Origin of the sequence: Methanocorpusculum sp. GPch4, assembly GCF_012062385.1 — an archaeon.
Lineage (GTDB): Archaea > Halobacteriota > Methanomicrobia > Methanomicrobiales > Methanocorpusculaceae > Methanocorpusculum > Methanocorpusculum parvum.
Genome location: NZ_SIJA01000014.1, coordinates 56,896 through 167,728, shown reverse-complemented (window position 1 = coordinate 167,728; position 110,833 = coordinate 56,896). Strand labels below are relative to the sequence as shown.

At 51.5% G+C, this 110,833-nt stretch carries 132 protein-coding genes and 3 tRNA genes (2 of these 135 running past the window's edge); 85 read left to right on the top strand and 50 right to left on the bottom strand.

The annotated features are described in order from the left end of the window. Positions 1-815: the 3' portion of a biotin--[acetyl-CoA-carboxylase] ligase gene (locus EYA77_RS01590; RefSeq protein ID WP_167815652.1), read on the top strand. The gene continues 145 nt to the left of window position 1, outside the view; 815 of the gene's 960 nt are visible here — the last part of the coding sequence; the start codon falls outside the window, past its left edge; its stop codon occupies positions 813-815. Here EYA77_RS01590 and EYA77_RS01585 read toward each other — a convergent pair. The 11 genes from EYA77_RS01585 to EYA77_RS01535 all read right to left on the bottom strand — a co-directional run bounded on the left by EYA77_RS01585 (position 812) and on the right by EYA77_RS01535 (position 9,503). Further along, on the bottom strand, positions 812-1,504 hold the full coding sequence (locus tag EYA77_RS01585) for a site-2 protease family protein (protein ID WP_167815651.1): 693 nt from the start codon (positions 1,502-1,504) through the stop codon (positions 812-814). The genes EYA77_RS01590 and EYA77_RS01585 overlap by 4 nt on opposite strands. Next, the gene (locus EYA77_RS01580; RefSeq protein WP_167815650.1) at positions 1,505-2,689 is read right to left on the bottom strand and encodes an aconitase X catalytic domain-containing protein; all 1,185 of its coding nucleotides are present in this window, start codon (positions 2,687-2,689) and stop codon (positions 1,505-1,507) included. 18 nt (positions 2,690-2,707) lie between these two features. After that, the gene (locus EYA77_RS01575; RefSeq protein WP_167815649.1) at positions 2,708-3,946 is read right to left on the bottom strand and encodes a UbiD family decarboxylase; all 1,239 of its coding nucleotides are present in this window, start codon (positions 3,944-3,946) and stop codon (positions 2,708-2,710) included. Continuing rightward, complete coding sequence (locus EYA77_RS01570; protein ID WP_167815648.1) at positions 3,946-4,488, bottom strand: UbiX family flavin prenyltransferase; 543 nt, start codon at positions 4,486-4,488, stop codon at positions 3,946-3,948. Before EYA77_RS01570 ends, EYA77_RS01575 begins: the two co-directional genes overlap by 1 nt. 2 nt (positions 4,489-4,490) lie before the next feature. Continuing rightward, positions 4,491-5,696, bottom strand: a complete 1,206-nt coding sequence (locus EYA77_RS01565) for an HD domain-containing protein (RefSeq protein WP_042696775.1) — start codon at positions 5,694-5,696, stop codon at positions 4,491-4,493. Beyond that, positions 5,697-6,074, bottom strand: coding sequence for a hypothetical protein (locus EYA77_RS01560; protein WP_167815647.1), 378 nt, complete (start codon positions 6,072-6,074; stop codon positions 5,697-5,699). A 34-nt stretch (positions 6,075-6,108) separates the two neighbouring features. Beyond that, on the bottom strand, positions 6,109-7,026 hold the full coding sequence (cbiB, locus tag EYA77_RS01555) for an adenosylcobinamide-phosphate synthase CbiB (protein WP_167815646.1): 918 nt from the start codon (positions 7,024-7,026) through the stop codon (positions 6,109-6,111). Next, a complete protein-coding gene (locus EYA77_RS01550; protein WP_052319895.1) occupies positions 7,008-7,562 on the bottom strand; it encodes a hypothetical protein in 555 nt (184 codons plus the stop codon). Before EYA77_RS01550 ends, cbiB begins: the two co-directional genes overlap by 19 nt. 6 nt (positions 7,563-7,568) lie before the next feature. After that, a complete protein-coding gene (locus tag EYA77_RS01545) occupies positions 7,569-7,748 on the bottom strand; it encodes a methytransferase partner Trm112 (protein WP_042696769.1) in 180 nt (59 codons plus the stop codon). Between the two features lie 3 nt (positions 7,749-7,751). After that, the gene (locus tag EYA77_RS01540) at positions 7,752-8,762 is read right to left on the bottom strand and encodes an adenylosuccinate synthetase (protein ID WP_042696767.1); all 1,011 of its coding nucleotides are present in this window, start codon (positions 8,760-8,762) and stop codon (positions 7,752-7,754) included. Positions 8,763-9,143: 381 nt separating this feature from the next. Further along, positions 9,144-9,503 carry a hypothetical protein gene (locus EYA77_RS01535; RefSeq protein WP_209314972.1) on the bottom strand — a complete coding sequence of 120 codons (360 nt, stop codon included), beginning with the start codon at positions 9,501-9,503 and terminating at the stop codon, positions 9,144-9,146. Positions 9,504-10,086: 583 nt separating this feature from the next. Here EYA77_RS01535 and EYA77_RS01530 point away from each other — a divergent pair. Then, on the top strand, positions 10,087-12,315 hold the full coding sequence (locus EYA77_RS01530) for a PGF-CTERM sorting domain-containing protein (RefSeq protein ID WP_167815644.1): 2,229 nt from the start codon (positions 10,087-10,089) through the stop codon (positions 12,313-12,315). A gap of 794 nt (positions 12,316-13,109) precedes the next feature. Here EYA77_RS01530 and EYA77_RS01525 read toward each other — a convergent pair. Next, positions 13,110-14,420 (bottom strand): RNA-binding domain-containing protein, encoded by a 1,311-nt coding sequence (locus EYA77_RS01525; RefSeq protein WP_280841926.1) that lies wholly within the window; start codon positions 14,418-14,420, stop codon positions 13,110-13,112. 265 nt (positions 14,421-14,685) lie between these two features. On the opposite strand from EYA77_RS01525, the gene EYA77_RS01520 reads away from it, so the two are divergent. The 3 genes from EYA77_RS01520 to EYA77_RS01510 are packed head-to-tail and all read left to right on the top strand — an operon-like array spanning position 14,686 to position 19,401. Further along, complete coding sequence (locus EYA77_RS01520; RefSeq protein WP_167815643.1) at positions 14,686-16,203, top strand: AMP phosphorylase; 1,518 nt, start codon at positions 14,686-14,688, stop codon at positions 16,201-16,203. Positions 16,204-16,236: 33 nt separating this feature from the next. Next, on the top strand, positions 16,237-17,412 hold the full coding sequence (locus EYA77_RS01515; RefSeq protein ID WP_095641632.1) for a hypothetical protein: 1,176 nt from the start codon (positions 16,237-16,239) through the stop codon (positions 17,410-17,412). Positions 17,413-17,463: 51 nt separating this feature from the next. Continuing rightward, positions 17,464-19,401, top strand: a complete 1,938-nt coding sequence (locus tag EYA77_RS01510) for a tubulin/FtsZ family protein (protein WP_167815642.1) — start codon at positions 17,464-17,466, stop codon at positions 19,399-19,401. Between the two features lie 5 nt (positions 19,402-19,406). Here the strand turns inward: EYA77_RS01510 and EYA77_RS01505 are convergent, their stop codons facing one another. Beyond that, positions 19,407-19,868, bottom strand: coding sequence for a helix-turn-helix domain-containing protein (locus EYA77_RS01505; RefSeq protein WP_245241096.1), 462 nt, complete (start codon positions 19,866-19,868; stop codon positions 19,407-19,409). A 106-nt stretch (positions 19,869-19,974) separates the two neighbouring features. Here EYA77_RS01505 and EYA77_RS01500 point away from each other — a divergent pair, with 106 nt between their 5' ends. After that, on the top strand, positions 19,975-20,460 hold the full coding sequence (locus EYA77_RS01500) for a helix-turn-helix domain-containing protein (RefSeq protein WP_167815641.1): 486 nt from the start codon (positions 19,975-19,977) through the stop codon (positions 20,458-20,460). Between the two features lie 8 nt (positions 20,461-20,468). On the opposite strand, the gene EYA77_RS01495 is transcribed toward EYA77_RS01500, so the two are convergent. The 3 genes from EYA77_RS01495 to EYA77_RS01485 form a co-directional block, all read right to left on the bottom strand. Beyond that, positions 20,469-20,552, bottom strand: a tRNA-Ser gene (locus EYA77_RS01495). Positions 20,553-20,589: 37 nt separating this feature from the next. Beyond that, positions 20,590-21,438, bottom strand: a complete 849-nt coding sequence (locus tag EYA77_RS01490) for an RNA-guided pseudouridylation complex pseudouridine synthase subunit Cbf5 (RefSeq protein ID WP_042696746.1) — start codon at positions 21,436-21,438, stop codon at positions 20,590-20,592. Beyond that, positions 21,438-22,133, bottom strand: a complete 696-nt coding sequence (locus EYA77_RS01485) for a uroporphyrinogen-III synthase (RefSeq protein ID WP_042696744.1) — start codon at positions 22,131-22,133, stop codon at positions 21,438-21,440. The genes EYA77_RS01490 and EYA77_RS01485 overlap by 1 nt, the downstream gene beginning before the upstream one ends. Positions 22,134-22,187: 54 nt before the next feature. Between EYA77_RS01485 and EYA77_RS01480 the strand changes: the two genes are divergently transcribed. After that, the gene (locus tag EYA77_RS01480; protein WP_167815640.1) at positions 22,188-23,408 is read left to right on the top strand and encodes a tripartite tricarboxylate transporter permease; all 1,221 of its coding nucleotides are present in this window, start codon (positions 22,188-22,190) and stop codon (positions 23,406-23,408) included. Here the strand turns inward: EYA77_RS01480 and dcd are convergent. Further along, positions 23,397-23,828, bottom strand: coding sequence for a dCTP deaminase (gene dcd / locus EYA77_RS01475; RefSeq protein WP_095641638.1), 432 nt, complete (start codon positions 23,826-23,828; stop codon positions 23,397-23,399). The genes EYA77_RS01480 and dcd overlap by 12 nt on opposite strands. Before the next feature lie 42 nt (positions 23,829-23,870). Between dcd and EYA77_RS01470 the strand changes: the two genes are divergently transcribed. The 4 genes from EYA77_RS01470 (at position 23,871) to pdxT (ending at position 26,835) form a co-directional block, all read left to right on the top strand. Further along, positions 23,871-23,942: transfer RNA gene (locus EYA77_RS01470), tRNA-Arg, on the top strand. A gap of 152 nt (positions 23,943-24,094) precedes the next feature. Next, the gene (locus EYA77_RS01465; RefSeq protein ID WP_167815639.1) at positions 24,095-25,078 is read left to right on the top strand and encodes a 5,10-methylenetetrahydromethanopterin reductase; all 984 of its coding nucleotides are present in this window, start codon (positions 24,095-24,097) and stop codon (positions 25,076-25,078) included. A 307-nt stretch (positions 25,079-25,385) separates the two neighbouring features. After that, positions 25,386-26,261: a pyridoxal 5'-phosphate synthase lyase subunit PdxS gene (gene pdxS / locus EYA77_RS01460; protein ID WP_042696736.1), complete on the top strand. Its 876-nt coding sequence runs from the start codon at positions 25,386-25,388 to the stop codon at positions 26,259-26,261. 4 nt (positions 26,262-26,265) lie between these two features. Further along, entirely contained in the window at positions 26,266-26,835 is a 570-nt protein-coding gene (gene pdxT, locus EYA77_RS01455; RefSeq protein WP_167815638.1) for a pyridoxal 5'-phosphate synthase glutaminase subunit PdxT, read from the top strand. A 122-nt stretch (positions 26,836-26,957) separates the two neighbouring features. Here pdxT and EYA77_RS01450 read toward each other — a convergent pair whose 3' ends face one another. Continuing rightward, positions 26,958-27,800 (bottom strand): F420-dependent methylenetetrahydromethanopterin dehydrogenase, encoded by an 843-nt coding sequence (locus tag EYA77_RS01450; protein WP_042696732.1) that lies wholly within the window; start codon positions 27,798-27,800, stop codon positions 26,958-26,960. Positions 27,801-28,112: 312 nt separating this feature from the next. Here EYA77_RS01450 and EYA77_RS01445 point away from each other — a divergent pair, with 312 nt between their 5' ends. The 28 genes from EYA77_RS01445 (at position 28,113) to cmk (ending at position 43,869) form a co-directional block, all read left to right on the top strand. Continuing rightward, the gene (locus EYA77_RS01445; RefSeq protein ID WP_042696730.1) at positions 28,113-28,517 is read left to right on the top strand and encodes a Tfx family DNA-binding protein; all 405 of its coding nucleotides are present in this window, start codon (positions 28,113-28,115) and stop codon (positions 28,515-28,517) included. Between the two features lie 775 nt (positions 28,518-29,292). Next, a complete protein-coding gene (locus EYA77_RS01440; protein WP_167815637.1) occupies positions 29,293-30,294 on the top strand; it encodes a 50S ribosomal protein L3 in 1,002 nt (333 codons plus the stop codon). A gap of 8 nt (positions 30,295-30,302) precedes the next feature. Beyond that, positions 30,303-31,046 carry a 50S ribosomal protein L4 gene (gene rpl4p, locus EYA77_RS01435; protein ID WP_042696727.1) on the top strand — a complete coding sequence of 248 codons (744 nt, stop codon included), beginning with the start codon at positions 30,303-30,305 and terminating at the stop codon, positions 31,044-31,046. 2 nt (positions 31,047-31,048) lie between these two features. Next, positions 31,049-31,297 carry a 50S ribosomal protein L23 gene (locus EYA77_RS01430; protein ID WP_042696725.1) on the top strand — a complete coding sequence of 83 codons (249 nt, stop codon included), beginning with the start codon at positions 31,049-31,051 and terminating at the stop codon, positions 31,295-31,297. A 10-nt stretch (positions 31,298-31,307) separates the two neighbouring features. Then, positions 31,308-32,030, top strand: coding sequence for a 50S ribosomal protein L2 (locus tag EYA77_RS01425; protein WP_095641642.1), 723 nt, complete (start codon positions 31,308-31,310; stop codon positions 32,028-32,030). A 6-nt stretch (positions 32,031-32,036) separates the two neighbouring features. After that, positions 32,037-32,447 carry a 30S ribosomal protein S19 gene (locus EYA77_RS01420; RefSeq protein ID WP_042696722.1) on the top strand — a complete coding sequence of 137 codons (411 nt, stop codon included), beginning with the start codon at positions 32,037-32,039 and terminating at the stop codon, positions 32,445-32,447. A gap of 5 nt (positions 32,448-32,452) precedes the next feature. After that, positions 32,453-32,926 (top strand): 50S ribosomal protein L22, encoded by a 474-nt coding sequence (locus EYA77_RS01415; protein ID WP_042696720.1) that lies wholly within the window; start codon positions 32,453-32,455, stop codon positions 32,924-32,926. 2 nt (positions 32,927-32,928) lie between these two features. Further along, positions 32,929-33,624, top strand: a complete 696-nt coding sequence (locus tag EYA77_RS01410; RefSeq protein WP_167815636.1) for a 30S ribosomal protein S3 — start codon at positions 32,929-32,931, stop codon at positions 33,622-33,624. 2 nt (positions 33,625-33,626) lie between these two features. Next, a complete protein-coding gene (rpmC, locus tag EYA77_RS01405) occupies positions 33,627-33,827 on the top strand; it encodes a 50S ribosomal protein L29 (RefSeq protein WP_011832467.1) in 201 nt (66 codons plus the stop codon). A 9-nt stretch (positions 33,828-33,836) separates the two neighbouring features. Next, positions 33,837-34,124 carry a ribonuclease P protein subunit gene (locus EYA77_RS01400; RefSeq protein WP_042696716.1) on the top strand — a complete coding sequence of 96 codons (288 nt, stop codon included), beginning with the start codon at positions 33,837-33,839 and terminating at the stop codon, positions 34,122-34,124. Between the two features lie 19 nt (positions 34,125-34,143). Then, entirely contained in the window at positions 34,144-34,470 is a 327-nt protein-coding gene (locus tag EYA77_RS01395) for a 30S ribosomal protein S17 (protein ID WP_042696715.1), read from the top strand. Beyond that, positions 34,467-34,865, top strand: a complete 399-nt coding sequence (locus tag EYA77_RS01390; RefSeq protein ID WP_042696713.1) for a 50S ribosomal protein L14 — start codon at positions 34,467-34,469, stop codon at positions 34,863-34,865. The genes EYA77_RS01395 and EYA77_RS01390 overlap by 4 nt, the downstream gene beginning before the upstream one ends. Positions 34,866-34,874: 9 nt before the next feature. Then, a complete protein-coding gene (gene rplX, locus EYA77_RS01385; RefSeq protein ID WP_042696712.1) occupies positions 34,875-35,240 on the top strand; it encodes a 50S ribosomal protein L24 in 366 nt (121 codons plus the stop codon). Further along, positions 35,240-35,959, top strand: a complete 720-nt coding sequence (locus EYA77_RS01380; protein ID WP_095641644.1) for a 30S ribosomal protein S4e — start codon at positions 35,240-35,242, stop codon at positions 35,957-35,959. The genes rplX and EYA77_RS01380 overlap by 1 nt, the downstream gene beginning before the upstream one ends. Continuing rightward, entirely contained in the window at positions 35,956-36,471 is a 516-nt protein-coding gene (locus EYA77_RS01375) for a 50S ribosomal protein L5 (RefSeq protein ID WP_167815635.1), read from the top strand. The genes EYA77_RS01380 and EYA77_RS01375 overlap by 4 nt, the downstream gene beginning before the upstream one ends. 1 nt (position 36,472) lies before the next feature. Then, positions 36,473-36,643 carry a 30S ribosomal protein S14 gene (locus EYA77_RS01370; protein WP_095641645.1) on the top strand — a complete coding sequence of 57 codons (171 nt, stop codon included), beginning with the start codon at positions 36,473-36,475 and terminating at the stop codon, positions 36,641-36,643. Positions 36,644-36,656: 13 nt separating this feature from the next. Continuing rightward, positions 36,657-37,049, top strand: a complete 393-nt coding sequence (locus tag EYA77_RS01365; RefSeq protein WP_042696707.1) for a 30S ribosomal protein S8 — start codon at positions 36,657-36,659, stop codon at positions 37,047-37,049. Between the two features lie 12 nt (positions 37,050-37,061). Next, positions 37,062-37,586 carry a 50S ribosomal protein L6 gene (gene rpl6p, locus EYA77_RS01360; RefSeq protein WP_095641646.1) on the top strand — a complete coding sequence of 175 codons (525 nt, stop codon included), beginning with the start codon at positions 37,062-37,064 and terminating at the stop codon, positions 37,584-37,586. Between the two features lies 1 nt (position 37,587). Beyond that, a complete protein-coding gene (locus tag EYA77_RS01355; RefSeq protein WP_042696703.1) occupies positions 37,588-38,022 on the top strand; it encodes a 50S ribosomal protein L32e in 435 nt (144 codons plus the stop codon). After that, a complete protein-coding gene (locus EYA77_RS01350) occupies positions 38,015-38,467 on the top strand; it encodes a 50S ribosomal protein L19e (RefSeq protein WP_042696701.1) in 453 nt (150 codons plus the stop codon). The genes EYA77_RS01355 and EYA77_RS01350 overlap by 8 nt, the downstream gene beginning before the upstream one ends. Before the next feature lie 3 nt (positions 38,468-38,470). Then, on the top strand, positions 38,471-38,995 hold the full coding sequence (locus tag EYA77_RS01345) for a 50S ribosomal protein L18 (RefSeq protein WP_042696700.1): 525 nt from the start codon (positions 38,471-38,473) through the stop codon (positions 38,993-38,995). Between the two features lies 1 nt (position 38,996). Next, a complete protein-coding gene (locus EYA77_RS01340) occupies positions 38,997-39,614 on the top strand; it encodes a 30S ribosomal protein S5 (RefSeq protein ID WP_042696698.1) in 618 nt (205 codons plus the stop codon). Then, positions 39,614-40,075, top strand: coding sequence for a 50S ribosomal protein L30 (locus EYA77_RS01335; RefSeq protein ID WP_042696696.1), 462 nt, complete (start codon positions 39,614-39,616; stop codon positions 40,073-40,075). Before EYA77_RS01340 ends, EYA77_RS01335 begins: the two co-directional genes overlap by 1 nt. Positions 40,076-40,080: 5 nt before the next feature. Next, positions 40,081-40,506, top strand: a complete 426-nt coding sequence (locus tag EYA77_RS01330) for an uL15m family ribosomal protein (protein ID WP_167815634.1) — start codon at positions 40,081-40,083, stop codon at positions 40,504-40,506. An 18-nt stretch (positions 40,507-40,524) separates the two neighbouring features. Further along, a complete protein-coding gene (gene secY, locus EYA77_RS01325) occupies positions 40,525-41,964 on the top strand; it encodes a preprotein translocase subunit SecY (protein ID WP_167815633.1) in 1,440 nt (479 codons plus the stop codon). Positions 41,965-42,120: 156 nt separating this feature from the next. Beyond that, positions 42,121-42,693 carry an adenylate kinase gene (locus EYA77_RS01320; protein ID WP_167815632.1) on the top strand — a complete coding sequence of 191 codons (573 nt, stop codon included), beginning with the start codon at positions 42,121-42,123 and terminating at the stop codon, positions 42,691-42,693. 39 nt (positions 42,694-42,732) lie between these two features. After that, the gene (locus EYA77_RS01315) at positions 42,733-43,335 is read left to right on the top strand and encodes a DUF106 domain-containing protein (protein WP_245241094.1); all 603 of its coding nucleotides are present in this window, start codon (positions 42,733-42,735) and stop codon (positions 43,333-43,335) included. Continuing rightward, positions 43,336-43,869, top strand: coding sequence for a (d)CMP kinase (gene cmk, locus EYA77_RS01310; protein WP_042696686.1), 534 nt, complete (start codon positions 43,336-43,338; stop codon positions 43,867-43,869). A 498-nt stretch (positions 43,870-44,367) separates the two neighbouring features. Here the strand turns inward: cmk and EYA77_RS01305 are convergent, their stop codons facing one another. Further along, positions 44,368-45,144, bottom strand: a complete 777-nt coding sequence (locus EYA77_RS01305; protein ID WP_245241093.1) for a DUF1614 domain-containing protein — start codon at positions 45,142-45,144, stop codon at positions 44,368-44,370. Between the two features lie 96 nt (positions 45,145-45,240). Here EYA77_RS01305 and EYA77_RS01300 point away from each other — a divergent pair. After that, positions 45,241-45,313: transfer RNA gene (locus tag EYA77_RS01300), tRNA-Gln, on the top strand. Positions 45,314-45,378: 65 nt separating this feature from the next. After that, complete coding sequence (locus EYA77_RS01295) at positions 45,379-46,098, top strand: thymidylate synthase (RefSeq protein ID WP_042696683.1); 720 nt, start codon at positions 45,379-45,381, stop codon at positions 46,096-46,098. A 6-nt stretch (positions 46,099-46,104) separates the two neighbouring features. Here EYA77_RS01295 and EYA77_RS01290 read toward each other — a convergent pair whose 3' ends face one another. Next, a complete protein-coding gene (locus EYA77_RS01290; RefSeq protein ID WP_042696681.1) occupies positions 46,105-46,764 on the bottom strand; it encodes a RadC family protein in 660 nt (219 codons plus the stop codon). A gap of 94 nt (positions 46,765-46,858) precedes the next feature. On the opposite strand from EYA77_RS01290, the gene EYA77_RS01285 reads away from it, so the two are divergent. Further along, positions 46,859-47,359: a rubrerythrin family protein gene (locus EYA77_RS01285; RefSeq protein ID WP_042696680.1), complete on the top strand. Its 501-nt coding sequence runs from the start codon at positions 46,859-46,861 to the stop codon at positions 47,357-47,359. 7 nt (positions 47,360-47,366) lie between these two features. On the opposite strand, the gene EYA77_RS09755 is transcribed toward EYA77_RS01285, so the two are convergent. Further along, a complete protein-coding gene (locus EYA77_RS09755; protein ID WP_209314971.1) occupies positions 47,367-47,513 on the bottom strand; it encodes a hypothetical protein in 147 nt (48 codons plus the stop codon). 23 nt (positions 47,514-47,536) lie between these two features. Here EYA77_RS09755 and EYA77_RS01280 point away from each other — a divergent pair, with 23 nt between their 5' ends. The 7 genes from EYA77_RS01280 (at position 47,537) to uppS (ending at position 54,110) form a co-directional block, all read left to right on the top strand. Next, positions 47,537-48,037 (top strand): rubrerythrin family protein, encoded by a 501-nt coding sequence (locus tag EYA77_RS01280; RefSeq protein ID WP_167815631.1) that lies wholly within the window; start codon positions 47,537-47,539, stop codon positions 48,035-48,037. A 65-nt stretch (positions 48,038-48,102) separates the two neighbouring features. Next, positions 48,103-49,125: an AI-2E family transporter gene (locus EYA77_RS01275; protein WP_052319893.1), complete on the top strand. Its 1,023-nt coding sequence runs from the start codon at positions 48,103-48,105 to the stop codon at positions 49,123-49,125. After that, positions 49,122-49,829 (top strand): pentapeptide repeat-containing protein, encoded by a 708-nt coding sequence (locus EYA77_RS01270; RefSeq protein WP_167815630.1) that lies wholly within the window; start codon positions 49,122-49,124, stop codon positions 49,827-49,829. Before EYA77_RS01275 ends, EYA77_RS01270 begins: the two co-directional genes overlap by 4 nt. 49 nt (positions 49,830-49,878) lie before the next feature. Further along, entirely contained in the window at positions 49,879-50,700 is an 822-nt protein-coding gene (locus EYA77_RS01265) for a DUF4013 domain-containing protein (protein WP_167815629.1), read from the top strand. A gap of 130 nt (positions 50,701-50,830) precedes the next feature. After that, the gene (gene lysS, locus EYA77_RS01260) at positions 50,831-52,348 is read left to right on the top strand and encodes a lysine--tRNA ligase (RefSeq protein ID WP_167815628.1); all 1,518 of its coding nucleotides are present in this window, start codon (positions 50,831-50,833) and stop codon (positions 52,346-52,348) included. Positions 52,349-52,350: 2 nt separating this feature from the next. Then, positions 52,351-53,355, top strand: coding sequence for a radical SAM protein (locus EYA77_RS01255; RefSeq protein ID WP_167815627.1), 1,005 nt, complete (start codon positions 52,351-52,353; stop codon positions 53,353-53,355). Beyond that, on the top strand, positions 53,352-54,110 hold the full coding sequence (gene uppS / locus EYA77_RS01250; RefSeq protein WP_042696670.1) for a polyprenyl diphosphate synthase: 759 nt from the start codon (positions 53,352-53,354) through the stop codon (positions 54,108-54,110). The genes EYA77_RS01255 and uppS overlap by 4 nt, the downstream gene beginning before the upstream one ends. Positions 54,111-54,112: 2 nt before the next feature. On the opposite strand, the gene EYA77_RS01245 is transcribed toward uppS, so the two are convergent. Both EYA77_RS01245 and EYA77_RS01240 read right to left on the bottom strand, forming a co-directional pair. Then, the gene (locus EYA77_RS01245; protein WP_052319891.1) at positions 54,113-54,820 is read right to left on the bottom strand and encodes a DNA alkylation repair protein; all 708 of its coding nucleotides are present in this window, start codon (positions 54,818-54,820) and stop codon (positions 54,113-54,115) included. Next, positions 54,795-55,394: a flavodoxin family protein gene (locus tag EYA77_RS01240; RefSeq protein WP_167815626.1), complete on the bottom strand. Its 600-nt coding sequence runs from the start codon at positions 55,392-55,394 to the stop codon at positions 54,795-54,797. Before EYA77_RS01240 ends, EYA77_RS01245 begins: the two co-directional genes overlap by 26 nt. 87 nt (positions 55,395-55,481) lie before the next feature. On the opposite strand from EYA77_RS01240, the gene EYA77_RS01235 reads away from it, so the two are divergent. From EYA77_RS01235 to EYA77_RS01210, 6 genes are all read left to right on the top strand, one after another. Then, complete coding sequence (locus EYA77_RS01235) at positions 55,482-55,859, top strand: carboxymuconolactone decarboxylase family protein (RefSeq protein WP_245241090.1); 378 nt, start codon at positions 55,482-55,484, stop codon at positions 55,857-55,859. A gap of 50 nt (positions 55,860-55,909) precedes the next feature. Then, a complete protein-coding gene (locus EYA77_RS01230) occupies positions 55,910-56,680 on the top strand; it encodes an A24 family peptidase C-terminal domain-containing protein (RefSeq protein ID WP_167815625.1) in 771 nt (256 codons plus the stop codon). Positions 56,681-56,745: 65 nt separating this feature from the next. Beyond that, positions 56,746-58,227, top strand: a complete 1,482-nt coding sequence (locus EYA77_RS01225) for a TrkH family potassium uptake protein (protein WP_167815624.1) — start codon at positions 56,746-56,748, stop codon at positions 58,225-58,227. Between the two features lie 87 nt (positions 58,228-58,314). Next, positions 58,315-59,121, top strand: a complete 807-nt coding sequence (cfbC, locus tag EYA77_RS01220) for a Ni-sirohydrochlorin a,c-diamide reductive cyclase ATP-dependent reductase subunit (protein WP_042696664.1) — start codon at positions 58,315-58,317, stop codon at positions 59,119-59,121. 7 nt (positions 59,122-59,128) lie between these two features. Further along, positions 59,129-60,148 carry a nitrogenase component 1 gene (locus EYA77_RS01215; protein ID WP_209314970.1) on the top strand — a complete coding sequence of 340 codons (1,020 nt, stop codon included), beginning with the start codon at positions 59,129-59,131 and terminating at the stop codon, positions 60,146-60,148. Then, complete coding sequence (locus tag EYA77_RS01210; RefSeq protein WP_167815622.1) at positions 60,141-61,271, top strand: nitrogenase component 1; 1,131 nt, start codon at positions 60,141-60,143, stop codon at positions 61,269-61,271. The genes EYA77_RS01215 and EYA77_RS01210 overlap by 8 nt, the downstream gene beginning before the upstream one ends. Positions 61,272-61,303: 32 nt before the next feature. Here the strand turns inward: EYA77_RS01210 and nikR are convergent, their stop codons facing one another. From nikR to EYA77_RS01195, 3 genes are all read right to left on the bottom strand, one after another. Beyond that, positions 61,304-61,723 (bottom strand): nickel-responsive transcriptional regulator NikR, encoded by a 420-nt coding sequence (nikR, locus tag EYA77_RS01205; RefSeq protein ID WP_042696660.1) that lies wholly within the window; start codon positions 61,721-61,723, stop codon positions 61,304-61,306. Between the two features lie 92 nt (positions 61,724-61,815). Then, a complete protein-coding gene (gene cbiM, locus EYA77_RS01200; protein ID WP_306463684.1) occupies positions 61,816-62,793 on the bottom strand; it encodes a cobalt transporter CbiM in 978 nt (325 codons plus the stop codon). Positions 62,794-62,907: 114 nt separating this feature from the next. After that, on the bottom strand, positions 62,908-63,861 hold the full coding sequence (locus EYA77_RS01195; RefSeq protein WP_167815621.1) for a transcriptional regulator: 954 nt from the start codon (positions 63,859-63,861) through the stop codon (positions 62,908-62,910). A 49-nt stretch (positions 63,862-63,910) separates the two neighbouring features. Between EYA77_RS01195 and EYA77_RS01190 the strand changes: the two genes are divergently transcribed. Continuing rightward, positions 63,911-65,134: a tRNA(Ile)(2)-agmatinylcytidine synthase gene (locus tag EYA77_RS01190; RefSeq protein WP_245241088.1), complete on the top strand. Its 1,224-nt coding sequence runs from the start codon at positions 63,911-63,913 to the stop codon at positions 65,132-65,134. Positions 65,135-65,187: 53 nt separating this feature from the next. Here EYA77_RS01190 and EYA77_RS01185 read toward each other — a convergent pair whose 3' ends face one another. Together EYA77_RS01185 and EYA77_RS01180 are read right to left on the bottom strand one after the other, a co-directional pair. Further along, a complete protein-coding gene (locus tag EYA77_RS01185; RefSeq protein WP_042696655.1) occupies positions 65,188-65,520 on the bottom strand; it encodes a P-II family nitrogen regulator in 333 nt (110 codons plus the stop codon). Positions 65,521-65,541: 21 nt separating this feature from the next. Continuing rightward, positions 65,542-66,741, bottom strand: coding sequence for an ammonium transporter (locus tag EYA77_RS01180; RefSeq protein ID WP_042696654.1), 1,200 nt, complete (start codon positions 66,739-66,741; stop codon positions 65,542-65,544). A gap of 238 nt (positions 66,742-66,979) precedes the next feature. Between EYA77_RS01180 and EYA77_RS01175 the strand changes: the two genes are divergently transcribed. The 4 genes from EYA77_RS01175 to pyrF all read left to right on the top strand — a co-directional run bounded on the left by EYA77_RS01175 (position 66,980) and on the right by pyrF (position 70,322). Continuing rightward, positions 66,980-67,897, top strand: coding sequence for a hypothetical protein (locus tag EYA77_RS01175; RefSeq protein WP_167815620.1), 918 nt, complete (start codon positions 66,980-66,982; stop codon positions 67,895-67,897). A gap of 273 nt (positions 67,898-68,170) precedes the next feature. After that, positions 68,171-68,647, top strand: coding sequence for a hypothetical protein (locus EYA77_RS01170; RefSeq protein ID WP_167815619.1), 477 nt, complete (start codon positions 68,171-68,173; stop codon positions 68,645-68,647). 97 nt (positions 68,648-68,744) lie between these two features. Next, positions 68,745-69,683 (top strand): deoxyhypusine synthase, encoded by a 939-nt coding sequence (locus tag EYA77_RS01165; protein WP_042696649.1) that lies wholly within the window; start codon positions 68,745-68,747, stop codon positions 69,681-69,683. Continuing rightward, positions 69,684-70,322, top strand: a complete 639-nt coding sequence (pyrF, locus tag EYA77_RS01160; protein WP_042696648.1) for an orotidine-5'-phosphate decarboxylase — start codon at positions 69,684-69,686, stop codon at positions 70,320-70,322. Between the two features lie 362 nt (positions 70,323-70,684). Here the strand turns inward: pyrF and EYA77_RS01155 are convergent, their stop codons facing one another. The 4 genes from EYA77_RS01155 to EYA77_RS01140 form a co-directional block, all read right to left on the bottom strand. Next, on the bottom strand, positions 70,685-71,755 hold the full coding sequence (locus tag EYA77_RS01155) for a hypothetical protein (RefSeq protein ID WP_167815618.1): 1,071 nt from the start codon (positions 71,753-71,755) through the stop codon (positions 70,685-70,687). A 108-nt stretch (positions 71,756-71,863) separates the two neighbouring features. Continuing rightward, positions 71,864-73,519, bottom strand: coding sequence for a thermosome subunit alpha (thsA, locus tag EYA77_RS01150; protein ID WP_167815617.1), 1,656 nt, complete (start codon positions 73,517-73,519; stop codon positions 71,864-71,866). Between the two features lie 185 nt (positions 73,520-73,704). Further along, positions 73,705-74,835 carry a pyridoxal phosphate-dependent aminotransferase gene (locus EYA77_RS01145; protein ID WP_167815616.1) on the bottom strand — a complete coding sequence of 377 codons (1,131 nt, stop codon included), beginning with the start codon at positions 74,833-74,835 and terminating at the stop codon, positions 73,705-73,707. 59 nt (positions 74,836-74,894) lie between these two features. Then, positions 74,895-76,025 carry an alanine--glyoxylate aminotransferase family protein gene (locus EYA77_RS01140; protein ID WP_167815615.1) on the bottom strand — a complete coding sequence of 377 codons (1,131 nt, stop codon included), beginning with the start codon at positions 76,023-76,025 and terminating at the stop codon, positions 74,895-74,897. Positions 76,026-76,089: 64 nt separating this feature from the next. On the opposite strand from EYA77_RS01140, the gene EYA77_RS01135 reads away from it, so the two are divergent. Beyond that, positions 76,090-76,479, top strand: coding sequence for an AIR carboxylase family protein (locus tag EYA77_RS01135; RefSeq protein WP_167815614.1), 390 nt, complete (start codon positions 76,090-76,092; stop codon positions 76,477-76,479). Positions 76,480-76,591: 112 nt separating this feature from the next. Here EYA77_RS01135 and EYA77_RS01130 read toward each other — a convergent pair whose 3' ends face one another. The 3 genes from EYA77_RS01130 to EYA77_RS01120 form a co-directional block, all read right to left on the bottom strand. Further along, positions 76,592-77,383, bottom strand: coding sequence for an ABC transporter substrate-binding protein (locus EYA77_RS01130; protein WP_042696636.1), 792 nt, complete (start codon positions 77,381-77,383; stop codon positions 76,592-76,594). A 96-nt stretch (positions 77,384-77,479) separates the two neighbouring features. Further along, positions 77,480-77,779: a ferredoxin-thioredoxin reductase catalytic domain-containing protein gene (locus tag EYA77_RS01125; protein ID WP_052319888.1), complete on the bottom strand. Its 300-nt coding sequence runs from the start codon at positions 77,777-77,779 to the stop codon at positions 77,480-77,482. Between the two features lie 61 nt (positions 77,780-77,840). Continuing rightward, positions 77,841-78,314, bottom strand: a complete 474-nt coding sequence (locus EYA77_RS01120; protein ID WP_167815613.1) for a peptide deformylase — start codon at positions 78,312-78,314, stop codon at positions 77,841-77,843. Positions 78,315-78,368: 54 nt separating this feature from the next. Between EYA77_RS01120 and EYA77_RS01115 the strand changes: the two genes are divergently transcribed. After that, positions 78,369-78,680, top strand: a complete 312-nt coding sequence (locus EYA77_RS01115; protein WP_052319887.1) for a YunC family protein — start codon at positions 78,369-78,371, stop codon at positions 78,678-78,680. Positions 78,681-78,731: 51 nt separating this feature from the next. Beyond that, positions 78,732-80,033, top strand: a complete 1,302-nt coding sequence (locus EYA77_RS01110; protein WP_042696631.1) for a PEGA domain-containing protein — start codon at positions 78,732-78,734, stop codon at positions 80,031-80,033. 140 nt (positions 80,034-80,173) lie between these two features. Here the strand turns inward: EYA77_RS01110 and fhcD are convergent, their stop codons facing one another. From fhcD to hpt, 5 genes are all read right to left on the bottom strand, one after another. Further along, positions 80,174-81,058, bottom strand: a complete 885-nt coding sequence (fhcD, locus tag EYA77_RS01105; protein WP_042696630.1) for a formylmethanofuran--tetrahydromethanopterin N-formyltransferase — start codon at positions 81,056-81,058, stop codon at positions 80,174-80,176. Positions 81,059-81,181: 123 nt separating this feature from the next. After that, the gene (locus EYA77_RS01100) at positions 81,182-82,363 is read right to left on the bottom strand and encodes an MFS transporter (protein WP_042696628.1); all 1,182 of its coding nucleotides are present in this window, start codon (positions 82,361-82,363) and stop codon (positions 81,182-81,184) included. Beyond that, positions 82,360-82,962 (bottom strand): METTL5 family protein, encoded by a 603-nt coding sequence (locus tag EYA77_RS01095; RefSeq protein ID WP_042696625.1) that lies wholly within the window; start codon positions 82,960-82,962, stop codon positions 82,360-82,362. Before EYA77_RS01095 ends, EYA77_RS01100 begins: the two co-directional genes overlap by 4 nt. Further along, positions 82,959-83,909: a diphthamide biosynthesis enzyme Dph2 gene (gene dph2 / locus EYA77_RS01090; RefSeq protein WP_167815612.1), complete on the bottom strand. Its 951-nt coding sequence runs from the start codon at positions 83,907-83,909 to the stop codon at positions 82,959-82,961. The genes EYA77_RS01095 and dph2 overlap by 4 nt, the downstream gene beginning before the upstream one ends. Then, a complete protein-coding gene (hpt, locus tag EYA77_RS01085; RefSeq protein WP_167815611.1) occupies positions 83,893-84,456 on the bottom strand; it encodes a hypoxanthine/guanine phosphoribosyltransferase in 564 nt (187 codons plus the stop codon). The genes dph2 and hpt overlap by 17 nt, the downstream gene beginning before the upstream one ends. A gap of 92 nt (positions 84,457-84,548) precedes the next feature. Between hpt and EYA77_RS01080 the strand changes: the two genes are divergently transcribed. Beyond that, the gene (locus tag EYA77_RS01080; protein WP_167815610.1) at positions 84,549-85,037 is read left to right on the top strand and encodes a hypothetical protein; all 489 of its coding nucleotides are present in this window, start codon (positions 84,549-84,551) and stop codon (positions 85,035-85,037) included. A 1-nt stretch (position 85,038) separates the two neighbouring features. On the opposite strand, the gene EYA77_RS01075 is transcribed toward EYA77_RS01080, so the two are convergent. The 4 genes from EYA77_RS01075 to EYA77_RS01060 are packed head-to-tail and all read right to left on the bottom strand — an operon-like array spanning position 85,039 to position 86,867. Beyond that, a complete protein-coding gene (locus tag EYA77_RS01075) occupies positions 85,039-85,596 on the bottom strand; it encodes a manganese efflux pump MntP family protein (RefSeq protein WP_167815609.1) in 558 nt (185 codons plus the stop codon). Beyond that, entirely contained in the window at positions 85,596-85,880 is a 285-nt protein-coding gene (locus tag EYA77_RS01070) for a DUF1894 domain-containing protein (RefSeq protein WP_167815608.1), read from the bottom strand. The genes EYA77_RS01075 and EYA77_RS01070 overlap by 1 nt, the downstream gene beginning before the upstream one ends. Next, positions 85,859-86,320 carry a DUF1890 domain-containing protein gene (locus EYA77_RS01065; protein ID WP_167815607.1) on the bottom strand — a complete coding sequence of 154 codons (462 nt, stop codon included), beginning with the start codon at positions 86,318-86,320 and terminating at the stop codon, positions 85,859-85,861. Before EYA77_RS01065 ends, EYA77_RS01070 begins: the two co-directional genes overlap by 22 nt. Before the next feature lie 49 nt (positions 86,321-86,369). Next, a complete protein-coding gene (locus tag EYA77_RS01060) occupies positions 86,370-86,867 on the bottom strand; it encodes a DUF367 family protein (RefSeq protein ID WP_167815674.1) in 498 nt (165 codons plus the stop codon). A gap of 48 nt (positions 86,868-86,915) precedes the next feature. On the opposite strand from EYA77_RS01060, the gene EYA77_RS01055 reads away from it, so the two are divergent. After that, complete coding sequence (locus tag EYA77_RS01055) at positions 86,916-87,746, top strand: nucleoside 2-deoxyribosyltransferase (protein ID WP_167815606.1); 831 nt, start codon at positions 86,916-86,918, stop codon at positions 87,744-87,746. A 16-nt stretch (positions 87,747-87,762) separates the two neighbouring features. Here the strand turns inward: EYA77_RS01055 and EYA77_RS01050 are convergent, their stop codons facing one another. Genes EYA77_RS01050 through EYA77_RS01040 form a run of 3 tightly spaced genes read right to left on the bottom strand, consistent with a single transcriptional unit; the run spans position 87,763 to position 89,643 of the window. Beyond that, positions 87,763-88,614, bottom strand: coding sequence for a deoxyribonuclease IV (locus tag EYA77_RS01050; RefSeq protein WP_167815605.1), 852 nt, complete (start codon positions 88,612-88,614; stop codon positions 87,763-87,765). Next, complete coding sequence (locus tag EYA77_RS01045) at positions 88,607-89,410, bottom strand: hypothetical protein (protein ID WP_167815604.1); 804 nt, start codon at positions 89,408-89,410, stop codon at positions 88,607-88,609. The genes EYA77_RS01050 and EYA77_RS01045 overlap by 8 nt, the downstream gene beginning before the upstream one ends. Continuing rightward, the gene (locus tag EYA77_RS01040) at positions 89,410-89,643 is read right to left on the bottom strand and encodes a hypothetical protein (protein ID WP_042696608.1); all 234 of its coding nucleotides are present in this window, start codon (positions 89,641-89,643) and stop codon (positions 89,410-89,412) included. The genes EYA77_RS01045 and EYA77_RS01040 overlap by 1 nt, the downstream gene beginning before the upstream one ends. 151 nt (positions 89,644-89,794) lie before the next feature. Here EYA77_RS01040 and mmp11 point away from each other — a divergent pair, with 151 nt between their 5' ends. From mmp11 to EYA77_RS01005, 7 genes are read left to right on the top strand one after another with little or no spacing between them, the layout of a single operon-like run. Next, a complete protein-coding gene (gene mmp11, locus EYA77_RS01035) occupies positions 89,795-90,682 on the top strand; it encodes a methanogenesis marker protein 11 (protein ID WP_167815603.1) in 888 nt (295 codons plus the stop codon). A gap of 23 nt (positions 90,683-90,705) precedes the next feature. Then, a complete protein-coding gene (locus EYA77_RS01030; protein ID WP_245241087.1) occupies positions 90,706-91,701 on the top strand; it encodes a radical SAM protein in 996 nt (331 codons plus the stop codon). 4 nt (positions 91,702-91,705) lie between these two features. Beyond that, on the top strand, positions 91,706-92,833 hold the full coding sequence (locus tag EYA77_RS01025; protein WP_167815601.1) for a thiamine pyrophosphate-dependent enzyme: 1,128 nt from the start codon (positions 91,706-91,708) through the stop codon (positions 92,831-92,833). After that, positions 92,814-93,980 carry a homocitrate synthase family protein gene (locus tag EYA77_RS01020; RefSeq protein ID WP_167815600.1) on the top strand — a complete coding sequence of 389 codons (1,167 nt, stop codon included), beginning with the start codon at positions 92,814-92,816 and terminating at the stop codon, positions 93,978-93,980. Before EYA77_RS01025 ends, EYA77_RS01020 begins: the two co-directional genes overlap by 20 nt. Next, complete coding sequence (locus EYA77_RS01015) at positions 93,977-95,227, top strand: aconitase/3-isopropylmalate dehydratase large subunit family protein (protein WP_167815599.1); 1,251 nt, start codon at positions 93,977-93,979, stop codon at positions 95,225-95,227. Before EYA77_RS01020 ends, EYA77_RS01015 begins: the two co-directional genes overlap by 4 nt. Then, positions 95,227-95,703 carry a 3-isopropylmalate dehydratase gene (locus EYA77_RS01010; protein WP_167815598.1) on the top strand — a complete coding sequence of 159 codons (477 nt, stop codon included), beginning with the start codon at positions 95,227-95,229 and terminating at the stop codon, positions 95,701-95,703. Before EYA77_RS01015 ends, EYA77_RS01010 begins: the two co-directional genes overlap by 1 nt. Then, a complete protein-coding gene (locus EYA77_RS01005; RefSeq protein WP_167815597.1) occupies positions 95,700-96,698 on the top strand; it encodes an isocitrate/isopropylmalate dehydrogenase family protein in 999 nt (332 codons plus the stop codon). The genes EYA77_RS01010 and EYA77_RS01005 overlap by 4 nt, the downstream gene beginning before the upstream one ends. Before the next feature lie 31 nt (positions 96,699-96,729). Here the strand turns inward: EYA77_RS01005 and EYA77_RS01000 are convergent, their stop codons facing one another. After that, complete coding sequence (locus EYA77_RS01000) at positions 96,730-97,686, bottom strand: tRNA(Ile2) 2-agmatinylcytidine synthetase (RefSeq protein ID WP_167815596.1); 957 nt, start codon at positions 97,684-97,686, stop codon at positions 96,730-96,732. Positions 97,687-98,142: 456 nt separating this feature from the next. Here EYA77_RS01000 and EYA77_RS00995 point away from each other — a divergent pair, with 456 nt between their 5' ends. From EYA77_RS00995 to EYA77_RS00935, 13 genes are all read left to right on the top strand, one after another. After that, positions 98,143-98,424, top strand: a complete 282-nt coding sequence (locus EYA77_RS00995) for a 4Fe-4S binding protein (protein WP_042696592.1) — start codon at positions 98,143-98,145, stop codon at positions 98,422-98,424. Between the two features lie 22 nt (positions 98,425-98,446). Beyond that, complete coding sequence (locus EYA77_RS00990; protein ID WP_081406599.1) at positions 98,447-99,610, top strand: 4Fe-4S binding protein; 1,164 nt, start codon at positions 98,447-98,449, stop codon at positions 99,608-99,610. A 6-nt stretch (positions 99,611-99,616) separates the two neighbouring features. Continuing rightward, complete coding sequence (gene hdrC, locus EYA77_RS00985; RefSeq protein WP_042696591.1) at positions 99,617-100,201, top strand: CoB--CoM heterodisulfide reductase subunit C; 585 nt, start codon at positions 99,617-99,619, stop codon at positions 100,199-100,201. A 3-nt stretch (positions 100,202-100,204) separates the two neighbouring features. After that, the gene (hdrB, locus tag EYA77_RS00980) at positions 100,205-101,131 is read left to right on the top strand and encodes a CoB--CoM heterodisulfide reductase subunit B (RefSeq protein WP_042696588.1); all 927 of its coding nucleotides are present in this window, start codon (positions 100,205-100,207) and stop codon (positions 101,129-101,131) included. A 1-nt stretch (position 101,132) separates the two neighbouring features. After that, positions 101,133-103,172 carry a CoB--CoM heterodisulfide reductase iron-sulfur subunit A family protein gene (locus EYA77_RS00975; RefSeq protein WP_042696586.1) on the top strand — a complete coding sequence of 680 codons (2,040 nt, stop codon included), beginning with the start codon at positions 101,133-101,135 and terminating at the stop codon, positions 103,170-103,172. Next, the gene (locus EYA77_RS00970) at positions 103,172-103,600 is read left to right on the top strand and encodes a hydrogenase iron-sulfur subunit (RefSeq protein ID WP_042696583.1); all 429 of its coding nucleotides are present in this window, start codon (positions 103,172-103,174) and stop codon (positions 103,598-103,600) included. Before EYA77_RS00975 ends, EYA77_RS00970 begins: the two co-directional genes overlap by 1 nt. Positions 103,601-103,689: 89 nt before the next feature. Beyond that, positions 103,690-104,085 carry a molybdopterin dinucleotide binding domain-containing protein gene (locus EYA77_RS00965; protein WP_042696581.1) on the top strand — a complete coding sequence of 132 codons (396 nt, stop codon included), beginning with the start codon at positions 103,690-103,692 and terminating at the stop codon, positions 104,083-104,085. A 13-nt stretch (positions 104,086-104,098) separates the two neighbouring features. Then, positions 104,099-105,415, top strand: a complete 1,317-nt coding sequence (locus EYA77_RS00960) for a formylmethanofuran dehydrogenase subunit B (RefSeq protein WP_042696580.1) — start codon at positions 104,099-104,101, stop codon at positions 105,413-105,415. A gap of 5 nt (positions 105,416-105,420) precedes the next feature. After that, complete coding sequence (locus EYA77_RS00955; RefSeq protein ID WP_042696579.1) at positions 105,421-107,133, top strand: formylmethanofuran dehydrogenase subunit A; 1,713 nt, start codon at positions 105,421-105,423, stop codon at positions 107,131-107,133. A gap of 9 nt (positions 107,134-107,142) precedes the next feature. Next, entirely contained in the window at positions 107,143-107,943 is an 801-nt protein-coding gene (locus EYA77_RS00950; protein ID WP_042696577.1) for a formylmethanofuran dehydrogenase subunit C, read from the top strand. 128 nt (positions 107,944-108,071) lie between these two features. Next, complete coding sequence (locus tag EYA77_RS00945) at positions 108,072-108,995, top strand: 4Fe-4S dicluster domain-containing protein (protein ID WP_042696576.1); 924 nt, start codon at positions 108,072-108,074, stop codon at positions 108,993-108,995. 45 nt (positions 108,996-109,040) lie between these two features. Beyond that, positions 109,041-109,244: a hypothetical protein gene (locus tag EYA77_RS00940; protein ID WP_042696574.1), complete on the top strand. Its 204-nt coding sequence runs from the start codon at positions 109,041-109,043 to the stop codon at positions 109,242-109,244. A gap of 44 nt (positions 109,245-109,288) precedes the next feature. Further along, the gene (locus EYA77_RS00935) at positions 109,289-109,501 is read left to right on the top strand and encodes a rubredoxin (RefSeq protein WP_042696572.1); all 213 of its coding nucleotides are present in this window, start codon (positions 109,289-109,291) and stop codon (positions 109,499-109,501) included. Between the two features lie 42 nt (positions 109,502-109,543). On the opposite strand, the gene mobB is transcribed toward EYA77_RS00935, so the two are convergent. Continuing rightward, positions 109,544-109,978, bottom strand: coding sequence for a molybdopterin-guanine dinucleotide biosynthesis protein B (mobB, locus tag EYA77_RS00930; RefSeq protein WP_167815595.1), 435 nt, complete (start codon positions 109,976-109,978; stop codon positions 109,544-109,546). Between the two features lie 62 nt (positions 109,979-110,040). Then, on the bottom strand, positions 110,041-110,833 hold the 3' portion of the coding sequence (locus EYA77_RS00925) for a nitroreductase (RefSeq protein ID WP_155897822.1). Its footprint extends 179 nt past the window's final position; the window shows 793 of its 972 coding nt (coding positions 180-972); its start codon lies off the right edge, out of view; it ends in the stop codon at positions 110,041-110,043.

Genomic DNA, 110,833 nt, shown 5'->3' with positions numbered 1-110,833 from the left:
TATCTGCCGTGTCCAACAAGGGGTATCTTCTGGAGAATGCGGATGTTCTTTCAGCTGAAGGCATTCGGTCCAGGCTTCTGCCGAAGTATGGCGACACGGTCGTCATCGTGAAAACATCGACCGAGTCGACGAACATCGACGCAAAAGTTCTGGCCGCCGCCGGAGCGAAACACGGAACGGTGATCCTTGCAGAGGAGCAGACCGCCGGCAGAGGCAGATACGGAAAATCCTTTTACTCTCCCAAAGGCACCGGCATCTATCTGAGTATCATTGCACGGCTTGGCATCTCCTTTTCGGACGCGGTCATGATCACGACCGCGGCCGGCGTTGCGGTCTGCAGATCGATCGAATCGGTTTCGGATCTTCAGCCGAAGATCAAATGGGTCAATGATATTTTTCTGAACGGAAAAAAGATCTGCGGGATCGGCACCGAGGCCGTCAGCAGTATCGAATCGGGCATGCTCGAGTCGGTGATCGTCGGGGTCGGGGTGAACTTCAAAACATCCGCGTTCCCTGAGGATCTCAAGGATATCGCGGGCCCGCTGTTTTCAGAGGATTTCCCGCTCACGAGAAATGCGTTCGCCGCGATCCTGATCAATCACCTTTTAGAAATGTTTGACGCTCTTCCTGAGAAAAGCTTCATCGAGGAGTACCGCTCACGGTCGCTCATTCTTGGAAAAGAGATCATGTTCCTTGAAAATAATCTCTGGCACTCTGCAAAGGCGATCGAGATCGATGATAAAGGCGGGCTGGTTGTCGAAGCCGACGGAAAAATCAGGACACTGACCTCGGGTGAGGTCAGTGTTCGCATTTAGACAAAGAACTGCAGGATCACTGTCGGCATAAGCGCGAGATACAGCAGGGCAAGCGATACGGCGATAACCACGCCGAAGATGACCGGGTTCCATCTCATGATCTTTTTTCCGTCAAGCGGCCCGACCGGCAGCATGTTGAAGAATGCGAGCATCGCATTCACCTGGAAGCCGATCATTCCAAGATAGAACAGGAATCCCGGCAGGGTGAAGAGGACCATCCCTGACGAAGGTGTCATCATAAATCCGATGATCATGATGATGAGGAACGGGATGATCAGGACAAGATTTGTCAGGGGTCCGGCGATGGAGATGAGCCCGTTCTCTTTTTTGGTCATCTCACGGCCTGCCGTGTTGATCATCGTCGCTCCGGGAGCGGCAAATACGATCCCCGTGATCGCCGCGATGACGACCGCGATGATCAGCATCTGGGTGCTTTTTCGAAACTCCGCCCAGTAGCCGAACTTCATTGCGGTGAATTTGTGGGCAAGTTCGTGAAGAACGAAGGAGAGACCGACCGCGATCAAAGCGACGAGGAAGGTTATCAGAAGCGCCTCAACGGTTATTTTCTGGTACTCGGTGATCAGTGCAAATCCGCCGTTGATACCTAACGTGAAGGCAACGCCGAGGACGAGCCAGGCGATCAGCAGATCTTTTCTTTCGAACGGTGAGATCTTATCAAGGAGACTCATTTATTCACCACATCCTGCACGGACACATTCCTCGAGAGTGCCTAAAAGCGGCGTCGCTTTGCACATTCCCGGAAGGTACGTGAATGCTTTTCCGGAGTTTGTCATGACAACTCCGGCTTTGTCCATCAGCGGCGAGACGACCATACAGGTGTCGGGAACGATTTTTGCCCCGCTGCTGAGGATCTTATTACAGAGATCCGGGTGTTTTGCTCTCAATTCTTCTGCAGCAAAGATGTAGAACGGCATGACGACCCGTCTGCTTTCCAGGAGGGAGGCCAGCTCTTCTAATTCTTCTTCGGATAGGTGAGGACATCCGAGAGCTATGACATCCGCCTCAAGACTGCCGAACAGTTCTTCGATCTCGGCAACTTCGATCTCGACGACCTCGCGGTCATCCTCTTCGATGTGTTTTTTGAAGAAGGGGAAGCGGGTCTCCGGCGTGATCTCGTTTACGTGATACAAGGCAACTGCCCCGCTTGCGGCCATGGCGGCCCCAAGACTTTTGAGCATGTCACGGTTGGGACGAATATCGGTGAAAAACGGGATCCGGTTTCCGGAGATCGCTCCGGCGATGATCCCAAGAGCCCCGTAATGGGCGTTCGTCCATGATTTCGTCGCCGCCGGGTCGTCGATGTGGAAATCGATCTGGGGAACACGATTTTTCACGATGTGAAGACCGTAGTAAGGTGTCTTTCCTGTAAGGGCGGCTGCGAGGGCTGAGGGACCGCCTTCCCGGTTGGTCCGTGCCCCGAGAACAGAGTTCACGTAGCTGACCGCCGAGGACTCCGACCATGCGAGGTGGTCGCCTCTTTCGATGATGTTGAAGTAGTACGGTGTGCAGGTGCAGGTCAGACGGATGCCGAGTCGTGCATATGCGGCGTTTACTTCCAGCTGTTTTTTCGCGAAATCGTCCGGGATCCCAAGGTTCTGCCACTCGTCACGCGGCATGCCGATCGGGTTCAGAAATGACGGGACGACGGCTTTTCCCGAGAGGGTATTGAGCCAGGAGAGTCCCGCATCCCCGATGGTTTTGAAGGACGCTCCGGAGACCTGAACACTTTTTACTTCGATGAACTTCTCCGCCTCGTAGATCTTTCCAAGGGCGAGGAGGATCTCCATCATTTTCTGTTTGGTTTCGCCGTATTCTCCGTTCAGCAGCGCCTGATCATATTTGTCTAGTTCCATTTTTCACTTCCTTAGTATTCAATCCCATTCAGCACGGATAAATTCATCTTCTTGACCAAGAGGAATGGTCGCATCCACGCCGGCTTTTACATTCATGCCGTCTCCTATCCTGCAGGGGTCGAGGGACGATCCCCTGACACCAGAAATAATCATGACATCCGTGTCTGCCCGGACGCGTGTTGCGATAGCGAACTCCACGTCCGAGGGGTCGTAGATATCGATGTCTTCATCGACGATGACGACATGTTTGAGCGAGGTGTGGGCGGCAAACGCTGCCATGATGGCATTTTTGCCGTCTCCGTCGGTCATCTTTTTGATCTGAACGACCGCATGGAAATATCCTGCTCCTCCGGGTGTTAAGTAGACGTCTTTTACGTTCGTTACTCCCGCGACCGCCTGATAGATCCGTGGTTCGTAGGGAGCTCCCATGAGCATTTTGTGTTCAGCGCCGGCGGGAACGATCCCGTGGTAGATGAAATCGGGTTTTGTGTGCATGCCGACGATCTCAAGCACGGGCTGCATCCTAACGGGATCGTAGGTCCCGCTTATGTCAACGAACGGCCCCTCTTCATGGAGTTCTTCGGTCAGATAGCCGTAAAGAACGATCTCCGCGTCGGGCACTTTGATCCCGTTCGGGCAGGTGAAAAGATCCAGCTCTTTTCCAAGGATCTCGGCCGCGTACTGCATCTCTTTTCCCTCGGGAACGCGGGTGGATGCGGCAAAGGTCACGGCGGGATGGGGTCCGATCACGATTGCGATCGGAAGTTTTTTTCCTTCGGCAAATGCCTGCTTCATCAGTTTGTAGGTGTGCCGCCCTTCAACGATCCTTCCGATGAGATGCGTGTCATCCATCACCTGCAGGCGGTGGATCGAGGCGTTGGTGACCCCGTTCCATTCTGAAAACACGATCCCCGAGGTCAGATATTTTCCGGCATCCTTTGGGAAATGTTTCATGATCGGGATCTTTGCAAGATTTGCCTTTTCAAACTGGAGAGTTCCTGCATCCCGGGTTTTTCCTGCGTAGGTGCAGGCGGCGAGTGTTTTTACGAGTCTTTCCTTTGGGATGCCCAGAGCGACCGAAAGTGATTCCCGGTCGAAGATGGTGTTCATCACACATCGGTGACCATCCATATTCGTAAACTCCAGCATCTTATGTGTCCGGAAGGCAAGCTTCGGGGCTTCGTATACGGAAGATACCGGATCAGTGATCTCTTCGACAAGACCTGCCGATTTCATCTGCTGAATAAAAGTTCTCATTATTTCCACCGTGTTCCAATGGTATGTTCGATCCCGAGGTGATCGAGGATCCGTGCGGCGATCATATCTGCAAGCTCGTCGAGCGTTTTCGGCTGCGTGTAGAGCGGGGGTGAAGCCGGCAGGATCAGGGCCCCGGCATCATGGGCCGCGAGCATGTTGACGAGATGGACCCGCGAGTACGGGGTCTCCCGCGGAACAAGGATAAGCGGTCTCCTTTCCTTGAGACAGACATCGGCGGCTCTCGCAATCAATGTTGTTGAGTATCCGTTTGCGATCTGGGCAAGGCTCTTCATACTGCAGGGGACGATCACCATTGCATCGAACCTGAACGATCCGCTGGCGACCCCCGCTTCCAGATCACAGTTCTCCTCGTAGTGTACCGGGTATCCGGAGAGATCGACCTCTTCGAGTCTGGCGACGGTCCGGGCTGTATCCGAGATGATGAGAAAAACTTCGGCTTCTGCACTGGCGAGTGCTTCAAGCAGCCGTTTTGCATACAGTATCCCGGAGGCCCCGGTCACTCCGACAACGATCCTCTTCATATCTATACTATAGTACCTGGGAGTTTATCTTGTTTTGTTGCCCGGCGCAGAGAAAGAACTTCCCGTGCCGCATCGCCTGCTTTGTCAAGGACGTCTGCCGGAGCATAGACCCCAAGCCTCCACTGACCCTGTCGTGTGGCATTCATCATCGACAGCAGGGGGATGATCTCTTCGAAGGCGACCAGATCATGCCTGTTTTGTACCTGGACCCTCATCCGCATCTCTTTTCGAATCGGCGGGATGTCGAGGATGATCTTTTCTTCAGGCAGTCCGGCAGTCTCGGCGATCGCCCGCCTCATCCGGTTCTTTTCTTCCGGTCTGAGTGAAGAGAGCCGGTCCATGTCCAGCTGTTCCCTCCCGGTGTAGACCGCCCGTTTGTAGAGATCTCTTTTTCTTATTCTGTGCATCATCTCGCGGGATATGGCCGAAGGCGAGTTCATAAGAAGGGTCGTTCCAGCAATATCGTCCATTCTCATGAAGGAGTCGGGGGAGCTGTCGGCAAAATGACTTCTTCCGGCAAGCAGAAACATCTCTTCTGCGATCCTTCCGACATGATGATAATAGACCGAAGGTCCCATGAGTGTTCTGGCAATAAGGAGGGATTCGGCGGCCGCAATGCCGGATTCTTTGACGGCAAGCCCGTCTTTTGTCAGAACAAGGGATTGTATGAGCCTTCCGGCGTCCGGATTTCCGTACGGAACGCCGGTGTAGTGAGCATCGCGCAGAAGATAGTCCATCCTGTCAACGTCGAGGTCACCGTGTATTATGTCGGCGAGACGATGATTCCCGGCCACGATGTCTGCGATCTCTTGTGGTTTTGTCCCGTTTTCTTTCAGAATGCCGGCGATATCCGGGTCGGCGAGCAGGGTGTATATCTCGTCGTGGGAGAAGGGCCCGTACTCTCTGCGGAGTCTTTCACTTGCATGGGAGAATGGTCCGTGGCCGATGTCATGGAGGAGAGCTGCCGTGCAGACGAGGAGCATGTCCTCTTCCGAAAGGTCCAGCTGTCTGGCCAGGAGCGAGGCGAGATGCATCGCCCCGAGTGAGTGTTCGAACCGGGTGTGGTTTGCTCCGGGATAGACGAGATAGACGAAGCCGAGCTGTTTGATGTATCTGAGCCGCTGGACCGCTTCCGTATCGAGAAGCGGGACTAGAGGTGTTGGGACCTCGATATATCCGTGGACCGGGTCTTTGATCTGTTTCGGCATTTATTCCGCTATTCCCAGTTTGTTTTTCAGATCGGCAGGATCCTTTCCGCCGTCGCTGAATGTGATGACGGATGTATGTTCTTTGATGATCCTGCCGTCTTCTATCGTATAGATGACAGCATATTTTGCATCTCCGTAGTAGACCCCGATCAGCGAAGCGGCGCCGATGTAGTCACCGTCTTCAGTTTTGATGACAGGGATCTCTGTTCCGTCGGCTGCCGTAACGGTGAGGAGTTCTACGCCGAACCACTCTTCCAGGGTGGATGCCTGCCGCTCAAAGGCGTTTGTATTCCCGAATCCTGCAAAACCGAGGGCGACCCCTGTAGATATCATGCAGACTGCAAAAATGACCGCTGGTATTTTCAGATATGTCTCCATGAGTAGAGTATTCGGGGTGGAAGGTAATGAATTTTTATATGAAAATAAGAAGGAGCATGCCGATCGCGGCACAGATGACCGTACACCATTGAATCGTCCTGATGATCATCTTCCCTCCCTCGGCGAGTGTCTGTTCGGGATAGCCGATCTGATAGACACCGGATTTTTCAAACATTACTCCGCAGCCGCCGGCGATCAGACTCATGGGAATACCGCCGTTGAATCCCGGCCGTAGTTTCCGGTCGTGTTTGAAGATATACCATGCCTGTTTGATCCTTCCTTTCAAAAGGAAGATGAGGAGGAGGACTGCTCCGGTGATCCTTGCAGGGATGAAGGCGAGGATGTCATCCATTCTGGCAGGGAACCAGCCAAGACGGATCCTTTCATCTTTGTAGCCGAGCATCGCATCCATGGTGTTGGCCGATCGAAACAGTACAGCTCCGATGATCCCCATGCCGAAGAGAAGTTCAAAGACCACGAACCAGAAGATCGGGGCGATGATACTGTCGACCAGGTTTTCCGCAGCGGATTCGTAGGCGCCTGATCTGATCTGTTCGAAGGAGAGGGTCTTTGTGTCCCGGCTGACGAGATACCGGACCGCTTTTCTTCCCTCTTCCTCACCCTGTTCGAGAGCAGTTTCGACTGCTTTTACATGCTCTTCGAGTGAGCGCCATCCGATGCAGAATGCAAGGACGATGGCGGAGAACGGGAGGGAAATATACCACGGAGCGTAGAGGAGGACGAGAAGACAGGGAAGGATCGCGATCCCGACGGTGAGGATCCAGCCGACGATCCCGATGAACCGTTCGGTCCGCGGGGAATAAAAGTTCGTGCGTCCCCAAAGATCGATGAATCTACCGATCAGAGCTACCGGATGAACATTGGAACGCGGATCACCGATCAGACGGTCGATGACCAGTCCGAAAAAAAGTATTACTGCACCGATCGCCATGTAATGATGATCCCGGCAAGCATGATGATGTAGAGGATCACTGCCATGACGGTGGTGTTGACCGCCGCGGGTGCCTGTATCCAGAAGATGAGAACGATGAAGCCGAGGATCGGGGCGATGAGGTTGATGAGGATCACGCCAAGGCCCGCCGTGGTCAGAGGAGCTCTCCGGGGCGGCTTTTGTGTGGGTTCGGGGCAGACGGGTTCTGTTTTTTCTTCAAGTTCGGGGAGGATGACGTTGACGGTGAAGCCGGACCGCCGCATGCCGTATCCGGAGATGACCTGTATCTCGAAACTGCCGGGGTTTGCTGATGGGAGGATGTCGATTTTTATCTCGGATTCGGCTTCGACGTAGAGGTTTTCGTAGGTGAAACTGGTGTATGCCGATCCTTCGGTCCGAAGCGTCGCGTGTGTGGGGGCGCCGAAGTTTACGACCCTTACGTGGAGGGATGTGCCTGCACTGACTTCTACGGAGTCGGCCAGGACTTCGAGTGAGTTTATTCCGAGACGATTCAGCTGGACTTCAACAATTGGCATTTTTGGTTACCTCTGATCTTCGGGAAGGAGGTTTGCGATCCCTGATGAGATCGGATAGACCCGTTTACATGCAGTACAGGTTAAGAGTCCTTCCAGTATTTCTGTATCATTACCCTCCATCTCTGTAAGCATAAACTTTCCCTTGCACGCGGGGCAGCAGATGATGTCAAGTATCCGGCGTTTCATGTATTACAGCTCTGATCTGATGTCGATGATGTGTGACTGGTCAGGTCCGGTGGAGATGATCCCGACGGGTTTTCCTGTGTCGGCTTCGATTTGATCGATGAACGCAAGTACTTTGGGAGTGAGTTTTGCGTAATCGGTCGCCCCAAAGACGGTTTCGTCGATGTGGTCGACTCCGGTTATGGCGATCGTGGTGCAGCCGTTGATCATTGCGGAGTAGCGGGCCATTTTGCCGTCCCACATGCCGATACGGCGCTCTCTGCGGGTGACGGCGCCAAATTCCTGTATTCCGAGGGCGATGGATTCGTCGTGGGTGAGTTCGGTTGGGAAGGGTCCTTCGCCGACTCGTGTCGGGAATGCTTTGAAGACAACGACGACGTCGTCGATGTTGGTCGGTCCGACACCGACGTCAGCAGCCATCTGGGAAGCTGAGGTGTCTTTGCTGGTGACAAAGGGGTAGTTTCCGTAGTAGAGGGAGATGCCGAAACCCTGTGTTCCTTCGATGAGAACGGATTCACCTTTTTCGATGGCGTCGTTCACGTTTTGGGCAACATCGGTTATGTAGGGTGCGAGTTCGGGAACGTCTCTTGCAAGACGGCCTTTTCTCATGACGCGGTCTGAGTTTGCGGGTCCGCATCCGGAGCCGGTGGATCCGACTGTTTTTGCAAGATGCGGATCTTTTTTGTCCATAAGGATGTGCTCTTCTTCGATGATCCCGCAGCGGCTGTCGATTCTGGTTCTGCCGGCGCATTTGAGGATGTCAAGTTCGTGAGCAAATACTCTCGGGTCAACGAGCACTCCGCTGCCGATCATGAGTTCCGCTTTGGGATAGAGGAATCCTGACGGGATCATGCGGACAACGTATTTTTCGTTCAGTACGTTTATGGTGTGGCCTGCGTTGGGTCCGACTCCGCCGCGGGCAATGATGGTTGCTTGGTCTTTTTGTGCAATGTGGGCGACGATCTTCCCTTTCCCTTCGTCGCCAAAAAAGCCGCCGACTATGATCGTACTTGGCATGGTTATCGAATATTATTGGATGCAGTTGGTGATAAGGTCTTTGCCTTGCGGCCAAGCCGAAGATTCGTGCTTGCGCGGTGGAAAAATCCTTTCTGCCTTTGTCCACTCACAAAATCACATAAAATAGGAGTTACGCGGTGTTAGTGTCAATCCAATTCAGGAAGGGATCCGCAGGGGTGGAAACATGAGAAAAACCAACCGCGAGCCGCAAATCAGAGATTTGCTCTCCGACTCGCTTTGTTCGCTTGACTCGGCGCGAATATGAGCCCTTCTGGATCCCAGAAGCGGATTTGCTTATCCTCACTCTCGCTCGTTGGGTCTGGTCGCAAATCAAAGATTTGCTCCGCTAAGGTCGTCCGCTTTCCGCGTCCGACCCGCCGATCACAACCAGACAGATCCCCGAAGTTTCTCTCCCAGTTCCCGTGCATCCTGTGTCATGGGGAGAGAATTATCGGTATAATTCATGAAGTCGTCTGCAAACTGCAGCGCCGCTTCCTGCAGTCCTTCTACCAGATTACTGCAGACAACAAGAATCGAATACCCATTGTTCACAAGTATCAATGAATTGTTTTCATCGATCACGATCTTTAGCGGAATGGGATTTTTGAGTTTCTTTATCTCATCAAGTATCGGAACTTCATACAGAAATACGACCCCCTGTTCCCTCTCCTTCTCACCAACCGCGATCGTGTCAAGCATCCGTATCAAAACATCATCATAGGTCTGGTTCCCTCTCTTCAAAGACAAAACCCGCTTCTTCACATTCTGAGATACTGGTATTGTTGCCCGGTCAGGTTTCCTTTCCGCTGCCTGCATGGTATACAATAGTGGGGAGTGTGAGATAATAGATTTTCTCACCATCTATTTTTCGGGGCGGACCGCATTTGAAAAATGCGGCCTCAGCTGAACAAGTCGATAGACTTGTGAATGCGGGGTGAAAATCCTTCCCCCCAACCATCCCATGCCAACGCCCCCTCATTAATATAATATAGTGCACTCCCGCTCATATTTATGCAAATGACGTATCTCCGCGAACACAAATCCGTCGTTTGTCGAAACCACTCCCGGCGGTTTCTTCGCCGGAATGCTGTGTTCATCAGTGTGCGTGTCCGCTCTTTTGGTTGAGCGTATCGCCGCATTCGCCTTAGAATGGGGCCCATGACCACAAAGTCTATTATATTACATAATCAAATATCAAAGCATATTCCGCTCGTCGGAGTATGACCCTTGCAGAATGCTTATTCGACGCATGTCGAATATCACGTATCGCATGTCAAACATGCAAAGAAAAATTTACAATCCTAAATTAGGAGGAATTGATTACATGAAAACAACTAAAATTATGGGAGCAGTCCTTGCAGTGTTCCTTGCACTGGCACTCTTTGCCGGAGCAGGTGCTGCAGTAGCTTACACTGCACCTGTAGATGGTGCACAAGATGCTCTTGAGACCATCTTTCTTACCGATGGAAGCGGTACTGTTCTGAACACTATCTTCGCAGGCAGAATTACTGCCGATGTTGTAGGAACTCATGAGGGTACCTATAAAAATGCAGCAGAAATCGCATCTCCAGGCACTGGTAACACATATCAGATTTTCTACCCGAAGACAACCTTAAATGTCTATCTTACGACAACCGGTACTTCCGTAGCTGATAAAAATGTGCTTCTCGGTCAGGTTCTTGACTTTTCCGTTGCAAGTAACATCGTTGGAGGTCCTTATGGGTACCAATTCACATTCACCACTCCGGCAGGCGGATCAACAAATACGTTTGGTACATACACAGGTGCAACCATCCCTGCTACAGGCATAACCATTATAAACCCAACTGGTTCAGAAACCGGTACTTGGAAGGTCGCTGCTGAGATCACTGGCATGTCCATTTATGCATCCAGCACATACAAGAAGTCCAACGTTGTTTCATTCAAGTATGGCGAAACAGTGGCCGCATCGATCACTGCTTCGAAGGAAAAAATCGTTCTTGGTGAATCAACACTGTTAACGTTCAAAGGCACCCCTGCTGAAACCGTAACCGTAACCGTCACTGGCGGAAATGGTATTACTGTCCACCCCGGTCAGTCCGGCGTAACTGCAGCTGCAGGTATTGTTACTACATTTACCGTAGCTCTTGACAACAACGGTGTCCGCACCGTTCAGATCGACACTGCTGGATCAGACATTAAGACATACACATTCACTGGTGCATTCCCCACTACAGCTACAACTGCAAAAGCAAAAGTAACTGTTGAGGAAGGAAAGGTAACTCTCACCGCAGGTAAGGATGCCTACTATGTTGGAGATGAGATCACTCTCTCAGGAACCTCCACTGGTGGTAACCAGGTCTACCTTTACATTAAGGGAACCAACAAGAAAATAGCCAGCCTTGGTGCAGCTAACCCAGGTTTAATTCCCTTTAACCCTGCCGGCGGATATCTCAATGTCCTTGGCGGTGCTGATTTTGTGACTGTTAAATCCGATGATACCTGGGAAAAGAAGATCACTCTCCCAGTTGGATTCGATGCAGGAACCTATACTGTCTACGCATCTTCAACACCTATTTCATCAGATGTACCTGAGTTTATGAATGATGTGGATGCAGCAACTGTATCACTTCCGCTGAAACAGCCGTTCCTTACTGCAACTGCAGAATCTTCCGTTGTTGCACAGGGTGATAAAATCAAGATCACCGGAACTGCAGAAGCTGCAGGCGCCGGTCTTATGTACTACGTCTTTGGTACAAACTACTTCTCTACTGGACCTATCACCGTTGAAGATGATGCTTCCTATGAAGTAGAAATCGCAACCACAGCTCTTGATGCAGGACAGTACTTCGTTGTTGTCCAGCACCCGATGTATGACACCTGGTTCAACATTGCACCGATAATTGTTGCAGGTACACTTCCAGCTGATGGAAACTACAATCTCTACCAGAACTCGAGGGCAACGCCAACTGGTACCGGTGTCGGGGATGTCTTACTGTTCAACACGTTAGATCGCCAGAGCGCAAATGCTGCAGAAGCACTGTGCCAGGCACTTGACACGCAGAACATCGATGATATCTACGTGAAACTTACTTTCATCGTTGCTCAGAAGACCCTGACCATGAACCCGGTTTCCGATGTTACCAAGGGCTCCGCTCTTAAGGTATCAGGTACCACCAATGTCAAAGCAGGCGAAACTGTAACTGTTGATGTTCTCTCAACTGCATTCACTGCAATTGACAAGAGCAGTGTAAACTCCGCCTCCTTCATCAGCCTTACTACTAAGGTCGTTAAGGGCGCAGACGGTGTCAACACCTGGGAAGTCACCTTCGACACTACCGGATTAAATGTTGACTCATACACTATTCAGGCACTCATGGCTGGTCAGACTACCTCTACAACCTTCAAGGTTCTTGAGGCAGCCCCAACCGCAACTGCAACTACAACTGCAACTGCAACTGCAACCGCAACTGCAACCGCAACTGCAACCCCGACCACGACCCCCGGCTTTGGTGCATTCCTTGCACTCGCCGGCCTTGGCGCTGTCGCAGTCCTCGTCCTCCGCCGCGATTAAATTCTTCTGAAGAATTTTAACGGCTAAGACAGATTTGTGTCCCACACGGGGCACAAATCCCCAAATTTTCCAAAAAGGCTTTTTTGCAGATTTTGTATTCTGGATATGCGGGTATATTTTCCTTGATGTGGCTGCTTCTCACTCTAGGCATTACTCAGCAAGATCAGATTCATCTGATTTACACGGAGGATATTCTCATGTTCCACACCTTATCGCCTCTTTCCCCTATTGAATCAGCATCAACACTGGGGAACTCCTATTTGAATAGGGCTTATGCGGTGTTATCCTCAATCCAATTCGTCAAAAGTATGTCTGGGTATGGGCACACGAGATTCGCGGTTCTTTTATCTCATACACCCCACTATTGCCTTACACGAAAACGAAGCACATCTCAGAAGTACGTCAGTTTTTTCGGTTGAGATCACACCGCGTAACTCCTATTAAAAATACAATAATCGAAAACAAAAAAGAGGAGCTCACACCTGCATGTTTCCGGCATTACTGATCTATGATCTATGACCTATGGCCACCTATAGCGGATGAAATTACACCTGAAAACAACATATCCTGTTCAGTATTTCAATCGCGTAAATTCGCGTTTTATCTCCTGTATTCATCCCAGTTCCCTATTTCATGTTAGTACAAAAACACGAAAAATACAACTAATCATCCGTGCGGTTGTATTGCTGTGAACGTATATCGATACATGCTGAATGGTGGAGACACATCAGATTCTGCAATTACCCTGCAGTTACCCTGCAGTTACCCTGCAGTTACCCTGCAAAACATGACAGTCAGTTCAGTATTTCCCACGAGCCAGTTCTATCAGAGCCTTTTCTATGAATAATATTCTTCTGTTTCAAATTTGCAAGGATATATCGCACACTTCTCTCTGAAATCCCGATGTCACGAGATAATTCCTGAGCTGTAATGTTTGGATTTCCTGAAATTAACGCAAGAATCTTTTTTTCATTAATCCCAAGATTTAAACAACTATGGGGAACTTTCTCCGGACTCTCCTTTAAAATAGCTGCCTCAAAATCTTTTGTAAATGGAAGGGTGACTCGGATAAATGATTCGTTGATTTGAAACACCTCTTTACCATAAGCCTTCAGGATACGCGGAACACCAGATCCGAGCTCCTCCACGACCCCCAAATCACGAAAAACTCTCATAAGTTCCTGATTGCGCGGATTAGACGCTCCTGAAAAGAACGCTTCTTCAGATAGACCATAGGGCAACCCTCCCATCGAAGTAATTTCAACACGGTTAGCGAAGAACTCTATTTTTGGATAAGAGAAATTAGCATAATCATTGTGCAGCAAGGCATTAAGGACAGCTTCGCGCAGGGCCGCCGTATCAATCAATTTGCGTGAGAGCCTGCGTTTCATAGTTATTTTTGTGAAGGTTGTATTCTCAGCAATCAGACGATCGCTTATACGTTCGAATATTTTTACAAGACAGCAGCATCCGTATTCCTCATTTGAAATCAAATCAGCACGAGTATCGTCTGCATATTTCGCAAACTTAACTGAATTATCATTTTCATCAGCCAGAAGATAAGCTGCGTAGTTAAGTTTCCCGTCATCAGTAAGTAATTTAAGATTGAGCAGAAAATAGTCATTGAGAACTTTGCCTTTTCCATCATAATATATATTCAATTGACGAAATGTCAAGTCCTGACGTGGTGATGGAATATTTTTTAGGCTGTTCCTCACCCGTTTGGCAAATATGCCCTCAATCTCTCCCGCGCTCATTGGTTCTGATGCGCTACCGGCACGTTTGAAACAGCCTTTCGGTGTCATCCCGTATTTCTTCAGATAAAATGGCTTTTCCCATCCTGCCTGAATAGTCAGAACAACGATATAGTGTGAGTCGCGTATTTCAATTGTTATCTTACAGTAGTCTAATGCAGGTTGAGAGATGTTATTTTTAATCCTATCTTTCAATTTTAACTGCAAATCATCAATATCTGGAATATGAAGGATATCTCCGTTGTCGTCTATTCCAAAATAGACCGTCCCTCCCTCGCTATTTAAGAAAGCGACGACATCCTTTTCCATTTTCTCGATTGATGTGGGGAGTTCACGTTTATATTCAGTTATATTGGATTTATAGGGCGATAATATCTCTTATTCTCTAAGACTACACCCTCCAGAATCTTCAAATCAGCGAAAAAAACCAGGGAGCCGTCCACATTCGCAAATCAAAGATTTGCTCGGTTAAGGTCGGCCGCTTTCAGCGCCCCGCACTCGCAAGTCATCGTCGCTCGCTTTTGCTCCCTCCGTAACTTGCTCGACTGAGGGCACCCCTTCGGGGTCCCCCGTAACACAAAAATCCTTATCCTTTCCCAACCAAAAGAGAATCATCATGAATCTCATCCTTGATATCATCGACATATCAACTCCCGTCATCCTTCTCAACGACACCGACGCCAGACATATCGGTGTTCTGGAAGGAGACCGGGTCACCATCACCCGCATAAAATCCAAACACACTATTGCCGCCCCCGTCTCTATCACAAAAACACTCACGAGTCAGGGAACTGCCACCGTATCTCTCGGAACCAACAACGCACTCGACGGAGAAAAAGGGGATGAAATTGAGATCCGTGCGGCCTCCCGTCCCTCCTCCATCGCCTTCATCCGCAAAAAAATGGACGGAGGCAAATTCACCCGCGAAGAAACGGCCGCCATCATCTCCGACATGTCATCCAACGTACTCTCTCCATCCGAGATCACTGCCTACATCACCGCCGCCTACATCAACGGCCTTGACATGGACGAAGTCGAATTCCTCACCCGTGAGATGGTCGCCTCAGGCGAACAGATCACCTTCTCGAAAAAACCCGTCGTCGACAAACACTCCATCGGCGGCGTTCCCGGAAACAAAATCACCCTCCTTGTTGTCCCCATCATCGCCTCAGCCGGCCTCCTCATCCCCAAAACCAGCTCACGTGCCATCACTGGAGCCGGCGGGACCGCTGACCTCATGGAAGCCCTCGCTCCAGTCGCTTTTTCGGCATCTGAAATCAAAACAATGACCGAAAAAGCCGGCGGCGTCATCGTCTGGGGCGGATCAACCAACATTGCTCCTGCCGACGACATGATCGTCACCTACGAATATCCGCTCAAAATCGACGCAAGGGGTCAGATGCTTGCAAGCATCATGGCAAAAAAACTTGCCGTCGGATCCGACACCTGCGTAATCGACATCCCGATCGGTCCCGGCACAAAAATCCCTGACGAAGCAGAAGGCCGCATACTTGCAAACGAACTCATCACCCTCGGAAACCGTCTCGGGATCAGAGTGGAATGCGCCGTCACCTTCGGCGGCTCTCCCATCGGCAGAAACATCGGCGTCAACCTCGAAGTCTCCGAAGCTCTCAGCATCCTCGAAGGAAAACGGGGCGCCAACTCCCTTGTCCAGAAAAGCGTCGCCATAGCCGGCATCGCGCTCGAAATGACCGGCAAATCCGGCTCAGGAACCGGCTCGGACGCTGCCTACGACCAGATCAAAAAAGGAAAAGCCCTCAAAAAAATGCTCGACATCATCGACATCCAGGGCGGCGACCCCAAAGTCAAATCGACCGACTTCCCCGTCGGTGAACACACCTTTGTTGTACCTGCAGCTTCAGACGGCTACGTGGTCTCCATCAAAAACCAGGCCCTCATCAGCATTGCCCGGACAGCCGGATCCCCGGTAGATCACGGCGCCGGTCTCCATCTCCACAAAAAACCCGGGGAATATGTCAAACGCGGCGAACCTCTCCTCACCATCTACGCCGAACGCGGCTGGCGTCTTACCCGGGCCGTCGAAGAAGCAAGAACCACCTACCCCGTCCTTGTCGAAGGCATGCTTCTCGAACGCATCTCGAGCAACCGATGAACTAATAGGAGTTGACCGCAAAAGATGAATATAATGATAAAGCGTATCCTTGCAGTACTTCTCCTCCTTCTTTTTTTATGCGGTCCCGTCTCCGCCGTCTCCACTACCTTAACGGTAAATGTGTTTGACAACAATGCAAACTACGACCCGGTCAGCGGAGCACACGTCGTCATTACAAAAGGAACGGTCACCAACACCCTCTACACAAATGTCAACGGAGCCGCCCACTTCTCCGAAGTTGAATACGGCGGGGTCTACACCCTCTCAGTTATCAAATCAGGCTACATCTCCCAGACGAAAACCATCACCATCAGTACAATGCCGAGAAGCGAGTCCGTCTATCTCGTCTCGGAAACACCCGTCTCCATCAAGATCACCGATGAAAACGGCGCAGCGGTCGCCGGAGCGGTAATAAACATAGACGGAAAAGCGTCAGGCACAACCAACAGCGCCGGACTTCTGCACGTCGGCATCGAAAAAGGGTCGTATCACCTGATCGAAGTCACTGCCGGATCGTATGATCCCTACAGTTCATCACAGTACATCGGCACAGACCAGACCTCTCTGACGATACCTCTCACCACCTCCCGGTTAACGCCGCTGATCCTTATCTACAATGAAGCGAAGCTTCCCGTCTCTGGAGCCGCCGTCTATCTCAATAAAAAGATCGCCGCTTACTCGGACTCCTACGGGCGTGCTCAGCTTCCAACCTGCACATCAGGAAACTATACGCTGACTATTGAAAAAGAGGGATACGTATCAAACGAACAGGCGCTTTATCTCACCTCTGCCGATCCCGATATCATCATCGAACTTGCCTACGCCGTTGTTCCTCTCACGATTCTGGTGACTGCTCATGAAAAACCGGTTTCCGGGGCGATCGTCTACTTCGACAAAACTGCAGCCGGCCTCACCTCCCTCAACGGAACCTACACATCCAACATCAAACCCGGAACAACGCTTGTGCTTTCCGCGTCTGCCGAAGGATACACCGGAACCGATCTCACCTACCTTGTCCGTGCCGATACGGACAACAAAGTCACCCTCACCTTATCGGAGAATCTGCCGACCACGTTCATCGGCATTGCTGCTCTTGGCATCATCATTGTGATCCTTCTCCTGATCCTCGTTACCGCCGGAAAAAGACACCGGACAAAAAAATCCGGAAAATCCCGTTCGCCTGCATCAGGCAGAAAGGATTCACTGTGATATTTTCTATAAACATTATATCTTTGCAAGGGGAATAATACAAACATACAGATGCGGGCGTTACTAATAGGAGTCGGAGGTGCGGGATGCCGGATCGTTGAGACGTTGGCACGTCAGGATGCCAAAAGCGGCGTGAAAAGCGTCCGCTCATATGCCTTTGACTCGGATCGCGATCTCATCAACCGGCTCACCGGGATCCCGGCAGCCAACCGGACCGTATTAACGCCCATCGACCCGGTGAAAGAAGTGTACGATCGCGGTTCTGATTTTGACACCGGGCATCTCGCCAGCTGTTTTCAGGATGCGGGAGTCGACGAAGTCGACGCGATTTTTGTATGTGCCGGACTTGGCGGCAGAATGGCCGAGCTTGTGCCGGATTTTGTCAACCAGCTCAGCGCTGCATTTCCCGATCCGGTTTTTACGATTCTGACCCTTCCTGGAAGAAACGAAGGGATCAAAGTCTCCGCCCATGCCTCCGAGACGCTCGCCGCCATCCGGAAAGTTACGAGCGCTTCTCTGCTCTTCGACAACGAAACCTGGTATACCAAGATCACCCAGGACATCTCCCTCGCTGCGGAAAAGGATCCGGCAGCTTCGAAACCAACGATCGAACAGCTCTACGCCCGGCTGAATGAGGATCTTGCTGCCAGAGTTGGCCTGCTTCTTCGTGCAGGCGAGTTCGGCCTCAGAGGCGTTGAGTCTGCCGAAGTCGTTTTGGATGCCGGAGAGATCCTGAACACTCTCACCGGCATGGATCTGGTATCCATCGGCTATGCGGTGGAAAAACTGCCGACCGCCTGGTCGAGTTTCATGAAACGACTGAGAGTCGAGGAGTATCTCCTCAATGAAGGCCATCTTCGGACCTCCCGTATCGTGGAACTTGCAAAAAAAGCGGTGTATGAGGAGGTCTCGGTCCCCTGCGATCTCACCTCGGCAGAAAAAGCTCTGATCCTCATCTCCGGCCCCTCAAAGGAACTCTCTATGAAAGGATTCCAGACCGTGCGAAAATGGATCGACCGCAGCATTCGCGGGCTTGAGATGCGTGCCGGCGACTATCCGGTCAAATCCACGAAATTTGTTGGTGTCATCATCGTTCTTGCCGGCATACAAAATGTTCCCCGGGTCGCCGAACTTGATGAGATACGGATGGTCTATCAAGCAGAGCAGAACAAAGTCTATGGTTGTGAAGAGATCGAAACATCCGATATCCCTCTTCTGGCAATGGCAAAGGACGAGGTCATCTTCGAAGATGACCTGGTCGATCTTGGACAACTGCCGCAGGGATCGGACGGATATGGGGAACATGGTGATTTTATGGAATATGCAGACGAGGATATTTTTGAAGAACGCATCGCAGTAGAATCTACACCCGACCAGGAGGACGATCTTTTTGAGATCGAGCCGGTGATCATCCGGGCAAAAACTCCGGCAGCGGCCCCTCCCAAAAAACAATCTCCAAAGAAAAAGGATCCGCAGATCGCTGTCGGCGCTGCGAAAAAAACACAAAAGATCGATACCAGCATCCCTCTTCCGAAACGTGACAAGAAGGAGGACGGCGTTCTTTCAGGCAAGGCAAATGTCGGCGGTAATGACAAACCCCGGGAGACGTATGACGGCGGAAAAATTTCTGCGGCCGGACCGGCGAAAAGATCTGAAAGATCGTCATCAGGAGTTCTGGAAGGTTCGGTAATGAAAATGGCTTCTCAGCAGCGCCCGAAGGAGACTGACGGGCAGATCCGGATGGCTGATACCCGGCGCCCGAAGGAAGCGGACGAACAGATCCGGATGTCATCATACACACGCCCTAATGACACCGTCGGATCGGTAAAGGCCGGAAGTTCCAAACGGGCAAAGGATGACTCTGCAGATATTAAAATGTCAAAGACCAGGGTCGCAAAAGATGTCGACCAGCCGATCCGCGTGACCTCGATCCCTCTTCCAAAAAACATCGACGGAAAAGTGGAAGCAAAGAAAAAAAAGCAGATCTGATCTTTTCACTCTTCCAGAACAAATCCTTCTGCTTTTTTCTGTTCAGCGGATTTAGGTTCCATGTGGATGTGGATCGGACATCCTTCTTCCGCATGTCCGCCGTTTTTGATCACCCATGTAAGAAGCGGGATCAGAAGTTCGCGCAGCTCCCATCCCGTGACGGTCAGATAATATCTGACGGCCGGGGGGCTGGTGTCCAATATTCTGCGGTCGATCAGGTTTCTTTCTTCCAGGTCTCTCAGGGTCACCGAAAGGGTTTTTGAACTGACGTTGCCCAGTTCGCGCTTCAGCTCATTAAATCCTGCACACCCTGAGTTTCCTATCACTGCGATGATCATGAGTGCCCATTTTTTACTGATCGTGTCAAGTATTCCATGCATCGGGCAAAAACATACGGTCGTGTGATCAGATTTTTCCAGCTTCTCCATGTGTTCATGATACGATCCGCCCTGTAATAAAAGTAACACTAAGTTTCCAAAAGAAACCCCGGTGTCCAGATGCTTTCACGCGGTCTGTGGTATGAGATGATGCATGAGATTATTTATCCAATAGTATATACTATGATAGAGCAGTATGTTTGAGCAGAGAATATTTGAGATCGATTTTCGGACTGCTTTGTCCGAAGAACTTGACCGCCGGGGTCTAAGCATTCGCCAGCTTTCGGAAATGACCGGGATACCTGCGGTCACCTTGTATAAAATTGCCTCAGGCGAGCGCGATCCAAGGCTTTCTACCGTGAAAAAAATCGTTGCAGCCTTCTCTCCCCGTCACGGCAAATTCATCGCATTGATTGCGGCAAAGTTCCTCCTCGACGAGAACGAAGGGGTAAAGATCCTGGCAAACGGGACAGAGTACAGGATCAAAGGGTATGCAGCCAACTCTCTTGAAGACTGTCTTATTGTGGCCGTACGAGCACGAAACGACGGGGCAGCCGGCATTATCTGTGCTCCGATCCTTGCCTCTCTTATCGAAAAAATGGTCGATGTTCCCGTAGCGATCCTGAAACCTGATATGCACGCCGTCCTCGGCGCAGCTGAATCCATTGGAAAACGACTCTAAAACAAGAACGCTGAGGGGGAGATTTGAACTCCCGAGAGACTTTCGCCTCACGGGCTTTCCAGGCCCGCGCCCTACCGCTAGACTACCTCAGCATAAAAACTAGCATAAAAGATGTGTTCTCTGCCTTTATTAACTTACTGAGTCGGGCCTGGCGAACACGCGTGTCGATTTCGCGATCAGGCCGGGGCTTCCGCAGACGATCTTGTCCGAATCGAACAGTGAATCAGCAAGCGCGATGAGCATCCCGCTTTGCGTGACCAGAGCAACACTCTGGCCGCGTGAGAATTTTTCCACCGATAAAGCTCCGACGCCGGCGAGCATCGCTCCATTTGCCACTGCTTTTGCTGCGTTGTCTCTTATGACGATCTTCGGGATATCTCCGATCGCCCGTTCCGGCGCAAGGATCATCGCTGCAAGTTTTTCTTTCTCATCCATCTCCACGGCATCTCTTAGTTCATGAAGGGTGTGCGCCTCGTCTGATGAGAACCCGCCGGATTTCGTTCTGCGCAGTTCTACCATCTGGCCTCCGCATCCGAGGACATTGCCGATGTGAACACAGACCGATCTGATATAGGTTCCCGCTTCGCACCGGATCTTTAACAGAACCAGTCTGTCCTGCATGTCGAGTAGTTCGATTCTGTAGATGACCCGTATCCGAAGCGCACGCTTCACTGCCGATCGTCTGGGTGGCCGCTGATACACTCTGCCGGTGAACTGCTTTACGACCTCTTCAACGCGCTCACGGGGCATATCCGCATGCAGGCGCATACACGCCACATACTCTTTTTCATGCTGAAGCAGAAGGGGGGCGAGCCGAACTGCTTTTCCAAGCATGACAACAAGGACCCCCGAGACCATCGGGTCCAGCGTTCCCGAATGGCCGACATCCGACTTCAGCATTTTGCCGACCCAGGCCGCAACCTGGTGGCTGGTGGGTCCGCGAGGTTTATCGACCAGAATGACCCCCGTGTATCCCATCAGTGGCTCTCCGTCACCAGATAGGCATTCAAAGCTTTCAGTGTCCCTTCGATCGACCCGTCTCCTATTACGGAAGGGGCATCCCCCCCGTACATCATCTCGTGTGCTGTTTCTTCACCGATTGCCATCTGAATGATATTTTCCATTTTTGGAAGTATGGCCAGTCTGAATGCCACAGGACTCGTGAATAAAATCGCACCGACTCCTGTCAGGTCCATGACTTCATCCGTCTTCTCAACATCATAGCATTTGTATTCTGCAGGTATTCCTCCTGCCCGCTGTATGTCTGCGGTAAGTTTCGGATAGGTGTTTCCTGCTCGCGGGATCCCGATCTTTTTTCCGCGGATCCAACGATCAAGGTACATCACGAGGTCTTTTGTGTAGAAAAACGGCAGCATCTCTGCAGCGAGACCGATATTATGCAGAATTCTTGCGGTTTGCGGTCCGTTCCCTATTATTCTGACCCTGGATGCGATTTTCGGGTCGATACAGGGCCCAAGTTTTTCTGCGACATATGCATTCGGGAAAAAGACGGCGTCGAACTCCTCCTCATTTGCAGCTTTGAGGAACTTGCCGATGACCTCCAGATCTTTGACCGGTTTTATGGGCGATACAACCTTTGCTTTATGGTTGTACCTTTCACAAAGGGCAGCGTCCTCTAAAGCCCCCGTATGACGGGTTATGGCGATTAACATATATGAGATTATTGGACTGTTAGATTTAATAGGCGTTGTGTATAAATCACTAGTATGCTGGGTGTTGTTGCCGGATTTTTCACAGGTGTCACCCTGGGCATTATCGCAGGTTTTGTGCCCGGCATCCATTCAAACACCCTCGCCGGGCTTCTCGCGGCATGCTCAGTGCCTCTTATCGTTGTATTCGGCATCGATGGCATCTCTGTGATGATCGTGTCGATGATGGTGGTTTATACGTTTGCTGACATTCTTCCGTCCACTTTTTTGGGCGTTCCCGATCCGGACACCGTACTTTCCGTGCTTCCTGCTCACAATCTCTGTCTTATGGGAAACGGCGAAGAGGCGGTCAGAGTTTCAGCTCTTGGCAGTCTGTGGGGTTTTGTCTTCTGTCTTCCGTTATTTGCTCTCTTTATGATCTTCCTTCCCTCGGTTCAGGAGTATGTCGACTGGGGCGTTGGTCTTGTCATCCTGCTTGCAGCCGGACTTCTGATCGTATTCAGCAAAGCTCCTTCCTGGTCCTTTGCCGTTTTTCTTGTGTCCGGTCTTCTTGGCATATATGCAATGCGTTTTTCCTACTTTTCCTTCGGCGTCTTTGGCATAGGTGAGATCCTGCTCCCGCTATTGACCGGTCTTTTCGGGATCCCTGTTCTTCTTACGTCGATGAGGGCTCTGTCAAAACCTGCCGAGCAGACATTTTCCGGACTTATGATCTCACAGGGATCGATCATTGGAAACGGTATCAAAGGCGCTTTCGCCGGAGCGATCGTCGGCTGGCTTCCCGGATTTTCAAGCGGTACCGCGAACGCTCTGCTCGCGGTCAGAAGAAGTTCGGAAAAGATGGATCCGCGCGAGTATCTTGTATCAACATCTGCAGCGAATACGGCAAATGCCGTTTTGGGTCTTGCCGCTTTGTATGCTTTGGGGAGGATGCGTTCGGGGGCTATGGTCACGCTTGCCTCTTTCGATCTTCCGTCGGTATATCTGCTGGTCCTGGCAGCCGGCGCCGCTGCTTTGGCCGGCTATCTCGTCACGGTCTCCTCCTCGAAACTCAGCCGTGTGATCATGCATCTGGATCAGAAGATCATTGCCCGTGGCGTCTTGCTCTTTCTTGTGGGGATGACAGTGATCTTTTGCGGTCACTTCGGCGTTTTGATCCTGATATTATCCACGCTAGTGGGTCTAGTCCCAGGTATGGCCGACATACCGAGGATATTTTGTATGGGGGCGATCATGCTGCCGGTGATGCTGTTTACGCTCGGGATCCTAAATTTTTGATTTGACCACGCCAAAACTGTCCTGATAATTGCCGTTGTACGCACTTTCCACTTCCCCCTCTACGGTATGGATAAGCATCTGAACGACCCGCATACCTTTGGTGACAGGGATATCCTCTGGTCCGCAGTTAGCCATACAGAGCGTCAGATTCCCTCGAAATCCCGGGTCGATATAGCCGGCGCCAAGCACAACACCTTTTCTTCCAAAAGAGGATCTTCCCCAGAGGGTCGCACAGAGATCTTTTGGGAGACTGACAAACTCCATCGTCGGAACAAGGGTAAGCTGACCTTTTTTCATGATGATATCCTCGGCACTTCTGAGATCATAGGATGAAGGCTGAAGAGATTCTTCAGCAAACGGATCTATGCCTAGAGATCCGTCTTTGATGCGTGTTCTGATTATCGATGAAGAAAGAACCATATATGATAATACGCACCGGACGCAAATATAATATGAGACTCTGGACTTGTAGGGTAGTGGATATCCTTTCGGGCTTCGAACCCGAAGAACCGGGTTCGATCCCCGGCAGGTCCGTTCCGTTCATAGAGAGCGCATACAAAAAGCCCTGTTTTTCGCATTTTTTTCTGATCGTAGAGAAATGGCCGGAATTCTGCCGCAAATCCCTCTTTTAAATCAGAATATATTTAAGCAGAGGAGAGCAATTTTAACGTGAGGTGTAAAGAACTATGACTTATGGAATTGAGTTTGTTCCAGGAAACGTAAATGTCAAGCAGGTAGTTAACTTCTGCCAGCTCGCAGAGAGCAAAGACATTGACTTTGCATGGATTACCAACCACTACAACAACCGCCACTGTTACCCGGTCTTAACCGCAGTAGCACAGGCAACGACCTCTCTTAAGATGGGTCCGGGTATCATGAATGCATTCACTGACACTCCGGCAGCAATGGCATCCTTTGCCTGCACTCTTAACGAGATCTCCGATGGACGTGCAACCTTCGGTATCGGCCCAGGTGACCTGTCCACCCTTCCGAAACTGGCAATCCAGCCGGAAAAGCCGGTCGCAAGACTCGGTGAAGCAATCGACCAGATCCGCGCACTCTGCAGCGGTGCAGAAGTTAAGAAAGACGGCAAACAGTTCTTCGACTACGATGGTGCCAAACTTACCGGTGTCACACTCCCGGGCAAGAAAGGTATCCCAATCTATGTCGGCGCACAGGGACCCAAAGTTCTTGAGCTCGCAGGACTGAAAGGCGACGGTGCACTTATCAACGCATCCAACCCCAAAGACTTCGCAGTCGCAATCCCAATCATCAAAGCCGCATGCGACTCTGTCGGCAAGAAGGGATTCGATGTTGGAGCATACACTGCACTCTCCATCGACAAAGATGAGAAGAAAGCAAAGAAGGCAGCAAAGATCGTCGCAGCATTCATTGCAGCAGGATCTCCCGAAGCACTTCTTCTCCGCCACGGTCTCGACCTTGCAAACGTAGCAAAGATTAAGGACGCACTGTCCCGCTTTGACTTCGGTGCAGTCGGCGGACTTGTAACTGACAAAGAAATTGAAGCATTCACCATCTGCGGTACCCCAGACACTATCCGCCAGAAGTGCGATGACCTTACCGCCGCAGGCGTTACGCAGATCATCTTCGGTTCCCCGCTCGGACCCGACATGACGACCTCGATCCGCCTCCTCGGCAAGATTATGTAAACTCGGCACTGCCGATTTTACCCTTTTTCTTTTACAATTTTCCCGGAGATCATTTTACAGATTTTTCCCGTGAGTTTCCGCTCAGCTTTCGGATTTTTTACGAAAAGGCTCTTGATGTATGCGTTAATTTTCGCTATTCCTCAGATTTCATTTCAAAATGCTCAACTGCATTCCAGTCAGCAAGGTCTCAAGTATCTTTCATTCATCCAAAACCCTGATATAACGTCAGTGGTATATTGAATAAGGTATTCTACTGATGGGTCATCTGCCTTTCAAAGGATAATAACCATACAATCCGTGAGTGTTCATGACAGAAAATCGTTCAAAACTTAACAAGGAACTTGCACAGATGCTGAAAGGAGGCGTGATCATGGATGTCACCTCGCCGGAGCAGGCTAAGATCGCAGAGGATGCAGGAGCCTGTGCTGTTATGGCTCTGGAGCGTATCCCTGCCGATATTCGTGCCGCCGGGGGAGTTTCCCGTATGAGCGACCCGAAGATGATCAAAGGTATCCAGAAGGCGGTATCGATCCCGGTTATGGCAAAGGTCCGGATAGGACATTTTGTCGAAGCGCAGATCCTGGAAGCTATCGAGATCGACTACATCGATGAAAGTGAAGTCCTCTCCCCCGCAGATGATCTCCATCACATCGACAAAACCCGGTTCAATGTTCCTTTTGTTTGCGGCGCACGTGATCTTGGCGAGGCTCTCCGCCGTGTCGCCGAAGGTGCAACGATGATCAGGACCAAAGGCGAGGCAGGTACCGGCGACATCGTCCAGGCCGTTCGTCATATGCGCACATTGAACAGTGAGATCCGCCGTGTCGTCAGCCTTCGTGAGGATGAACTCTACGTTGCGGCAAAAGATATGCAGGTCCCTGTCCATCTTCTGCAGTATGTTCATGAAAACGGCAAACTTCCGGTAGTCAACTTTGCCGCCGGCGGTGTTGCCACGCCTGCAGACGCTGCACTCATGATGCAGCTTGGCGCCGAGGGTGTATTTGTCGGCTCAGGTATCTTCAAATCAGGCAATCCGGCTAAGCGTGCAGCGGCTGTAGTAAAGGCTGTCACGAATTACAATAATCCGGCAATACTTGCCGAACTCTCCGAAGATCTTGGTGAGGCGATGGTCGGCATCAACGCTGATGAGATCTCCATCCTGATGGCGGAACGGGGAAAATAACGTTATGAGGATCGGTGTTCTGGCACTTCAGGGTGCATTCATCGAACACATCAGGATGCTGGAAAGTCTGGGTGCCGAGACGTTTGAGATTCGCAATATCTCCGATCTCAAAGAAAGACCTGATGGTCTGATCCTTCCAGGAGGGGAGAGCACGGTCATGTCAAAACTCCTCCAGGACCTTGGGCTTTATGAGAAGCTTCGTTCACTCATATTGTCCGGCACTCCGGTAATGGGCACCTGCGCAGGTCTGATCCTGCTTGCAAAATATGTTGAGGGCGGCCGTCCCTCTCTTGCAACGATGGACATTACAGCTGTACGGAATGCTTACGGCCGGCAGCTTGGCAGTTTTGAAACATACGCGCCGTTTGCCGATACCGGAGATATTCAGATGACCTTCATACGTGCGCCGGTGATAACCGCCCCTGGCAAAAATGTGGTCGTGCTTGCCCAAGTTGATGGAAACATCGTCGCCGCTCGCGAAGAAAATCAGCTTGTCCTGTCATTCCATCCGGAGCTCGGCAAAGATCCCGCCGTCCATCGGTATTTCATCAACATGATCTCAGACAATGCCTGATCTTTTTTTTTAATTTCTTCCTGCTGTTGAATAAGGGATTATATTATTTACATATAGGGGCGGGTTTTTTAATTCCCGCTCCCTGATCCAAAAAGAAAAATGGTAAAATTGGGATGTCCGATTTACTCGGGCTTGCTGATAAGGGCGACCTTGGAGACGATCTCACCGGTCTTCTTGTGCGGCTTGCGGATAACGCCGTCGCATCCCTTCTCGAGTTCACGTGCCTGATCGCAAAGATCTGCTGCTGCACGCATCATTTCGTGTGCGGAGGTGACGATTGGTACGTAGTCTGTCCACTCTTTGGTCATGAAACAGCCTTTGACGTTTACACCTGCAACTGCTGATGCGATCTCGTATGCTGCACGTGCTTTTGCCAGTGCATAGGGGTTTGTGAACTCGCCTTTGGTGGAGTTGTCAGAGTTCAGAACAAGTTTCGGGAGTTCGATCTCTGCACCCTTCTTGCCTGCTTTCACCTGGTCGATTACTTTGTCAAGCTCCATCTGGAGTTTGCGGAATGCACCGGTGAGGGCAAGGACCTTAACGAGGTTGCCGTTGTAGTCTGCCATCTCGACTGGGTCGAGGAATTCGCGGCGGGCGCCGATCATTGCGTCTGCTTTGACGATGATGTAGCCAAAGCCGGATGCCTTGAGTGCTTCCCAGCCTTCTTTCTTGGTCGTGACATCGTCAGTGATGACGATGGTCGGGATACCTGCTGCTTTCAGGTCCTCGCGTGCGCCGACTGGTCCTTCGAGAACTCCGTTCGGGGAAACAACGATTGCGAAGTCAGGCTGCCATGCTTTCAGGTTTGAAACGACACGGTCAACATCTTCCTTCTGCAGTTTGGTTCCGGAAGTCGCCATGAATGTCATCATGTCTTCACGGTCTGCACGCTCATCTAAAAGCAACTCTGCCATAACACCTGATGCGATGTTACCGAGTTTTGCAACTCCTACCTTAACTACCATATTTGATACACCTCTCATTTTGAAATGAGAACATCAGTTTATCGACGAGAATCAATATAAGGTTTGTGAATGGCATTGCCCTCAAACCAAATAATCGTGATTTCGGCCGGTTCACATCTATCAGAATCAAATGCTTAGGTATTTTTACTATGGCTCCTCTACAGTATGTGGGAATAATCGGGTTCTCACGTACTTTTTGTGAAATCCGGGCTGTAATCTTCTCTCTTTGTCTGCGCGTACTGTTATTGGACATCCGTTTCTTAGAAATGTTTAATCAAATCATTTATAGTTAATCAGGTTGAATTAATACTGATGAAAGATACACTTCTTACTGACCGCCAGAAGGAAGTCATACGATACCGGAAACAGGGTATGACGCAGCAGCAGATCGCCGACCGACTTGGCACATCCAAGGCCAACATATGCACGATCGAAAAATCCGCGAATGAAAATATCCGCCGGGCAAAAGAAACTCTTGAGTTTTTGTACACGCTTGATGCGACTGAATTATGTGTTCTTCCCGAAGGTACTGATCTGATGGAAGCTCCCAAGATAATCTATGTGTCGGCTGCCCCTCTCAATATCAAGATCAGGTATGATACACTTGCTCTGATCAACCGTATCTCTTCATATATGCCGGAGAAGATCAAGGGCCGGCACGTCAAAGAGGACATCATCGTTTATCTGAATAATGAAGGCGATCTCTACTTCGGCTAATAATCCTCCTCTCTTCGGTTGTAATGCGCCGTGTCTCTCCCTCTCTCTCTCTCTCTCTCTCTCATGGCTGTCGGTCGAAACGGTGTGACGTGTATCTTCTAGTTGCTCCGTACCATTTCTTTTTTTTTGATTTCTCTTAGCCATACAACAATTTATATTCTCTCTCCTCCAATAACATAGGAGCCTTCAATAGGCTGATATCAGCACAATCTGCTGAATGAGGATATCCAGTTGGTATGAAACAACCGTGGTTTCACGTTTGTTTTGTAATTGTGTAACTCTAAGCGGGCAATCCCGCGGTAGATGTTAAGACCTACTATAGGTCTGATTAGATGCGCCGGGCGAACGTCTTTATGATGTGCCCTTTCCTGGACGTCAGGAAGCGTGTCGTAAGTCAGGTTCTCTTTCGTGAGACTTGGAAATCGCAGTATACAACTGCAAATCGGGTAAATGAACAGATAAGACGTTATCGTGTTCATAATCGGATATCCCACAAGGAATCTCAATTGCGTGCAAAGCAGTGCTTTGCGTGCCTTCACACGTTGCAATACACGTGAGTTGAACTCCCGTCTTTCCGTCCAATGTGTCACATGCTCATGCGCTTACCAGCGTGATCGGGTGTGTTAAACACAGAGACCGACAAAATGCGTCCCGCAGGTCGATTCCTGGATCCCAGGAAGCCGGCGGTGAAAGAACGGCTGTCATATTGATGACAACCACAGCAGACGTCTTCTTTGCATAATGCAAGAGAAGGCACTAAAGGATTGATTAATAAATGAGAACAGTGAGACCCCGTGCCGGGTCACTTGCATACTATCCAAAAGTGCGGGCTAAGGGCATCGTACCAAAGTACCAGTCCTGGCCAGCATACAATGGGCAGCCAATGCTCCAGGGATTTGCAGGCTACAAAGCCGGTATGACCCACGTGATCATGATCGATGATCGCAAGAAGAGTCCGACTGAAGGTAAGGAAGTAATGGTTCCCGTAACCGTTATTGAAATCCCAGCCATGAGCGTTGCTGCCATTCGTGTTTACGTCAAAGATACCTACGGCAAACACCCGCTTACCGAAGTCTGGGCAGAAAACCTCGAAGCACTCTCCGGCAGAATCACCAAAGCAAAGACCAACAACGCTGCAAAAGCAACTGAGAAGATCAATGCTGCAATTGACGATGTTGTTGAAGTAATGGTGCTCATGTACACTAAACCGACCGAGATCACCGGTATTCCAAAGAAGGTCCCCGACCTTATGGAGATCCGTGTTGCAGGCGGCAGTGCACAGGAACGTTTTGACTATGCTCTTTCCATCCTTGGAACCGATGTCGATATGAAATCTCTCTTAAGTGAGGGCCAGTTCGCTGACATCACCGGTATCACCAAAGGAAAAGGATTCCAGGGCGCGGTCAAAAGATTCGGCATCACCCTTCGTAAGAGAAAACACGCAAGAACCAAGAAGGAAAGACACATCGGAACTCTTGGTCCATGGACTCCCCACCACGTCCGCTGGCAGGTACCAATGCCCGGTCAGATGGGTTTCCAGCAGCGTACTGAGTTCAACAAACGCATCATCAAGATCGGTGAGAACGCAGATGAAATCAACCCGGCCGGAGGCTTCCTCCACTATGGTCTTGTCCGTAACAACTACGTCCTGATCAAAGGAAGCATCCCCGGACCGGCAAAACGCCTTGTCAGAATCCGGTCTGCGACCCGCATGGGTGAACAGAAGATTCAGGCACCGGTTGTGGAATATGTCAGTCTTCAGAGCAAGCAGGGGTGAAATGACCGATGAAAGCAAATGTAAAAGCAATTAACGGCTCAGTCCTCCATGAAATTGAACTTCCGGCCGTCTTCGATGAAGCATACCGCCCGGACCTTATCAAAAGGGCCATTCTCGCTTACCAGAGCGAACAGTACCAGCCGCACGGGGCAGATCCGTATGCAGGTCTGCGCACCTCTGCAGTAGGTTGGGGATCCAAACGCGGTGAAGCTAAGATCCCGCGTATCAAAAACGGAAGCCGTGCTGCAAAAGTACCGAACGTAAAAGGCGGTCACCCGGCACACGCACCCAAAGCAGAGAAGATCCTTGTTGAGAAGATCAACAAGAAAGAGAAAGCAAAGGCAATCCGCTCAGCCATTGCAGCTACCGTCAACACCGAACTTGTCGCCGCCCGCGGTCACAAATTCGAAGGCGAAGCAGCAATTATCGTTGATGATTCCTTTGAGCAGATCGCCAAGACCGCTGAAGTCAAGCTCGCCCTTATGGCACTTGGACTTGGAGCTGACCTTGAGCGTGCAAGACTTTCCAGAAATATCCGTGCCGGCCGCGGAAAGACACGTGGACGCAAATATAAGCAGGCAAAGTCTGCTCTTATCGTGACGTCCGGTGAATTCCTTGCAGGCGCCAATATCGCAGGAGTCGACTGCGTCCCCGTCAATGCACTGAACATCAATGTTCTTGCACCCGGAGCCGACGCCGGCAGACTGACCGTCTGGACCGAAGCTGCAATCAAGAAGTTCGGGGAGGCCTAATCATGACACTTGCACACCCCCTCGTAACAGAAAAAGCCATGGTACTTTTAGAGAACACAAACCAGCTCTCCTTCATCGTTGAAAAGGAAGCCGGCAAAGCATCCATCAAGGCAGCAATGGAGAAGAACTTCGGTAAGAAGATCGTCTCTATCAACACCATGATGACCTCTAAAGGAAACAAGAAGGCAGTCATTACCTTCGAAGAGAAAAACGCCGCTGAAGAAATCCTTTCTCAGCTCGGAATCGTGTAAGGTGAGATAAATGGGACACAGAATCAGTACACAGTCACGTGGAAAAGGCGGTCCAACCTACCGCGCCCCGTCGCACCAGTATAAAGCAGAGCTCAAGCACTTTGGCTCCGCACTTCAGACTGTTCGTGCAACCGTCATCGACATCGAGCACGATCCGGCCCGTCACACGCCGATCGCCGTCGTGAAAATCGAAGGTAAGATCGCTGAAAAGAAAGAATACGCTCTGATCACCGAAGGTGTCGGTATTGGCCAGCAACTCGTATGGGGACCTGAAGCCACTGTCGAAAACGGCAACTCGTTACCGCTTTCAGCAATCCCGACCGGAGTTGCCGTCTGCAACATCGAAGCACGCCCCGGAGACGGCGGCAAATTCGTTCGTTCAAGCGGTGTCCAGGCTGTTATCATCGGAAAATCCGCTGGTAAAGTCGGTGTCAGAATGCCTTCAGGAAAACCCAAATGGTTCAATGAAGCATGCCTTGCAACCGTCGGCCTTGTAGCTGGCGGAGGACGCGGCGACAAACCGATCCTGAAAGCAGGTAAACAGTATCACAAGATGAAAACCTCGGCAACCCGCTGGCCAAGAACCCGTGGTGTCGCAATGAACGTCATCGATCACCCATTCGGTGGTGGAGGACATCAGCACCCAGGTAAACCAAAGACCGTTGCCCGTGGAGCATCACCCGGTAGAAAAGTCGGATCCGTTGCAGCACGGAGAACCGGATACCGGAGGTGAACGTAAATGGCAAAGAAAACTACTAAGAGAATGCCAAAGCGGCGAGAGGAATACACCTATCACGGCTTCAATATCGAGCAGCTCAAAGCCATGTCCATGGACGAGCTTCTTGCTATTATGCCCAGCGGCGCACGCAGAAAGGTCCTTCGCGGATTTACCCGTGATGAAGAGGACGTTCGCGCGAAGATCGCTGAAGGTGACGGTGTAAGAACCCACAGCCGTTCAATGATTATCCTCCCCGAAATGGTCGGCAAGAATGTTGCCATCTACTCCGGTAAGGAGTTCGTTAACGTAGAGATCCCGGTCGAAGGAGTTTTCCACTACTTTGGAGAGTTCGCTCTGACCCGTAAGAAAGTTACCCACGGAAGTGCCGGTATCGGTGCAACCAAGTCGAGTAAGTATGTTCCGTTGAAGTGATTGTTATGGCAAGAACAGAATACAGCAACAAACTTACCGGCGACAACATCGCCCGTGCCAAAGCGAACGAACTTGGCTGCTCACCAAAGCATGCTATTGAAATCGCTCACCTTGTCCGTAATATGATGGCAGACGACGCAGTTGCCTACCTTGAACAGGTCATCGACCTCAAGCGCGCAGTGCCGTTCCACCGTTTTAACAGAAACGTCAGCCACCAGAAGAGCTTAAACGGCAAAACCTTCGGAACCGCAGCCGGCAGATACCCTGTCAAGGCAGCCGCCGAATACGTCCGTTTAATCCGCTCCGCACAGAAAAATGCAGAATATGCTGGTCTTGCACCGGAAAAGATGGTCATCATCCACGCCGCTGCAAACAAAGGCCGCTGCATGAAAGGAATCTTCCCCCGTGCAATGGGCAGAGCTACTCCCAAACACAGAGATTCCGTCAACGTTGAACTCATCCTCCGCGAGGTACAGTAAGTATGACAATCGAAAAGAAATTCGTTGCAGACGGTGTCCGCAAAGTCAGAGTCGAGCAGTACCTTAACAAGGAACTCAAACGTGCAGGCTACGGAGGTATGGACATCGTCCGGACCCCTGTCGGCACCCAGGTCACGATCTTTGCAGAGAAGCCCGGTATCGTTATCGGTAAAGGCGGTAAACTGGTTCGCCAGCTGACCACCGACCTCAGCACTGTCTACGGCATCGAGTCTCCCCAGGTCGAGGTCCAGCAGGTCGCAAACCCGAACCTCAACGCGCAGATCATGGCAGAACGCCTTGCAAACGCACTTGAACGCGGATGGTACTTCCGAAAGGCCGGCACCTCCGTAATCCGCCGTGTCATGGACTCAGGCGCTCTTGGCTGTGAAGTCATTATCGCAGGAAAACTGACCGGTGCCCGTGCCCGTGTCCAGAAGTTCGTCGAAGGCTACATCAAACACTCCGGTGAACCTTCAGAGTCGATCGTTGAGAAAGGCTACGCAACTGCTATCAAGAAGCTCGGTATCATCGGTGTCCAGGTCAAGATCGTTCCTCCGGGAGCAAAACTTCCTGATCAGTTCGAGATCCGTGCCGATGCAGCTCCTGCTCCGGCACGTGTCATCGAGACCGATATCTTTGAAGAGTTCGATGCAGAACTTGCAGCCGAACCCGAACCTGAATTTGTTGAGGAGGTCTGAACATGGCTATCTTCAGAGCAAAAGAAGTCGCCCAGTTTTCCGATGCTGAATTAGTCGAGAATGAGCAGAAACTCAAGATCGAACTGATTCAGAACTATGGAAAAGTCAGCGCCGGTGGTGCACCGGAAAACCCCGGAAAGATCCGGGAAGTTCGCAGAACTATCGCACGTATCAAGACTGAACAGACCAAACGTCAGGCATAAGTCTCGTCTATGATCACTCCGCAGAATATACTCAGACACGAACTCATCGGTCTTTTTGTATCTGTGGAGTCTTCACCGAACATGGTTGAAGAAGGGCTATCCGGTGTCATCGTCGATGAGACCAGAAACACTCTTCGGATCCACACAGGGAATGGCATTAAGTGCTTGGAGAAACAACGTAAGTTACTCCGGGTGACCCTCCCGGACAGTGTTCAGGTGATAATAGACGGCAATGCTTTGTCTGTTTCTCCAACGCGGCGCGTAAGTATGCGCGTAAGCCCATATCGCAAGGTATGAGCGAGACATGAGGGTTAATATGGCAAAAAATATCGGCTTAAATGTCGCAGTCCCGGAAAAGGATTGTGACGATGTAAATTGTCCGTTTCACGGCAGCTTACCGGTGCGCGGCCAGGTGATTACCGGTAAGGTCGTAAGCGAACGAATGCAGGGAACTGTTGTCGTGGAGAGGAACTTTCTTCATAAAGTCCAGAAATATGACAGATATGAGAAACGCAGTTCCAGAATCCACGCACACATGGCTCCATGCCTTGACGCCAAAATCGGCGACGAGGTAAAGATTGCAGAGTGCAGACCACTGAACAAAACGACCTCCTATGTAGTTGTCGAGGTGACTAAGGAATGAGAGGCTTAACGTCCAAAATTCCGCGCGCACTTCAGACCGGCTCAAAGATGGTTTGTGCAGACAACACGGGCGCCCGTGTTGTACAGATTGTTTCCGTCTTCGGTTACCATGGTGTCAAAAACCGGCAGCCCAAGATGGGACTTGGAGACCTTGCGACCGTCACGGTCAAGAAAGGAACTCCGGACATGAAAAGAAAGCTCGTGAGAGCAGTCGTTGTCCGTCAGAAGAAGGAATTCCGTCGCCCGAACGGCCTCAGAGTCTCCTTCGAAGAGAACGCAATGATCCTTCTGAACGAAAACGGCGATCCGCGCGGAACCGACATTAAAGGCCCGGTTGCCCGTGAAGTTGCCGAACGTTTCCCCAAGGTAGGATCAATGGCAACCATCATTATCTAAGGTGAAAACATGGCACGTATTTCAAGCACTCAGCCAAGAAAGCAGCGGAAGTTCCGGTATAATGCTCCGATTCACATTCGTGGTGCATTCTTACACTCACCTCTCGCAAGCGATCTTCGCGAAAAGTATGGAAAGCGCAGTTTCCGTGTTGTTACCGGCGATACTGTCAAAGTACTTCGTGGTGAATTCAAAGGAATCGAAGGCGTTGTTGACGGCGTAGACGTCAAGAACACGAAGGTCCTTGTTCACGGAGTTTCTGTCAAGAAAGCCAACGGCGAAGATGTCCCAAGACCACTCGATCCGTCCAAGATAATGATCACCAAACTCAACACCAAAGATGCAAAGCGCGTTGCACGTCTTGAGGTGAAGGCATAATGACCCGAACCAAGAGAATGACTGCACCGGATGCATGGCAGATCGCCAGAAAAGAAAGCAAGTATGTCGTCAGCACCTCAAGCGGTCCGCACGACGGCTCGGCTCTTCCGATCGGCGTCTGGCTCCGCGACCACATGCAGTTTGCATTAAACACCAAAGAAGTCAGAAAGATTCTGCACGACCGTCAGGTTGTCCTGAATGGCCACATCGTAACCGATGAACACATCGGAATCGACGTCTTTGACATCATCAGCTTCCCGAAAATCGACAAGCACTACATGATCCTTGTCGACGAGAAGGGACGCCACAATGAACACGAAATCTCCGCGGATGCAGCAAAGATCCAGCTCGTTAAAGTTGCCAGCAAAACCACCATCAAAGGCGGCAAGACACAGATCAACTTAACCAGCGGTGCAAACTTCATCGGTGAAGACACCTGCAAAGGCAAAGACTCACTCGTCATCGGCATCACCGGCGACGACCGTTTCGCCGTTCAGCAGCACTTCCCGTATGCAGTCGGCAACATGGTCGTAATCATCGGCGGACAGCACACCATGAAGACCGGAAAGCTTGCGGAAATCCTTACTCAGGACTCCTCACTGCCGAACCGTGTTGTCATTGAAGATGCTAACGGCGACAAATTTGAGACCATTGAAGACTATGTCTACATGATCGGAACCACCGAGTCCTTCCTGAAAACCTGGGGTGTTGATGCATGAGTGATATGCAGATCCCGTTCGTTGCAAAAGTCGTCGTCCACATGGGCGTCGGCGAAGCAGGTGAGCGTCTCGTCAATGCCGAGAATATCATGGCCGATCTGACGAAAGGTGCAAAACCGATTCGTTCCTATGCCAGAAATACGCTTCCGGCATTTGGTATCCGCAAAGGACAGCCGATCGGATGCAAAGCCACTCTTCGCGGCAAGAAGGCAATGGACTTCCTCGAGATGGCCCTCAAAACCTACGCTGTGGAAAATGTTCTCCACACCCGTCAGTTTGATGTGACCGGCAACTTTGGTTTCGGTATCGAAGAACACACCGACTTCCCGGGCCAGGCATATGACCCGAAGATCGGTATCTACGGTATGGATATCATCGCTGTCATCGAAAAGAAAGGAACCAGAACCGCACGCAGAAAAATCCAGCAGAAGAAACTCAACAGCAAACTTCGGATGTCTCGTGAAGAGTCCATGAAGTTCGTTACTGAGACCTTCGGCATTGAGGTGGAGTAACATGGCAGCAAAAGACAACGGCAAAGTCCAGCAGAAAAAGTATGGCCGCGGTGCAAACCAGTGCCAGCTTTGCGGACGTAAGCAGGGACTTGTGCGCAGATACAACATTTACTTCTGCCGTCAGTGCTTCCGCGAATGGGGACCCACCATGGGCTTTAAGAAGATGAACTAAGAGGTGAAGGAGAATGACAAAACAGAATCCTATCGCAGACGCAATGAGCGCTATCAAGAATGCCGGTGACACTGGTAAACTTGCAGTGACCGTTGAACCGGCAAGCCGCCTCTTTGGTGACATGCTTAAGGTCATGCAGGAATATGGCTACATCACCGGCTTTGAGAAGATCGACGACGGAAGAGGCGGTCAATTCCAGATTGCTCTCTCCGGCGGCATCAACAAATGCGGTGTAATCACGCCGCGTTTCTCGGTGAAAGTTGAGGACCTCGAGTCCTGGGAAATCAGATACCTTCCGGGAAAGGGCTTTGGAATTATGATCCTGACCACTTCCAAGGGTGTAATGTCCCACGAACAGGCACGTAAGCTCGGCATCGGCGGCGAGCTTTTAGGATACGTCTTCTGAGGAGTGAAAACAATGGCAGAATTGATTTTCGAAATCCCGGAAGGCGTAACGATCACCAAAACCGGTGATTTCGTTACCGTAAAGGGATCCAAAGGCGAACTTACCCGCACAATGTACCACCCTGCGATCAATATCACTATCGCAGACGGTTCGGTCACGCTTGTAAGTACTTCCGCAAGACGCAGTGTGTATGCACTGCTCGGAACCTACAAAGCACACCTTGGTGTCATGAGCAAAGGCGTATCCGAAGGCTACGAATACCATATGAAAATTGTGTACAACCACTTCCCGATCCAGGTCAAGGTTGCCGGCGACAAACTCGAGATCGGCAACTTCCTTGGTGAGAAGCAGGCACGGTATGCAAACATCGTAGAAGGTGTCAAAGTCAAAGTCCAGGGCGATGAACTGATCTTAACCGGTATCAACCGTGAGACGATCGGCAACACCGCAGCAAATGTCGAACAGGCATGCAAGGTCAGAAACCGTGACCCGCGTGTGTTCCAGGACGGCATTTACATTACCAGCAGAGGCAACTAACATGGCGAGTGAAATCAAGAAACTTATCCAGGCTCGTGGAGCTAAGAAGTCATCCCGCTTTGCACGCCAGTGCCTTCAGGCTAAAGTAAAACTGGCAGACAGCTGGAGAAGACCAAGAGGTCTCCACAGCAAACAGCGTAAGGATTACCGTGCAAAGGGTGCACACCCGGAAGCAGGTTTCGGAGCACCGAAAGCAGTCCGCGGATTCCATCCAAGCGGATACCGCGAAGCTCTCGTCTTTACTCCGGCTGAGCTCAGCACCATCGATCCGGCAACCACCGCAGTACGCATCGGCGCAACTGTCGGCGGTGCAAAACGCAGCGTTATCCAGAACAAAGCAGCTGAACTCGGTATCAAGATCCTGAACCCGAAGGAAGCAAAAGTTGCCGTTACACCGGCTGCAAAACCTGCAGAAGAGGTGAAAGCAGATGAGTGATCTCGCATCCCAGCGCAGAATCGCTGCATCCGTTCTTGACTGCGGTGAAAACCGTGTATGGTTCAACCCGGAAAAACTCTCAGAAATCCAGAATGCAATGTCCCGTGAGGATATCCGCAATCTCATTGATGAGGGTGCGATCTCTTCCCACCAGAAGAAAGGCATCTCCCGCGGACGCGTCCGGGCCCGTATGGTCAAACGTTCCTACGGACACGGAAAAGGTCCGGGACGCCGGAGCGGTGCAAAAGGCGCCAGAACTCCGTCCAAGACCCAGTGGATCAAAAAGATCCGTGCCCAGCGTAAAGAACTCCGTGCTCAGCGCGAAGCAGGATCCATCACACCGACCGAATACCGCAGACTTTACCGTCGTGCAGCAGGCGGTCAGTTCCGTAACGTCGCTCACATGAAAACACAGGTTGAGCTCGTAACCTCCAGGAGGGAGTAAACAATGGCAATTAATGGAAGATATTTCGTTCAGTTCAGAAGACGCCGTGAAGGCAGAACTGATTACTACCAGCGCCAGCGTTTAATCGTTTCTGGTAGAAACCGTATGGTTGTCCGTAAAACAAACCGCCACATCATTATCCAGCTCATCGCAGCCCAGATGGACGGCGACTACACCCTCGTTCACGTCAACAGCCGTGACCTGGTAAACTACGGATACAAAGGATACCTCGGAAACACCCCTGCCGCATATCTCACCGGTATGCTGTTTGCAGTTCGTGCCCAGAAAGCCGGTTACGAAGGCGGAATCGCAGATCTCGGTCTGCAGGTCGCATCGACCGGTGCACGCGTGTTTGCTGCAATCAAAGGTGCAGTTGAAGCAGGTTTCGATGTCCCGGTAGGAGAATCGATCCTTCCGGACGATGACCGCTGCAACGGCGCCCACATCGCTGAATACGATGAGCGCTTTGGTGACCTCGTTGAAAATGTCGAGGCAACTAAAGACGCAATTATGAAGGAGCTGGAGTAATATGGCTTACGAGCAGGAAGTATGGGTTCCAGTAACCGGTCTTGGCAAAAAAGTCATGGCAGGCGAATTTGCAAGCTTCGATGAGATCCTTGCAAGCGGACAGCCCATCAAAGAGGCAGGTATTGTTGACGCAATGCTTCCCGATCTTGTTGACGAAGTCCTCTGTATCGATATGATGCAGCGTATGACTGACTCCGGACGTCGTATTAAGTTCAGAGCTGTGGTCGTCATCGGCAACAAGAATGGTTACGTCGGTTTTGGTCAGGGCAGAGATGTCCAGGTCGGAACTGCAATCAAGAAAGCAATCACAAATGCAAAACTGAACATGGTCAAAGTCCGCCGCGGATGCGGTTCATGGGAATGCGGCTGCGGTATGAAACATTCTGTACCAATGCAGGTCACCGGTAAAGCCGGCTCTGTCACCGTCACTCTCAAACCCGCTCCGAAAGGAATCGGTCTTGTGACTGGTGATGTTGGTAAGAAAGTACTTACCCTTGCAGGAATCCAGGATGTCTGGGTTTACACTAGTGGAAACACCAGAACTACCCTGAACTATGCAAAGGCAACCTTCAATGCACTTCGTGAATCGAATATGATTCGTATCGGAGGGCGCAAATAATGTATGCCGTTGTTCAGGTTCGCGGTGTGGTCAATACCCGCCGTGACATCAAGGAAACCCTGAAGATGCTCCGTCTTCACCACATCAACCACTGTGTTCTTGTGCCTGAGACCCCCGAGTACCTCGGTATGATCCGGAAAGCAAAGGATTTCATTGCCTTCGGTGAAGTTGACGCTGCCACACTGGCAACTATCCTCACCACCCGTGGAAGACTTACGGGTAACAAACCGCTCACCGAAGAGTATGTGAAAACTGCAACCTCCTTTGGAAGCATTGCAGATTTCGCCGCTGCTCTTGTCAACGGTGAGATCCGTATGAAAGATGTCCCCGAACTGAAGCCGGTGCTTCGTATGCACCCGCCAAGAAAGGGATACAAGACCACGAAACGCACGTATACCCAGGGCGGCGCCCTTGGTTATTACGGTACGGAGATCAATGATCTTCTGATCAAAATGAGGTAATAAGCATGCCAGTAAACAAGCGTTCAAAGTTCCGGGGAACCCGCACATGTGGTGGAGGTACGCACAAAAACCGCCGTGGTGCAGGTAACCGCGGAGGTCGTGGAGCAGCCGGATGGCGTGACCACAACTTTACCCGCTGGTATCTTCTCGGGAAGACCGAGGGAAAACACGGATTTGTCAGTAAGATATCTGTAACATATGAGGTTCTTGATATTGGCGACATCGATCAGATGATTCCTGATCTTGTTGCCCGTGGAATTGCAACCGAAAGTGGAGATGTTATTACTCTCGACGCCGCAAAGATTGGTGTGGAGAAGGTTCTCGGCGGAGGCAAGGTTACGCGTAAACTTGCCGTCACTGCTGAAAACTTCTCGGCCAGTGCTGTTGCGAAAATTGAGGCCATGGGCGGAACTGCCCAGACCTCTGAATAATTTTTTGGTGTATAACTCATGGGAGAACTGTTGGATCGAATGGAACCACTGTTGGCTCGTATGCCGTCAGTTAAGCCACCGGAAGGCCACGTTCACTTCAAAAACAAACTGATGTGGACGGCTGCGGTGTTGCTGCTGTATTTTATTTTAACGAACATTCCGGTGTTTGGTCTTTCCGCCACATCAATCGATGTTTTTGAGTATTACCGTGCCCTTTTAGCTGGTGCACAAGGTACTATCCTGCATCTTGGTATCGGACCGATCGTTACCGCGTCAATCGTTTTGCAGTTACTCCGCGGTGCTGATCTGATCAAAATCAACACGTCAGATCAGCGCGGCCAGGTACTCTACATGGGTCTGCAGAAGCTGCTTATCTTCGTCATGATCATTCTGGAAGCTCTGCCGAATGTGCTGGGCGGATGGATGACTGCTGATGCATCTGTTTCAGCATTTTTCGGCGGAAACGCCGGATTTGTGATGCTTTTGATCTTCCTGCAGATCTGTATTGGAGGAGTTCTCGTCATGTTTATGGATGAGGTCGTCTCCAAATGGGGTATCGGTTCCGGTGTCGGTCTTTTTATCGTCGCAGGAGTCGCCCAGGGTCTTATCAACGGATTCTTCAATTGGGAAGCAACGACCGATCAGTTCGCTGTAGGTTTCTTCCCGAGACTGTTCCAGGTCATCGCTGATGGTTCAAACTTTATCGAATACTTTGGTCTTCAGCTCCTGGCTCTCGTAACAACTGTGGGACTGTTCTTCGTGATCGTATACGTTGAATCGACCCGTATTGAGATACCGCTCGCTCATGCAAATGTCCGCGGCGCCAGATCGAGATTCCCGGTAAAACTTGTCTATGCAAGTGTTCTGCCGATGATTCTTGTCCGTGTGCTGCAGGCAAATGTGCAGATGGTCGGTATGTTCCTTTCGAGTATTGGATTTACTGCACTTGGCGAGTATAATAGTTCAACGCCGATTAATGGCCTGATGTGGTTCCTCGCTCCGATCAATCAGCCGCAGGACTGGATGTGGTGGCTCTCTTCGTTCACAGGAACCGGTCATGCCGCATGGGAGGTCATTATCCGTGTGGGTATCGACTGTACTGTGATGATTCTTGGAGGCGCCCTCTTTGCAATCTTCTGGGTCAAGACGGCAGGTCTCGATTCGAAGCATGTCGCACGGCAGATCCAGAACTCAGGTATGCAGATCCCCGGCTACCGGAGGTCTCCGGCCGTTCTTGAACGCTATCTGGACAGATACATTCCCCGTGTAACTGTTATCGGAGGAGTGTTCATCGGTCTTCTGTCTGTTCTTGCGAACATGCTTGGTATCATCGGCTTTGTCGGCGGAACCGGTCTGTTGCTGACTGTCTCGATCATTTACCGTCTGTATGAACAGATCGCTAATGAGCAGATGATGGAGATGTATCCGTTTATGCGGGGCTTCTTCGACAGAGAATAAACCAAAATCCCAAAAATATCTCTTATTTTTCCTATTTCTGATTGCTTGACTCATTTCATCCTGAGATTTTCTTTTCATCTCGGGTAACGTGAAAATACCTTTATTAGCATCAAAACCCAACCTTAAAGATACTATCTCCAAAGGAAGAGAATATCCATGTCAGGCAAAAAAGTAATCATCACCGGAGTTCCAGGCGTTGGAAAAACCACCGTCATCAACTCCGCATTTGATAAAATCACCGCTGAGGGTGTCAAATACCAGAACCTCAACTTCGGCAGTTTCATGTTTGAAGTTGCCCAGGCCGAAGGTCTCGTCGCCGACCGCGATCAGATGCGAAAACTCGACCGCATTGCTCAGAAACGTCTGCAGAAGACCGCTGCTGAAAAGATCGCCGCCATCGACGGAAACGTCATCGTCGACACCCACGCATCCGTCAAGACCCCGAACGGGTATCTTGCCGGTCTTCCCGAGTGGGTCGTCTCGGCGATCATGCCCGATGTCATCGTTCTCGTCGAGACCGACAACGACCAGATCCTCGGCCGCAGACTCTCTGACGAAACCCGTGTCCGCGATCTGGAGGGTTCGAAATCCATCGCCGAACACCAGGAAATGAACCGTGCCTTCGCCGCTGCATACTCAATGCTCACCGGCTGCACCGTCAAGATCATCACCAATGCAGACTTCCTTTTAGACAAGGCAGTCGATGAACTTGCAGCAACACTGAGGTAACTGGTCATGGACAGAGCCGAGTTCAGCAAGAAATACAGTATGTATATAGCCCTTGCTGTAGTTTTTGGCATGATGCTCCTCTATGGCTGGCAGGAAGCCCGTCAGGTTATCGCCGGTGTTGTGAACATCGTTGTGGGTCCGTTTGCGGCCCTTGGTCTGCCGTTCTTTGCCCTTGTTCTGATCCTCGCCACCATCACGGGTTTTTACTCCTCCCTGATTCAGAAATACACCATGGATTACGACAAGATGTATGAGAATCAGGCAAAAATGAAGGAGTTCCAGGCGAAATTCCGGGAAGCCCAGCTCTCCGGCGATGAAAAACTCATCAAAAAGATGCAGGCACGCCAGCAGGCCATGATGGCCGATCAGATGGAGATGTCCAAAAACCAGTTCAAACCGATGGCCTACATCCTGGTTTTGACGGTCCCGATCTTCTTCTGGCTGATCGAACACATCCCGACAGAAGCGCAGATGCTTGCCGATCCAAGTCTCTCGACCGCGATCGTTATCCCGTTCGCCGGACTTTCCACCTACTTTGTAGTCTATCTCGGCTTCTTCCCGCTGTGGATCCTCTGGTATATGCTCTGTTCCTTAGCCATGTCTCAGATCATCAGAAAAGCCCTGAACATCGGGGGAATCTAAGTGAGGATCACGATCAGCGGATCACCCGGATCAGGTACGACAACCCTCGGCCGTTCGATCGCAGAGAAGTACGGATACCGCTATGTTTCAGCAGGAGAAGTGTTCCGGGGTCTTGCAAAAGAACGGAACATGGATATTGCGGCATTTGGCAAAATCGCTGAGAACGATCCTGCGATCGATCTCGAGATAGATGCCAGACAAAAGGAGATCGGCGAGTCATCGGATGATATAATCCTCGAAGGCCGGCTTGCAGGCTGGATGGTCGAGAACGCTGATCTTAAAGTCCTTCTCCGGGCCACGCCCGAATGCCGTTCGACCCGTATCGCGGCACGCGAAGGTCTTACTGAAGAACAGGCATATGAACTGACCGTCGAGCGCGAGGCCTGCGAGGCCGGACGGTATATGGAGTATTATGAGATCGATATCCTCGACTTCTCGCCATATGATCTGATACTGAATTCGGAAACATTCAGTGCAGATGAGTTGTTTGCTGTCGTCGACACTGCTGTTTCTTCGATCCTGAAACGCGCTTAACTCTTCTTCACTCCCTATTTTTGCGAGTATTCAGTTTACAGATCCTGATGTTTCCCTTTTGCCGGCACATCGACATCTGTTTTTGTTCGTGGCCGGTGATAAATGCGGAACTGCCTGGAAATTTTACGCAGAAGACGTAATAACCTGAATTTGACAGTTGGCAAATATACTCTCCCGTCTCTTTCCTTTTTTCTGATTAAGGGGTGCGGGGACGCGACTCCGGCGCGAAGGCGGATCGACGGCATAGCCGGCGATCTTAGCTGAGCAAGGCTTTGCCTTGCGAGTCGGCCCGCGGTGGAAATATCTTATGTTCAAGGCTCATGTTAGCGTTCTGCTTAGCGAATCTGCCGTTGAATAGTCAGAACGGAAGGGATTGGGGGGTATGAGATGTATTTTGAAGGGAAGTGGTTTGGGAGTATGACCATGATCTAATACTTCCCGAATTGGATCAACGCCGCATAACTCCTATCAAAAAAAGAATGAGAGCCCCCTCTCAACTTAGAACGATGCGATCAGCGCGGTGATGATCCCTGTAAGGAAGATGCCGTCAAACGTTCCCGCTCCGCCGATCGAAAGCATCGTTGCTCCCTTATCCGAAACATCCTTAAGATGCAGGAGATCAGCGCCGATCAGGGTTCCAAGCGTTCCCGCCACATAGGCGATCCCTGCCGCCGGAAGACCAAAACCGCCGCCAAGGATCAAAGCCGCTGCAAGCGTCACCGCCGGTCCGACAAAAAACGGTGTCGCGATCCCGATCCCCCGTACAGGTTTTGCCGCCAGATACACACAGACCGTCGTGATCGCGAGGGCGGCGATCATCTTCGCCGGATACCAGGGGTCTGATGAGATACTGCCGGATGCTCCCAGCAGGATGATATAGAGAGAGATCAGGATCGGGATCACCGCCCCGCCGAGATTGATGAAGATACGGGTGCTGGAACGTTCCGCATCGCCTGTGTATGGTTCGGGCTCGAACCGGTCGGTCCGATACATCTTATCATACATCGACGGAGCATACTGTCCTGACGGTTTTCTTTTGGCAGGCTCCTCTTTTGGTTTCTGATCCCGCGGCTTCAGCGTTCCCAGAGGGATATTGATAAAACTCCCGACAATGATCGCGATGATCAAAAGCACGATCATCCAGAACCCAAACCCGAGATTGCCGAGGGCTGCTCCGATCAGTCCGAAAAACAGCAGAGGCAGACCTAGTACGACCACCAGGATCAGGGCCAGCAGAACCCAGATCGAAATCGGGCTGAAGAATACTCTTGACACTGGTATTTTGTTTGTGGGGGCTGATATAAATGCTATCTGGTCGCCCACCAATCGCTATCTTAATATTCTGTGATGTCATATTCATTAAGGTAATTTAGCCCGTTAGTGTAGTGGTCAATCATGGGGGACTCTGGATCCCTCGACAGCAGTTCGAATCTGCTACGGGCTACTTGTTTTTTCATCGTTTCAGTATGATCGGCAACCTCTATCTATCTCAAGGTCCTACTCTATTACATGAAACTTATTCGTGCACCGAATCTTGCACGGGCCCATGAACTTGTTATCCGTTATATCCTGGAAAAAGGTTCTCTGCTGACCACCGAGAACGGCGAGGAGACCGTCGAGACCGATGAGATCTGCATCAGTGTGGACACCCCGCTTGCCTCTCCGATGGTCTCAGCCTCCTCCCGATTCAAGGAAGCATTTCTGGATGAGTATGCCAAAAATCTGATTGAGGGGTCGGATTCGGTGTTTGAGTATGATTATCACGGACGGCTTTTCGACTGGGGCTGCGGTCTTATGCAGAACGGCGAGATCCATCAGGATCAGATCCGCTATATTATCGATAAACTCCGGCAAAGCCCGGTTTCCCGCCGTGCCGTCGCTGTGACCTGGTGTCCCCCGGTCGATGCAAAACTTGCCGACTGTCCCTGCCTTCAGCTGGTTCAGTGCATCGTCAGAGAAGGAAACCTCCATATGAAGATCGTTTTCCGGAGCAACGATATGCTGTCTGCCGCCGGTTCCAATATGTTTGCTCTCGCAAAACTCCAGGAGTACATCGCGGAAAAAATCGGTGTCGGTGTCGGGACATACACGCATATATCACTCGTCCCTCATGTATATTATAAAAGAGATGCCGCCGATATCCCGCCGTTCTGCGAAAAAGGCGCACAGTTCACCCCGCGTGTCGAGGTCTGCCGTGCATGCGGCGTTTGCCAAAAAGCAAAACGCTGACCTTTTTTACTCTTCGTCCATAATGCTCCAGAACCCTTCTTTGGGTCCTACGATCAGATGATCGAGCAGTTTGATCCCGAGAAGTTCTCCCGCGGCCTGCATATCCTTGGTGATCTTCAGATCCTGCCTGCTTGGATGGAGGTTCCCGGACGGATGATTATGCACCAGGATCATCGCTGCCGCCCGATCCATGATCGCTCCGGCAAAAACCTCCCGGGGATGGATCTGTGATTCATTGAGAAGACCTTTGGTAATGAGTCTGACCTTCAGTACCTCGTGAGCGCCCGACAATGTGACAGAAACAACGTTTTCCTGCGTGTCATACCGGTACTGGTGAACAAACGGCAGTACATCCTCAGCTTTATGGATGACCGCAAACCGGTGGACCGGGGGGGGAAACCGTCGGGCGAGTTCCAGGGCCGCTATGATCTGGCAGGCCTTCGCCTCTCCCATCCCGTTCACCTCGCAGAGATCGTCAACCATCGTTTCATAGGTCCTGGACATCAGGATCTTTGCGACCTTTTTTCCGATCTGGACTGCGTCACAGCCGGGTATCCCCCTTCCGATGATCGCTGCGACGAGTTCTTCCAGTTCAAGGCTCGCCGGCCCCTTGGCGATCAGTTTTTCGCGGGGTTTATCGATATCTGCGGTGTTCTTCAGACTCATATCTACTTCTCTTTTGGCAAAGAGTATAGATAGTTGTTTCGCAGAATGTCTTGTTCCCAAATCTTTATCCGATTTTCTGAACAATTAATACTGTATGAACACTCAGGACTGTATTGACGCAGCATTTTCCGGCGAATCCCAGGCAAACCGCAAGTATAAATCCTACTCTGAAGCAGCAGCCGACGAAGGATACGATCATGTTGCCAAACTTTTCCGTGCAACTTCGGCAGCGGAAGAGATCCATGCCCGCAGACTTCTGCGTGTCGGCGGATATATCGGCAGCACAGTTGCCAACCTCGAAGCAGGACGTATCGGCGAACTTCACGAGACCAATGAGATGTACCCGGAGTTTGTTGCGATCGCAGAAAAGGAAGACCGTCAGGACGCGGTCATCACCTTTACCCATGCTATGAAAGCCGAGGCGGCACACGCAGCTCTCTATCAGAAGGCACTTGATGCAGTGAAAGCAGGCAAAGACTTTGATGTGAAAACCATCTACCTCTGCCCGGTCTGCGGAAACATCGAGATCAACAAGACCTCCGAGCGCTGCCCGATCTGCGGCATTCCCGGCGCATCATTCAAAGTAGTCGAGTAGATCTGATTCACTCTTTTTTTCTTTTTACCCTGAATCTCGCCTCCTTTTCGCCATCATTCCATATCCCGGATCTTTCAGACGCTGTCAGCTGTTCTTTGGAAAACCGTGCGGTATCTGCATTTTGAAAAAGTCTCCCCTCCATTATCTTTATCAAATTTCTGGACAAAGTATCATATTATGAACACAGACGACTGTATTCTCAGTGCGTTTTCCGGTGAAGCCCGCGTAAACCGCAAATATAACTCCTTTGCCAAAATAGCGGCCGGCGAAGGATATGATCATGTTGCAAAACTCTTTCGTGCAACCTCAGCGGCGGAAGAGATCCATGCACACCGTCTTCTCAGTATCGGAGGATACCTCGGCACCACGGCCGAAAATATCGAGGCCGGCATAATTGCTGAACTTCGTGCAAGCAATGAAAGTTATCCAAAGTTTATCACGATCGCAGAAAACGAGGATAGACAGGAAGCAGTTGTCACGTTCACGCATGCTATGAAAGCCGAGGCGGAACACGCCGTTCTCTATCGGGAAGCAGCTGATGCAGTAAAAGGAGGCAAAGACTTTGATGCGGAGATCATCTACCTCTGCCCGGTCTGCGGGAACATCGAGATCGACCGGACCCCTGAACGCTGCCCGATCTGCGGCATCCCCGGCTCCTCATTCAAAGCAGTTGAGTAAACCTGGTTTACCCTTTCTCTTTTTTAACCCAGAATTTATTATCCTTTGCCGCCTCTATTCATATAATGAATCTTTCCCGGTATGCAAGAGATCATTTCAGCCTGATACTGATCGCTCTGATATTTCTGGCAATCCTTGCCGTCTCGTGGAACTATATCTTCCTCTTTATCCTTGCATTGTCCGTGGCAGTCGTGATTATGCCGATGCATAGAAAGATGATCAAAAAAATCCCTGCAGGTCTCTCTGCCGGGATTTTGACAACACTCGTTCTCACGGTTATCATCGGCGTCTGTGCGGTCATCGTTGTGGTCATCAGCTCTGACTTTGAGTATTTCATGTCCATTTTCCAAACCATCATCACCTCCGTGACAAATCTTCTCCATCTGACCGACGGCAGCGATTTTTCCCTGCGTGTGGTCGAGGAGGTAAAAACCGTCATCCTCACCCTGTTTCCAAGTTTTGCTCTGAGCGCGGCACAGATGGTCCCTGCCTTTATTATCGATATCATCCTCTTTTACGCTCTGGTCTATCTCTCGATCATCTTTGGCGACCGGGTTTGGGCTGATTTTTGCGGGATCGTTCCGGAGAGTTCGAGGGAAAACGTCTCTTTAATGGCAAAAAAGACCAAGGACATCCTCTTCTCGATCTATATCGTCCATGTCTTCATCGCATTTCTGACATTTTTTTTAGCATACGGCTTTTTCCTGGTGCTCGGCTACGGTCACGAGATCTTCTTTTCCACGATGTGCGCTCTGTTTGCCCTGATCCCGGTCTTAGGTCCGCTGATGGTGATCATCTTTGTCGGCGTCTATGCATTGTGTCTCGGCGATATCCGGGGCGTTCTTCTGACCGCGACGCTTGGCTACTTCCTGACCTGCGTCCTGACCGATCTTATCATCCGTCCCAAACTCACCGGCCAGCGGGTGAAGATCAGACCCATGCTGATGTTCGTCGGATTTTTCGGCGGGGCTATGGCTATGGGACTTCTGGGATTCGTTTTGGGTCCGGTCCTTCTGATCCTCGGGATCACCGGGTATGAGATCTTCATCAAAGAGGCGGGAAAGAAAAAGCCGGGTGATGAAGTATGAAAAAACCCAAGTTTGATGCAAAGCAGTATGCAATGCTCCGTGAATGTTCCGGGGAAAAGGATTTCACCCGCTGGAACGCGTGGTATGCCGTTCATCTGAAAGAGACGATGTATCTGAGAAGTTCGGATGCATACGGCGCCCATCTCGAAGGCGGGGATCTTGCCTACTGGTTTTTGGAAGGTGCCGATCTCAGGTTTGCGAATCTGAGAAATGCCGATCTCTCCTACTCGTATCTGAAGTCAGCCGACCTCTCGTATGCAAATCTTGCCGGTGCAAATCTCTGGCGTGCCTATCTTTCCCGGGCGGTTCTCGACGGCGCCAACCCGGATGCTGCCGTCTATGATTCGGCAGGAAAAATCAAATGCGATCCTGCCCAGGTAGCACGGTTGAAAGCCGGCGTCCCCTCCTGGAACGCGTGGTATGCACACGAGATCGCGAACAAACCGGATGACACCCGGGTCTTTGGCGCGTATCTGGAAGAGGCCTCGTTTGTGGGCCTGGATCTTTCGGGCGTGCATCTCTCCTACGCCCATCTGGAAGGTGCCGATCTCAGGCATGTGAACTTTACGGGAGCTGATCTCACGCACGCCCATCTTGAGGGGGCGGATCTCTGGAAAGCCGATCTGACCGGCGCTGATCTGCGTTTTGCCGAGCTTGGGGGCGCAAACCTCGCCGGAGCCGTCAAAGTAAATACCTTGTTTTAAACCGGCCGGCGAAACCATATATAGTCGAAACAACTGATACGTTAGTATTATGGTAATGGGTTTTAGCGAAAACCTCCAGAATTCAATGGAGTATGCAAACACTGCATTCAAAACATTCGGCAGCTGGTTTGTCCTCATCCTTTTGTACGCGGTGATGTTTGCCGGTACTGTCATGCTGATCCTCGGAATGATTTTCCTGATGGGAAGTCTCATGATGGTTGCCACGCCGATGATTTCATCGGCGGTCGATCCTGCTATGATGACCGGGCCGATGATGACCGACCCGGCATTCGGCATAATCGCTTCGATCTCGGTCTTTTTGTTCATTCTTGGAACGATCGTCACGATCTTTGCCAGCATCTTCATCTATGGATTTATGATGAGGGTCTACCGCGGCGGAGAACTTGCCCTGAACAACTGGGGCAAGATGTTTATCGAGGGTATCCTCGCACTGATCATCCTCTTCATCTACATGATCCCCTACACGGTTGTATCCACGATAACGATGCTTGGTCCGATGGATAATCCGGCCTATCTGATCATCGTTGCGATCATTATCCCGACCATTCTTCTGATCATCTCGATGATGGTTGGAATGATGGGTGTCATAAAATTCGCAAAGGAAGAGAGTTTCGGCGCAGCGTTCCATTTCAAGGAACTTTTCAGCATCATCGCAAGGATCGGGTGGCTCAGATATCTTGGCTACTGGATCCTCATCAGTCTTATTGTCAGCGTCGCAGAACTCGTTCTTCTCTGCATCCCGTTCGCCGGCAGTGTTCTGCTCGTTGCAGCCATGCCGTTTATCGTGATCGTCACCGCCCGGTTCTTTGCCAATCTCTATGATTCGGCTATACCGGCAGCTGCCGAATAACTCCCCTCTTTTTTTAATCTCCAGACGTAATGCGGGCTTGCCATACACTGATCTTCCCTTCCCGGACATCAGGTATTATCAGATTTGAAAACACATACGTACAGACACATCTAATAGCAGGTACCAATACATGGAAGAAAAAATACATGAGAAGATCCACTGGGCCGATGCAAAGGCAGCTCAGGTTCCATCCGATGTCCCCCAGCTGATCGCCACCGGCATAACCCCCTCGGGCCCCATCCATCTGGGAAATATGCGGGAGGTCATGACGGGCGATATGATCTACAAAGCCCTCCTCTCACGGGGAGTCGAGGCAGAACTCGTCTATATTGCCGACGACTTCGATCCGCTCAGAAAAGTCTACCCGTTCCTTTCTGACGAATATCAGAAGTATATCGGCTGGCCTGTCAGCGATATCCCGTGTCCCTGCGGAAAACACAAAAGCTATGCAGAGCATTTCCTCGACCCCTTCCTCTCGGCGATCGAAGAGCTCGACATCCACCCCCGTATCATCCGGACAAGTGAAGCCTACCGCTCGGGAATGTTCACCGAGCAGATTAAGCAGGCTCTCATCCATGCTGAAGATATCAAAAAGATCCTTGAAGACGTCTCCGGCAGAAAACTCGAAGAAGGCTGGACCCCGTATTATCCGATCTGTTCATCCTGCGGCACGATTTCCCGTGCGGCGATCCTCTCCCACGATATCGAAAACCATACCGTCACCTACAAATGTCCCTGCGGGCACGAAGGCGTCTCTGACTACTCCAAAGGCGAAGGAAAACTCGTCTGGCGTGTCGACTGGCCTATGCGCTGGTCAGTCCACGGCGTAACGGTCGAGCCGTTTGGAAAAGACCACGCCTCACCCGGAGGATCCTACGACACCGGAAAGATCATCACAAAAGAGATCTACGGCTACAATGCCCCGGTTCCGGTGACATATGAATGGATCAGCTTGAAAGGAAAAGGCGAGATGCACTCCTCAAAAGGCGTCGTCTTAACGATCCGTGATATGCTCGACATCGTGGCCCCCGAAGTGCTCCGCTACTTGATCGCCAAAACCAAACCCGACAAGACCATCGCTTTCGATCCGGGAATGGGCCTGCTCCGTCTGATCGACGAGTATGACAAGGCAGCCGCTGCCGGTGAGTCCCGCGAGTTCGAACTCTCCAGGATCGCCTCTCCCCAGACAACGATCCCGTTCCGTCATATGGTGACGGTCGTTCAGATCGCACGGACCGATGATGCCGTCTTCGATATCCTCAGACGCAGCGGATATGAGATCGTCGACAAAGAGGCCGTTCTCGATCAGGCAAGCCGTGCCAAGGTCTGGCTTGAACGGTATGCTCCCGAAGACGCCAAGTTCGCCCTTGCCGAATCCCTGCCGGAAATCGCTGCCGGCGAACGGACCGAGGTCAAAGCAGCCGTCGCTGCATATGCAAAACTGATCATCGGCGCCGAGTGGAAAGCCGATGTTCTCCACAATGCCGTCTATGATGCGGCAGAGGCAGCCGGCGTTACCGGAAAGGATGTCTTTACCGGCATCTACCGGGCTTTCCTCGGCGCTGACAGAGGTCCGCGTCTCGGCTGGTTCCTGGAAGCGCTTGGCCGTGAAGAGACGCTGAAACGTCTTCTTGAGATGTCGTTATAATCATGGCGAAGGATAAACAACCGCGAAATCTCTCTGACGGCTGCAAACTCTGTTACATCGGGGCAAAGCTGGTCCTTTTCATCACCGGAAGGTGTGATAGGACCTGCTGGTACTGCCCTCTTTCGGAAGAGCGCAAGGATCTCGACGTGATCTATGCAAACGATCAGAAGATCACGACCCCGGAAGAAGCGATCGCCGAAGGAGAAATGATGGACGCTCTCGGGACCGGTGTCACGGGAGGGGAACCTCTGATGGAGATCGAACGTGTCGTTGAGTTCTGCTCAGCGCTGAAAAAACACTTCGGCAAAGATCACCAGATCCATATGTACACCGGCCGGGCGCCGACCGAAGAGGAGCTCGCCGCCCTCGTCGGCTGTGTCGATGAGATCAGAATGCATCCTCCTCACGAGATCTGGAAGGATATCCTGACCTCCCCGTACGTACAGTCGATCGCCGATGCGAAGAAGATGGGGTTTCTGGTAGGGTTCGAGGTGCCTTCCCTCCCGGGTCTCCGGCATTTCTTCCCGCTTCTCGACTCGGTGGACTTTTTCAATATCAACCAGCTCGAATGGGGAGATGCCTGCGCAGACAATATGCGTGAGAGAAAACTCGAAACGGAAAATCCTCTCTGCAATGCGATCAAAGGTTCGACCAAATGGGCCGGCGAGATCAACGGCCACCCGAAAGTCCATTACTGCACGTCCACGTTCAAGGATTCCGTCCAGCTCAGGGAACGGCTCAAGCGTATCGCGATGAACTCTGCCCGGCCGTTTGATATGATCACTGAGGACGGAACCGTGATGTACGGCTCTATGGAAGTGAACGGGGATCTCGAGATGATCATCCCGTGTCTTCGTGCCGGAAGTTATTATGAGGAGATGGAGGACGGGACGATCGAACTCGACTGGCAGCAGATGCGAAAGATCCCCCGCAAGTTCGGCGGCGAGCGCAAAATCATCGAGCGGTATCCAAACAACGGGATGATCGTTGAGGTGATCCCCCAGTGAGTCTCCGGTCTTTTGCAGAGAACCTGTATGTTCACAGGCTTATCCGGCAGCTGACCTATGTCCCGACCCATGTAGCGATCATTCAGGACGGAAACCGGAGGTTTGCAAAGGCCCGCGGAAAAGACCCGGCGTTCGGTCACCGGGCCGGGGCCGAGACCACGATGAAAGTTTTCGACTGGATGGAGGAGCTTGGGGTGATCCACACCACATTTTACGCTTTTTCCACAGAGAACTTCAAGCGTTCGCCCGAAGAGGTGAATGAACTGCTGGAACTTTTTATCGAAAAGTTCTCCGAGATGATCCTGGATCAGCGGATCTATGACAAGCAGGTGAACATCACGGTCATCGGCAACCGGTCACTTATCAATGACCGTCTCATGGAGAAGATCCGGGATGTCGAGGAGGCGACGAAGGATCATCACCGCTATTATCTGCATTTTGCCATCGCTTACGGCGGCCGAAACGAGATCCTGGAGACAACGAAGTCGATCGTTGCGAAGGTCCGTGCCGGTGAGCTTTCTCCGGCTGAGATCACGCCGGACTGCGTGACGGAAAGGATGTATCCGGAAGTGGAGATGCCGCCCGTTGATCTGATCATCAGAACGGCGAACGACAAACGGACCTCAAACTTCCTCCCGTGGCTGGCGAACGGAAATGAAGCGGCCGTCTGTTTCTGTGTGCCCCCCTGGCCGGAGTTTCGGTACGTGGATATGGTGCGTGCCCTTCGGACATACGATCAGCGGATGAAAGCCTGATTTTATTTTCTCTTCATCCCTCTGAGAATATTTTTTGCCTCTTCATCCGCCCGGTAGGATTCACATATCTTCTGGATCGATTTGTTATAGGTTCCGTCATCCAGCGAACAGTTCTCCAGATACGCATGCGTGATCTCCGGAAACTTCACATAACAGACGGAAACCGCCCATGCGGCCGCCATTTTTACATAATATCCGTCGTGTGAGATCGTATCCAGCCGTTTCAGGACTGCTGAGATATATTTTTCATCCACGTAATAAGAGAGCAGCATCACGATCCCGAACCGAACGAAAAACTCCCGGTCCGAGTCAAGATACGGCTGGATAAACTTCCAGAACGTCTCCTGATGTTTTTTCGTGATCTTGAGTCCCATCACGACCGAATCACAGACCGACCAGTTGTCTATCTTCGGAATAAAATACGTAAGGGCAGCGGTGATCTCTCCGGGGTCTGCCTTTGCATACCCGATAACAAGTCCCTGGAGCATGATCTCTTCGAATGAGTCATCAGCTGCCTCTTTGAGATATCCTTTCCAGTCTCCCGCGGCGATTTTCTTTGCAAGGTCCCGGAGATCCGGGATCCGAACCCCGATAATGTTGTCCGCTCCCGGAATGAGTCCGCTTGAAAAACTGCGGTATTTCGGGTCTGCAAGCCGTATGAGTTCTGATTTTATATCGAATCTCTCAGCGTGCTTTCGTGACTGCTTCACCTAAGGCTCTCCCTTTTTCGTATGCCGCTTTCAGCACTTCCGGTTTTGTGGCAATATCTTTTATCGTGTCCATATCGTTTTGCAGGAGTTCATCGACGTATCCGGCGTCGATGATCTGACAGAATGCCTTCGCGGTCAGCACCGGTCCGATGAACACATCCGGCGTGTTCATCCCGGAGATGCAGATGAAGAGAGTTTTCCGGATCTTTGCGTGTTCAGGAGTGATGAATGAGTTTTTCCGGTGATATTTCGCCATATAAAACGGCTGACACCGGTCCATGAAGGATTTCAGATGACCCGGTATCCCGTAGGTCATGACAGGCGTTGCGATAATGATCCCGTCGGCCTCTTTAAGCAGAGTAAAATACTTCTCTGCTTCATCCCGGATGACACAGGTCTCTTTTTCCATACAGTGATAGATCTGTCTGCATCCCGAAATATTCGCCTGGACGACATCCACTCTCTCAACACTGCACCCGGCCTCTTCTGCGCCGCGGATCGCTTCGTTTAACAGTTTGTCGGTGTTTCCGCCGAAAACATTGCTGCCGAACAAGGCCACGATCTTTTTCTTCATTGCTGAAGGATATGGCGTGCAATCTATTAAAAGGTGCTTCGATAGATACAATAATTATCTTATGGGACAATATTTCGCTGAAGTTAAATGTCGAACGAAGAGAAAAAAGGCACCTGCGGGTGTCAGGGGCAGATGAAGCAGCTTGAACACAATATCGGACACGTTCCGGTGTTTTTCAAAGAACTCGCGGACACCGATCCGCTGATGCATGAAGCAGTTCTGAAACTGGACAACTACATCTGGTCGGACGGCTCTCTGACGAGAAAACAGAAAAAACTGATTGCGATCGGTATTGCGGCCGCGATGAGAGACGATCATGCTCTGCGTGCCCAGCTCAACGGGGCCCGGATGGTCGGCGTTACGCTGGATGAAGTGGAAGAGGCACTGCGTGTATCCTATATGCTTGCCGGCATGCCGTCCTACGTCCACGGAAAGTACGTGGCAAAATCTGTTTTTAATGAGTGAGGTAACCCTCACCCATTGAATTTATCTGATTTCAGATCGAATCGTAATCAATGATACTTTCACTGCCGCTGTCGATCTCGGCGCTTCTGGTTCTTATCACCTTTTTGTATGCCTGCTGGCAGGACCTGAAGACCCGGACGATTTATGCCGTGACCTGGTATCCGGCGGCGGTCGGCTGCGCTGTGCTGATGATCTGGTTCTGGATCGGGGCATTTTCCGCTCCCTGGGCGGCGTATGTGTTCGCGGCCTCCGTTCTTGTCGCACTCTTGATGGCCGGCTTCACCTATTTCGGCCTTTTCGGGGTGGCGGACGGAAAAGCCATGATCCTTTTGTCACTCGCGGTCCCGATAACCCCGTTCGCTGCATGGATCTTTCCTTCGCTTGCCTTGTCCTCTCTTGTAAACGGTGCGGTTTTTGCATTGATCGTTCCGGCATTTTTTTGTCTGCGGAATATTTTTGCCGGAAACCGGGCGCCGTTCTGGCTTATGTGCTCGGGAAAACCGGTTCCGGGAGATTCTATCACGAAGTATTTCGGTTTTGTCTCCGAGGAGATCACCGAAGTTAACGGGGTCATCTCCCGAAAGTTCTGCCGGCCAAACAGTTCGATCCGTGCTCTGAGGAACCGGTCTGCGATGGCGATCAGGAGTCTGAGGGAGGAGCCGGAAACCTATGCTTCTCAGCTCGAACTGTATGCCAAAGCCGGCAATGTCTGGATCTCGTACGGGCTCCCGTTTATGATCCCGATCACGGTCGGGTATGTGACTGCCCTGTTTGGGTTTTCTCTGACGGATCTGGTTCTCGGGTTTCTGATAATGTACTGACGTGATCCCCGCACCCCTGATTTCAGGGAACTTCTATTATTGTCAAACGCCTAAATGTACTGCAAATGGGGTACCTCAGGGAACTTCCGGCGATCGGTCGCGATATCGGGTCAGTGCTTCTGCTCATAGGTGCCGCCACTCTTCTTCCAATCATTGTAGGCTGTCTTTACCAGGAATGGTATGCCCTTCCCTGGATGGCAAGTTCCACGGCCGCGATGCTCGGCCTTGGAGGCATTCTCCACCTCCTTCCAAAAAACACCAAACCCCCGAGAGCCAGTCTCTCGATCTCGGCGACCGCGGTCATCTGGGCGCTGGTCGGTTTTCTCGGCTGTTTTCCCTTTATTTTTGCCGGCATGCCCTTTATCGACGCTGCGTTTGAATCCATGTCTGCATGGACGGGGACAGGATTTACCCTGACAACGAACCTGGAAGACTGGCCAAAGACCATTCTTCTGTGGCGTTCCCTTATGCAGTGGATCGGGGGGCTTGGGATCGTCGCCTTTATGCTGACGGTCGCGAGCCGCTCAGGTCTCGTCACCCAGAACCTCTACCGTTCGGAAGGCGGCTCGGAATCATTTATGCCAAGCGTGATCGCGACCGCTTTTCAGATGTGGAAGATCTATCTCATCTTAACGCTGATCGCGATCGTGGCGATCCTTCTGACAGGCCTGAGTCTCTGGGATGCCGTCAACGTTGCTTTTTGCGCGATCGCGACCGGAGGTATGAGCATATACGCTGTCGGGATAACCCACTTTGACAATCTGGCGCTTGAAATGGTGCTGATCCCGATCATGCTCGCCGGCGCCATTCCTTTCCGGCTCTATTATATCATTTATGTCAGCAGATCGTTTCGGGAGATCCTGCACGACCGTGTCCTGCACATGATCATCGGGGTTTTTCTCTTGGTCTCCGCGGTTTTGATCGTTGAACTTTCTGTATCAGGAATGCCCCTTGTGGACACGCTGCGGGAGGGTCTTTTTATGGCCGGAACCGTTGTCAGCTCCACCGGGTTCCAGAACACGACCTTTGCCGGCTGGGGAATGGCGCCCATCCTGTTTCTCTCGATCTTTCTTTTGATCGAAGGAGGGCAGGGAAGTACATCGGGAGGTATCAAACTGAATCGTATCCAGGTCATGTTCGAGGCTCTCGGCTGGTGGTTCAGAAAAACGCTCCGGAGTCCGCGAGCCGTCGTCCCGATGCGTCATGACGGAAAACCCATCTACGGAAAGTATGCGGAAGGCCTGATCGCAAAATCCCTTCTGCTCATCCTCTTATATCTGTTACTTCTGGTTGGAACGCTGATCGTGTTTCTTCACGACCCGTACTTCTCGGCAAATCTTGCAAACACCGTCTATGATCTTTGCAGCTGTATTGGCAACAACGGCAGTTCGACCGGCGTCGTCGGGCCGCTGATGCCGGATTATGCAAAGATCATTCTGTTCTTCGTCATGTGGGTCGCCAGACTGGAGATCATTCCGGCCCTCATCCTCGGCTGGGGGATCATTCGAGGGTTTGACACCCAGAAGGGATCGAAAAAGAGAGGGTAAGATACGCTCCCCGCAAAGAGCCGTCTTTCCCAGACTGCATGGATTTAACTCAAATTATATGTATCCTGCGGATCAATATATACGGGAATGAGACAGATCGCCCTCTATGGAAAGGGAGGTATTGGAAAATCCACGACATCGGCAAATCTTTCGGCGGCATTTTCGGAGATGGGGCTGGATGTCATGCAGATCGGCTGCGACCCGAAACATGACAGCACACGGATGCTTATGCATGGCCGATGGATTCCGACCGTTCTTGAGCAGATGTATGATCACAAAGAGATCAGAAGTGAAGACATCATCTATCAGGGATTTGGGAACATCCGCTGTGTCGAAGCCGGAGGGCCCGAACCGGGTATCGGATGTGCCGGCAGGGGGATCATCGCTACGTTTCAGCTCCTGGAAAAAATGCAGGCACTCTACGGGGATGTTGTCGTATATGACGTTCTCGGCGATGTCGTCTGCGGAGGATTTGCCATGCCTATGCGGGACGGATATGCCCAGGAGGTCTATCTCGTCACCAGCGGAGAACTGATGAGTCTCTATGCGGCGAACAATATCTGCAAAGCGATCGCCAGAATATCAGAGCGGAGCTCGGCAAAATGCCGGCTCGGCGGCGTGATCTGCAATGCAAAAAATATGGATAACGAACAGGGACTCGTCGAGGAGTTTGCAAAACGGATCGGCTCAAAACTTGTCTGTTTTATTCCGCGGAGCAACTCAGTAAGAGCTGCGGAGGTGAACCGGATGACGGTCATCGAACATGATCCGGCGTCAAATCAGGCAAAAGTGTATCGGGACTGTGCAAAGATCATTCTGGAAAACACCGATCTTCGGATCCCGACCCCGCTTGCACTGGAGGAACTGGAAGAGCTTGCAAGAGAGTATCTCTGAATCACGGATGGGGGGGTGCACCCTCACGGGCGCCCTTTCCGTCGCCTGTTTTATTCCCGGGGCAGTAACGGTAGTCCATGCCCCGAAAGGCTGCGCCCATCAGACGTTTTCCATGCTCCACGCGCTGATGAACGAAGCAGAGACTAGAATCGTTCCTGAGATACTCGTCTCCGGGCTTTCGGACAAAGATGTCATCTTCGGCGGAGAGGATTGTCTCAGACAGGCACTCGACCGTGCGGCAGAAAAAAAGCCGGAGCTGATCATCGTTGTCACCTCCTGTGTCCCGGAAACGATCGGGGATGACTGTCTTGCCGTCTGCCGGGAACACCCGTATGCAGAACGCACGCTCTATATCCCGACATCCGGCTTTCTCGGCGGAAGTGCAAAGGACGGAGAGAATGCCGCTCTCATCGGACTCTCGGCTCTGGCAGAGCCTGCAGATCCGGTACCGGGAACCGTCGGGATCATCGGGGAAAAAAATCTGGAGTCCGAGGTCGAGGAGAACTTCGCCGAAGTACAACGGCTGCTCGACCTTCTCGGTCTGACCGTTTCGGTCAGATTCTGCAGAAACGCCGTGGTGTCGGATCTTCGAAAGCTTGGCACCGTCTCCTGTTTTATTTTGCGGGACGGGCGCTGCGCTGACGCCGGCCGGGAACTCGGCAGATGGTTCAGCCGCCCGGTGGTCGGCGGTTTTCCCCGCGGACTTTCAGGATCGGTTTCATTTCTGCAGGAGACCGGCAAAGCCTGCGGACTTTCTGCGGAAAAAATCGAATCTGCTGTCCTGCAGGAGACCAAATACCAGAAAAAAATGCTCGAACGGTTTGCAAATCTTGCAGGCAGCAGGGTCTGTCTCGGCGCAGAACCGTTTGAAGGGACACTCACCGCTGCACGCGAAGCGCTTGCCTGTCTGGATATGACCGAGTCTCCAAACGGAATAAACGTCAGACTGCCGTTTTATCTGCCGGTCGGCGTATCCGGGACCGTGAAAATGCTTTACCTCTGGCGGAGGGCGATTCTCCATGGATAAAGGTCTCTGCGTGAATCCTGTCTGGCCGTGCGCCATGACCGGAGCCTGTTCCGTTCTTGCCGGCATCTCCGGACTGGATGTCTTGATCCACGGCTCTTCGGGCTGTTATTATTATCCCCGGTCACTGCTGAAGGTTCCTTTGTTCTGCACCTATCTTCTGGAATCGGAGATCGTGTTCGGCACGACCGGCCGCTTAAAAGAGGTCGTGGACGGGCTTTCGTCCGCCGACCGGCCGGTCGCCGTTTTGAACACCTGCATCCCGGCGCTTACCGGCGAAGATCTCTCCGGGGCGCTGGAAAACAAAAACGCCGTCCTTGTCGACGCACCAGGTTTTCTCGGCAATGCCGAGGAGGGGGCAAAGACCGCATATGACTGCCTGGGGATCAAAACCGATTCTTCGCGAAACGGCGTGAACATCGACGGCGTTTCCCTTCTCGATCTTTTCTGGCGGGGAAATCTGCACGAAGCCGAGCGGCTTTTACGGCTTATGGATATCCCGGTCGGCGTTCGGCTTGCAAAAGACAGGTATGCAGATCTTCGAAAAGGGGCCGCTTTGCACACGGTCTCGGTCAATCCGTCGTATCCGTCCGGTGTTGGAACGATGCTCGGCTCGTTTTTGTTTACGGACGTAAAAGACACCTGTGCAAACCTCGCTGAAACGTTTCCGGATGCGGATATCGAACCGGTCCTCGAGGAGTGGCGGCGTGCCGATGAACAGATGTTTTATTCAAGCGACAAATATCTCCGCAAATATGAGCCGCCGGTAGCCGCCGTCTGCGCTCAGGAAAGTTACGCGCTGTTTGCCAAAACAATGCTGGAACGCTACTTCGGCGCCGAGGTCCCGGTCGTCCTTGCACGAAACCGTGATGCGTCCCATATCCCCTGCGAGACCGATCTGACGAAGATCGTCCGGGATATCAGCGCAGCGGGTCCTGATCTGATCCTTGGCTCCACCTTTGAAGCAAACGCGTATCCGGCTGCTTCCTTCCTCGGGATCACTCCTCCCGACCGGAGCCGGGTCTCGATTGCCGCCCGGCCGATCGCCGGCATCGAAGGGGGGATCATGTTTCTGGAAAATGTGCTGAATACGCTGATAGATGCCGCGTCTCACACAAAAAAATAAAAAATAAGAGAGTCTTATTTTGACCGACGATCTCAGTCGGTTTTTATTGTTGTCAGTTTGACCGACTCGACGCCTTTCAGGGACATCAGGCGCTCTGCAAGCTGTTTCAGCTGTTCGCCCTGTCCTCTGACGAGGATGACTTCAAGACAGCGCTCATCGCTGACATGAGAATGGATCGTCGACTGGACGATATGTCTGTTTGAATGCTGGATCTCAGTGATCGCTTCCATAAGACCGCGGTGATCATGATCATAGACCATCGTGATGACCCCCTGACGCTCGCCTGACACGTCGTTCATCCATTCATAATAGGTGATATAAGACCGGATCGCGTCACGGATCCCTTCGGATCGTGATGAGTATCCGCGTTTTCCGATGATATCATCAAATTTATTCAGAAGGTTCTCAGGCAGTGAAATACCTATGCGTGAAAGATCCGACTCTCCAACCATGATGAAGTATTTGTCGTAGCTCTATATTAGAGTTCTTACATAATCTGAATTATGTGCACACTCACACATACTTCGAATGAAAAAGAGAGGGATTAGTTCCTCTTCCCCGAGGAGGAGTAGACGATCTTTGCTGCAAGAAGAATAACAACGAGAGCTGCAAATATCCCGATGATCAGGGCAATGATCGCTCCCGCCGTACTTTCTCCAAGCGCATAATCGGGCATCGGAGCCGACCAGCCGACCGGATCCTCCGCCTCAGCGATCTCCTCTCCGGTTGCCGGAGCAAAGAGCTCTTTGACGCCTCCGCTTACAAGCAGGGTGCTGTCAAGCCCGTCCGGGTCGCTTGAAGCGAAGAAGACCGCAGATCCGCCGATGATGAGCGCGATCACAAGGCCGGCGGCCAGAACTTTTTTCATCGGAACCGGCTGTTTTGTTGTGTCTCCGGTAAGTTCCGGCCGGACGGTGAAGATCAGGGTCACCACGACCGCGGTTATGACGCCTTCGATGATACCGATCAGTGCATGGTAGACAAACATCGTCGGAAGTCCGATCCCGATCGGGACCGCGCCGAGAAGGGCGATCTCAACCGCCGCGAAACAGGCCGCGAGAACGCAGGCAAGCCAGGCTGCTATCCCGGCAGCTCCGGCGGCAGGGATCGCCGGGATGAAGGCTTTGATCCCCTTATATGAGTAAAATCCGACAAATCCGCCGATCACGCCCATATTTACGATGTTTGCGCCGAGCGCCAGAACACCGCCGTCGCCGAAGATGAGCGCCTGGATGATCAGAACGATCGTCAGCACAAAAACGGCGGCAAACGGCGAGCCGAGAATGATTGCTGCGAGCGCTCCGCCCACCAAATGGCCCGAGACGCCAAACCCGGTCGGGAGATTGAAAGCCTGAAGGGCAAAGATTCCTGCAGCTATGACCGCAAGGATCGGGATTTTTGCCTCATCAAGATTTTTCCGCGCCCAGTTGATCGAAAGAACGATAAAAACAAGGGCAATTATCCAGAATACGATGCCGATAGGGATGCCGAGTCCGCTATAGCCGAACAGAAAATCAGGAATATGCGTGGTCTTTCACCTGTATATTAGAATAACACGTGTTATCTAATAAGTGTTACGGCAGATACCTGATGGAAAAAAATGTAATATTTTTATGACCCGAATCTGCAGTTCGTGTTATTTTTCATCGGTGACCATATCCAGCAGATCTCCGCCCTCCTCCACATCTTTCAGACGCGCCTCGCCGATCACCAGCGTTTTGCCGATCATCTTCTCTTTGCGGTAATCGGAAACCACGCAAAGCGAATGCGTTCCGGTGATCTGGGAGATGTTTCCGAGAAGTTCCGCCCTCTGCACGGTTTTCTGCGGTGAACCGTAACAGGTAAGGATCGTTTTGTTTTCAAATACCGCAAATGCGTGGAAGGGCGCTCTTCTCAGTTCCTGCACGTCGATCCCTATCGATCGGAGGTGATCCTCCGGCCGTTTTGGCAGAGCGTCCGGCTCTGCTGTATGGCCGGACGGCAGGGATGCCGGGCCGCGTGCCTCCTCTGCCGGCGTATAATTCAGCAGATCGATCGGCATGACGATATCGTCGTTGAAAAACTCCTCGAGTCTCATCGCCATCTCAAGGGTCGTGCCCATCCCCCCTTCGTATTTGCTGATCGTCCGTCTGGAGACCCCCAATGCATGGGCGAGATCGCCAAGAGACATCGACTGTTCTTCACGCAGGGTTCGAAGTCTGTCAGCGTCGATGTTCACGTACAGACCTCCCGGTGAAGCATACACAAGCGGGAGTTCGCCTTCTGCAAGATAATCATACAGGGTGGCAGACGAAACGGCGTTTATCCCGTATCTGACATAGATCGCTCCGCGCTCCAAAGCAACATCCCGCGCGCGCTCTCCGATGATAAGCGGGACCGCGTGGAGATGGCGTGCGATCTTGTCCAGGTCCCATGCAATGTCTTCGTTTACACTGTCGATCTGTGAAACTACTTTGATAACGAGCAGATTCTCTCTCTTTGATGTCATCAGGTCGAAACTTCTCGGACGAATTTCACATCGTTCCGAGACATTGTATCCGGTCATCAGAAGGATACTGACCACGGTCTGGAGGAGTCTGTCGTTGGACATGAGATGTATAATCGTAATAGTAATGCGGTTCTATAAAATAATATCATTTATGTTACTCGGGCTTGACGATACGGATTCACCGGACGGGATGTGCACGACCTATCTTGGAGCACTCATAGCTGATGAGCTGGACCGTATGGGGTATACGATCTCCAGCTGCCGTCTGGTCCGGCTGAATCCAAACGTTGTCTGGAAGACCCGGGGAAATGCCGCCGTCTGCATCGGGATCGTTGGAGGGGACCCTGAGACCGTGTTAAAAATCGCCTGCGGATTTGTGGACCGGTTTGCAGAGTTTTCCTGTGAAAAGACCAATCCCGGCGTGGTAGTTGTCGAGTCAGCGCCGGATCCGGCGTATTATTTTCAGGCTCTGCAGAGATTCTGCACGATTCAAGAGACGGTTTCCCGGCTGGATACGATCCATGCACTGTATAAAGGATACAAAAACGGCCGCGGACTGATCGGGGCGCTTGCAGCCGTTTCATCCGTCCTCCCGGATAAAACCTACGAGTGTCTTGCCTACCGAAAGGCTGAGGTGCTTGGGACCCCCCGGATCTTCGAAGACGAGGGTTTTTTTATTTCCGAAGAGAAAACTGCTCCCCACACCTGGGACACAGTGGATTTTATTCGAAGAGCGATCGTCTGCGTTCCGCATGGAAAAGATCCGGTATTATACGGGATCCGCGGGGAAAGCCCAGCATGGGTGCAGGAAGCGGCCGGGTATCTGAAGACGGAAGAGCCGGCATTTTCCAGGATCTGGGAAACGAATCAGGGAACGGACGCCCATCTTCTTCCTCTTCCAAAGGAAGGGCCGGCCGAAGGCGAATCCTACCGGTTTTCAGGGATCGTGGCGTCAGCGCCGAAAACGAACCGCGGAGGTCATGTGCAGTTTACGATCTCCCGCGGGGGAGTGAACATCTCCGTGTTTGCGTTTGAACCGACCAAATATTTCAGGAACTCGGTCCGCGAACTTGCCTGCGGGGATCAAATCACCGTCTGCGGCAGTTTTCAGAAAGATGTCCTGCATCTGGAAAAGTTCCGGCCTGAGGAACTTGCCGGACAAAAGATGCGGGTCTCCCCGAAGTGTCCGGTCTGCGGGGGAAGGATGACCTCTGCCGGAAAAGACAAGGGATACAAATGTCGGGAATGTTCTGCAAGAGTCCGCGAGGTGCCGGATCTTTCCCGAACCCTTCAGATGAAATGGTATGAAGTTCCGCCCGGATCCAGACGGCATCTGGCAAAACCTGCGGTCAGGATGAGAGATCAAGACAACTGATCAGAGCATTAAAAAAAGATTGGATAGAGAGAAGGGAAAGAGTAAAAAGGGTTTTATCCGGTGATGTACTCATCGGTTCTGACCCATGCTGCCGCTTCAACGGGCAGAACAAAGATCCTTCCGTCTCCTTTTTTACCGGTCCGTGCATGTTCACGGATGATCTTTATCAACACCTCCACATCTTTGTCCGGGACGACGATCTCGAGTTTGGTCTTCGGGAGGGTCTTCACCTGCATTTTGCCGGCCCTGTACTGAAGACAGACCCCTCCCTGTTCACCGCGTCCGAGAACATCGGTGATCGTGACCCCCGGGATGCTGTTCTGTTCAAGTGCATTCAATACCTCATCCACCTTTTCCGGGCGGATGATCGCTGTTATCATTTTCATGTTGTGAAACCTCTTTTGTGCTTATGCCTGTTCACCGTGCTGGGCAAGGTCCATACCGATGTACTCCTCATCCTCCGTGACCCGGAGACCCATCGTCTTGTTGATGATCCATCCAAGGACAAATGTCAGTCCAAAGGCGTAGACCATTGCGATCACCGCGTCAAGGACCTGAATGCCAAACTGCTGTATGTTTCCTTCAAGAAGTCCTCCGACCCCGCAGATCGCGGAAACGGCAAAGACCCCTGTCAGAACTGCGCCGGCGAAGCCGCCCATACCGTGGATCGCCCAGGCATCGAGAGACTCGTCGAGCCCCTTCTTGATCCTGAAGGTAAGAGCCGCGTAACAGACGATCGCTGTCAGAACACCGATCAGCATCGCGCCGACCACGTTCACATATCCGGCCGCCGGAGTGATCCCGACCAAACCGGCCAGGGCACCGGAGATAAATCCAAGCGAACTCGGCTTTCCGCTCTTCCAGGAAAGGGCCATCCATGTCAGAGCACCGGTGGCGGCTGAGGCAGCTGTAACGAGAAACGCACTTGCAGCGAGTTCATTTGCCGCAAGGGCGGACCCTGCGTTGAACCCGAACCAGCCGACGATCAGAAACATTCCGCCGATAAGCGTCATTGGAATGTTGTGCGGAGAGAACATGTGTTTTCCGTAGCCGATCCGCTTCCCTATCACCAAAGCAAGCGCGAGCGCTGCAAATCCTGAACTGATGTGAACGACTGTTCCTCCGGCAAAATCAAGGGCTCCGAGCTGTGCTGCCCATCCCCCTCCCCACGCCCAGTGGGCAAGAGGAGCGTAGACCAGTGTCAGCCAAAGAAGACCGAAGACTATGTAGGACGACATCTTCACCCGTCCGACGATACCTGATGTCAGGATCGCCAGTGCCAGACAGGCAAACATCATCTGGAAACAGACGAACAGAACATCAGGTATCCCGTTTGTCACGCCGTCAAGCGGGATCCCCGAAAGACCGACATACTCCAGAGACCAGCCGATCACGCCGCCCACATCGCCGCCGAAGGCAAGCGAGTAGCCGATGATGATCCACTGAACGATTCCAAGGGCAAGTGCCGTAAATGAAAGCATCATCGTTGAGATGACGTTTTTCTTCCTTACCATTCCGCCATAGAACAGCCCGACTGCGGGAACCATCATCAACACTAATGCTGCTGAAATGAGAACCCAGGCTGTTGCACCAGTATCAAGATCCATGAGTGATTCACCTAAATCAGCACAACCAAATACAAATAACCCGAAAAAACAGTCCCGCCCCCGACCCGTCGTGGCTCTTCACCACGCCCGGAGACCAAACTGTATTTCCGGATTTTATGTGGTGTTGATGTGCATTTTTATTATAGGCGCTCCTGATATAAAATTATATGCTCCATGTTAACAAGTGTCACACTGACACAGAATTAATAACCATTTAGAGGACATACCAGATACCCAGATGACACTGGAAGAGAAAATCACCTTTTATTCCCGGGAAGATGCGGCCGCATTTCAGAAGTATCTCCGGGAAAAGGGATGTCCGTCACGGATATCTGTAGAACACAGCTTTTCGGGCACGCCGTATTTTGAGGGCACGATCGCGTCGATTCTGCATCTCATCGAGCTGATCGGGGCGCGTGAAAAGGATGCCGATCTGGATGAACTGAAATCAGACCTTCTTACACGCAGAAAAACCCTGGAAGAGTTTTTCGCATCGCACAAACCCGGGGATTCCCTGACGGAAGCAACGCCTTCGCAGCTTCTCGCGCAGGCTGAATCCATCGATGCGATGGGTGAGGATGTGCAGAAACAGGCGTCCGACAAGTTCATGAACGCACTGATGATCCTTGGGACCCTGGAGGATAACGAGCTTCTGGAAGTCTCAGAGGAAAACGAATGCTACACGCTTCTTGACATCAAGGATCCAAACGAGCTCCGGGTTATGTATGCCTACACGGACTTCAGCGGGGTTATGGAAGACGATCTGAACGAGGCCGGGGTCAGCAGCCATATCCGGACCTCATCTGCGACGGCGTATATCATAACCGCCGGCGCCGAGCTTCTGTTCGTTTCCGATATCGAGGATCTGGCCGAGCTTCTGGATAATATGGATGTTGAAGACGACGAAGCTGCCCGGTTTGTGGACGCGGTCTTTTTCAAACAGGCTTTGATCGCCCGGATCCATGCCCTCGTTTCAGAAGGAAAGCAGAGCGAGGCCGAACTGCTTGCCGCGTTCGATGCCCCGGCGTTTCCGCTTGAAGGGACGGATGATGTCATTTCCTATGATATTTCAGCCGAGTATCTGTCCGGAGTCGTCTCAGACCTGAGAAAACAGGGTGTTCTCTCAGGGAAAGACGGTAAGATTAAAAGCAGTTAACGTCATATAATACTGTTAGGTGGGGGATGTGGAGTACAAAGCAGTGTGGATACTGCTGCCCTCACCATTTGTTCTGTGAGCATTTTTTTTATATTTTTTTGGCGTTGTGTCTCTTTCTTTGTTTTACATGATTTTACCCTGACGGAAAGATTAATACATTCTGATTTCCATTGGTAGATTGTATAACGGTTTAGTGCATTCTCGGTTGAGCCCGGGCTTTGGTTCGGCAGAAAAACCCGTTGGTGTGATAGATCCGGCGAATGGATGTCTTAATTGGCGGCGCAGGTCCTAAAGGACAGCTGCGGGGAAGAGTACGGCAGTATTATGCAGAAACGGCCCGGATCCAGAATCAGGAAAGGAAAGACCCTGACGTCTGCGACGATCATTCTGATAGCTCTGCTCATAGTGATCATACTGGGTCTGGCGAGTACCGGAATGCTTGGGACCAATCTGTTTGTAGAGAATCCTATGCTGAAAAAGGATGTGGGAGCCCAGGTTTCGGTTGTCGGCGAGGATGTGGTTGTTTTTATCGCCTGCGGGGAGGATGCAGCGGATCTTACCGAGGTCATCATCTGTATCGAAGGAGTGAGGCTTTCGGATCAGGAGGCCAGGCAGGCAGTTGTCAATAATACCTGTACATTTTCGGGAGCCGCCCGCGGGGTTGCCGGGGAGCGGGATGTCTCTATGAAAGGCGTTTTTTCCGACGGGTCGGTCACGTCGATCCGCTGTTCGAAACTGAATTGTGTGTGACGGATCATCCGTTGCCCCTCCCTCCTTTCCCCGCAAAAAACAAGACATACTTATATGGTGATACCCGCCCAACCTTATCCAGCAAAAGGTCAAAATCATGCATAAACATTGTAGCACCCAGGTCAAGCAGTTTATCCCGCGCGGCGACATGACCGTAAATGAACTCGTCTGTGAGATGGGAAAAGCAGGAGCATACAACGGAGGAAGTCTCTTCCACGCAGTAGAAGTCTATGAAAAGATGCTTTCTGATCCTGACATGACCAAATTCTTCGCTCTTTCCGGAGCCATGGTCCCGGCGGGAATGGGAGGGATCGTCTCGACTCTGATAGAAAAAGGTCACATCGATGTGCTGACCTCAACGGGCGCAAACCTCACCCATGACGTTATCGAGGCGATCGGCTGCCACCACTACCACGGTAAAGCCGAGTGCGATGATGTCGAACTCAGAAACGATGAAGTAAACCGGATCTACGATGTCTTTCTGCCGAATGATGCGTTCGAGGATCTGGAAGAGTTTATTCAGGACGTCTACTGCGGACTTCCCGAAGCGCCGGTCACGATCAGCAGCCTTTTGAAAACGATCGGTGAACAGCTCGACACGGGAATTCTTGCAACGGCAGCAAAACATGACGTCCCCGTCTACTGCCCGGCGTTTCAGGACTCGGTCCTTGGTCTCCAGTACTGGATGTTCTCCCAGTTCCACAAAAAGACGATCCTCGACGCGATCGGCGATATGCATGTTCTGATGAATCAGGTCTTCAACGTCAAAAAGGCCGGCGCGGTTTTGGTCGGCGGAGGCGTCCCGAAGAACTTCACGCTCCAGAGCATGCTGATGACGCCAAATGACTTCACCTACGTTATCCAGCTCACCGGAGATCGCCCCGACCTTGGCGGACTTTCCGGAGCGACCCTTGACGAGGCAAAGTCCTGGGGTAAGATCGGGGAAGGAGGGACAGGCGTTACCGTATACGGCGATGCCACAATAACACTCCCGATCCTTGCGGCCGCCGCCCTGGAACGGCTGGAGAGAAAATAAATGGCTGAACTTCTGCTCGCTCTTGACGTGAAGGGGAGAGAAGAAGCAGCCCGCGTCGCTCTGGCCTGCGAAGGGGAGCTGGATGCGATTAAGATCGGCTACCCTCTGGTCCTTTCGACCGGTCTTGGCATCGTGAAGGAGCTTGCCAAAGCAAACATCCCGATCATTGCCGATTTCAAAGTTGCCGACATCCCAAACACCAACGCCCTTATCTGCGAAGAGGTGTTTGCTGCAGGATGTTCCGGGATCATCACCCATGCATTCTGCGGGTCGGATTCTCTCCAGGCGATCGTGGACGGGGCCCACGATCACGGGGGAAGCGCCTTTGTGGTCTGCGAGATGAGTCACCCGGGAGCTCTTGATTTTCTGAGCGGGGCAAATGCCGAACGAATGGCGAAGATGGCAAAGGAGTCAGGGGCCGACGGGATCATCGCCCCCGCCACGCGTCCTGACCGGACGGCTGTGCTGCGGTCGGTCATCGGCGGTTCGATGAAGATCTACTCGCCCGGCGTAGGAGCTCAGGGAGCACAGCCGGAAGATGTAAAAAAGTATGTTGACGGGATCATCGTCGGCCGTGCCATCTACGAATCAGCAGATCCGGGGAAAGCAGCGCACGAGTTCCGTGTGCGGGCACTCTGATCTTTTTCTTTTTTTTTACGCAGGATATCTGTTGTGTTGGACTGGATCAAATCCGGAAAGTGTAAGGCTGTGTGTGGAAACCTTAGATAAAATCAACTGCAAACCGTAAATCAGAGATCTGCTCTCCGAATCGTTTCGCTTGCTTGAATCGGCGCGGTTGGTTTTTCTCTTGTCTCCACACCCAGCTATACTCCGCCTGATTTTTAGAATTTCGCTGTATCCGCTGTCGCAAACCTTCGGTTTGCTCGCAAGTCTATTGACTTGATCGCAAGTTTCCTTCGAAAACTTGCTCAGCCGAGCCCGGTCCGACGGACCGGGCCGCCTCCGCTAAGACCGCCCCTTCGGAGCAACCCGCTATTTATTTACAACCCGGTCCTCTTAAAAAGTCCCAGACACCGTTTCTTATACTCATCCTCGGTGATGATCCCGTTCTCCCGCAGATACTTCAGCGCCTCAAGGGACTTATCGATCGCCTCATCATCCAGCCCCTCACGCGGCTCCAGCGTTACCGGCGAAACGGGTCTTGCCGCCGGGGGTCTCTGGATATCCGGCCTCACCGTCTTCGAAACATACACTACCGAGTCATCATCCTCCGGCAGACCCATAGATTCGTTCGCAAGATGCTTATACCGCCCGCCCCCGACCCGGGTCCGTCCTCCCGGCAGGATCATCGCATCCCCTTTCCCCTCATCATGCCACTGATCGTCCATCTTCCCCGAATCCTTCTCGAACACGATCACATCATTCACCGGTTCATCTGCCTTCTTTACCGGCTCCGGCTTGGGAGAGACCGACTCCACCATCCGCGAGACCCAGGCCGCCTTGGCTTCCTCGATCTCCTTTCCCGTCTGACCTCCCCTCTCCTCGAAAAACGCATCTCCGGCGCCGTTCCTTTCCGCAAGATCAGCAAACAGACTCTCCGCCGACTTGCCGGCACGGGATCCCGCCGGGGGCTCCTCCTCAAAAACATCATCCTCCCCGGTCCCCTCCGCCGGCTTATGCACGCTCTGCCGTACCAGATACTCTTCTGTAAGCAGATTATGTTTCGCCGCGATCTCCCAGTTGTTTCCCGCCTTCATATTCATCATCTCCCGCAGCGTCAGCAGAGCAGCCCTCAGCTCCTCCACAGAATTCTTGAGATTATGGAAAACATACTTATCGTTATTCACCGTTTTCAGCGTAAGAGTCGGCGCGACCGCAGCAGGCACCCGGACTGACGCCTCCAGCAGATCGATATAGTTCATCTCATAGATCCGGTACACCGTCTGACGCTCAGGGTATCCCCAAAGCATGCGAAGGCGGGTCAGCAGGATAGGGATCAGAAATTTATCCTTACTCCGTGCGTATATCACATTCAGGACCTCTTCGGTCCGCGGAATGTCATCCAGGATCTCGATCGGGAGATCATACTGATACAATACTTCGTGACGCACGGAAAAATTCCTCTGATATTACTATACCATTAGCGTTTGAAAATAGTTAAAGTTCGTGAATGATCGAAAAAAAAGATGAGGGAGAATTCTCCCGGGGCATTTCTGCCTTTACATCATTCCCGGGGGCATGCCGCCCATTCCGCCCATGCCTCCGCCCATCGCGGCCATCTCTTCGGGTGATGGACCGGCCGACTTCGCGGATGCGATGACGTCATCGATCCTGAGGATCATGACGGCGGCTTCTGCCGCTGAGGAGATTGCCTGGGTCTTTACGCGGAGCGGCTCAACGACGCCTGCTTCCCACATATCGACTGCTTTGCCGTCGAAGACATCGAGACCGTAGGTCTTGTGTCCTTTCTCGTGTGCTGCACGGAGCTCAACGAGTTTGTCGATCGGGTCGAGACCTGCGTTTTCTGCAAGGGTTCTCGGGATGATTTCCAGTGCGCCTGCGAATGCTTCGATGGCGAGCTGGATACGTCCGCCCTGGGTCGCTGCGTATTCGCGGAGTCTGAGGGAGAGCTCAACTTCAGGAGCGCCTCCGCCGGCGACGACTTTCTTGTCTTCAACGACACAGGCAACGACACGGAGCGCATCTTCGAGTGCACGGCCGAGCTCGTCAACAACGTGGTCGGTTCCGCCTTTGATGATGATGGAGACTGCTTTGGGGTTCTTGCACTTCTCAACGAAGATCATCTCTTCGCCGCCGACTTTGCGTTCCTCGACGATGCCGGCAATACCGAGTTCGTCTGCAGAGATCGCGTCGATGGAGGAGATGAGTGCTGCGCCGGTTGCGCGTGCAAGTTTTTCCATATCGGATTTCTTTACACGGCGGGTTGCGAAGATGCCTGCTTTGGAGAGGTAGTGCTGAGCGATGTCGTCGATACCTTTCTGACAGAAGAGGACGTTTGCGCCGGATGCTTTGATCTTCTCGACGATGCCTTTGATCATGCGTTCTTCTTCATCGAGGAACATCTGGAGCTGATCTGGGGACGTGATGGAGATCTCTGCGTCGACTTCGGTCTTCTTGTATTCAACGGCTGCGTTGAGCAGAAGGATCTTTGCATTCTTCACGGATTTGGGCATGCCCGGGTGGACACGTTCCTTGTCGATGATCATGCCTTCGATGATCTCGGACTCGTCGATCGAGCCGCCGACACGCTTCTCGACCTTGACGTTTTCAGTGTCGACTGTTCCGTCGGCGTCTGCAACGAGGGTAATAGCGCGAACGATAAGGTCACAGAGTTTGTCCTTGGAGGATTCTGCGTTCTTGCCGGTCATCGCGGTTCCGGCGATCTTTGCAAGGATCGCGGTGTCTTTTGCTTTGACATCGATCGCGATGGTCTTGAGAAGCTCCTGTGCTTTCTCTGCTGCCTGTCTGTATCCGAGAGTGATAACGGTCGGGTGGATGTCCATCTCGAGAAGCTCTTCAGCTTTCTTTAAGAGTTCGCCTGCAATGATGACTGCGGTAGTGGTTCCGTCGCCGACTTCATCGTCCTGGGTCTTTGCGATCTCGACCATCATCTTTGCTGCCGGGTGTTCGATGTCCATCTCTTTGAGGATGGTGACACCGTCATTAGTGATGACAACATCTCCGATGGTGTCGACGAGCATCTTGTCCATTCCCTTCGGACCAAGAGTCGATCTTACGGCTCCGGCGACGGCTTTTGCCGCTGCGATGTTCATGCTCTGTGCATCCCGTCCGCGAGTACGGTTTCCTCCTTCTTTGAGGATAAAAATTGGCTGTCCGCCAAGTTGTGCTGACATAGTATAATCACCTATACCCTGTTTTGACAGAGTAATGTATGGAATATGTTGTTTAGTGGTTCTATATAAACATGATTATTTTTGACGGTCATCGGCGATGTTTTCGGGCCCTATCTTCCTGACTGTATGCAGGACACCCGGTACGCGCCGAAGAAAAATTGGGGAGAAGAAGAGGGTTCTGCTGATCAGAGGACGGATTCGATACGGTCGAGCGCCTCTTCCAGCCGTTCCATGGAAGCAGCATAGGAGATGCGGATCCAGCCCGGAGCTCCGAAAGCAAATCCCGGGGTGGCGGCGACGTGGGCTTTGTCCAGCCAAAGGTTGGCCGTTGCTCCGTCGTCTCCTCCGCAGTTGATGAATGCGTAGAATGCTCCGTCTGCCGGAGCGGTTTTGAGCCCCATCCCGGCAAGTCTGCCGATGACATATTTTTTCCGCGCCTCGAACTCTTTTCGCATGGACTCAACACAGGTCTGATCCCCGGTGAGAGCAGCGACGCCCCCCCACATGGCAAAGGTATTGACGTTTCCAACCGAATGCTGCATGACTTTGTCCATGTACGGGATAACGGTTTCCGGAGCTGAGATATAACCGAGTCTCCATCCGGTCATTGCGTAGGCTTTGGAAAATCCGTTGATGGTGATCGTGCGTTCGTCCATGTCCGGCAGGGATCCCATCGACACATGTTCCTGGCCGTAGATGAGTTTTTCATAGATCTCGTCAGAAAGACAGTAGAGGTCGTGATCGATGCAAGCATCTGCAAGGATCCTGAGCGATGACCGCCCGAGGATCGAACCGGTTGGGTTCGACGGCGTGTTGACGATGATCATCTTGGTTTTATCGGTGATTTTTTCGTAGAGGGATTCATCGACCTGGAAATTATCGTTGAGAGAGTGATGGACCGGTTTTCCCCGGGCGATGGTGACACAGGGATCATAGGAGACCCATGCCGGGTCGAGGATGATGACTTCATCGCCGGGATTCAGGCATGCCGTCATTGTGATCCTTATCGCGTCTTTGGCGCCGCTTGTACAAAGGATCCGGTTCTGGGCGGTCGGTATATGGTTTTCTGTATTGAGTTTTTCAGCTATCGCTCTGGTCAGAGCGGGGATTCCGCGGGAAGGAGCATAGTGGGTCTCGCCCCGGTGTAAGGCGTCGATTGCGGCCTTGGTGATGTGTGCGGGCGTAGCGAAGTCAGGTTCGCCGACCGCGAGGCTGATGACATCTATACCGTTTGAGATCATCTCTTTTGAACGGTTGTTCATCGCCATCGTTGCGGACGGGGGGACTGCAGCGATGTTTTCTGAAAGAGGCAACATACCTTCTATGTCTGTTCTGCAAGATATTTAAGGAAAGATGTTGGCCTGAAAAAAAGGGATTAGGATAAGAAATCGACGGCTGCGGAAAGTCCGTCACCTTCGAGTTTGTACCCGGCTTTTTTGAAGCACATCTGGACGGCGGCAACGGTCGCGATGATCTCGGGTGTATCGATGATACCCATATTGCCGATCCGGAAGATCTTGCCTTTGAATCTGTCCTGGCCTCCGGCGAACTCGATGCCCATCTTTTTGCAGGCTCCGCGGATCTTTGCATCCTCGACGCCTTCGGGATAGAAGAATCCGGTGACGGTGTTCGAGGCTTTGTGCAGAGTATCGACCTGGGGAACGAGGGAAAGTCCCCATGCTTCCCCGGCAGCCCGAACGGCGCCGGACATTTTGTGGTGGCGTGCGATCCTGTTTTCGAGTCCCTCTTCTTCAATGAGTCTGCAGGCTTCGCGCAGTGCAAGGAATAAGGGGACGGCCGGTGTGGTCGGTGTTTCCATCGGGCTGCCGTCGGCGGATTTCTTTGCTTTCTTTAAGTCGAGGTAGAAGGGTCTGTTTTCGGAAAGTCTGTCCCAGGCTCTTTGTGAAACGGAAACGGCGGCAAGTCCTGCAGGGGCTGCAAGACATTTCTGGCTTCCGACGATCGTTACGTCGGCTCCCCATGCATCTGCCTTTACGGTGTCTCCGCCGATCGAGGTGATCGCGTCGAGGATGAAGAGAGCGTCGTATTTCCGGGCGAGTTTTCCGACTTCTTCGGCCGGGTTGAGGATCGCGGCGGACGTCTCGTTATGTACGAGGGTCACGACTTCGGCGCCGTTTTCCAGTTCCTGTTTGAGGGCTTCGAGATCCAGGGCGTGTCCCCATTCGGACTCGATCATGGTCGTTTCGCCGTAGAGTTTGGAGATGAGACCGAGGCGTTCGCCGAACTTTCCGTTGACGAGGGAGACGATCTTTTTGCCTTTGGCAAACGAACCGATGGCGGCTTCCTGTCCCGCGGTTCCGGATCCGGAGAGGACGAGCATGTCGTTTTCGGTGCCGAAGACGGGTTTGAGGGTCCGAACGATATCTGCGTAGCAGTCGCCGAACTCTTTGCTTCGGTGGTTGATCGCCTGTTTCGTCATTGCATTTCGAACCGTTTCCGGCATCGGAACGGGACCGGGCATCATGAGCAGAGTTTCTTTATACATGGGAAAGTCTGTTACATATATGAGAATAGACATACATATACTAATTCCATAGAGGTTTTATCAGATGCCAGAAGTCGCAGTTATAGCCGGTTCCGTTTCGGACCAGTCGATCGTTGATAAGGCAACGACCGTTCTTCAATCATACAATATTTCCTTCGATGTTCAGTTCATCTCCGCTCACCGCGATGCCGATAAGCTGGATGCTTACGTGAAGTCTTCGGATGCTTTGGTGTTCATCTGTATCGCGGGGATGTCGGCGGCTCTCCCGGGTGTTGTCGCGGCGAGGACGAAAAAACCGGTGATCGGTGTCCCGGTCTCCGGGAAGATCGCCGGCGGGCTGGACGCTCTTCTTTCGATCGCCCAGATGCCAAAAGGGGTCCCGGTCGCCTGTATGGCGGTGGACGGCGGGGAGAATGCCGGACATTTCGCGGCAAGGATCCTTGGGAAAAACTAATTTTTTTTGGCGGCTCTGCCGGTGCTGATTTTTACACAGTGACACGGGACGATTTCATGTCGGTCAGATTATAAAAAAGAGGCTGCCGGTTTTTGGCAGCTGGTTTTCACACTTATGCTTCGATGATGTACTTGGCGAGAAGCTCGTTCCATTTCTCGGAAGCCATCAGTTTGGTGAGTCCGTTGTTGATGAGCGTGTGGAGTTCGGTATCACCGTTTCTCATAGCCACACCATACTCTTCACCGGTCGGAATGGTTCCGAGAATGATGATCGCATCTTTTGCTTTGATGTAGTCTTTGATGTTTACATCATCGAAGATGACCGTCTGCACGAGACCGTTTTCCAGAGCGACCATCGACTGGGGGAAGGTATCATAGAGTTTGATCTTTCCGTCTTTTACCATCTGGTCGTACTTTGCCTGGCCAAAGAAGTCATCGCTCTGGATGTACTGATCTGCCGAACAGCTTCTCTGCACACCGATCGTGACGTCTCCTGCCTTGAACTGGTCCATCGTGACAGCAGAGCCTTTCTTTACGGCGACACCCTGATCAACGCTCCAGTAGGGTTTGGAGAAGGTTACCTGAGCTGCACGGGCCGGAGTGATCGTCATTCCGGAGTAGACCATATCGATCTTGTTTCCAAGGAGTGCCGGAATGATTCCGTCCCAGGCGACTGCCTTGATCTCGACATTGAAGCCTTCCTGCTCTGCGATCCACCGGATCGATTCAACATCGAATCCGGCGAATTTGCCGCTTTCATCAACGTAGGAGTACGGCGGGTAGTCCCCGTCGATACCGACGATATAGGTTTTTTTCTCGGACTGAGTGCCGACACAGCCTGCCGTTAAAACAGCAGCCACCACAAGAAGGGCTATGATCGCCCCTAAAAACACTTTTCTATCCATCTGTTAATCATTTCTGTTTCTTCTATAAATCACTTGCTTCCCGGGCGCAGGAATTTCAGAATGATTTTCAAAAGTGTGTGAAAGAGTAGTTACATGTTATTCTTTTTTGAAGTACAGATAACAATGACAGTGACCAAACGCTTCGATATCTGCTGCGGAGTCCCTGCACGGGCATAGGTATATTTTATCGGCCTCGGCGTCCCCGGTCGGGATACGGCAGGGACAGAACCGTTTTCCGTACACGAGTTTGTTTCTGGCTATTCCTTCGATCGTTGAATTAGTGATATCTTTGTTATCATTGAGCGCCCAGCCTTTTTTTACGGCGACCTTCTCGATCGACGGTCGTATCTGCTCGGCGACTTCGCGTATCTCGTCGCGGGTGGGAATAAGATTCATCAGCAGATATTCCCTCTCAAAAGTTATCAGGGTTTGGTTTGCGGCTAGTGAGGCGGCACACTTATGGTTCCAGGGATTTTTGGATCATGCGTTTCTGTATCGGTTTTAAGTGGTCGAGAAAGAGGATCCCGTCATGATGATCCTTTTCATGCAGAAATGCCCGGGCGGCCACTCCTTTGAGTTCGGTTTCGATGACCTGGCCTGAAATGTCGAGATATCTGCAGATGATCTTTCCCGGCCGCCGGACCGGCCGCTGGACTCCCGGAATGCACGGACTTCCTTCCATCTCTTCAACCAGCGTTCCCTCTTTGAGGACTTCGGGGTTGGCTCCTTTGATTGTTACTCCGCCGACGTTTACGATGAACAGACGTTTTGACACGCCTATCTGGGGGGCTGAAAGGCCGACGCATCTGTTCTGGATCATGGTGTCCCACATATCCGTCAGAATGCCGAGCTCTTCTTCCCCGAACTTTTCGACCGTTTCCGCCTGCTGAAAGAGTACAGGGTCTCCGTATTTTCGTATCTCGCGAATCATATGATTCTTTTCTCTCTGGAATCGTTTTAGTGTTGTGATTGCCAATAGATAGGTATGGAGTTAGCGTATGACCACCCGGGGCATGCATCGGGCGTTGTGAACGGAAAAGAGTTCGAGGGTTTTTGTCTGCCGGTCCCGCGGTCGAATCTGATTTTTATCAAGACTGCCGGAGGATTCATCGGCTGCGGATTTTTCGATATGAAGACATTTGATAAACTCGGGATACCGGCCGCGAGGATCACCGGCGTTTCAACCCTCGAAGAGCTTCTTGCCGGAAAAATCGTTGATATGACAGAGTCAGCAGAGAAAGCCGGTGTCAGGATCGGGATGAGCGGGTATGATGCACTTATGCGTTTTTGTTCCTGAAATCCCTGCATGGAGCAAAGATTTTTTAGCAATCAATCCGTTGTATTATCTATGAGAACATCTATTCTCGCATTACTTGCGGTTTTGGCTGCCCTTTCCCTTCTTTGTCTGCCGGTCTCGGCAGCGATAGGTTCGGATACGGCGACCATTTATGTAACGTCGTCTCCTTCCGGGGCCACGGCCACTGATTCGGCAACGGGAGACAAGATCACTACGCCTGACAGTTTTATCGTCTACACGACCGGCACTCCTACGCATCATTACATAACCGTTTCGAAGAACGGGTATTATGATTATTATTATGATGCCGGGATCCCGGCAAAAGATGATTATATCCAGGTCAATGCTGTTTTGACTCCGATCCAGACGACCGGGTACCTTTCTGTCTCTTCGAGTCCCTCGGGAGCCAATGTCTATGTTGACGGCATCTACAAGGGAACGAGTCCGGTGACGGTTTCGGTGTCTGCGGGTTCGCACAGTGTTCGTATGGATAAGTCCGGGTATGATTCATGGACAGGCTCAACCTCCGTGACTGCCGGTCAGACCGCGTATGTCTCTGCGTCCTTAAATCCGTCGGTCACCTACGGGTATCTGTATGTCTACTCCAGCCCGCCGAATGCGGACGTGTACATCAACGGTGTCTACAAAGGCGATACGCCGTTTACGATCGGTCTGAACCCGGGAACCTATCAGGTCATGGTGAAGAAAGCAGGTTATACGTCCTACTCGACCACGTCTTCTGTCTACACAGGCTCGACGACGTCGGTCTCGGCAAATCTCCAGAAGAGTGCGGACGCCTACATCCAGGTGGCTTCCTATCCTTCCGGAGCTGCTGTATACATTGACGGCGGGTATGTGGGAAACACCCAGTACTCCAGCCCGTCGAACCCGAATTACATGCAGGCCGGCCCGTTCACTTCCGGAACATCCCACACGCTTATGCTGAAACTTGACGGATACGCCACCTACTCGTCGTCATTTGTTCTGAGCTCAGGCGAGACCAGAACGTTTTCCGTGACGATGAATCCGGTAACGCCGGTCGTGACGACCGGTTCTCTGCATATCACTTCAGATCCGTCAGGCTCGGATGTGTATGTCGATAATGTCTTCAGAGGCTATACGCCGCTCACGCTGAACGATCTCGCCACAGGTTCCCACACCGTGCTTCTTCAGCACGGCGGATATAAAGACTGGTCAGAGACGATCACCGTTTCTACCGGCCAGACGGTTGAGAGAACGGTTGTGATGTCCCAGTCCGTTGTCCCGACTCCGACCTCGTCGCCGGCACCCTTTATCGGGATCCTTGCCGGACTTGGCGCCTGCGGAGTTGTACTGGCTGCAAGACGCCGTTAATTTTCCGGTTCCTGGACCAACTCTTTTTTTAGCAGTCTCTTTTTGCCAACGATGCGATATATGATTCCATCGCCTTTCTTCGATGAAAACCGGCTACGACAAAGAGTTGGGCGTTAGCGCTAATATAATACTAAAAAAAGTTAGATGCAGTCCTTTAAGTGGAACTTAAAGGGACCGAGGTTTCCGCCGTAGTTTCCTGCGGTGATCTTGACGACACCCGGAACTCTGCATGCTGCCTGGACACCTGCTTTCATTGCTTCATTTACTGCTGCTTCGGAGACACCGTCGATGACGATCTCGTAGACTGCCTTGACACCTTCGGGGATCTCGGTATCCGGGACCTTCTCGCGGATCGTGGGGCAGAACTTTTCGTTGGTGGATGCGCCCATGAACTTGTATTTGTTGGAGCCGACCTTGGAACCGGATGAGACAACTCCTCCGGGGAACGGGGTGATGGTTCCGGGAACACAGCTGATCGCGTCAACTGCCGCCTGTGCTGCAATAAGGGCAGACATCTGGGAGTCGCCCATGATCAGGAAGTTTCCGCCGGCAACGCCTTTGATTGCGCCGACTTCTTCTTCGATGATGAAGTCTCCGCCCATGATCGGGATCGACCAGCAGTTGATGCCGCCGACAACGACCTTGGACTCATATCCGTCGCCGAAGAAGTGGAGTTTGACGGGGATGATCTCTTCAAGACCTGCTTTTCCATTAAAAACTGCGGTCGTAGGTGCTGTTAAAACACACTCTGCGATACGCTCGAGGACCTGTTCTTTCAGTGCTTTCTTTCCGCAGCAGAACATGACCGCATATCCGGGGCGGTTGTCAGGGGTCTCGGAGGCCGGAACGAACCGTTCGATTCCTGCTTCGCAGGGACATCCGATCGTCGAGGTCGCAAAACCGGTTGCTTCGGTTGCGGCTTTGTATGCCCATTCTTTCGTTACTGCAGTGATGATAACACGGGCAGCCCACACCGGGAAGCCTTCTGCATATGTGTCTTCAAGAATTACACCGTTGAATTCCATATTATATGAATTGGGCATTGGGGTAAATAGCGTTTGCGGGTTGGATGCGAAAAGCCCCGTGTCCCCGGGCCGGGATAATGCATTTTCAGCCGGAAAAAAGGAGTGTTGGGATCCCGTCCTGATCTATTCAGCTTTTCTGCGGGAAGGGCTGAGCAGTTTGAGCGGATAGGGAAGGGCAGCACACAAAATGACGGCGGCCGCAATAAGCCAGACCTGGGTGAAAAGTGCTGCCGGCATCCCGACGGTGTCTGCCATGATCCCGATCACCATGATCGAAACCGCGGCAAGCCCCTGGGGAATACCGATCATGATCCCGGATGCAAGGCCGACGCTGCCGGGCATAAGTTCCTGGACCGTCGCGATTTCCACGGAAGCAGTTGCCATCATAAAAAATCCGGCGATGACAAGAGAGATGACCGAGCCGATGCCTGACAGGAAAAATATCCCGAAGTAGGCGATCGTTGCTCCGATGTAGGCGGCGAACATGACCTCCTTTCGCCCGATCTTGTCAGAAAGCGGGCCGGCAATAAGGGTGCCGAACATTCCGGCAAAGATCATGCAGCTGACGACCCCGGTCGCCAGAAGATAATCGACGCCAGCGTATTTCGTTAGATACACGGCAGCAAAGGCAAGGAATCCGTAATAGACCCAGGTCCTAAGCGAACTTATCCCGAGAACCAAAGCGGCATGTCTCCATTTCGGTTTTACCCCTCCGTTATCCGCGGATCTTTGCGGCAGGACCGCCGGTTTCTGCTGATGTTTTCTCAGCAAAACGGCTACTCCGACCGCCGGAATCACGAGCCAGATGAGTGCAGGAAATCCTCCCCAGGCAAATAAAGCTCCGGTGATGAGGGGTGCAGCTCCGTATCCGAATGATCCGCCTACCGAGAACAGGGAAAGGAACGTTCCCCGGTTTGCCGATGTGGTGAACTGATGGATCTGCTGATAGGCATTCGGGTGAAACATGGAGTTTCCGGCCCCGGTGATCACTGCCATGATCAAAAGGACCCAGTAGTTCTGGGTGATCCCGAAGAGAGCGACGGCAAAACCCGTCATCAGGATGCACCAGGAGAGACCCGGGACCCAGCGTCCCTTATCGATCATCCAGCCGGTCAATGGCTGGAAAATGACCATCGTCAGGGTCAGGAGGGTAAACAGGCATCCTGCCATTGCATAGGATGTGATGCCCTGTTCGGTGAACAGAGGGATCAGTGCCGGCAGTATCGCCGGGATCACCGGGATGTAAAAGTCCACTGCCCCGTGGCCGGCGGCAAGGCCTGCTATGCGTTTTGTAGTATCGTTCATGCTATCCGTTCTAATCGGACGATCTCAACAGGGATCTCCAGATTTTCCTGTGTGTGGAAGGCGAATTGTTTTGGGATATTCAGCAGAGCTGCTGTTTTTGCGGTGATGACGGCGGTATTTTTTGTGTATGCTTCAAGGAACGGGATACTGCCTTTGTTGAAGATCCCGTAACAGACCGGCGCCGTCAGGAGAGCGAAGTCGATGAACGGCCGGTCGGCATGCTCTTTTTGTGCGCCAAACGGGGGGTTCATGATCACCGTGTCTGCCGCAAGGGGTTTTGCGGTCTCGTCGATCCGCATTCTGATCCATTCGATATCGACCCCGAATGCTTCGGCATTTTTTCTGGCGATTTTCAGGGCCGCTTCATCTATATCGATGCCGGTGACCTCTGCACCGAGAAGCGCCGCTCCGATCGAAAGCATCCCTGTTCCGCAGCCGAGATCAACGACCTTCATTTCGCATATATCACCGGCGAGCGCTGCTTCGTGCAGAAGCCTTGCGGCAAGCGGGGCAGGGGTCATGTACTGTTCGATATCTGCTTTCGGCGAACGAAATCCCTGTATCTTCTGCAGACACATCTCAAGTTGTCTGAGTTTCATGGTAAAATTTCATCTATGGCGTACTCGTCCCAGGAGCGTTTTCCAAGAACGATCTCAAACTCAGAGGGGGAGAGGACCGGCATGGGAAATCTGCTCTGGTCGTCTAAGGCAAGTCTCGGGCACGCTGTGTTCACATAGGCATCGAAGCCGAGATTTCTCAGCTGCATCTCGGAGATTTCCCGGATCAGAATGATCACGGCGTTTTCGTGGAGACCGGCAAGCCGTTCAGCCAGCTCGCGGCGTCCCTGTCCTGACTTGGAAGAGAGCAGGATCCCGAAGGTCTTCGCACTCTTCGCCTTTTCGATCTGGGCGAAACGTTTTCGCAAGAGTCGGTCGGCAGAGACCTCCTGCAGGATCCCGTCGGCGAACGGGTCAAGGGCAAAGGTCGGTTTTTTCGTAGCGAGCGATACGCCGATCGCATGAAAAACGCCGGTGCCGATGAACAGATATGCTTCTGCTTTTGCATTTTTTGCCGAAGCATACGTACATCCAAGAACCTGACCTTCGAGAGGCGTCCTCGAGGATCCCGTTCCGATAACGGCGTTCACTCCGTGATCTTTGAGCCATTTGCAGATCGCTTTTGTCTGATGGGCATGCTGGATCGTGGTCGTTATACCTACTGATGTGTACTGCCTGAGTTGAGGCACGGCTGACTCGAGGATCTCCAGAGGGATGTCCTGCTGGAACGGGAGATAGATGACGTTTTTTTCCGTGGTGACAGGGGTGTGTCCGACATGGACGAGAACATCTGCCCATTCCAAAGCATCCAGACTCAGATCGCAGGCTCCCCAGCAGGCATCTCCGCTGATGAGGACCTCAAATCCCTCGTTTTTCAGCGTTGCCGAGATCTCCGCAGCTTTTCGCTTCAAACCTTCGGGCAGCTGGACGGCGACCCGTTTCGCGTTCCGGCTTTTCAGCTGGGTAATAACTTCAGAAAGCTGAATCAATGATCTTCACACCGTTTTCATCAACATCGATCGTTACAAGCGTTTTGTAGGGAATGCCGATGTCGGGAGATCCTCTGTTGACAACAAAAAGGATATCAACTAACTCTGCTCCGGCGATCTTCAGCGCAGGAAGGATCCCTTTGATCGTCCCACCGGTACTGATGACATCGTCAATGATCACGACACGGTCGCCTTTATTTACACAATTCATATAGAGGTTCCCTTTGGAGTATCCGGTTTCCTGACCGATGACGACTTCGCCGGGCAGACGGTACTCTCTTTTTCTGATAACGACGAAGGGAATGCCTGTTGCCAGAGTCAGCGCCGTCCCTATATGGATCCCCATTGCCTCGGAGACCACGATCTTATCGACATTTTTCAGATCGAGTGATTTCAGCATCGCGGCCGTGACATCGCGGAGAAGTTCCGCGGTGACCGCCGGGATGCCGTCTGTTATCGGATTGATGAAATAATTATAGACGACCCCGTCTTTTTCCCTTTTGACCATCGGGCAGGTCAGCAGGGACTCTTTGAGGATTTCAAGCATGTGTATATGTTGACGTTTCTTACAAATACGTCTAACGCCGGGGCCCGCCTGCGGACAAGGTTTTTTCTCTTTGTGCCGCTAATGCTCTTTCAATGAAATATATTCCGGCTGTCCTTCTGTTTGCAGTGATGATCGTTTTGAGTGCCGGCTGTATCGGTCTTGGGACACAGACGACCGACATCGTTATGGGAAATGAGACGGTCGGGCATATTTATCTCACGCCGGTGACGGAGAATCTTTTGTCAAACGGATCGGTGACGGAGAAGTTCGACATGAAGGTGGAACTTTTCGGATTCACCTTCACCAAAGAGGGGATAACACAAAACGAGGCTGAGGATCTCATGACCACGCTTTCCTCCGTCAACTCCACGAACACGTCGTCTCTTCTCGATCTCGGGTTCGTCCCCTCGCTCGATGAGATCTCTCCTGACGATCCGGATGATTTTCTGCACCAGATTTTGACTATGCCTGTCACAAATCAGGGGGCCCAGGCTGCGCTTGATTCGGTCGACTTCGACGGTGCCGGGGAGCGGATACAGGCATCGGCCGAACGGATCGCCGAACTTTTAGGGCTCGTCTGATTCAGAGACAGTATTCGATAAAGAATTTTATGCCGATCAAAACGAGGATGATCCCTCCGAAGATCTGCATTTTGTTTCCGAGGATACTGCTGAGTTTGTGACCCGCAAAGACCCCGAAAAAGGAAAACACAAAGGCGACCACACCGATGATCACCGCCGGGAGAAGGATCGCTTCTCCGATCAAAGCAAAACTGATTCCGACGGCGAGGGCGTCGATGCTTGTCGCGACGGCTAAAAGGAGCAGAACTTTCCAGCCGACAAGACTCACGCCGTCTTCTTTTCCAAAAAGACTGTCCCAAATCATTTTCCCGCCGATAAAGAAGAACAGACCGACCACGATCCAGTAGCCGAACGGATCGATCATCCCGTTGATCGGGACCCCGACCGCCCATCCAAGGATCGGCATCGCAAACTGGAAAAATCCGAAAAACAGACCGGCGGTCACTGCCGTTTTTCCAATATTTTCTTTGAGTGATGCGCCGCCGGCGAGCGATACGGAGAACGAATCCATCGCAAGACCGACCGCGATCAAAAGGGAGGAGAGAAGAAGTTCAGCCATTACTGGACAGGTTTTCCGTTCCTGCGCACATGCTCGACCCCTTCCGGATCTTCGACGACTACGACAAACGTTCCGTGGCAGGGTTTTGTGTACGCGTAAATGAGCTTTTCATTGGCGATCCCGATGATGAGCGGCGGGACTCCGATCAGGGCTTTTTCCAGCAGTTTGAATCCCGGGGCGACTTCGTATTTCTCCTTGCTGTTCGTTCTGATGATCTCCCGGGCTTCTTTGAAACTGCAGTTTCGACCCAGGATCTCGTAGTTCATATTTTCAAGACAGCCCATTCGAGTACCTCGTCTAATTTTGTGAGAAGCGGCCGGGTGTTGTGCGTCACCGGAGCCACGACCTTTTCTGTTGGATATTCTATCTCTTCCGCGAGATCATACGCGTGTTCTCCGAAAAGAACCGAAATGAGAAGAGCTTTGGGAGCTACCGCGGACGTTGTTGCCGTGTACGTGAGTCCTGCATCATTGTGGATCAGGGAAATGATCAGCGGATACGAGATTGTCCCGCCAGCCAGCTCTCCGATGGTCTTATCCACGTCTTTGTATTCCGCAACATAGTGACTTTTCGGATCGCTGGTTTTAATAAGCTGCTTAGCTGACGGATTCGCCGCAACGACCGGGCGGTGTCCCGCATCCTGAAGAAAGTCCGCAATGTAAAGTACAAGCGGAGACTGGACAGGGATCTGGGGACAGCCGATTAAAATGAGCACCTCTCCCATAGTAGCTATTCATCTGTTTTGCGAGGGTATTAACTATTTGTTCAGGTGATTATGCGATGTATTCACTCTGTATTTTCAGCATTTCTGCGCTGTCTTTTGCGTTGGCATACTCTTCCAGGGGCTCTTCGTTGAGTTTAAGAAAGTTTAGACCCCAGTTGAATTTTTCCAGAATACGTACAGCCTGATCTTGTTCTCCGAGGATAACAAGAGCTGCCGCGAGCGCTTCCACGGATGTCAGGGTGAAGGGTTTTCCAAAGTTCACCGGGTTTGCGGCGACCAGAAACGGCAGGGCACGCCGGTTTTTCCATGGATTTAAGTTGGTCGTGTCAAGGACCACCCAGGAGCAGTCGAGCGCGGTGATGGATGTGACCCATTTTTTATCGGCCGGGGAGATGACGTATTCGGCTGTGGGGTCGAGGAGGAGCGTGGTCTTTGGAACCTGCGTGATCTTTTTGACGACGTTGATCATCCCGAACTTTTCCAGTTTTTTCACGGTGCATTTTTTCGGATCGCAGGAGTTGTCACGGAATGCAATCAGGGAGATCAGCATGCTCATGGTCTTTATTTATGTCTTCATGCTACAAATACTATACTCATGTTTATCCTCGCTTCACCCTGTGTACTCAATGAAAATCTTCGTGCAGACGGTATTACGACGGATGAGGACCGTGAGGTTTTTTTGCGGTGCAGAAAGCGGTGCGGGGAGTTTGGGATCGAACTTGTTCCTCTGCCATGTCCGGAGACGCTGTATCTTGGGACCCCCAGACCGCCGGGTTCATTTTCAGAACGTCTGGATACTCCGGAGTTTTCTGCTCTGCTCGACCGGTTAGAGCAGGAGGTGAGGGATATCATCTCGGTGAAGGGTGAGCCTCTCTGTATCCTCGGCGTGAACTCATCGCCGACCTGCGGGGTGACGACGACCTATTTCACGAATGAGAAGTCAGCCGGCCCTGGTGTTTTTCTAAAGAGATTCTCCGGGTTTCCCGTCGTAGACGCCCGTGTTTTTGCACGATACCGGATCTATCTGGCGTCACCGCTCTTTTCGGAGGGTGAACGCCGGTATAATACATACCTTGCCGAAGTTCTTCGAAAGAATTTCTTTTCCGTGTATCTTCCCCAAGAGTTTGACGATACTGCAGAGGCGAGAGGAGAGGATCGTGAGCGGATGATCTATGATAAAAATATCTCTGAACTGAAAAAAGCGGATATCGTTGTCGGGGTCATCGACGGGTCTGATGTGGATTCGGGTACTTCCTGGGAGATGGGGTATGCATTTGCCTGCGGGAAGCGGGTGATCGCTCTCAGAACGGATTTCCGGCGGCTCAGCGGGAATGAGCGGGTGAATCTCATGCTTGAATCAGGGGCAGAAGTCGTCTCGAGCGTCGAAGAACTCAGATCGGCACTGAGTTTTCAGACGCTTCCCTGAATTTTTTCTGCATAGGTCAGGATGACACGGCAAGCCGTCGGGCGACGGCCATATTGTCTTTATCGGTCCTGATCTCGTCGGACGGCGTTTCCATAATGAATGCGCAGTGCGAGATTTTTGGAAACGTCAGGACATCACGGATCGTCTCTTCCCCGAGGTAACCGAGCCCGAGATGTTCGTGCCTGTCGAGGTGGGAGCCGACGCCTCCTTTCATGTCGTTGAGATGGATGACTTTGAGCCGGTCGAGGCGTCCGGCTTCATCGTTGAACCAGCCGAATACTGTTTCCGCTCCGTGCCCTTTGAGATCATAGCCGGCAGCTGCAGCATGACAGGTGTCAAAACAAAATCCGATCCGCTTTTCATTTGAAAGAGCGTCTGCGATCACTCCCACATCGGGGAATGTTCCCCCGACGGTGTTTTTTTCGTTCGCGGTGTTTTCGAGCAGGATCATCGTTTCACCAACGGACTCGTCCAGTGCCTGGCCGATCGCTGCGATCACCTTCTCCTGACCTTTTTTATGTCCGTCCTCCTTTCCATGATGGCCAAGATGCGTAACAAGATAGGGGATCTTTAATTGGTCACAGCGGTCCAGCTCCTCGGTCATCGTGAAGATGGATCTTGCATATATCTCGGGTTTTTCTGCAGCCGGATTCGGGAGATAGGGCATGTGATCAACGACGGGGCCGATCCCCGAAACGGTCAATGCATCTTTGAACGCTTTCGCGACGGCGGGTTCGATCGGTTTGGCGGCCCAGACCCGCGGACTTCTCGTAAATATCTGGAAGGTGTCGCATCCGTTTTCCTCTGCACGGGAAACTGCGAGGGGCAGGGAACCAGCGATCGATACATGGAATCCAAGTTTAATCATTTCGTTCTCTCCATTCCTTAATCATGCCAAAAAATGCATCGGCGATCGTTTTCGGGTTGGCTCCCCAGTGGACGACTGCGCCGAAGTATCCGTTGTACATACCGATCCCGCTGTTTTCCGCTCTGCAGCACCGGGCAATGAACGGCTCTCTGTTTACCTGGGTGATCGGGCAGATGTCTTCGAACTCGAAGTCGTACCCGTAATTCTCGTGACAGATCTGTCTGCCGGTCCTGCAGCAGGCGATCCTTGATCCTTTCGGCGGGATGTCCCGGTCCAGCGTGTGGGGAAATCCTCCTGCTCTGCAGGGATAGACTTCCGTGTCGAGTTTGCTGATGTCTCTGATGTGGTGTTCAAAGACAACGTTTTCCGTTTCGAAAAATCCGAGCGATTCCAGTCCGGTGAGTGTGTCGACAAGAGACGGGTTCGGCGGCGTGATGTCAAAGACATGGACCGTTTCAAATGTCGAGAGGTCGGGATCGCAGATGAAGGTCATGTGATCGTCCTCTTTTCCAAAGATCGTGCACCTCTTCTGTGTTGAAAGCGCTTTTCTGACAAGACCTGCTCTGTCATGAGTATTGACTTCATCACTCCAGAGAGCGATATCCTTTGGTCCGGCGACCAGTTCCACAGACTCGATCTCTCTCATGAGTCCGATCCCGTCTTTCGGCTGTATTTTCAGGACCTCAAATCCCCCTTCGGTCGGGTGGATCAGATATTCTGTGAGGAAATACACTTTGTTGCCGAGGGGGGAAGATGCGGCGTTTCCCACGAATTTACACTCTTTAGGAAATATCATCACTCGGGTCTTTCTATTTTTGCCAGTACTTCGATGAATTTGTAGGTGAGTTTGACCGATCCGCCGCCGATATGTCTGATCGTTACGGCCGATTCCGGAGCTGTTTGTATGGGCAGTCTGTTTCCTTCATATACGAAGATGACCTGATCATTTTTTATGTAGGCTGAAGCATCAGCTCCTGTCATTTTTGCACAGCCGACTTCCTGTATCTGTTCTTTTAATGATTCCCACATGATGATTACTCATTTGGGGTTTTGAGGATTAGTATTTTATCCAGTCGGCACCTCTCCCGGTCAACACAAATCCTTATATCCCGCAAGCCACACATATTTGTTAACGATATTTTCGTTTGCGAAAATTTCGGCAGCAACATGAATGATCACTATGACCGAAGAACCATGCACGATAGATAATCCTTATTCCATATCTTACCCGGAGATCATTGCTCTCGGATCCGAAGACGGCAAAACAGTTGAACTCATCGAGAGGTTCGACTGTGTCGGCGGAGCAATGTGGGTGAAAAATCATTATGCGAAAAGCCCTCTTGTGATAAATTCACGTATCGTTTCCAATACCCAGCGGTTTATGCTTGAGACCGGCGATGTCAGTCTGCAGCTCGAAGGCTCCTACTTTCCTGCAGGAATTTGCGGGGCGCAAGTAACCGATTCGGAGATCTCCGTCTCGTATCTTGGCCTTGGCGGCGGGGGTGTAGGGGCAAGTATCTGCCGGACGACCGCCGGCGGAGTCTTACGTCATACAAGCGATGTCTGCGGCGGAGGAAAAGTTGCCGGATCGACCATCCATCTGCCGAGATATACCCGGGTCATCATCGGTCTGGATGATACCGACACTCCGGAGGAGGGGGCGACCTGGACGCTTGCCCATAACATCTCGAAGGCTGTTGAAACGTCCAGTTCCCGTTATCTCTCCCACACGATAACCCAGCTCTTTCCGGTTCCCTACCGGACCAAAAACTGTGTTGCTCTCGCCTGTGAGTTTGCCACGACGGAACCTGAGAAACTCATCGACCGGTTCGAAGCCCTGGTCAGGAGATACACGCTTTCCGACGAGACCGGTCTTTGTGCCTACATCGGTTTCGATCCGTCGGCGATCCTGCCGTATGCAAAAAAAGTCAAAGCAGGCGAGGTGACGATGGACGATTTCGCGACTGTCCGCCGTCATCTGGATGTCAGGATCGAAGGACGGGGGATCATCGGAGCGGCGGCCGCGATACCTTTCTACACGAATTATGCCGAGGCTCTATTGATATGACCGGCGTCTCGAAGACTACAGAGATGAATGAGCTTGGCCGAATCAAACACCTGCTTTTAGCCATCGGTTCGGCAAATGTTACTGGAGTCCCGATTCCGGCATCCTTGCCCTCCCACGCCGGACCTGGTGTTGGAAAAGGCGGTTCGGTGTTTTTCTCTAACGGGTTTTCCCGGATACGGTTGACACTGAACGAGAATAGCCCGGTTAAAATCGAAAACTCCGGAAAAGCTGCGGTTCTTACGTTTGATGGACCGGATGGTTTTGTCTCCGTCGAAGGGTTTGTGGAAAAATCCGGTTGTCACTGCCCAAAGCAGGCGTATATCACAATCAATGAAGGCTGCATCTTCTCGTGCCGGTATTGTAATGTTCCAAACCTGGATAAACACACAAAAACTCCTGATGAGGTAGCTTCCTTGATATCGGATGCGCTGAAACGGGATACGATCGAGTGTATCTCTCTTACGAGCGGCGTTATCGGGACGATGAAAGAGGAAGAGGAATGCCTTTTTGCCATTCTGGAAAGGGTGAGATCCTTTGGTTTGCCGATCGGCGTTTCGGTTTACCCGACTCCCGGGCTTTCCAAAAGACTCTTCGAGCTTGGAGTCTTTGAGGTGAAGTTCAATCTCGAGACCGCGACTGAGAAATTATTTGCCGAGATGTGTCCCGGCCTTGACTGGGAGGAGGTATGGGCCGCCCTCAAGGAAGCCGCCGGGGTTTTTGGAAAAAATCGCGTGTATACCAACATCATTCTGGGTCTGGGCGAGTCAAAAGCCGAGATGAAACAGTGCATCACCCAATGTCTCGAAAATGGGATCATCCCGATCATCCGTCCTTTGACTCCTTCGGCAGAGCTTTCCGATTATACCCGCCCTTCGGCACCGGATATTCTCGGCATTGCCGAATTCCTGCAGAGTGAACTTCCGCGTTTCGGTCTCGATCCGACAGAAGCCAAAACCATGTGCGCAAAATGTATGGGCTGCGATCTCGCTCCAATTACTGATTTAGATGCGAGGAGGTGATGTCATGAAGGCGGAAGATGGATTTGCCTCCGCTGTTTTACACGGATCCGATGTATGCTTCGCGGTCCCGGGTTATCCGGTCACGGATCTTGCGGAAAAATGCGGAGCGGAGTACACGCTCAACGAAAAGATCGCTCTTGAGTATGCTCTCGGGATGTCACTTTCCGGGAAGAGAGCAGTGGTCATCGTCAAGAATGCCGGCATGAACACCCTTTCCGATCCGCTGGTCTCTGCGACCTATCAGGGGCTTAAGGCAGGTGTCGTGATCATCGCAGGAGACGATACCGAGGTTCGCGGATCCCAGACCAGGCAGGATTCTCGGAAGTACGGGGATGTTGCCTCGGTCCCGGTCCTTGAACCGACTTCTGACGATCTTTGCTCTTCGGTCGAAGCGGCGATGCAGAGCTCGGAAACCTACTCGCGGGTCGCGATCATCCGGGTCACTCCGGCGGTTTTGGATGCCGGGATTTTGGATGTTTCCCTCCCTGAACGAAGAAACGGATACGGGATAGTATTCCCGGATGATCTGACGATGAAAGGGCGCTGTGAATACGCAGAAACCATCACCGCTGTTATGAAGCAGAAGCTGATTCGGGAAAATACCGTTCCCGAGACGTTCGCTTCCCGGGGTCATTACCGGACGCTCTGCAGGAATTGTCCGTACAAGCCGCTGTTTTCCATTCTGAAAAACACGTTTTCGAAGAATAATACTGCTGCGATCTGCGATACCGGCTGTTCGCTTCTTTCGAAGAACCCGCCGTTTTGTTTTTCTCATGCAAACTATGGGCTTGGATCTTCGCCGGCGGTTGCTGCAAAGAGCACGAAGATCGCCCTCATGGGTGATTATGCGGTTTTGCACTCCGGGCTGAATGCTCTCATCGATATGTACGAAAAGCACGGCTCTCTGTTCTGCATTATTTTGAAAAACAGAAAACTGGGCATGACCGGCGGTCAGGACTGCCCGGATATTCTGCCCTATCTGGCCCGGTTTACCCCCACGGTCGTTTCGGCCGCTGATCCCCGTCTTGAAGAGCTGATCGAAAAAGGAGTTACTGAAAAAACCGGCCTTGGAATTCTGGTCGTTGAAGGGGAATGCCCCTCTGGAGAAAATCATGAAACCATTGAATGTTGAAATATGCGATGTAACGCTCAGGGATGGTGAACAGACGCCTGGGGTGTCTTTCACCTGCGAAGAAAAACAGGATATCGCCCAGCGCCTTTCCGATATCGGCATCGATATCATCGAAGCAGGGTTCCCAAGCGTATCCGAGTATGAAAAGCGCAGCGTCAGATCCATTGTTGAGATGGATCTGCCGTCGGAGATATGCTGTTTATCCCGCTGTGTTCAAAGCGACATCGATGCAGCGATAGACTGCGGTGTCGATCTTGTCAGTCTGTTTTTCGCGACATCGGATCTGCATATCCGTATAAAATACAAGAAGACCCGGGAAGAGATGCTCGATCTTGCTCTTGGCATGCTCGATTATGCCCTCGATCACGGGATAAAGGTCAGATTCTCCGCCGAGGATGCGTCGAGAACGGACACGGCATTTCTGAAAGAGATGTATGCGAAAGGAGCTGAACGGGGAGCTTCCTACAGCAGTTATGCCGATACGGTCGGCTGTATGACGCCTCTTTCCATGTATGAGACCGTGCTTGAACTAAACGAGGGATTGAAAAACCCTCTCTGTGTTCACTGTCATAATGATATGGGTTTTGCGAGTGCCAACACGTTTACTGCAGCCCAGGCAGGAGCATTCCAGCTTCATACGACCGTAAACGGGATCGGCGAGCGGTGCGGAAACGCCTCTCTTGAGGAAGTTCTCGTCGCACTCAGGATGCAGGGGGGCGTTGACCGATATGATCTCTCTGCTCTTCAGACTCTTTCGAGGACCGTGGAAACCTATTCCGGGATCAAAATTGCAAAGACAAAACCGGTAGTCGGCGAACATGCCTTCTGTCATGAAAGCGGGATCCACATCGCCGCGTTGATTCAGGACAGAAATACCTACGAGTATTATCCGCCGGAGATGGTCGGGGCCGAGCAGAAGTTCATTCTCGGCAAACATACCGGAAGAAAAGGACTCGAGTATATTCTAACGACCCTTGGATACAGCCCGGTCCCAGGCGAGGTGGATGTCATTCTGGAGCGGATCAAATCGATCAGCGAGACAAAGCAGAGCATCACTCAGGATGTTCTTCTCTCGGTAATTTCCGAGGCCAGACAGGAAACTGAATTGAAAAAGGCATCGGGTTTTGATAAAGCCAGGACGGGATGAAGATGGCAGGAACACTTTCCGAACGTATCCTCGGGTCTGCCGAAGGAACGTATGTCGACCGGATGGTCGATCGGGCTTTTGCCCACGACGGGACCGGTGCTCAGGCATTGGTCGCTTTCGAAAATTTCCGGATACCAGGCAAGTCTGTTGTCAATCCTGAAAAATTATCTATAATATATGATCACATCTCGCCGGCGAACAACTCGGTCACGGCCGATCTTCAGGGGGATCTTCGGAAGTTCTCACGAGAGAATCGGATGCATTTTCACGAGGTCGGCTGCGGGATCTGTCATCAGATAATGAGCGAAGGAGTCTGTCTTCCGGGCGAGATCGTTGTCGGGGCGGATTCGCATTCATGCACGCTTGGGGCACTCGGCGCATTTTCAACCGGTGTCGGAGCAACCGATATGGCGGGCATTTGGGCAACCGGCGGGACCTGGTTTAGAGTTCCCGAGTCGATAGGTATTGTGCTCTCCGGCAAACTTTCCGGCCATGCCGAACCCAAGGACGTCGCTCTATCTTATGTAAAAGCGCTTGGCATGGACGGCGGGACCTACAAAGCTCTGGAATTTATCGGCGACGGGACCTCCGGCATGCCGGTCGAAGGAAGGCTGACGTTATCTAACATGGCGGTCGAGACCGGGGCAAAGGCCGGTCTATTCTATGCGGATCCTCTGACCCGTGAACATCTGATAACCTACGGGGCGGATGAGAAAAGAATTTCTCTGCAGAAACCCGAAGACTGCAGTTATGAATCCGAGATCTGCCTCGATCTCGATAATATTGAACCGCTTCTTGCCGTACCTCACCGGGTCGATAATGCCGAACCGGTTACGCGGTATTCGGGGACTTCGATCGATCAGGTGTTTGTTGGGACGTGTACGAACGGTCGTTTTGAGGATCTCAAACGGTTCGCTGATATCGTCAAAGGCCAAAAAGTCGCTGTACGAACGATCGTGACTCCTGCTTCGAAGGATGCGTATGCAAAAGCTCTCTCGACAGGTGTTTTGTCCGACATCCTTGAAGCGGGCTGCGTTATCTGTCCGCCGGGATGCGGACCGTGTCTCGGGGCACATATGGGTGTCCTTGGTGAAGGTGAGGTTGGTCTTTCCACAGCGAACCGGAATTTCAGGAACCGGATGGGTGTCGGAGCCGAATATTATCTCTGTTCTCCTTCGACTGCCGCCGTCAGCGCCCTTTACGGGGAGATCAGATCGCCTGATGAGTGGAACGGAGGGCTGAACTGATGATCGTATCAGGACATGCCGTTGTGATCGGCGAGGATGTGGATACCGACATGATCATCGCCGGGCGTTATCTTCGGACGACCGACCGGTCGGTATGGGTGGAGCATGCCTTTGAGGATTACGATCAACGTCTTGCCGGACGACTGAACGGCTCGGTTCTGGTTGCCGGAAAAAATATCGGCTGCGGTTCATCCCGCGAACAGGCGGCAGCAGCTCTCAAAGAAGCAGGGGTACGTGCCGTCGTGGCTCCGTCGTTTGCGAGAATCTTTTTCCGAAACTGTGTGAATCTCGGACTGTATGTTTTCGAAGCGGATGTTGTATGTGAGAATGGCGATCTCATCTCTTTTGACACCGATGAATCGTATGTCAAAACATCGGATGCCGTTTATCAGGCAAAACCTCTCTCCAGCCGGATGAAGGAGATCCTGTATGCCGGCGGTCTGAATGCCTATCTTTCCGGGTCTGGTGAACCATGAGCCATCGTATCGCTGTAGTGGAAGGGGATGGTATCGGGCCCGAGGTTATCCCCGAGGCACGAAAGATCCTTGAGCATTTTCTCACCGATGCGGATTTTTTTGAGGTCGAACTCGGTCTTGCCAAATGGGAGAAGACGGGGTCTGCCTGTTCCCCGGATGACATTCGTGAGCTGAAGGGAGCCGACGCGATTATATTTGGGGCTGTGACGACACCTCCGGATCCGGATTACCGGAGCGTTCTTTTGCAGATCAGACATGAACTCGATCTGTATGCGAATCTTCGTCCGATCCGATCCCTGCAGTCATCCGGCGACGGATCCTCCGTCGATGTGATGATCGTGCGGGAGAATACCGAGGGACTATATTCAGGGATCGAGGAGATCGGGACCGAGAGGTCGACGACCCTTCGCGTGGTGACGAAGGCCGGATCCAGGCGGATCGCGGAGAAAGCCTGCTCTCTTGTTCTGGAACGAGATCGGAATCATCCGCTCGTTATCGGTTACAAAGGCAATGTTCTGAAATCCGATCTGCTTTTCAGAGACACGTGTCAGGAGACCGCAGAGGCATACGGAATAAAAACACAAGCTGTGTTTATCGATGCTTTGTGTCTGGATGTTTTACAGCATCCAAATAAGTATGATGTGATCGTTACGACAAACATGTTCGGCGATATCTTAAGCGATGTCTGCGGGTATCTCACCGGAGGTCTTGGGATGCTTCCAAGCGCGAACATAGGGGAAAAATATGCATTTTTCGAGCCTGTTCACGGAAGCGCTCCGGACATTGCCGGCAAGGGTATCGCAAATCCTGTTGCTGCGATCCGGAGTGCAGCGATGATGCTTGAGTATTTCGGGATGAAGGATGAGGCGGATCTGGTCGAAAAATCTGTCCGGGAGCTGATTGGTTCGGGGATATCCACTCCTGATCTTGGAGGCATGGCCTCAACGTCAGAGTTTGGCAGCCGTTTAGTTGACGCTGTCAGTAAAAAAGAATAGAGAGGAATAGAGAGGGTACTGGTAGTTTGTATCAGGCTTTTTCGCCGTACAAGCCGGCTGCTTCCACTCCGCCGTCTGCCCAGAGCAGTGCTCCAAGAGCCCCTATCCTTCCTTTTCCGTTTGCACTGTCGATAAAGGTGATGCCGAGTTTTTCCGCCTCGTTCACGGCCTCTTCACGTGTCAGGAGTTCGGTCTTGACCCGCTTTGCATATGCCGAGTCCGGAAGACGAATGCCGGCATAATAACAGATCCCGGTCGTTTTGCTCATCGTTCTTTCTTCGACGAATGCTTTGACAAAGGCAATCAGTTCATCCTTCTTCTCAGGTTTTACCGCAAACGTGATCACTGAACCGGTACAGTTGGTGGTCTTTTCCGGAGCTTTCGGGTTGAGCTGGATGATCCGCATGCCAAGGAAGGTGGCCCCTTCAATAGAACAGGCTTCGCCGCACTTCAAAGCAAGGACCCAGGTTGCTCCTCCCTCTTTCGTATCAGTATCATCTATGCCGAAGGTGATCTTTTCATACTTCGGGAGAATGATCGTGCTTCTGCAGATACGTGCACCGCCGACTTTCAGATCTTCTTCACTGGCATATTCCGTTCTGAGGACGCCAGGCGCCTGGGATAAGCATGCAGCGACCCCAACACCGGCCCCGGCCGCTCCTGCCCAGGAGGTTCGTACTTCAGTTCCCTCTACAACTACGGCTTCAAGTGCCTGGCCGCCGAGTTCCGTATCGGAGGGCCCAAAGCTGACGGGATAGGAACCGATTTTTGCGATCATCGTCATTGAGGTCCCTTCGGTTTTTGCTGAAATCAGGGCGCCTTTTGCTCTTCTTCGGTTCATGTGGTCCCATTCGATCGGGCCTCTTGCATGACATTGTTCATGGATCTCGACAATGCCGTTTTTCTCATCGGTCATCACAAGGAGCCGGTGACAGAACATCGGTCCAAACTTTTCTTTGATCTGATCTGGGGTTAATGTGAGAGTCATATTTTTGATACCGGAAATTTCGTTAACAGAAAGATCGGTCGTGGGAGTATAAGAGATGTTCGATGCGACAGTTTTTTTAACAACCCACCGTTATTCTCATGATTCAAGTAAACAAACATGATTGATATCCTGTCAGCTTTAATCAGATTCCAAACATCCGGGCCTTTTGGAAAAACGCGCACAAATTGGGTTTTCATTCAAAATACGCTTAAATTTTGGATTGATTGCTTAACCCTCTTTAATTTGAAGGGATATCCGCGGGAGTTATTTCGATCAATACTCGTGGGTTATTTCATCCATACTATGTTAACAATATATTATTAGTAAATCATAGTATTTTATTGTTGGAAATCTAAGCTCAAATTGAGCTTCTTTCTATTGAGAACCTTTATCTATCATCTTACTCAACCATATCAGTAATCGATTTCGATCGATATAGGCTGGTGCATATAAGCAATGGCATTTGCAATGCATATTAACATGGAGCGATGTACCGGTTGTAACAATTGTGTGGTCGCATGTCCCGTGAACGCACTCGAGCTCAACACAGTAGATCCGGCAACGACCGACAAGATCTACCTCGTCGTTGACGGCAAGGCTAAAATCCTTGACGTGAAACACGAGCTCTGTGCGGGCTGCGGTGTGTGTGTAGAAGCATGTCCGTACAACGTTATTCGACTGGTAGGACCGCAGGAAGGAGCGCCTGCAGCGAAAGCTGTAGTTGGAGCTCACCACTAAAAAAATTGGAGAGGATTAATACATGGCAATGAGCACAATGTATCCAAAATTCTCCACGAAGACTGATGGAGACAACATCATTATGGAGCAGAAGCTCCTCGCGAAAGTCTCCCACCTCGTGTTGAAAAAGAATGTATGTACCGGGTGCGGTATTTGTTCTGAAGCATGTCCAAAAGAGGCAATCGTCCTTGGGCTTGTCGGAGCAGTCCGCCGTGGTGCAGTGACTACCGAAGCACCGATCTCAGTAGATCCGGCAAAGTGTTCTTACTGTGGTGTGTGTGTAATTTTATGTCCGTTCAATGCTCTTGGTTTAGAGGTTGACGGCGAACCGAGTCTGCCTATCCTTGAACAGGAAGGTTTCCCGCAGTATGATATTACTGCCGAAATTGACGAGTCCAAGTGTAACCGCTGTACTATCTGTCATGAGGTCTGTCCAAACGATGCAATCATCCGTGATGTTCCGACCTTTGAAGGTGTGGATGCCGCAGATGGTGCGAAGCGTCAGGCAGCTCTTACCGGAAAGACGACCTTTGTGGTCGACAAGGAAAAGTGTACAGTCTGTGGTATCTGTGCGGCACTATGTCCGGCACTCTCCGTAGACCGTATTCCATTCTATGCTGAGACGGCCAAATCTCTCGGAGATATCGTCTGGGATGAAAAACTCTGTAACGCTTGTCAGGTCTGTGCACTTGCATGTCCGACTGAGGCAATCAAGGTTGAGCGCGCTGTTGAGTCCAACAAACTTCCAGGCAAAGTAACCATCGATGTTGAAAACTGCTGCACCTGTTCATGGTGTGAGAAGACCTGCCCAACCGAGGCAGTCACCATCAAGAAGTTCTTCGATGGAGAAATCAGCTTCAACGCAGAAAAATGCCCTGCCGGCTGTTCGACCTGTGTTGAAGTCTGCCCGTGCAATGCGATTTATCTTCCGTCTCCCGCTTCTGCTGTCGGCATGAAGAAACAGAAGGAGGCAGTAATTGCCGTCAACAAGGATCTCTGTATTTTCTGCGGCGCCTGTGTCAATGCATGTCCGTCAGAAGATGTTATCAGACTCAAGAGAACTGAAATCAGAGTCAAAGGACCTGAAACCGACCTCTTCAAGAAGATCGCAGAAAAACTCTACGTCCCCAGAACCTCAAAAGTACGTGAGACTTCCGGTCACGTTGAAGTAAAAAAAGTGGAGTGAACAAATATGACTAGTGCAAAAGCATACAAAGATGCTGCCCTTGCAGCACGTCTCACTGACAGGTATTACCGTCCAAGTCAGGACTCAGACCCGTCGTTCACTGCCGAAGTCGAAAAGATCGGTGGAACTGAAGCCCACATATGTTTCCAGTGCGGAACCTGTACTGGTTCCTGTCCGTCAGGTGCAAGAAGCAGCTACCGTATCAGAAATTTCATGCGCAGAGTCAATCTCGGTATGAGAGATGTCTGTCTGAACGACCCGGATCTCTGGCTGTGTACGACCTGTTATACCTGCTCGGACCGCTGTCCAAGAGACCTCATTCCGACCGATGTCATCATGGCAATGAGAAATATTGCAGCAAGACAGGGAATCGTCCCGAAAAACTTCCTTGCAACGGTTAACTTCATCTACAACACCGGTCACGGTGTTCCAAACAGTGATGCAAACCGTGCAGCCCGTGTCAAGTTAGGTCTTGAAGCAGAACCGGAAACAACCTCCAAATACCCCGAATATATTCCGGCCATTCGGAAAATCCTCGAGGCATACGGTACCAAACAGCTTGCAGACAAAGTTCTTGCGGAGGGTCAGTAAATTATGTCACACGAGACACACAAATACGCATTCTTCCTTGGATGCATTGCTCCGAACCGGTATCCGGGCATCGAGGCCTCTGCAATCCGTACTGGTAAGAACCTTGGTATTGAACTCGTTCCGTTAAAGGGAGCATCCTGCTGCCCGGCACCTGGTGCATTCGGGTCCATTGACCTCAATGTCTGGTATGCAATGGCTGCAAGAAACCTCATCTTAGCAGAACAGATGAATATGGATATCGCCCTGATCTGTAACGGCTGTTACAAGTCGATCTGGGAAGTCAACCACAAACTGAAACACAACGACGAGCTTCGCGACTCAGTCAACGAAGTTTTAAAGGAAGTCGACATGGAGTTTAAAGGCACTACCAATGTCTACCACCTTGCGGAGCTTTACTACAACGATGACGTCTGCGGTCTTGACAAAATCAGAGACAGTGTGAACACACCCCTTGCCGGTGTGAAAGTCGCCTGCCACTACGGCTGCCACTTACTCAAGCCCGCAAAGGACCGTGAGTTTGCCGGCGGTGCAATCGGTGACAGTGAACACCCGATGTGGTTCGAAGAACTCGTCGATGCTCTTGGCGCTGAAGCTGTTGAATATCGCAATAAAATGGAGTGCTGTGGTGCCGGCGGAGGAGTCCGCGGATACGATATCGCTCACGCTCTCGACATCACCAACGAAAAACTCACAAATATGGCTGCTGTCGGTGCTGACGCAATCGTCGACACCTGTCCGTTCTGCCAGCTGCAGTTCGACCGCGGTCAGTTTGAAATCGGTCAGAAGTTTGGTGTCGAGTGGAATATTCCGGTTTTACACTACTGTGAAATGCTCGGTCTTGCCCAGGGTATGACTCCGAATGAACTCGGTCTCGATCTTCACCAGATCTCATGCAATCCATTCCTTGACAAACTGAAGGGAGGGCAGTAAGATGGTATATACAGGTAAAAACGCCGCATCATCTCCTGCAGTTGAAGAACCAAGGATTGGTGTCTTCATCTGCCACTGCGGTACAAATATCGCAGGGTCGATCGATGTTCCGGCAGTAAAGGAATATGCAGAAACCATTCCTCACGTTGTCGTTGCCCAGAATTATGCATACATGTGTTCGACTCCCGGTCAGAACATGATCAAAGAGGCAATCGAAGAGCACCACCTTACAGGTATCGTCGTTGCTGCATGCACCCCCCGTCTGCATGAACAGACCTTTAGAACCGCCACTGCAAACGGCGGTCTGAACCAGTTCAGATTCGAGATGGCAAACATTCGTGATCAGGGCTCATGGGTCCACATGCACGACTGGGATGGCGGAACTGACAAGGCCAAAGACGCCGTCCGTATTGCCGTTGCAAAAGCTGCAAAACTCGAAGATCTCTACCCGATGGCAGTGCCGGTCGAACACCGCGCCTTAGTTGTTGGTGCAGGTATCGGCGGTATTCAGGCATCTATGGATCTTGCAGCTGCCGGTATCGAGACCTACTTAATTGAGAAGGAACCGACAATCGGCGGTCGTATGTCCCAGCTTGACAAGACCTTCCCGACCCTCGATTGTTCACAGTGCATTCTGTCTCCAAAGATGGCAGAAGCCGGCAGAACGCCGAATATTAAACTCTACACTCTCGCTGAAGTCGAGAATGTCGAGGGATACATCGGTAACTTTGATGTCACAATCCGCCGTCACGCCCGCGGGGTTTTAACTCCGACGGAAGCAGCAGCAAAAGGTATCGTCGGTGGAGGATGTACCGGCTGTGGTGATTGTTCCACCGTCTGTCCCGTCGTAAAACCCAACTCCTGGGAATTCGGCATGGCACCCCGCAAGGCGATCTACATCCAGCATGCTCAGGTTGTGCCGCTTATCTACACCATCGACTTCGATGCATGTGTTAAATGCGGTCTCTGTATTACTGCCTGCGGAACCAAGAAGGCAATCGATCTTGAGATGGAAGACGAACTCTTCACGATCAAAGTCGGTACTGTCATCATTGCAACCGGTTACGAAACCTTCCCGATCGAACAGAAGAAAGAATGGGGTTACAAACTCTATGACAACGTCATCACTTCTCTTGAGTTCGAACGCCTGATCTGTGCATCCGGTCCGACCATCGGTCACCTTGTCCGTCCCTCTGACGGCGAGACCCCGAAGTCCGTTGGATTCGTTCTCTGTGCAGGTTCCCGTGACAACACCGGTGTCGGCAAGCCGTACTGCTCCAGATTCTGCTGCATGTACTCGCTGAAACACGCTCACCAGATCATCGAAAAGATCCCCGGGTGCAAAGCCTACATCTTCTACATGGACATCCGTTCCTTCGGTAAAGCATACGAGGAGTTCTACTACCGTATCCAGCACGAAGGCGCGAAGTTCATCCGTGGACGTGTTGCTATGATCCAGGAGCTTCCAAACAAGAATCTCCTTGTTATTGCAGAAGACACGCTCCTCGGCATGCCTGTTGAGATCGAAGTCGATCTTGTTGTCCTTGCAGCTGCTATCCAGCCGACTGCAGAAACGGAAGTTGTCCGCAGACACTTCGGTGTATCCTGCTCGATCGACAAGTGGCTCCTTGAGGCCCACCCGAAACTGAACCCCTGTGGAACCACCACCGCCGGTGTGTACCTTGCAGGTGTCTGTCAGGGTCCAAAAGACATTCCAGACACAGTAGCACAGGCAGAAGGTGCCGCGTCCGCAGCATCCATTCCGATTCACGCAGGTCAGGTCGAACTCGAGCCGTACTATGCCCAGTGTATGCAGGATATCTGCGCCGGCTGCGGTATGTGTGTTAATCAGTGCCCATACTCTGCTCTTGCCATGACAATCGTCGACGGCAGAACAGTAATGGAAGTAACTGCAGCAAAGTGTAAAGGCTGCGGTACCTGCGGCGGTTTCTGCCCAGGAGGAGCAATCAAGATGCAGCACTTTACGAGCCCGCAGATTCTGGCTCAGATCGATGCATTCTTCCTTGGAGGTGAGCAGTAATGTCTGACGAGTGGAAACCAAAGATTATCGGTATTATCTGCAACTGGTGTTCCTACGCCGGAGCAGACGGTGCTGGTTCAGCCCGTACCCAGTATCCGCCGGACATTCGTATTGTCCGTGTCATGTGTACTGGTCGTATCGACACCCTGTTCGTCCTGAAAGCTTTTGCCGATGGAGCAGACGGTGTTCTCGTGTCCGGCTGTCACTTTGGTGACTGCCACTACCTTGCAGGAAACTTCAAGGCAGCAAAGAGAATGTTCCTTGTCAAGAGTATTCTCAACAACATGGGTATTGAACACAGGCGCTTCCGTATGACCTTTGTGTCAGCATCGGAAGGTGCAAAATGGGCAGTCGTTATCACTGACGTGATCAACACGATCAAAGAGATCGGTCCAAGCCCCATCGCGGAGTTTAACAAAAGGAAATAATGTGTGGACAAAGATAATTTAATTTAAAATTATCTCCACACGTATCTTTTTGACAAACTCAGCAGAATATAATAGGAGCACATGAGTTTATGAACACGATTACTCTGAATCTGATCACCGGAAGAACGATCCAGCAGGGTGTTTCAATGGAGTCTGGTAAAGAAAAACCTGATTACATGAAAGCCTGCGGAATCATCGAACTGGATCCTTCAGATATCAAAAAACTCGGCATCTGGAAAAATACCAATGTCCGCGTTACCAGTGAGTATGGTAGTATTATCGTCAAAGCCATTGAGGCAACTCAGGGTCCCCACCCAGGAATCGGATGGATTCCAATGGGTCCCTGGGCCAACATGGTAGTTGATATCAATACCTATTCTACCGGAATGCCGACATTCAAAGGTACCAAAGTTACCGTTGAACCTGCAGAAAACGAGACGGTCCTCGACTCGTTATCTGTCGTTCTTAAAGCATGTGGACAGTAAGAGGTGTAAAACTATGTCAAAACTGGTTACTGATGTAATCTGCCCGTTCTGTGGAACGCTTTGCGACGACCTTGAAGTCGAAGTAAGCGATGACGGAAAACAAATCCTGGAGGTTCGCAATGCATGCGCAATTGGGGCCACCAAATTCCTTCACTCACAGGCATCGGACAGAATAATCCGCCCCCGCATGAAACAGGATGATGGGACTTGGAAAGATGTCAGCTACGCAGAAGCAGCAAAGTATGCTGCCAAAATCCTCTGCGAAGCGAAGAAACCGTTAATGTACGGTTGGTCCTCAACATCCTGCGAAGCTCAGGCGACCGGTCACATGATTGCAGAACAGGTTGGGGGTATTGTTGATAATACCGCCACTGTCTGCCATGGACCATCTCTGATCGCAGTCCACGATGTTGGTATCCCGTCATGTACGCTTGGTGAAGTTAAGAACCGTGCCGACCGTATCGTCTTTTGGGGATGCAATCCGGCACACGCTCACCCGCGTCACATGTCGAGATATTCCATATTCCCAAGAGGTTATTTCACTGGAAAAGGATCCAAGAGCAGAAAGATCATTGTTGTTGATCCGCGCCCGACTGACACAGCATCCCTTGCTGATTACCACGTTCAGGTTGAACAGGGTCGCGACTACGAACTGCTTAATGCAATCCGCGTCGCATTCAAAAATGGCCCTCTGCCCGACGTTGTTGCCGGAGTTCCCAAAGAAAAGATCTATGAAGTCTCCCGCGTCTTAAAAAGCGGCAGATTTGTTGTGATCTTCTTCGGAATGGGCGTTACCCACTCCCTTGGTAAGAACCACAACATCGATGAAGCAATCGCCGTCACCAGCGATCTGAATGCATACACCAAAGCGTCCATCATTCCAATGCGTGGTCACTACAATGTGACCGGCTCTGGTCAGGTGCTTGGCTGGCAGTTCGGATTCCCGTTCTGTGTCGACTTATCCCGCGGCTTTGCCCGTTATAACCCTGGAGAAACCAGTTCGAACGATCTGCTTCTCAGGAATGAAGTCGATGCATGTTTCGTCCTTGGCAGCGATCCGGGATCGCACTTCCCGAACAAATCTGTCCAGGAAATCTACAAACTCCCGTCAGTTTGTATCGACCCGCATATGACCCCCACTGCAGCTGTCTCCAAATGCCACGTTCCAGTAGCATTTGTTGGTGTTGAAGTTGGCGGTTCCTGCTATCGTATGGACAACGTGCCAATCGAATCACGAAAGGTTGTTGACCCGCCGGCAGGTATGCTTACCGATGATGAGTTCCTGAAACTTGTTCTGGCAGAAGTAATGACAATCAAAGGAGCTGCATAAAAACCATGACTGAAATCCTCATTAAAAATGGATTCGTCTTTGACCCTACTCAGGGAATTAAAGGCGATAAAAAAGATATTGCTGTCAAAGACGGCAAAATCGTTGACAAGGTTTCCAGCTCAGCAAAGGTTATCGATGCAACCGGAATGACCGTCATGGCTGGTGGTGTGGACATCCACACTCACGTTGCCGGAGCAAAGGTCAACGTTGGCAGAAACTTCCGTCCGGAAGACAAACTTCAGGCAGTCTATGAACCGGCTCGCGGTGTCCGCCACATGTCTGGCGGATACTCGGTCCCGACGGTATTCAAGACCGCATACAAGTACGCAGACCTTGGTTACACCACCGTCTTCGAGGCAGCAATGCCGCCGCTGTATGCCCGCCACACGCACGAAGAGATGCGTGACACCCCGATCCTTGATCAGGGTGCATTCCCGATGTTTGGCAACAACTGGTTCATGCTTGATTACCTCAAGAACCAGGAATACGATAATGCAGCTGCATACATCGCCTGGCTTCTTCGTTCCACCAAAGGATATGGTATCAAGTGTGTCAATCCTGGCGGAACAGAAGCATGGGGCTGGGGTCTCAACTGTCTTACCGTAAACGATCCGGTTCCCTACTTTGAAATCACTCCCCGTGAGATCATCAGCGGACTGATCAATGCAAATGAATCCCTCCTCCTGCCTCACTCGATGCATCTGCACGGAAACAATCTCGGTAATCCCGGGAACTACACGACCACCCTTGACTCGCTCAAGATCGCCGAAGGCGTCAAGACCGATAACAAGTTTGGCCGTGAGCAGGTTCTTCACCACACCCACATTCAGTTCCACTCATACGGCGGAACAACGTGGGCAGATTTCGAGTCTAAAGGTCCCGAAGTCATGGACTACATCAACAAGAACAAAAACATTACCTGTGATATCGGTTTTGTAACTCTTGATGAAACCACGACCATGACCGGTGACGGTCCGTTCGAGCACCATCTGACTGCCTTAAACCATCTTAAGTGGGCAAACACCGACGTCGAAGTTGAATGCGGTTCTGGAATCGTTCCATACGTCTACAGCAAAGATGTCTATGTCTGCGGTGTTCAGTGGTCCATTGGACTTGAAATGGCACTCCTTGCAAAAGATCACATGAGATGTCATCTGACAACTGACCACCCGAATGCAGGTCCGTTTACCCGGTATCCGCGTGTAATGAAGTGGCTCATGAATCAGGAATCCCGTGAAGCCCTTCTTCACACAATGAAGAACGAAGACAAGGTCCGGGACAGATCAAGTCTGTCATCAATCGACCGCGAACTTACGCTCTACGAGATCGCCATGATGACCCGTGCAGGAACCGCCAAGGCTCTTGGTCTTGCCGACCGCTGCGGTGGTCTTGGTATTGGCCTCCAGGCTGATATCGCTGTGTATCCATTCAACCCCGAGACTGACGGCAACGATGCTGAAAAGATCGAGTGGGCATTTGGCAATGCTGTCTATCTTGTCAAAGACGGACAGATCATCATCAACGACAGTGAGATTGTCAGCAACGGAAACAAGAAGACCTACTGGGTTGACGTCACAACCAATCCGAACAAACAGGTCGAGCGCGATATCAGTGAGATGTTCACGAAATATTACACTGTTACCGAGAAGAACTACGACGTCGAAGAGCACGCATTCATGAAGAATCCCTTCGTCATTAAAGTTGATGCAACACAGTGAGGTCAAAAGATGAACACTGTCACAATCACTATAACAAAACAGCCGGAGTTATTCATCGAAGCTGAGTGTTTCTCTCCCGACGCACTTGCAGGCAAGTCTGCTGACGCAATCTCCAAACTCCCGATCTATATCGGTAAAACCACAGAAACCGTTGGTGACTACTTTGCCGTCGATGGAAATGCCGGAGCTACCGCTGCCGAAACCAAACTGGTTATCAAAGGCGACACCAGCCGTGTCAAATATATCGGATCCAAGATGACTGCAGGCGAAGTCGTTATTAACGGCAACGCAGACATGTATGTCGGAAACTTCATGTCCGGCGGCAAGATCACTGCCAAAGGAAACATTGGTCACTTTGCTGCTACCTCCATGTCCGGCGGCGAGATCATTGTTGAAGGAAATGCCGGGAACTATCTTGCAGCCTCCTATCGTGGAGACTGGAGAGGTATGTCCGGCGGCAAGATCACCGTCCTTGGAAATGTAGGCAGCGACTGTGCTACCTTCATTACCGGCGGCGAAATTGTCATCGGCGGAAATGTCGATGTCCACGTAATGACCCATGCAGACGGGGGTAAAGTTATCATTAAAGGAAATGCAAAGAGCCGCCTCGGCGGTCAGGCTTCCCGCGGTGAGATCTACCTCTTTGGAACTGTTGATGTCATGATGCCCGGATATGCATACTCCGAAGACGTTGAACTCGAAGTAGCAGGAACCAAGGCAAAGTTTGCAGTATATAACGGCGATCTTGGTGAACGTCACCCGACACGCAAAGGTCAGCCGATCTATGCCAAACTCTATCTGAAGAAATAATCTCTTCAGATCAGCACAACATTTTGGTTGTGCAGGGGACGATTATTTCGTCCCCCCTCTCCAATTTTATCGCGATCTTCTTTGCAGATACCGGTAGGTATTAACTGTTCTCTGACCAACTCTCATCTATGAGTATATTCAGGGAGTATGGTGAGTCCGGTGTACATGTTATGGGCGGTGTGATTACTCAGAAAAATGCTGATTATTGTACTGTCAGGATTCGTTTGCCTGCCGGTGTCGTTACTGTCGATCAGATTCGCGGTCTTGCACGTATCGCTAAAACGTATGGGGATGGCACACTTCATGTTACAACGCGTCAGACGTTTGAGATCCCGAATGTCAAACCGTCTACTCTAGAAAAACTCGATCTCGCTTTGAAAAAAAATGGGACGCCTATAGGTGCCGAGTTCACGGAGGTCGTGAATGTCACAGCATGTCCGGGAACACTCCGGTGCAAATATGCCAACATAGACAGTGTTGAGCTTGCAAAGAAAATCGATGAAAAATATTTCCGCAAAGAACTCTCGATTCGGGTCAGAATTGCCATCTCCTCCTGCCCCAACTCATGTGTGGCCAGTTGGGAAAGTGATATCGGTATAATTGGGATCCAAAAACCCATCAGAAATCCAACGCTTTGTTCGGGCTGCGGGACCTGTGTGGCTTATTGTAAAGAACATGCACTTACCGTCCGCCAGGGAACAGTAAAACTTGATCACGGGCTTTGCAATACGTGCGGAAACTGCATTGAGACCTGTCATTATCATGTTATTAAGGGTGAACCTCTCGGTTATCAGATCATGGTTGGCGGCAGTCATGGAAGGACCCCGCATGTTGGCAGGTATCTAGTTTCAGTCTCATCTGAAGAGGAGCTGATGGTAGTTATTGATGGGATCATTGAATGGATCCGCCGATACGCGAGATCGGGTTCCCGTTTCAGAGCACAGATCGAGGAAGAGGGATTTGACGAGTTCAAAGCATTTGTTCTGAAAAAAGCCGATTCTTCTTCCTTTGTTGCAATTGAAAACAAACGGCTCATTTCCGACACGGAATGATCTGATTCCATACTCTTTTCTTTTTGACCGTTCTAATTAAAGCATATGACATCCGAAAAAGTCAAAGACGCGTTTGAGAAAGAAGGTATCAGTACCGAGATCACCTGTGCAAAAGCGCATGAAATGAGTGAAAAATATGCTATTCCGATTACAATGATCGGGAATTACTGCAATGTTCATGACATCAAGGTACAGGCATGCATGCTTGGCTGTTTCTCCGGCAAAAAACATCACTCTCCCAAAGAGTAACCTAAAAGTCAGGTTCATATCTTTGCTCCGCAAAATTATAATAAATGGCAAAGTGGTATTGTATTTATTGCGGCTGGATCTATGACGAAGAGAAAGGTGATCCGGCTCACAACATTGCCCCCGGCACAAAGTATGCAGATATACCCGATTACTGGAAATGTCCTCTCTGTCTGATACCCAAGACAAAACCAGGATTGTTTAAGATGATCGAAGGAGAACAGCGCGATGAAACTTCTGAGTTCTCTCTAAAAAATTAATTTCATATGGATATTGGTCGGATATTTTCCGGCCAAAATCTTTTATCTTTCGTATATCCTCTTTGGAACGTAAACATCAAAGAGATCACGTTTTGCAAAAATCTCTTCAGCGGATGCTTCGCGAAGAATAACATTTTTCCCCTCGATGTCCCCTAAGACCACTGTGGAAAATGATTCCAGTTTAAATCCTTCGATCACAGCATAATCATATCCTTTCCACGCGTAGAAATCCAGGATGTCGCGTAAGTCTGTGGTTCTCATACTCAGCACAGTTTTTTCCAGATCTATTCCCGCAGAAATCTGTGCCCCTGTCTCAAAGTGGACCGTGGTATCCTTTCCTTCCGGCAGTTTCCACGAGTGATGCCCCATGTGTTTTATTGTTGCTACGCTCCCAACTTCGGAGAGGAGAGGGATGAGCCTGGTGATCAGGGTTGTCTTTCCTGAGTTGGAATGGCCTATAATATTGATGATCCGCATATCCTTATAACATATGTCGTTAGACGGCATAATAAGTTCGTCATGATATAGTCTCCAAGCATTTATGCCTCAGCCGCCCGTCTTCTTTTTCTGAAAAGGAGCCGGGCACTACAGATACCTGCCCCAATCCCAAAAATATCGATAGGTGTTTTTGTAGAATTTTTCCGGTTTTCGCCCCCCTCTGTTCCTGAATATCCTGGTGATGAGACGGTGGTAGTAAACTCGCCGGAATCCGGTGAAAGACCGCTCCCTAAAACTGCATAACCGCTGGCACCCCCTGTTCCATCGTCGGCAACACGGTTTGTCCAGGAAATACCCTCTCCCTCATTTGACTGATTACACCACGCATAAGCGTTGAAGACCGCGCTGCCGCTGAGATTCTTAAATTCATACTCAATTTTGACAGCTCCATGATCACGCAGACCGGTAAGTCCGCTGTTTATCCCTAGAGTTCCTGCTTTCGTATCGAAAAATAGTATGGCAAATCCATTCGAAGGATTTGTCGTGTCCTGTCCGTAGTAGATTGGATAGTTTTCTATTCCTGCCGGTTTCCAGGTCTGTGAAGCATACCTGAAATCCGTCGCAGTTAATATAGTCCCTGATGCAGACTCGGTATAAGTCAGTTCCTCGTAAGTCGGACCGATATTTACGATCGGCGTGGGATTCCACTGATAACCGCTGGATGTGAGATGCAGGGCAAAATCATCGGAAATTGTTCCATTCACAGCGATCATCAGAATAATTCGATCATTAAATCCCCTGCCTCCGGTATAGGAAACATATACTGTGCCCGCCTGGCGGTTCGTTGTCGTCACCTGGCCATAGGGTTCCTCCGGGATTGTAGTAAGATGTAAT

Coding starts and splice junctions, on each gene's coding strand:
- EYA77_RS01585 (WP_167815651.1), bottom strand. CDS start 1,504: ATGAGTCTCCTTGATAAGATCTCACCGTTCGAAAGAAAAGATCTGCTG.
- EYA77_RS01580 (WP_167815650.1), bottom strand. CDS start 2,689: ATGGAACTAGACAAATATGATCAGGCGCTGCTGAACGGAGAATACGGC.
- EYA77_RS01575 (WP_167815649.1), bottom strand. CDS start 3,946: ATGAGAACTTTTATTCAGCAGATGAAATCGGCAGGTCTTGTCGAAGAG.
- EYA77_RS01570 (WP_167815648.1), bottom strand. CDS start 4,488: ATGAAGAGGATCGTTGTCGGAGTGACCGGGGCCTCCGGGATACTGTAT.
- EYA77_RS01565 (WP_042696775.1), bottom strand. CDS start 5,696: ATGCCGAAACAGATCAAAGACCCGGTCCACGGATATATCGAGGTCCCA.
- EYA77_RS01560 (WP_167815647.1), bottom strand. CDS start 6,074: ATGGAGACATATCTGAAAATACCAGCGGTCATTTTTGCAGTCTGCATG.
- cbiB (WP_167815646.1), bottom strand. CDS start 7,026: ATGGCGATCGGTGCAGTAATACTTTTTTTCGGACTGGTCATCGACCGT.
- EYA77_RS01550 (WP_052319895.1), bottom strand. CDS start 7,562: ATGCCAATTGTTGAAGTCCAGCTGAATCGTCTCGGAATAAACTCACTC.
- EYA77_RS01545 (WP_042696769.1), bottom strand. CDS start 7,748: ATGAAACGCCGGATACTTGACATCATCTGCTGCCCCGCGTGCAAGGGA.
- EYA77_RS01540 (WP_042696767.1), bottom strand. CDS start 8,762: ATGCCAAGTACGATCATAGTCGGCGGCTTTTTTGGCGACGAAGGGAAA.
- EYA77_RS01530 (WP_167815644.1), top strand. CDS start 10,087: ATGAAAACAACTAAAATTATGGGAGCAGTCCTTGCAGTGTTCCTTGCA.
- EYA77_RS01520 (WP_167815643.1), top strand. CDS start 14,686: ATGAATCTCATCCTTGATATCATCGACATATCAACTCCCGTCATCCTT.
- EYA77_RS01515 (WP_095641632.1), top strand. CDS start 16,237: ATGATAAAGCGTATCCTTGCAGTACTTCTCCTCCTTCTTTTTTTATGC.
- EYA77_RS01510 (WP_167815642.1), top strand. CDS start 17,464: ATGCGGGCGTTACTAATAGGAGTCGGAGGTGCGGGATGCCGGATCGTT.
- EYA77_RS01500 (WP_167815641.1), top strand. CDS start 19,975: ATGTTTGAGCAGAGAATATTTGAGATCGATTTTCGGACTGCTTTGTCC.
- EYA77_RS01490 (WP_042696746.1), bottom strand. CDS start 21,438: ATGGGATACACGGGGGTCATTCTGGTCGATAAACCTCGCGGACCCACC.
- EYA77_RS01485 (WP_042696744.1), bottom strand. CDS start 22,133: ATGTTAATCGCCATAACCCGTCATACGGGGGCTTTAGAGGACGCTGCC.
- EYA77_RS01480 (WP_167815640.1), top strand. CDS start 22,188: ATGCTGGGTGTTGTTGCCGGATTTTTCACAGGTGTCACCCTGGGCATT.
- dcd (WP_095641638.1), bottom strand. CDS start 23,828: ATGGTTCTTTCTTCATCGATAATCAGAACACGCATCAAAGACGGATCT.
- EYA77_RS01465 (WP_167815639.1), top strand. CDS start 24,095: ATGACTTATGGAATTGAGTTTGTTCCAGGAAACGTAAATGTCAAGCAG.
- pdxS (WP_042696736.1), top strand. CDS start 25,386: ATGACAGAAAATCGTTCAAAACTTAACAAGGAACTTGCACAGATGCTG.
- pdxT (WP_167815638.1), top strand. CDS start 26,266: ATGAGGATCGGTGTTCTGGCACTTCAGGGTGCATTCATCGAACACATC.
- EYA77_RS01450 (WP_042696732.1), bottom strand. CDS start 27,800: ATGGTAGTTAAGGTAGGAGTTGCAAAACTCGGTAACATCGCATCAGGT.
- EYA77_RS01445 (WP_042696730.1), top strand. CDS start 28,113: ATGAAAGATACACTTCTTACTGACCGCCAGAAGGAAGTCATACGATAC.
- EYA77_RS01440 (WP_167815637.1), top strand. CDS start 29,293: ATGAGAACAGTGAGACCCCGTGCCGGGTCACTTGCATACTATCCAAAA.
- rpl4p (WP_042696727.1), top strand. CDS start 30,303: ATGAAAGCAAATGTAAAAGCAATTAACGGCTCAGTCCTCCATGAAATT.
- EYA77_RS01430 (WP_042696725.1), top strand. CDS start 31,049: ATGACACTTGCACACCCCCTCGTAACAGAAAAAGCCATGGTACTTTTA.
- EYA77_RS01425 (WP_095641642.1), top strand. CDS start 31,308: ATGGGACACAGAATCAGTACACAGTCACGTGGAAAAGGCGGTCCAACC.
- EYA77_RS01420 (WP_042696722.1), top strand. CDS start 32,037: ATGGCAAAGAAAACTACTAAGAGAATGCCAAAGCGGCGAGAGGAATAC.
- EYA77_RS01415 (WP_042696720.1), top strand. CDS start 32,453: ATGGCAAGAACAGAATACAGCAACAAACTTACCGGCGACAACATCGCC.
- EYA77_RS01410 (WP_167815636.1), top strand. CDS start 32,929: ATGACAATCGAAAAGAAATTCGTTGCAGACGGTGTCCGCAAAGTCAGA.
- rpmC (WP_011832467.1), top strand. CDS start 33,627: ATGGCTATCTTCAGAGCAAAAGAAGTCGCCCAGTTTTCCGATGCTGAA.
- EYA77_RS01400 (WP_042696716.1), top strand. CDS start 33,837: ATGATCACTCCGCAGAATATACTCAGACACGAACTCATCGGTCTTTTT.
- EYA77_RS01395 (WP_042696715.1), top strand. CDS start 34,144: ATGGCAAAAAATATCGGCTTAAATGTCGCAGTCCCGGAAAAGGATTGT.
- EYA77_RS01390 (WP_042696713.1), top strand. CDS start 34,467: ATGAGAGGCTTAACGTCCAAAATTCCGCGCGCACTTCAGACCGGCTCA.
- rplX (WP_042696712.1), top strand. CDS start 34,875: ATGGCACGTATTTCAAGCACTCAGCCAAGAAAGCAGCGGAAGTTCCGG.
- EYA77_RS01380 (WP_095641644.1), top strand. CDS start 35,240: ATGACCCGAACCAAGAGAATGACTGCACCGGATGCATGGCAGATCGCC.
- EYA77_RS01375 (WP_167815635.1), top strand. CDS start 35,956: ATGAGTGATATGCAGATCCCGTTCGTTGCAAAAGTCGTCGTCCACATG.
- EYA77_RS01370 (WP_095641645.1), top strand. CDS start 36,473: ATGGCAGCAAAAGACAACGGCAAAGTCCAGCAGAAAAAGTATGGCCGC.
- EYA77_RS01365 (WP_042696707.1), top strand. CDS start 36,657: ATGACAAAACAGAATCCTATCGCAGACGCAATGAGCGCTATCAAGAAT.
- rpl6p (WP_095641646.1), top strand. CDS start 37,062: ATGGCAGAATTGATTTTCGAAATCCCGGAAGGCGTAACGATCACCAAA.
- EYA77_RS01355 (WP_042696703.1), top strand. CDS start 37,588: ATGGCGAGTGAAATCAAGAAACTTATCCAGGCTCGTGGAGCTAAGAAG.
- EYA77_RS01350 (WP_042696701.1), top strand. CDS start 38,015: ATGAGTGATCTCGCATCCCAGCGCAGAATCGCTGCATCCGTTCTTGAC.
- EYA77_RS01345 (WP_042696700.1), top strand. CDS start 38,471: ATGGCAATTAATGGAAGATATTTCGTTCAGTTCAGAAGACGCCGTGAA.
- EYA77_RS01340 (WP_042696698.1), top strand. CDS start 38,997: ATGGCTTACGAGCAGGAAGTATGGGTTCCAGTAACCGGTCTTGGCAAA.
- EYA77_RS01335 (WP_042696696.1), top strand. CDS start 39,614: ATGTATGCCGTTGTTCAGGTTCGCGGTGTGGTCAATACCCGCCGTGAC.
- EYA77_RS01330 (WP_167815634.1), top strand. CDS start 40,081: ATGCCAGTAAACAAGCGTTCAAAGTTCCGGGGAACCCGCACATGTGGT.
- secY (WP_167815633.1), top strand. CDS start 40,525: ATGGGAGAACTGTTGGATCGAATGGAACCACTGTTGGCTCGTATGCCG.
- EYA77_RS01320 (WP_167815632.1), top strand. CDS start 42,121: ATGTCAGGCAAAAAAGTAATCATCACCGGAGTTCCAGGCGTTGGAAAA.
- EYA77_RS01315 (WP_245241094.1), top strand. CDS start 42,733: ATGTATATAGCCCTTGCTGTAGTTTTTGGCATGATGCTCCTCTATGGC.
- EYA77_RS01295 (WP_042696683.1), top strand. CDS start 45,379: ATGAAACTTATTCGTGCACCGAATCTTGCACGGGCCCATGAACTTGTT.
- EYA77_RS01290 (WP_042696681.1), bottom strand. CDS start 46,764: ATGAGTCTGAAGAACACCGCAGATATCGATAAACCCCGCGAAAAACTG.
- EYA77_RS01285 (WP_042696680.1), top strand. CDS start 46,859: ATGAACACTCAGGACTGTATTGACGCAGCATTTTCCGGCGAATCCCAG.
- EYA77_RS01280 (WP_167815631.1), top strand. CDS start 47,537: ATGAACACAGACGACTGTATTCTCAGTGCGTTTTCCGGTGAAGCCCGC.
- EYA77_RS01275 (WP_052319893.1), top strand. CDS start 48,103: ATGAATCTTTCCCGGTATGCAAGAGATCATTTCAGCCTGATACTGATC.
- EYA77_RS01270 (WP_167815630.1), top strand. CDS start 49,122: ATGAAAAAACCCAAGTTTGATGCAAAGCAGTATGCAATGCTCCGTGAA.
- EYA77_RS01265 (WP_167815629.1), top strand. CDS start 49,879: ATGGTAATGGGTTTTAGCGAAAACCTCCAGAATTCAATGGAGTATGCA.
- lysS (WP_167815628.1), top strand. CDS start 50,831: ATGGAAGAAAAAATACATGAGAAGATCCACTGGGCCGATGCAAAGGCA.
- EYA77_RS01255 (WP_167815627.1), top strand. CDS start 52,351: ATGGCGAAGGATAAACAACCGCGAAATCTCTCTGACGGCTGCAAACTC.
- EYA77_RS01240 (WP_167815626.1), bottom strand. CDS start 55,394: ATGAAGAAAAAGATCGTGGCCTTGTTCGGCAGCAATGTTTTCGGCGGA.
- EYA77_RS01235 (WP_245241090.1), top strand. CDS start 55,482: ATGTCGAACGAAGAGAAAAAAGGCACCTGCGGGTGTCAGGGGCAGATG.
- EYA77_RS01230 (WP_167815625.1), top strand. CDS start 55,910: ATGATACTTTCACTGCCGCTGTCGATCTCGGCGCTTCTGGTTCTTATC.
- EYA77_RS01225 (WP_167815624.1), top strand. CDS start 56,746: ATGGGGTACCTCAGGGAACTTCCGGCGATCGGTCGCGATATCGGGTCA.
- cfbC (WP_042696664.1), top strand. CDS start 58,315: ATGAGACAGATCGCCCTCTATGGAAAGGGAGGTATTGGAAAATCCACG.
- EYA77_RS01215 (WP_209314970.1), top strand. CDS start 59,129: ATGGGGGGGTGCACCCTCACGGGCGCCCTTTCCGTCGCCTGTTTTATT.
- EYA77_RS01210 (WP_167815622.1), top strand. CDS start 60,141: ATGGATAAAGGTCTCTGCGTGAATCCTGTCTGGCCGTGCGCCATGACC.
- nikR (WP_042696660.1), bottom strand. CDS start 61,723: ATGGTTGGAGAGTCGGATCTTTCACGCATAGGTATTTCACTGCCTGAG.
- EYA77_RS01195 (WP_167815621.1), bottom strand. CDS start 63,861: ATGTCCAACGACAGACTCCTCCAGACCGTGGTCAGTATCCTTCTGATG.
- EYA77_RS01190 (WP_245241088.1), top strand. CDS start 63,911: ATGTTACTCGGGCTTGACGATACGGATTCACCGGACGGGATGTGCACG.
- EYA77_RS01185 (WP_042696655.1), bottom strand. CDS start 65,520: ATGAAAATGATAACAGCGATCATCCGCCCGGAAAAGGTGGATGAGGTA.
- EYA77_RS01180 (WP_042696654.1), bottom strand. CDS start 66,741: ATGGATCTTGATACTGGTGCAACAGCCTGGGTTCTCATTTCAGCAGCA.
- EYA77_RS01175 (WP_167815620.1), top strand. CDS start 66,980: ATGACACTGGAAGAGAAAATCACCTTTTATTCCCGGGAAGATGCGGCC.
- EYA77_RS01165 (WP_042696649.1), top strand. CDS start 68,745: ATGCATAAACATTGTAGCACCCAGGTCAAGCAGTTTATCCCGCGCGGC.
- pyrF (WP_042696648.1), top strand. CDS start 69,684: ATGGCTGAACTTCTGCTCGCTCTTGACGTGAAGGGGAGAGAAGAAGCA.
- thsA (WP_167815617.1), bottom strand. CDS start 73,519: ATGTCAGCACAACTTGGCGGACAGCCAATTTTTATCCTCAAAGAAGGA.
- EYA77_RS01145 (WP_167815616.1), bottom strand. CDS start 74,835: ATGTTGCCTCTTTCAGAAAACATCGCTGCAGTCCCCCCGTCCGCAACG.
- EYA77_RS01140 (WP_167815615.1), bottom strand. CDS start 76,025: ATGTATAAAGAAACTCTGCTCATGATGCCCGGTCCCGTTCCGATGCCG.
- EYA77_RS01135 (WP_167815614.1), top strand. CDS start 76,090: ATGCCAGAAGTCGCAGTTATAGCCGGTTCCGTTTCGGACCAGTCGATC.
- EYA77_RS01130 (WP_042696636.1), bottom strand. CDS start 77,383: ATGGATAGAAAAGTGTTTTTAGGGGCGATCATAGCCCTTCTTGTGGTG.
- EYA77_RS01125 (WP_052319888.1), bottom strand. CDS start 77,779: ATGAATCTTATTCCCACCCGCGACGAGATACGCGAAGTCGCCGAGCAG.
- EYA77_RS01120 (WP_167815613.1), bottom strand. CDS start 78,314: ATGATTCGCGAGATACGAAAATACGGAGACCCTGTACTCTTTCAGCAG.
- EYA77_RS01115 (WP_052319887.1), top strand. CDS start 78,369: ATGGAGTTAGCGTATGACCACCCGGGGCATGCATCGGGCGTTGTGAAC.
- EYA77_RS01110 (WP_042696631.1), top strand. CDS start 78,732: ATGAGAACATCTATTCTCGCATTACTTGCGGTTTTGGCTGCCCTTTCC.
- fhcD (WP_042696630.1), bottom strand. CDS start 81,058: ATGGAATTCAACGGTGTAATTCTTGAAGACACATATGCAGAAGGCTTC.
- EYA77_RS01100 (WP_042696628.1), bottom strand. CDS start 82,363: ATGAACGATACTACAAAACGCATAGCAGGCCTTGCCGCCGGCCACGGG.
- EYA77_RS01095 (WP_042696625.1), bottom strand. CDS start 82,962: ATGAAACTCAGACAACTTGAGATGTGTCTGCAGAAGATACAGGGATTT.
- hpt (WP_167815611.1), bottom strand. CDS start 84,456: ATGCTTGAAATCCTCAAAGAGTCCCTGCTGACCTGCCCGATGGTCAAA.
- EYA77_RS01080 (WP_167815610.1), top strand. CDS start 84,549: ATGAAATATATTCCGGCTGTCCTTCTGTTTGCAGTGATGATCGTTTTG.
- EYA77_RS01075 (WP_167815609.1), bottom strand. CDS start 85,596: ATGGCTGAACTTCTTCTCTCCTCCCTTTTGATCGCGGTCGGTCTTGCG.
- EYA77_RS01070 (WP_167815608.1), bottom strand. CDS start 85,880: ATGGGCTGTCTTGAAAATATGAACTACGAGATCCTGGGTCGAAACTGC.
- EYA77_RS01065 (WP_167815607.1), bottom strand. CDS start 86,320: ATGGGAGAGGTGCTCATTTTAATCGGCTGTCCCCAGATCCCTGTCCAG.
- EYA77_RS01055 (WP_167815606.1), top strand. CDS start 86,916: ATGTTTATCCTCGCTTCACCCTGTGTACTCAATGAAAATCTTCGTGCA.
- EYA77_RS01050 (WP_167815605.1), bottom strand. CDS start 88,614: ATGATTAAACTTGGATTCCATGTATCGATCGCTGGTTCCCTGCCCCTC.
- EYA77_RS01045 (WP_167815604.1), bottom strand. CDS start 89,410: ATGATATTTCCTAAAGAGTGTAAATTCGTGGGAAACGCCGCATCTTCC.
- EYA77_RS01040 (WP_042696608.1), bottom strand. CDS start 89,643: ATGTGGGAATCATTAAAAGAACAGATACAGGAAGTCGGCTGTGCAAAA.
- mmp11 (WP_167815603.1), top strand. CDS start 89,795: ATGACCGAAGAACCATGCACGATAGATAATCCTTATTCCATATCTTAC.
- EYA77_RS01030 (WP_245241087.1), top strand. CDS start 90,706: ATGAATGAGCTTGGCCGAATCAAACACCTGCTTTTAGCCATCGGTTCG.
- EYA77_RS01025 (WP_167815601.1), top strand. CDS start 91,706: ATGAAGGCGGAAGATGGATTTGCCTCCGCTGTTTTACACGGATCCGAT.
- EYA77_RS01020 (WP_167815600.1), top strand. CDS start 92,814: ATGAAACCATTGAATGTTGAAATATGCGATGTAACGCTCAGGGATGGT.
- EYA77_RS01015 (WP_167815599.1), top strand. CDS start 93,977: ATGAAGATGGCAGGAACACTTTCCGAACGTATCCTCGGGTCTGCCGAA.
- EYA77_RS01010 (WP_167815598.1), top strand. CDS start 95,227: ATGATCGTATCAGGACATGCCGTTGTGATCGGCGAGGATGTGGATACC.
- EYA77_RS01005 (WP_167815597.1), top strand. CDS start 95,700: ATGAGCCATCGTATCGCTGTAGTGGAAGGGGATGGTATCGGGCCCGAG.
- EYA77_RS01000 (WP_167815596.1), bottom strand. CDS start 97,686: ATGACTCTCACATTAACCCCAGATCAGATCAAAGAAAAGTTTGGACCG.
- EYA77_RS00995 (WP_042696592.1), top strand. CDS start 98,143: ATGGCATTTGCAATGCATATTAACATGGAGCGATGTACCGGTTGTAAC.
- EYA77_RS00990 (WP_081406599.1), top strand. CDS start 98,447: ATGGCAATGAGCACAATGTATCCAAAATTCTCCACGAAGACTGATGGA.
- hdrC (WP_042696591.1), top strand. CDS start 99,617: ATGACTAGTGCAAAAGCATACAAAGATGCTGCCCTTGCAGCACGTCTC.
- hdrB (WP_042696588.1), top strand. CDS start 100,205: ATGTCACACGAGACACACAAATACGCATTCTTCCTTGGATGCATTGCT.
- EYA77_RS00975 (WP_042696586.1), top strand. CDS start 101,133: ATGGTATATACAGGTAAAAACGCCGCATCATCTCCTGCAGTTGAAGAA.
- EYA77_RS00970 (WP_042696583.1), top strand. CDS start 103,172: ATGTCTGACGAGTGGAAACCAAAGATTATCGGTATTATCTGCAACTGG.
- EYA77_RS00965 (WP_042696581.1), top strand. CDS start 103,690: ATGAACACGATTACTCTGAATCTGATCACCGGAAGAACGATCCAGCAG.
- EYA77_RS00960 (WP_042696580.1), top strand. CDS start 104,099: ATGTCAAAACTGGTTACTGATGTAATCTGCCCGTTCTGTGGAACGCTT.
- EYA77_RS00955 (WP_042696579.1), top strand. CDS start 105,421: ATGACTGAAATCCTCATTAAAAATGGATTCGTCTTTGACCCTACTCAG.
- EYA77_RS00950 (WP_042696577.1), top strand. CDS start 107,143: ATGAACACTGTCACAATCACTATAACAAAACAGCCGGAGTTATTCATC.
- EYA77_RS00945 (WP_042696576.1), top strand. CDS start 108,072: ATGAGTATATTCAGGGAGTATGGTGAGTCCGGTGTACATGTTATGGGC.
- EYA77_RS00940 (WP_042696574.1), top strand. CDS start 109,041: ATGACATCCGAAAAAGTCAAAGACGCGTTTGAGAAAGAAGGTATCAGT.
- EYA77_RS00935 (WP_042696572.1), top strand. CDS start 109,289: ATGGCAAAGTGGTATTGTATTTATTGCGGCTGGATCTATGACGAAGAG.
- mobB (WP_167815595.1), bottom strand. CDS start 109,978: ATGCGGATCATCAATATTATAGGCCATTCCAACTCAGGAAAGACAACC.